This window comes from Candidatus Ancaeobacter aquaticus, from assembly GCA_030765405.1.
GTDB lineage: Bacteria > Auribacterota > Ancaeobacteria > Ancaeobacterales > Ancaeobacteraceae > Ancaeobacter > Ancaeobacter aquaticus.
In genome coordinates this window covers 57,672-163,286 of sequence record JAVCCP010000067.1, presented here as the reverse complement: position 1 = coordinate 163,286, position 105,615 = coordinate 57,672, and the positions used below count along the sequence as shown (strand labels likewise).

Sequence of the window (105,615 nt, the reverse complement as noted above, 5' to 3'; positions counted from 1 at the left end):
TTTCGGCAATCGTTTGCTATCCCGTTGCTTTTGCTCTACTTCTTACTCTTCTCGAGATCGCTTCCTCGCTTCGCTCCTCGCGATGACTCCGCTAAACGTCATTTCGCAGAAGTCTTCATTATTTATAGTTACTATATCTTTATATTTATGTTAGTTGTGCCTCATGTATAATATCATATAGTGGACCATCTTTGGTAAGCGTACTTTTAATGAATGTTATACTCTTAACCTGCATTTGTCCAAAATCATTATCCTGCATATCGTCTACGATATCAAGTAACTTTCTTGTTGAGGGACCAGATTTTATCCGTCCAATGGTAATATGAGGCACAAATAAACGATCTTTTTTCTCAAAACCAATAGGTTTAAGCTCATTTTCTATTTCAGCCGCAATCTGTGCAATGATATGTGCTCCCTCAGTGATACCAGCCCATATCACCCGTGGTTTACGTTCGTTAGGAAAAAGACCAATATTTTTCAGTGTAACAGGAAATGTGCTATGTTTTTGCGTTATCGCCGCTAATATTCCTTTGATATCATCAATCTTATCTACTGGTGTATCTCCAAGAAATTTTAGTGTTACATGAATATTTTCCGGGTGAACCCACTTTGCATTGATATCAGATATACTTATACGTCGTTGTGCATCATTAAGAGAATCTTTTATTTCTAGGGAAAGTGTTACTGCAATAAAAGTACGTATTGTATCCATATATTATTATTTCACACCCACACAGAAACAACTTTTTTAAGAAGTTTTAATGCAGCACTCACTGCTTTTTCTCTTATCTGTGTTCTTGTACCGGTAAACCGATATTTTTGAGACGTAACCTTTTTCTTCACTACTATGCCGATATAAACTGTGCCTACTGGTTTCGTTTTTGTAGCACCCGAGGGACCGGCTATACCGGTAATGGAAACACCAATATCAACGCTCATTTCTTTACACACACCGAGAGCCATCTCACAAGCAGTCCGGTCACTTACCGCGCCGTATCGAACAAGAGTCGTTTTTTTCACGCCAAGCAGTTTTATCTTTACACTGTTATTATACGACACCATACCACCATAAAAATAATCTGAAGACCCGGATATATCAGTTAGTCTTTTTGATAGCAAACCTCCAGTACATGACTCTGCAACCCCTACAGTGATTCCTTTTAGAACACACCAATCCTGAATAATACGTTCAATCTTTTTCATGCGTTATCCATCCTCCCCCGACAACATCGTCTCCGTCATAAAATACCGCAGCCTGCCCCGGCGCAACTGCTCGCTGCACTGTCTTAAAAACTACCCTAACTTTTTTCTTAGCTAAAGGATAAATCACCGCAGATACTGCAGGAGAATTATACCGTATCTTAGCGGTAACATTCATCTTCGCATCTAATGACGTAATAGCCCCCCAGTTGACTTCATTTACAACACAGTCTTTTCTCAGGAGATCATCATTATCACCGACAATGACTATGTTTTTCTCTACATCAATACGCACAACATAATATGGGTTTTTTGCGGCTATCCCAATACCACGTCGTTGCCCAATCGTATAAAACTGTATCCCCTCATGAGTTCCTAATACTTTTCCTTCCGTATCAACAATATTTCCTTTTTTCACCTTAACATGCTGCTTCTTTAGAAATGACTTGTAATCATTATCAGGGATAAAACATATTTCTGTGCTGTCCTTTTTATCATGAACAGGAAAGCCATTCTCTTTTGCGACCTTTCTTACCTCATCTTTACCCAACTCTCCTAACGGGAACACCACGTGACGCAACTGTTTTTGTGTAAGATTGAACAAAAAATATGATTGATCCTTTTTTTTATCAACACCCTTAGCCAAAACATATCGTTTTTTACCACAAACCACCCTCTCGTGTATTCTCGCATAATGCCCTGTTGCAATCGTATCAGCACCAAACTCACGTGCTTTTTCTAGTGATGTTTCAAATTTCAGTTTATCGTTACAGATAACACAGGGGTTCGGTGTTCTCCCATTGGAATATTCTTGGCAAAAATAGTCTATGACACGTTTTTTGAATTCTTTTTCACATCGAAGAACATAATAAGGGATTTTGAGAATATGACAGATCTTTCTAACATCGGTAAGTGCACGCGGACCGCAACAGTTTTCTCTATCGGTTTTAATACATTCGTCTTGCCATACCTTCATGGTAAGACCAATAGCATCATACCCGTCTCGTGCTAAAAAAAATGCGGCAACTGAAGAGTCAACACCACCGCTTAAAAGTACAGCAACTCGCTTTTTATCTTGTTTAGACATTACATCTGCTCGCTTATTGTTTCTTACGTAACCGATTAACGATCTCTTTAGTCTTCTCGATGGTATAAAGGATATCGTCCTCAGTATTCTCTCTTCCTAATGAAAAACGGATACCTCCGTTTATATATTCATCTGAAACACCACACGCTTTCAGGACATATGATGGTTCAGTTGACCCGCTTGCACACGCTGATCCTGTTGAGACATTGATCCCTTCAAGATCAAGATTGATAAGTAAAGACTCGCCATCAACACCCTTAAAACTAATATTTAATGTATTCGGCAGAAGTTTTTCAGGATCACCATTCACCTTAATACCTTCTATAGAGGATGCAATCCCTTCATAGAGAAGATCTCTTAATCTTTTTATTTCTGTACTATCTTCAACTTGTGATTCTTTAAGAAGCATCGCAGCCGCTCCCGCACCAACTATGCCAATACTGTTTTCTGTACCTGCACGCATACCACGTTCCTGTTTACCACCATGAATGATCGGTAACACCTGTATGTTTCGGCGAATATATAGCCCCCCACATCCTTTTGGCCCATAAAACTTGTGCGCAGAAAAAGTTAACATATCAATTGGTAAAGAATGTACGTCATAAGGTATTTTACCGATTACTTGTATCGCATCAGTATGAAAAACTATCCCCTGTTCGAGCGCAAGCGTCCCGATCTCTGTTACCGGCTGCAAAGTACCAATCTCATTATTTGCCCACTGCACGGTAATGAGTATCGTATTCTTTTTTATCGCGTTTTTTACTTGATCAGCCGAAACCAAACCAAATGCATCAACAGGAAGATACGTTACCTCATAACCATATTTTTCTAAGTACCGACACGACTCCAGAACACTCGGATGCTCAATAACCGTAGTAATGATATGCCCTTTATTTACAGCATGGAGCTCAGCTATACCTTTTATCGCAAAATTATTTGCCTCCGTACCATTACCGGTAAAAATAATTTCTTCTGATTCAGCACCCATAAGAGTGGCAACTTCATCTCTGGCCTCATCGATCGCAATCCGCGCTTCACGACCAATTAAATGAATTGATGAGGGATTTCCATAGTGTTCTTCAAGATACGGTAAGAGTACATGCACCACCTCATGCGCTACCGGTGTTGAAGCATTATTGTCGAGATAAACCCTTCTATCAACCTTGTGCGCATAATCAATTTTCTTCCACCCTGCATCACCAACCTCATACACACCCTCAACAACAATATTCTCATTTTTCAAGAGAGCGATAATTAACGGACAATCATCTTTTTGAATTGATAACGCTATCGTACAACCGGTTTTTATTTCTTTTGGCAATGGTAACGTATCAAAATAATAACTGTTTAATGATAATACTTCTTCCGCCATCATTGTCTGGTGTGTAGTACGAAAAACTAATGCATAGTTCATTGAACAATCCTTTTATACATTTCTTTTAGCCCAATCAATGTCAAATCAGGGCATACAACATCAAATATTTTTGCACGCGTCGCAAAATAGTAGCTGTGCCCGCCTGTTGCAAGAATTTTTAATTCCTTTTTTTGTATTCCCTTAATATTCTTGAGGTGTGCCAACACTTCTTTAACAGCGCCACATACCCCAACCGTAACACCAAGTTTAATACATGAATGTGTATCATCACCTATTTTACTGGAAGATCCTGCGCCTTTGGTAACTTTCGGTAACTGCGCGGTATTGTCACCAAGACTATCACACTGAAGTGCATATCCAGGGATAAGAGCACCCCCAATAAAATTACCTTTTCCGTCGACAACATCAAACGTAATCGCAGTACCAAAATCAACAATAATAAGCGGGCCGCCATAGAGTGCAAATCCGCCAATACTATTAGCAAGCCTATCAACACCAAGCGTTTGAGGGTTTTTATACTTCAGGTCTATTCCCCATTTAGTTGATGAAGAAACAATATGAGGATCAACCTTTAAGGTGTTTTTTATTATTCGACCGAGCTTTTTTGTTACGTGCGGAACAACACTCCCGAGAATAACGGAATCGCACTCTTTAGGCATTCTTTTGGCCGCTTCACTTCTCATCTTTTCATACGGAAGCTTTGAAGAAATACGAAATGACTTTTTCAATGTATCACCAACAAAAACGCCAAAATGTATTTCAGAATTCCCTATATCGCAGGTAAGCAATGTATTCTTATTCATTGTACTGTTACATCTCCGCTCATTACATATTCATTTAGCCCGTTTGGAAGCCGCACAACAAGGTTTCCTTTCGGATCAACCCCTGTTGCATACCCCTCAATCTTTTTACCCTGTGTTTCAACAGTAACATATTTACCTATGGTGTTGGAAAGACTTATCCAATCAGTTCTGATCCTATCAAATTTTCCACTTTGCAGCTCTAAATAATATTCTTCAAACCATTGAAGAAATGAACCGAGCACTGAAAGCCGTGAAACGTTTTTTGAAAGTTCTATCTTCATTGACGTCGCAATATTTCTTATCTCTTTCGGGAAATCGGTTTTATCAACATTCACGTTAATCCCAACACCAAGCACAACATAACGAATACCTTCAAGGTCAGAGTTTATTTCCGTTAATATACCGCTTATTTTCTTACCGCCTACTATAATATCGTTTGGCCATTTTATTTCTGTTTCACATCCTGATATATCAGTAATGGCTCGCGCACACGCAATTGCACCTGCACAGGTTATCTGAGATATATCTTGAGGAGAAATATCGGGGCGTAATATCAACGAAAACCATAGCCCTTTACCTTTAGGTGATGACCAGCATCTTCCGTGTCTTCCTCTGCCCTTATTTTGCGATTCGGCTATTACAATAGTTCCTTCTGGTTCACCATCTTCAGCCATACGCAACGCAACACTGCTTGTAGATGCAGTTTCTTCAAAAGAAACTACGTTTCGTCCTATTATTTTTGTACAGAGAAGCCTCATAATCTCGTCCGGCAACATTTTATCCGGAATATTCACTAATCGGTACCCTGTATTCGATACAGCATCAATAACATACCCACACTGACGCAAATGAGTAATATGATTCCATATAGCTGTACGAGACACATTCAGCTTCTGCGCAAGCTCTTCACCAGAGACATATTCACTTTTACGTTTATGTAATACTTCTATTAGTGCTTCATCAATTTTTACTGTATTATTCTTTTGCATATTAAATGTATATCCCGCTTATTCAACAATATCTAAACTAATATCTACAGACCGGGCAGAATGAGTCAATGCACCGATAGATATTCTGTCTACACCGGTTTGTGCGTACTCAGCAACATTTTCTAATGTAATACCACCGGAGGCTTCTGTAAGAACTCTTCCTTTAACTATATCAACAGCCGTTTGGATTGTTTCCGGTGACATATTATCAAGTAGAATAATATCGCATCCAGCTTCAACTGCCTCTTCAATATCTTCCACTTGTTCAACTTCTATTTCAACTGGTATTGAGGGTGAATATTTCTTTGCTGTTATAACACTAAAACTAATAGGATTTTTACCTGTTTCTTTTAGTAACTTAAGATGATTATCTTTGATAAGAAACTGATCAAAAAGACCATATCGATGATTCTCTCCGCCACCCATTCGAACAGCATATTTCTCTAAGTACCGCAAAAGCGGTGTCGTTTTTCTCGTATCCAAAATCTTAACTCGATCAGTAGCACATGCATCAACGTATGATCTCGTTACTGTTGCAATACCCGAGAGACGCTGCAAGAAATTTAAAACAGTACGTTCACAGGTTAGTATTGACCGTGCTTTCCCCTCAACAGTTAGGACTATTGTCCCTGCTTTAACGCTCGCACTATCTTTTTCTAGGACATCTATTATCAAGGTAGAATCAAACGACTTAAAAACAGCAATTGCGACAGGTATCCCGGCGAGCACACAGTCTTCTTTTACCAGCACCTCTGCACGACACTCCAAATCAAACGGTATGAGTGTATTTGTTGTAATATCACCGCCAACAACATCCTCTTCCAACGCATTTTCTACTATCGTTTTTATTTCTAAATAATCAAGATCACTCATGGATTTTCCCCCATCTATTTTTTTGCACGAACTTTTTTAAACTTCCCTTTTTTCTTAAATAATCGAGACATTTTAATCTCTTTTATTTTATCTCTTAATTGAGCCGCACGTTCAAAATCAAGATTCTCAGCCGCTTCCTGCATTTCACGATTAAGCTCAAAAAGCACTTCGTGTAATTCAAAATCTTCACCCGCAATAGTAATGATATCTTCAACAATATTTTCAGCGTTACTTTTCCCCGACATTTCATCGCGGATAGCTTTTTGCACGCTCCGAGGGGTAATGCCGTGTTCTTTATTATATGCGAGCTGTTTCTCACGTCTATAATCCATTGCAGAAATCGCTCTTTGCATAGAATTCGTCACCTTATCTGCATACATAATAACTTCACCGTCAATATGTCTTGCGGCACGTCCAGAAGTTTGAATAAGCGCTGTTTCAGATCTCAAAAACCCTTCTTTATCGGCATCTAATATAGCAACAAGCGCTACCTCTGGTAGGTCTAACCCTTCACGCAATAGATTAACTCCAATTAAAACATCAAATTCTTTTTTGCGTAACCCCTTAAGCACATCAACTCTCGTCAAAACATCGATTCCAGAATGAAGATATTTCACTCTTATCCCGACATTACTTAAATACGTTGTTAAATCTTCTGCCGCACGTTTTGTTAGTGTTGTTACCAGTACACGCTGATGTTTCTTTACCCGTTTACGACACTGTCCGATAAGATCATCTATTTCACCGGCAAGCGGCTTCACGGTTATCTTCGGTTCAACAAGACCGGTTGGGCGAACGACTTGCTCTATCGGTTTTGGACATCGTTCAAATTCGTAGGGACCGGGTGTCGCTGAAACAAATATGGTATTTTTCATTAAAGGCTCAAACTCATGAAAGTTAAGCGGCCTGTTATCAAGCGCGGAAGGTAAGCGAAACCCATGTTCGACAAGAGTGTTTTTACGTGACCGGTCACCGTTAAACATGCCCCGTACCTGCGGCACAGAGACATGAGACTCATCAATCACCATAAGAAAATCATCAGGGAAAAAATCTATCAATGTTGACGGACGTTCACCGGGAGCTCTACCACTCAAATGACGCGAATAGTTTTCAATTCCCTGGCAATACCCTATTTCATGAAGCATCTCCATATCATAGCGTGTTTTTGTTTCTATCCGTTGCGCTTCAAGGAGCTTATTATGATCCCTGAAATATTTGAGTCGTTCATCAAGTTCTTTTAAAATTGCTTCTGTTGCAGGCTCAATCTTTCTATATGGGGTAACAAAATGTTTCGCTGGATAAATAGTCGCTATATCCACTTCTTCTTTTATCTTTGCGGTTAAAGGATCAATATGAGTTATCCTATCGACAACATCATCAAATATTTCTATACGTATAGCGTCTTCAGCATATGCGGGAAACACTTCTATCCTATCTCCTCGCACACGAAATTTACCCTGATAAAAATCAATATCGTTACGCTCATACTGAATATCAACAAGTTTTTTTAACAGTTCTTCTCGAGTGAAATGCTGACCTTTCTCTACCATGATAAGGAGCTCTTCAAAATCTTCTTTTGAACCCAAACCATATATACAGGATACACTAGCAACAACTATTGTATCTCGGCGTGTCATGAGTGAACTGGTCGCGGCAAGGCGTAATCGTTCCAATTCATCGTTTATTGACGCATCTTTTTCAATATAGGTATCGGTTTGAGGAATATATGCTTCCGGTTGATAATAATCGTAGTAACTAACAAAATATTCTACTGCGTTATGAGGAAAGAACTGTTTTAGCTCTGAATAGAGCTGTGCCGCAAGCGTCTTATTATGAGAAAGCACCAGAGTCGGTTTTTGTACGCGTTCAATAACATTTGCTACAGTGAATGTCTTTCCCGAACCGGTCACCCCAAGAAGAGTTTGAAAACGTTTATTGTCGATAATACCTTTAGTCAGCGCTTCAATTGCCTCAGGCTGGTCTCCTAACGGCTTAAAATCTGATACTAATGTGAGTTTATTCATACGATATATAATTAATTGTTAGTGAGTTATGTAATGGTAAATCAACAAACGTACTTACTGTCATAGCGAGCGAAGCGTTATAAAGCCCTGCAAATCCAACCCTACCCCACCGTCACTCACTCATTAGATAAGTTGCTTATTTTATCATTAAAATCGTTTTAGTCCACAAAATACAGAAGTGTATGCAAAATATGTATTGACTATTTTAACCTAATAGGTTACATTAGTAATCGTTATGATTAAACGTTTAATACTTAACACTTTACATAATGAAATAACACAACCTGAGATTGATATTCTCTTGGGACCAAGACAGGTTGGCAAAACAACCATACTTAAACAGCTTCAAAAACACGCTCAAAAGTCCGGTTACAAAACATCATTTTTCGATCTTGAACAACCACAAGTCCTCGCTGAATTCAATAAATCTAATAAAGATATTATTACTATGATATGTAATTCTGGAGAAATGGTATTTATTGATGAATTTCAATATATTCAAAATGCTTCAAAAATATTCAAAGCTATTTTTGATTCCAATATTAAAACAAAGATCTTTTGTTCTGGATCGTCCTCTTTAGAAATCCATAAACATTTAAAAGAAAGTCTCGCAGGAAGAAGGTTTTTATACAGAATTTACCCTCTACAGTATTCAGAATTAAAAACACATTATAAAAATTATCCTTTGGATTATTATATGCGTTACGGAGGCATGCCAGGATTAACTCATACAGATTTTGAAGATAGAAAACAACAAATGTTATCAGAGCTTCTCAGTAGTTATATATTAAAAGACATTAAATCTCTTATCAAAGAAGAAAATATCAGAGCATTTAATCACCTTCTATATCTACTTGCCGAAAATCAAGGATCTACTATTTCAATACATTCGCTATCAAATCAGGTCAGACTCAGTTCAAAAGCCATAAATCGATATCTTGATATCCTCGAAGAAACATATGTTAATTTTCGCTTATATAGCTATTCAAATAATCTAGGCAATGAATTAAGAAAATCATGCAAAACTTTTCTATACGATCTGGGAATAAGAAATGCATTATTAAAAGATTTCTCATCAGTATCAGAACGTACTGACAAAGGGGTCCTCTATGAAAGTTTTGTATTTTTAAAATTACATTCTATGCTAGCTCCAAACATGGAACTTAAATTTTGGAGAACAAAGGATGGAGATGAAGTAGATTTCATTTTGTCAATCGATAGAAAACCCATACCTATTGAAGTTAAAAGCAACATCACAAATTTAAAAATACCAAAAGGGCTAAGAAGATTCCTTCTCAGATACAAAAACACAAAAACTGCCTACGTTATCAATAATAACCTTAAAGAAACTGTTATTGAAAATCAATGCACGATAAGATTCATCACTTTTGAAGATTTTGAAACCATGATCAGTTTTTAACCAACTTTTTCTTTTTGACAGGCAGGACACCTATCCTACTCTAGTACGTTAGCCGCAGGGCTTTAACCTGCGTTATTATTTCTACACAACGATGCAGAATAATAAAGCAAAGGGCACATCACCTGTGACATGCCCTTTGCTATTACGAGTTACGATTTTTATGCCTGGAATCCAAGTGCCTGATACGCGTTTATAACAGCATTTGTCCGTATCGTCGCACCATCATCCAATATTGGCAACAAACTGTCACTTTCTATTGCAGCTACCACATCTTTAAGACCCATAGCCTTCGCTTTAACAAGATCAAGATCAACGACATTTATCTTGCCATTAGATGTTAAGAGGAATATAGCGAGATTTTCCAATGTAATCATATCTTCATATTTCCCAAATAGTGCTGCAGGGATATCTATTGATACAAGCGTGTAAGCTTTTAGCTCATCTAATTTATCTCTTGCTTCACTCACAACAGTATCCGTAGTATCCGTTTCTTTTCCTATAACTATGTGATCCTCCATAATTTCTTTAAACTTTTTCTTCTGTTCCTCAGATATAAGTTTCTTTTCTTTAAAGACCTCTTCTTTGACCTGATCGAACACTCCCTGATCCCAATCAGCATAATCTACAGCAACAACAACACGTTTATCAAGCCCTTGCAATACTGCCTGTACCGCTGCCGCAACGTGTTCTTTTAACTGCATCTTAAGCTGTACCTGATCAGTAGCTTTTTCAACATGATGGAACAACATCTCTTTTTTATCAATGTTTTCCTTATTTAGTAGAGCGCTATCTGCAACTGCCGTGGTATTAATGTTGGCTTTAACAGTTTCGCTTATCACTTTCCATTCAGCCCCAAAATACTCCTCTGACGGCATTGCCTCATTTAAACCTATCAATGAATAATACATAACACCTAAACTGCTTGAAACAAACCCCGGACTCAACATATCTTCTACGTTTGTCTTGACATCATTAAGAAACACATCACGGGGAATATCGAGTACAGCACGAGAGATTGTTGCCCTGATAACAGCCAAATCACCTGTCTTTATGACACTTACTAAAATATCACGCGCCTTTTCTGCATCTGAACCTTCTGTTAATTTCAGTCCATTAAGCTTCCCCGCAAGTTTATCATACAACAACTCCTCCTCAGCAGCAAGTATTTCATCTACTATCGGCTTAATCTCATCTTTTAAACCACTATGATCGGTACTGTCTTTTTTAGCTAATAAATAATCGATTAAAGAATTGAAATTAGGGCGATTAACGCCACTCAATATATCAATCGCTGTTACCAGATTCACAAGATACTCATCTTCCTCCATATTACTCAATGCATTTAATATTAGTTCTACTGCGCCATCAGGATTTTCTGCATAACTATTATATGCATTCAATATCGCTTCGTTCACATAACCTTCAGTAGATCCAACTCCTGGTCTTGTAACTTCAGACGCTTTGGCTTCTTTCATCATTACCTTAACTGTGAAATTACCCTCAGCCGGATTAGCAAGAACATTAGCGATTACATTCTTTTCCAACACTTCCTGAATATCCTGTTCCGTTAATAGACGAAATTCTCCGCGCCGCTGAATCTCCTGCACCAGCGCTGTCATCCCTTGAGGGATACCCCCAGTTATATTTCTTTTAAAACTCTTTCCGGCATATTCCTTCAACACAACATCCAACACTTTTCCCTTTTTCTCTTGCATGACATTTTTTGCTTCAACCCCTATCTTCTTGTTAATCTCATCCAACCAATCGGTTATCTTTTTGCGACTTTCTTTATATTCTTGTTCACTCCTCGCCGATATCAGCTCATCAGCGTCTTGCGATCTTTTAATCAGGTCGAAGCCAGTCGGCATCCCTTCTCTTCCCTTCAAATCGAACTCATCTATCATACCCGGAATGCCATGAATCTCATTAGTAATCGTTTCTATATCTTTTATACGTGCTGTTTTCTCAGCCACTTTGGCAAACATCGACGGCGTCCCCTCAATCATCGCGGGAAGTTCTCCTTTCAGCTCCATAAACGCGGCGAGCGCCGCCTGCTGTATCTCGACTGGCTCTCCCTTGTCCATCGCCATATCCTGCAGTTGTTTCACTATGTCTTCCACCTTAAAAGTCGACGGAGCTTTCATCATGCCAAGCGTCCTGATCGCTTCCACACGCTTTGTCACATCAGACTTCTTGTCGCCGGCCGTAAGAATATTCATCGCTTCCCAGTGATCGTGCGATCGCGGCTCCACCTTCTTCTCATCATCACCGTCAGTCTGATCCATTGCCTCTGCAGGTATTCTAACAGGCGCTTTGGCGAGCATGGGACCTTTGACAAGTTCATCATCACCGTCTGTCTGATCCATAACAAGAATAAGCGAGTGTTCCCCCATAAAAGCGATAGCTTTTGACTCGTCTTGCGCCATCAACGCATGTATTGCAGCCTGCTGCACCTCATTTGGCTCTCCCTTATCCACTGCCAGATCCTGTAACTTTTTTACTATGACTTCCGATTTAATAGTCAAAGGTGTTTTCATTTCGCCAAGCGCACTGATTGCTCTTACACGCTCTGTCACATCAGACTTCTTATTACCTGCCGTAATAAAATTCATCTCTTCCCAGTGATCGTGTACCTTAACCTCAGGCGCTTTGGCGAGCATGGAACCTTTGACAAGTTCATCATCACCGTCTGTCTGGTTTATCACTTCACGTGCTTCAGCTGCTGCAGCTACTACAACAATTTCTTCCTCTTCAGCCTCTAAATTATTCTTAACGACATATTTCGTGAAATCCATCCAATCAAAAACCCACGCCTCTTCTTCTATATCTTTGCCCTCTTCCTGCAATTGCTTATAAACTTCGCTCTCTGATAATCGCAATTTACTCACCGCTTTTTTAATATCCTCAAGATTCCCATTCTCTGCAATGAGAGCTTTAATACTCAGAGCATCTCTTTTCATATTATCAAATTCAGTTGATGCTAATTCTTCCAGAAGCTTATCAACAAAATAACCCAATTGGCTTTTCATGCGATCAGAAAGTCTCTCGGCTTCTGCCACCGTGATGTCTCGATGTCCTGCTCCTTTGTCTACTCCTGATTCTTCAGAAATTTTGGCAGACATCGTACTCACTTCTGTTATTTCTGGAGCACCATCTTTACCCTCTCTCACCAATACCTGTTTTGCGTTACTTTGATCAACAATCTTTAAACCATCTTTATCTTCAACGATATCAATGCCGAGATCTGTTTTATTCATAAAAATCCACTGCCTGAATGCGATAAAATCACCTAACTTTTCTGCCATAAGCGCTAATTCGGTAGCCCATGATTTCTTAAATATCAACTTATCTCTCATTGTCCATGCGGAAAGCCTCGTGCCTGTTGCACCAAATATTTTGTCAAATTCAGTCTGCTTATTCAGCATTCGGCTAAGATATATTTTATCATTATACGCTTTAGTCATTCTGGGAGTAACCACCACATATGAATACCCTTTACCCTTAAATAGTTCTTTCATACCCTGCGTATGAAAACCTCCGCTCACTACTGCTACCGCATTTGCTTTCGTCCTACCCATCTCTTTAATCGTATTTTCAACAAGCACTTTATCTCTTGCTAAAGCCGCTTTATAAAATTCTTCACATACCGATACATCTATATTTTTGTTTGCCTTTAGCCATGCAATCGAGCCGGAAAGATCACTGCTTATACCGGTTTTTTTAGCCAGTTTGCCTACTTTTCTTATCAATTTATCAGCTGTCATATCTTTCTTATTATTGTCATAGAAAGAAAGATCACGTCGCGACATTCTCAAGTTAAGAAGATTCTTCATTATATTTACCTGTTTTATCATCAGGTCTAGTTCTTTCTCTTCCCTATTCTTGAACATTTTGTTCTTTATTGCATTTTCTATCCTGTCAACTTCGCCAAACAGTTTTCCTGCATCTAATACGCTGTTCAGTTTTACTATTTGCATATATCCTTTTAAATTAGGATATTTTTTCATATCAATTTTTTTATTTATTACCACCTCATTTAAATAATTATAAAACATATCTGAAGTGATTTTACCTATACGCAAGTGTAATGATTGTTTGACAAGCTCTGAAAGTTCTTCCTTGACCATCTTTTTTTGAAGATGACTAACAATCGCCTCTCTTTCAGATTGTATTTTTTTAGGATTTATTTTGTTTTCAATATCAATACTTTCCATAACAGCAGTGAAATTTGGATATTTTTTCTTATCACTAAAATATTTTGCGCCTTTTTCCCCGAATCCGTGTTTTAAGGCTAGATTATCTATATAGCCGCAATAATCCGTAAACTGTAGAATACCACCATCCCATTCTTGACGTTTCTGTGCGAGATTAAGCATTGCCTTAGAAAATATTTTTCTTTTCAAAACAGCTATTACACTCAATACCTTATCTATAAATGCATGTTCACGCGCTATATCCTTTTTGCTCTTCAAGAAATAATCTAGATTTTTCTCGTATAGATCTTTATCTTCCGCTCCAAAAAAAAGTAGCGGCTTATCTTTTGAATCTATCTCATACAATTCCGGTCCGGTAAGCCAGCCTATTTTCATAAAATAATCGCTTGTTTGGCTTCTGATTTCCCTGTTAGGGAAAGAACGCTCATAATCAAAATTTGCGACACCTTGCGATCCTTCTACTGAAATCATTTTCAGTGCCCCGGCTGTTGATTTATCCGTAGCCATTATCTGAATCATTTTCGATATATTCTTTTGCGCTTCATAATTGCAATGAGAATCCTGTATCTGGATAATGAGTTTCTTTGCATTTTTTGTTCCTGATGATATGAACCGTTCGGTAACCATACCGAAATTTTCAGGCACAAGAAATTTTGCCGGATTAATGTGATAGGTTAGCTCCGCTTCTTTTGAAACAGATTGCACCCCTTTGGACTGGGTTACATCCAACATTGTGCGAGGAATAGCAAATGTAGTAGAAGTAAAAATAAAAATAAATGCTACAACAAGACTAATAACCTTCATCAAGGGTGTCATCCGATACATTGAGATAGAATATGCTTTCATAATTCACTCTTTCTGTTATTCAGATACCGTTTATGTACAGACCTCTTCTTTTTTCGTTTCATAAATGAACTATACCTGATAATAAAAGGTTTGTCAAGGGCTGGGGGGGGGTAAATAATTATATATCACTATATATAAAGCACTTACAAATCGTAATAATTACAGTGCAACACTGTTGATTTTTGTATAAATAAAGAGCGATCTATCAGATATGCAGTTTTTTCTCATATTTCAGGATACTTCTCTGTCAACTTAATAAGGTTTTAGAGTGAATAAGGGCTCAACTCCCTTTATTGCCTTTTCCCTCTATTCCGCTTTCAGGACCACTGTAAGTCCAAGGGAAAGAGGTCTCTCATAAAAATAATACCCCTTAAACCGGCTTGGGATGCTTTTCACTATACTTCGTGCATTCCAATTATTAATATAATCTATAAACTATCTTAATTTCCTGCGTAATAATTCCAGTTCCTTTTTCAAGGGAGTCCAATACTCTATATCTTTCTCTCGTTCTACACGTTCTTCTTCTTGAAGTTGCACGTTAAGTTTTTGTAAATCTTTTTTTATGGCTGAGATTAAAGACGGTCTATCAGATATGCAATTTTTTACAATTTTAGGATACTTCTCTGTCAACTTAATAAGGGTTTCGGGTATTCGGGATTCAAAAAGCCACCATCTTATTTTATCATCGGATGGACACTTATCTTTGTTTATAATAATGTCATTTTCAACCAGCCGTTTAAGCATTAACCAATCTTTATCCCGCTGAGTTTTTTTACACTGGACAAGATCTTTAAGTCCAATTACATCTACAGAATTGGTTCTTGTCAAAATTATCCTCTTCCTTCGCTTCCATAATTCATCAAACGGTTCACAACCTCTGAGTTTAGAAATTACGTCCACCCGTAAACCCTGTACATCTCTGGCAACGCACCTAAAATGGCAGGCATGACCACGCTCTAAATATTCAATTTCTAATGGGGGGACATAAATAATCTTAGCTTTCAATTCCTTTAATGCAATGCGTATTCTCTGTAAATTATCTTCTTTACAAAGTACAACAAAATCAGAATCACGGCTAAATTCAGCTGCACCGTAAATAATGCATGCCTGGCCGCCAATTAAAAGGCCTTTGACTTTATTTTTTTTGAAAATAGAAAGGACTTTGAGGATCGGGTTCAGGATCAAGGTTCCCTCGCATAGCAATAAATAATTGCCATAACTTTGTTGTCTCATGCATTCTCTGGGCAGGTGTAAGATAAAGCCATTCCATTTCCTCGCTCAGAAACTCGCTTGACTTAGTGCTTTTATGTCTTTTTTTCTTCATAACATCCTAAATTATAACTTAATTCATATGTGTTGCAAACAAAAAAAAGGCGCACCTTATAAATATGAGTAATAACAATTATTGTGACTTTAAAGCTGCTTCCATCAGTTTTTTTCCAAAGTCACTCATAGATGAATCACTCTTTTGCGATGGGCTCGCCTTTTTAGGATGGTCTTTTTTGAGAGAAAAATCTTTCTCGAGTTTGGTCTTCATAGATAGAGCGATGCGTTTTCGGTCTTTATCAATTTCCATTACGGTTACGGTAACCTTTTGTTGGACTTTTACTACATCAGCGGGACTCTTCACAAAACCGTCTGACATTTGGCTGATATGGACTAATCCGTCCTGATGGACGCCTATATCAACAAATGCTCCAAATGCAGTAATATTGGTTATTACTCCGGTGAGTTTCATCCCCACTTTAAGATCATCCATTGTTGTTACACCATCCTGGAATTTTATCTCTTCAAATTCTTTGCGGGGATCTCTTCCCGGCTTCGCTAATTCTTTTACAATGTCCTGCAAAGTCGGTAACCCCACTGTATCAGTAACATATTTCTTCAGATCTATCTTATTTTGAAGTGAGCTGTCAGATATAATATCAGTTACTGTACTACCCAGATCTTTAGCCATAGCCTCAACTACATGATAGCTTTCAGGGTGTACCGCACTACAATCAAGTTTATTCTTTGCGCCACGTATACGCAAAAAACCTGCTGCCTGTTCAAATACTTTTGGTCCAAGTGTCGACACTTTGAGCAGTTCTTTTCTTGTTGTAAAAGGACCATTTTCATTTCGATATTCTATAATTAATTGCGCTAACTTTGGTCCAACACCGGATACATAGGTCAGAAGCTGTTTGCTTGATGTATTTACTTCAACACCTACCGCATTTACACAGCTAACAACAACATCATCAAGACTATTTTTTAACGCATTCTGGTCTACATCGTGCTGGTATTGACCGACACCAATCGATTTTGCATCGATCTTAACAAGTTCTGATAAAGGATCCATGAGCCGCCTGCCAATAGACACAGCCCCACGTACCGTAAGATCCTGATCAGGAAATTCTTCACGGGCAACTGCAGACGCAGAATAAATAGATGCTCCGCTTTCATTGACTAGTATCACAGGTATTTTGTTTAGCGCCTTAATATCTCTAACAAATGCTTCTGTCTCTCTACCCGCAGTACCGTTACCTACCGCAATTGCTTCTATTTCATATTTTTTACACATACTCACTACTGCTTCAGTTGCTTCTGAGGCACTAAATTCTGATCCATGAGGATATATCACTTCAGTAAAAAGAAATTTCCCTTGTTTATTAATAGCCACAACTTTACACCCTGTTCTAAAACCGGGATCAATAGCAAGTACATTTTTCTCTCCAAGAGGAGATGCTAAAAGAAGCTGTCTTAAATTTTCAACAAATACGGTTATAGCCTCTTCATCAGCACGTTTCTTTGATGATAGCCGCACTTCTGTTTCCATACCTACAGATAATAATCTCTTGTAACCGTCATGTGCTGCAAGTTTTACCTGCTGAGCTGACTCAGTACTATTTTTAACAAAATATTGATCCATCAATGAAACAGCATCTTCTTCAAGCGGAGTGATGCGTGCCATTAAAAACCCTTCACTTTCACCTCTTCGAATAGCAAGAATACGGTGTGAAGGCGCGGTAGCTATTTTTTCTTCCCATTCATAATAGTCTTTATACTTAATGCCGTCTTTTTCTTTACCTTTACAGACTTTTGACCTAATCAATCCTTCAGCCGCAAACAGCTCTCTCATCTTTGCACGTATACCCTGATCTTCATTCATCCATTCGGCAACAATATCACGAGCACCTGCAAGTGCATCTTCACTGCCTTCCACGCCTTTTTTCTTATTAACATATTTTTTTGTAGCCGCGATAAGATCAACATCTGTTTGTTCAAAAATCAATTTTGCCAGTGGTTCCAGACCCTTTTCTTTTGCCACTGTTGCTTTGGTACGTTTTTTTGGTCGATACGGCAGGTATATATCTTCTAGTACGGTAAGAGATTCTGCAGCCATTACCTTCTTCTTGAGTGTTTCAGTAAGCAGTTTTCTTTCTTCAAGAGACTTAATAATCGCATCACGTCGTTTATCGAGATCACGCAGCTGATTGATCCTATCGCGTATATCAGTAATTTGTACCTCATCAAGAGTATCTGTTAATTCTTTTCTATATCGTGCAATAAAGGGTACCGTAGCACCACCGTCAAGAAGCAACACTGCGGCAAGAACACGTTTTGGATCGAGTTTCATTTCTTTTGCGATTAAATTAAAATGCACTTCGTTCATAGAATCTCCAATTCTTATTATTTATATCATTTCATATTTTAAGATTATTATAATTATATTTCTTTTTTATAAAATATCTGCTAAAAAATACAGTATGAAAACATTTTTGATTATAGCACCTTATATCGTTCCGTACATTGCTTTTATCTTAATTGGCTCTTTTTCTTCATATTTTGGTAGCTTCGCTATCTTAATATATCCTATTCAAACGCTGGTTACGGCGGGTCTTTTAGTATATTGGTGGAAAAAATATAAGGAAATACGTTTTTCTTTTTCATTTCTGTCTATTATTCTTGGCGTCCTCGTATTCTTTTTATGGATAGGACTGACTGAATATATGCCCTTTGATAAGCTACACCCACCAGCAGAGGGCTACAACCCACTTTCAGGAAACATCTACATAACCACATTCCTTGTAAGTTTTCGTCTTGGAGGAGCTGTTCTTATAGTCCCCCTCTTTGAAGAATTGTTTATTCGTTCACTCGTTATTCGCTACCTTATTAACTCAAATGATTTTACTAAAGTGCCTATTGGCGCATTTACCTGGTTTTCATGCATTGGAAGTATTTTGCTTTTTACTTTTGGGCATCAGTCATGGGAATGGATTGCAGCATGTGTTACCGCAATTATATACAACATCATCCTTTATCACCGAAAAAATATTTTTGATTGTATCGTTGCGCACGCAACAACAAACCTATGCCTCGGAATCTATGTCCTTATGACAGGGAAATGGGGATACTGGTAAAACACTGCGTGTTCTTTTATTTTAAAGAATCCTTTTCAGAGAACAATAACCTTGCGTTAAAACTAGCAAAGCTAGTTATGTTTGAAATGGACAAAAAGTCTACCCCAATTATGCGAATCTTTCTCTATGCGGTGATACATCCCCTTATTTTTTTCAAGAAACTTTATTACTTTCTTTTTGAGCTGACCCGAACCTTTTCCTGGAATGATTTCAACGGTTTTTATCTTCTTTTTTACCGCATCGTTCATGATAGATGCAAGAGCATCCTCAATCTTCTTGCCTTTATTAAATATGTCGTGGAGATCTAATTTTAATTTACTCATGATAATTATTAGAGATATTGAAACTATTGCAGGTGTGAAATATTTGTTTCGATTTTCTTTATCTTTTCTTCGAGTTCTTTTTTATTATTTTCTTCTTTTTCAACAACTTCTTTTGGTGCTCGTTCAACAAAGTTTCTATTCAATAATTTTTTATTGATCTGTTCAATCTGTGTTCCGAGCTTCTCTATCGATTTTTGCAATCGATCTTTTTCCGCATCGAGATCAAGATTACCCTCCAAAGAAAGATAGACCGTACCTGTTTCACATACATTTGATACCATTGGTCTATCGGGAGTAAACTCATCGACTATATCAAACTGTGATGCTTTAAGCTGTTTCATAATATTCGGTTTTTCAGACTCAAAGAATTTTTTACCCTCTTCACTTACCGCTTTAAAAATGAATTCAACTTCGTTTTTAGGCGGTATTTTATATTCTGTCCTTAAGTTTCTCCCACACCGTATCATCTCATACTTTTTTTCTACTTTAGAGATTATCTTTTCATCAATAAATACCTTATTTACCTGTGGCCACTGAGCGTGCATTATAGTTTTTTTAGTGTCACTACTTTCACCATTAAGTTTTCGCCATATTTCTTCTGTGATGTACGGCATAAAAGGATGTAAGAGTTTCATCGAAGTTTCAAGAACAGTCTTTAAAACTACCTTTGTTTTAATCTTATCTTTGTCGTTTTCACTATAAAGATCGAGTTTTGCTGACTCAATGTATCGATCACAATAATAATGCCAGAAAAAATCATATATCAGATGACATGCTTCATTAAAACGGTATTCACCGAGCGCTTTATTTACATTTTTTATTGTCAAATTCATGCGCGATAAAATATATCTGTCTTCGACAGTAAGCATATCTTTATAGTTATCTAATTTTTGTTCTGATACATCTTCAAAATTCATCATAAGAAATCGTGAAGCGTTCCAAATCTTATTGGCAAAGTTTCTCCCTATTTCAAACTTATCTTCTGATAAATAAACGTCCTGGCCCTGACTTGTTATCATGATAATGCTGAAACGTAAAGCGTCTGCGCCATATTTCTCTATTATATCAAGTGGATCAATAATATTACCGAGCGATTTACTCATCTTTGTACCGCTATCATCTCTTACGGTTCCGTGAATATAGACATCACTAAAGGGCACCTCCCCCATAAACTCGATACCAGACATGATCATACGTGCAACCCAGAAAAAGATTATTTCCTGCGCGGTAACAAGACAATTTGTGGGGTAATAGAAGTCTAAATCCTTTGTTTTTTCCGGCCAGCCCAATGTTGAAAACGGCCACAACCACGACGAAAACCATGTATCAAGAACATCTTCATCTTGGGTAAAACTGTGTTTCTTGCACTGCGGACATTCTTTAGGACAATCTTTTGATGCAATTTCTTTATCACAATCATTACAATACCATACCGGTATGCGGTGTCCCCACCATATTTGACGCGATATACACCAGTCACGAATATTTTCTAACCATTCTGTATATACTTTATTCCATCTGGCAGGATGAAATTTTATTTTTCCGTCACGATGTGCTTTTAACGCTGGTTCAGCAAGAGGTTTCATTTTCACAAACCATTGCCGTGAAAGACGTGGCTCTACAACAGAATGACACCGGTAACAATGCCCTACTGCATGTGAATGATGGTCTACCTTTTCAAGGAGTTTGAGTTCTTTAAGATCAAGTAAGATCGCTTCTCTTGCTTCAAATCTATCCATACCTTCATATGCTTCACCGGCATTTTCATTCATAACACCGTTTTCATGCATAACATTAATGGGCGTAAGCTTGTGCCTGAGACCCATTTCAAAATCGTTCGGATCATGTGCCGGCGTTACTTTTACAACACCGGTACCAAACTCCGGATCAACAAAATCGTCAGTTATGACTTTCATTTTTCTGTTTACCAATGGAAGTATAATTGTTTTATCGATGAGATGAGTGTACCGTGCATCCTTAGGATTTATCGCAACAGCAACATCACCAAGCATCGTCTCAGGTCTCGTCGTTGCCACTGTAATGGTTTCTTTAGAGTCTTCTACATGGTATTTGATATAATAGAGCGAGCCGTCAATTTCACGGTGCTCTGCCTCTTCATCTGATAATGCAGTTTCACAGCGCGGACACCAATTAATAATATAGTTCCCTCTATAAATCAGCCCCTTGTCATACAACTTAATAAATACTTCGCTCACCGCATCACTGAGTCCTTCATCCATTGTGAACCGTTCACGATCCCAGTCACATGAACAGCCAAGCATCTTTAACTGTTTTATGATCGTTCCACCATATTCTTCACGCCATTTCCATACTTTTTCAATAAATGCGTCTCGTCCTACATCTTTACGGGTTTTCTTTTCGTGCATCAGTTTTTTCTCAACAACGTTCTGTGTCGCAATGCCCGCATGATCTGTTCCCGGAAGCCAAAGAGCGTTAAACCCTTCCATCCTCTTCCAACGTGTCAGCACATCCTGAATAGTGTTATTCAAAGCATGTCCCATGTGAAGTATACCGGTAATATTAGGCGGTGGAATAACGATAGTATAAGGAGTGCCTCCTTTATCACTATCTGCATGCGCAAATTTACCATTTAACCAGAAATCTTTAATTTCTTGCTCAACTTCTTTAGGATTATACTGTTTTGGTAATTCAACCATAGCTTCGCTATATCTACTTTATTTTTTTGTTTTTAGTAATTTATATTCAACGCTATCGACAAGTGCTTGCCAGCTTGCTTCAATAATGTTCTCTGACACACCTACCGTCCCCCAGATCTCTTTATCATCGCTTGATTCGATAAGAACACGTACTTTTGCAGCAGTACCGGCTTTAGCGTCAAGTACACGCACCTTGAAATCGGCAAGTTTTACTTTTGATATTTCAGGGTAGAATTGACACAGTGCTTTTCTGAGAGCATTATCAAGTGCGTTTACCGGACCCTCTCCTTCAGCCGCCGTATGTACCGTTTCTTTACCAACCTTCACCTTTATTGTCGCCTCAGATATAAGTTTGTCATCTTCACGTTTTTCAACTATTACTCTGAACCCTTCAAGCTTAAAGAATGTCTTGTGATGTTTTAAGGCTTTTTTCACAAGAAGCTCAAATGATCCACTTGCAGCTTCAAACTCATATCCTTCATGCTCAAGTTTCTTAAGATTTTCAATAATGTCTTTAGTTACATGGAAATCTTTTGCAAAGCTAAGTCCCAGTTCACTTGTTTTTAATAAGACATTACTTTTACCTGATAATTCTGAGATCAAGATTCTTCTCTTATTACCGACAAGTTCAGGAACAATATGCTCAAAAGTCTTTGGATTTTTTTCTACTGCATTAACATGCATTCCGCCTTTATGAGCAAATGCGCTTAACCCAACATACGGGTGTTTATCGTTTGGCCTTAAATTCGCGAGCTCATCAACAAATCGTGATACCTCTACCAACTCCTTCAGCTTCTTTTCTGAAACACATTTATATCCCAGTTTTAATACTAAACTTGGGACAATAGTACACAGGTTTGCATTGCCGCATCGTTCGCCATAGCCGTTTATTGTTCCCTGCACATGTACCGCGCCCGAAAGAACTGCAAGAATACTATTTGCGTTTGCCATACCCCCATCATTATGAACATGTATGCCAATCGGTGTATCAAAATTTGCATGTACCTTTTTTACAATATCAGTTATCTCATTAGGCATGGTCCCGCCATTTGTGTCACACAATGCCAAGGTTGACGCACCGTGCTCTGAAGCGACCTTTAATGTCTCAAGCGCATATTCAGGATCATCTTTGTATCCATCAAAGAAATGTTCAGCGTCAAAAATAACTTCTTTTCCTTTTGAATGCAAGTACCCGACAGAATCTTGTATCATGCGAAGATTCTCAGCTTTTGATACTTTTAAAACATCCGTAACATGCAATATCCAGCTTTTACCAAATATTGCTACAACCGGTGTCTCAGCTTCTAGAAGCTTCAGGATATTAGTCTCTTTTTCAACCGGTGTATTTGCTCTGCGTGTACTCCCGAAAGCAGACATTTTTGCATGTTTGAGTTTTATTTTTTTCATGAGATCAAAAAACTCTATATCTTTCGGATTTGACCCCGGCCAGCCGCCCTCAACATAATCTATGCCAAAACCATCAAGCCGTTCAGCTATTCTCACTTTATCTGCAACAGAAAATGATACACCTTCAGCCTGAGTGCCATCTCGCAAGGTTGTATCGTATATAAATGTCTTTTTCATAATATTATCCTTTTATTTACTGTCCTATTTTTTTGCAGCAACCATTTTTTCTTTTAGCATTTTTTTCTTCGCTAACCCGAACTTATCATGAATCGCCTTTACCGCTTTTTCCGCGTCTTTGCGGTGTATAACACATGATATTTTAATCTCTGAGGTGCTGATCATATCAATATTAACTTTTTTTGATGCGAGAGCTTCAAACATAGCCGCCGCGATACCGGCATGACTTCTCATTCCAACGCCCACAACTGATAGTTTAACCATGTCCTCATCATGACTCAATCCTCGTGCACCAATTTTTTTCACGAGTACTTCCAGAACTTTATATGTTTTACGTAAATCAGTCTTCAATACAGTAAACGATATATCGGTAAACCCTCGTTCACTGACATTCTGAATGATCATATCAATATTAATATTGTTTTCTGAAATTATTTTGAATATTCTTGCCGCAATACCCGGTTTATCCGGCACATGCAAAATGGTTAGCTTTGCTTCATTTCTATTGAGTGCAACACCTCTTACCATTATATTTTCCATAAGAGCATCCTCCTCTTTAATTAACGTCCCCAAATTATCATTAAAACTTGATCTAACATGTATCACCACACCATATTTTTTTGCCATTTCAATTGATCGTGAATGCATCACTTTCGCACCAAGGCTTGCAAGCTCCAACATCTCGTCATAAGAAATCACGCCGAGCTTACGAGCATCTTTCACCAAACGCGGGTCAGTGGTATACACTCCGTCTACATCAGTATATATTTCACATTGATCTGCCTTTAGTACTGCGGCAAGCGCAACGGCTGTTGTATCAGATCCACCACGCCCAAGTGTCGTAATATTTTTTTTGTAATCAACACCTTGAAAACCGGCAACAATAACAATTTTCCCTTTCTTAAGCTCTGCTTTCACTTTATCCATGCCGATAACTCTACGTATCTTTGCTTTTGTATGCGTACTGTCTGTAACAATACCGACTTGTGAACCGGTAAATGAAATCGCCTCGTCACCCAGCTCATGTACACACATAGCTAAAAGGGACATTGAGACCTGTTCACCCGTTGACACAAGCATATCCATCTCACGTTCACGGGGATCATCAGTAATATCATGAGCCATGTTTATAAGTTTATCCGTTTGTCCACTCATTGCAGACACAACAACAATAACATCATTTCCACTTTTCTTTGATTTGATTATCCGGCGAGCAACATTCATAATTTTATCCGTGCTTCCAACTGATGTCCCGCCATATTTTTGCACAACTAACATGATCATTTCCTCCTCAAAGCTGTTTACTTTTGAATCAACATATCCATTAATGCATGTCCCTCAACAACTCCGCACGAACCCTTCTGGGCTTCGTTCTCACTCATAATTTGCATATCATCCGCATTAATGTCACTGCCACACATTACAAACGGTACCGGATCAGGAATGTGCGTTTTTACCGATAGCGGTGTGTAATGATCAGGAAGAAGAAGCACTCGATACTGGTCATATTTCGCAATACCTTCCATAATTACTTTAACTACGTGTTCATCAATATTTTCTATAGCAAGTACTTTTTGTGTGAGATCACCATTGTGTCCCGCTTCATCGGGTGCTTCAATATGCACAAACACATAGTCACAGCCCTCAGAAAGTGCCTTCAAACAGTGTTCTGCTTTACCTTTATAATTTGTATCGTAGTATCCCGTTGCCCCGGGGACATCAATAACATCCATTTTCAGCGCTTTGCCAATACCCTTCAATAACTTCACCGCGGATATGACTGCACCCCGCACACCAAAACGTTCTTGGAAACTCACCATTTGAGGTGTTTTTCCGTATCCCCACAACCAAATCATATTCGCTGGATTTTCACCATGATCAATTCTTACTTTGTTTATTTCGCATGTTCCGAGAATATTAGCCGCCTTTTCCATTAAACCGATCAAAAACTCGGACCCTTTTCCTCTCGGGATATTTGCATTAATGGGTTTACCCGTTATGTCATGAGGCGGCACACAGTGAAGTGTCCCCGACCCATCTTCAAGTTTGGCTTCATCTATAACTACAATGTTTCGATAATTCATCCCTTGATAGAACTGAACACTATCGGCCCCAAGCTCTTTATTAAGGAGATCTATTAATACCGTACCTTCTTCATTAGATATATGTCCAGCACTATAATCAGCCATCATTCCATCTGATATCGTAACAAAATTACATCGAAACGCGACCTGATTAGGCTGAAGCTCTATCCCCATATCAATAGCCTCTAACGGTCCGCGACCTGAATAACATTCTTTCGGGTCATACCCAAGTATTGAAAGATTTGCCACATCGCTAGCAGGATCCATACCTTTGGGTACATTTCTCGCTAAGCCGCCACAACCTATTTTGGCAATAGTGTCAAAATGCGGAGTACGTGCAATTTCAAGCGGGGTTTTATTGTTCAGTTCGGAAATCGGAAAATCTGCCATTCCATCGCCAACAATTACAACGTATTTCATAATAGATTCCTTATTCTCAACGTTTATAAACCAATAACTTTCAAAACTTCACTACTATCAGCTTTTACAACAACCGGATCGGAAACAGACTTAAGCGCAGTATCTGGATCTTTGAGACCATGTCCTGTTACCGTGCACGTTATCCTTACTTTTTTATCTCCAAAATAACCGCTTTTATCCTTTTTTATGACTCCGGCAAGTGATGCAGCTGATGCGGGTTCAACAAAGATTCCTTCACGTGAAGCAAGTATTTTGTACGCTTCAAGTATCTCATCATCTGTCACCTTGTCAATAAGACCGCTTGACTCGTTCATAGCGTCCACGGCTTGTTGCCAGCTTGCAGGATTTCCTATCTTAATCGCGGTCGCAATTGTCTGAGGATCTTCAATAACTCTATTCTCCACAATCGGCGCGGAACCTGCCGCTTGAAAACCAATCATCTTTGGCAGTTTTTTTATTTTATTATTTTTGTGATACTCCTTAAATCCTTTCCAATACGCAGTAATATTACCTGCATTACCAACAGGAATAGCATGATAATCAGGCACTTCCCCGTTAAACTCATCACATATTTCAAATGCAGCGCTTTTTTGTCCTTCAATACGATATGGATTTAGTGAATTCACTAACGTTATAGGATATTTATCAGTAATCTCTCTCACTATGCGCAGGGCATCATCAAAATTTCCTTCAACTGCTATCACATTAGCCCCATGTACAAGTGCTTGAGCAAGTTTACCCATTGCAATAGCACCTTTTGGAAGAAGAACAATACACTCTAACCCTGCACGTGCACTGTAAGCTGCGGCTGATGCCGAGGTATTACCTGTTGATGCGCACATCACAGCCTTTGAACCCTCTTCAACAGCCTTAGAGATAGCCATTGTCATGCCTCTATCCTTAAAAGAACCCGTGGGATTAAGTCCCTCATACTTAAAAAATATCTCTATATTACTACTGAGATATTCTGCAGAATGCTCGCCGCGTATAAGCGGTGTATCACCCTCATGTAATGAAATGACCGGCGTTTTGTCTGATACCGGTAAATATTCTCTGTATCGATCTATTATTCCGCTTGCTGCCATGGAGAACCCCTTATATATTAATCTTCCATACGTATCATTATTGTTTTGCTCTTAATAACTGATAGCCGATCAAGTTCTTTTAATGCGTTTTTCAGGTTTCTTTCTTTTGCTTTATGTGTCAGCATCAAAACAGGAACTGTCCCGCCTTTAACATTACGTTCTTTTTGCATCACCGAAGATATGCTTATCTCGTATTTACCCAAAACCCCGGCAATCTTTGCCAACACACTTGGTCTGTCCAGCGCTGATACACGCAGATATGCACGTGATTCAAACTCATCGATTTTCTTTACGCCTTTAATTTTTTTAACCGTCGTAAATGATGGTATTCTTGCAGGCGCATTATTTAGTATATTGCGGGCAATATCGACAATATCACTAATCACCGCACTTGCCGTTGGGTCCTCACCAGCACCTTTACCATAAAACATCGTCTTACCAACTACATCACCTTCAACGCATACCGCGTTATACACCCCGTTTATAGTGGACAAGAGATTATCTTTTGCAATAAGGGTCGGATGTACGCGTGCCTCTATCTTATTATCTTTTTCTTTCATGATGGCAAGAAGCTTAATAACACAACCTAATTCTCCCGCATACTCAATATCCTTTTCAGTAATTTCACTAATACCTTCAATATAAATATCCTTATAATCTATCCAGTACCCGCTTGCAAGCCGTGCGAGAATTGCTAGTTTGTGCGCAGAATCATCTCCCTCAACATCAAACGTTGGATCGCTTTCAGCATATCCTTTTTCTTGTGCCTCTTTGAGCGTTTCTGAAAACTCACTTCCATCTTTAGTCATTTTGGTAAGAATATAGTTTGCCGTACCATTAACGATACCAAATATTGAGCTTATGTTATTTCCGACAAATCCTTCTCTTAATGCCTTAATAATAGGAATACCACCGGCAACACTCGCTTCATAGAATATCGATCTTCCGGCCTTTTCAGCTGCTGCAGCTAATTCTTTACCGTGAACAGCTAAAAGCGCTTTGTTTGCCGTTACTATATGCTTACCATTTTTTAATGCCTTTAAAATAAATGATTTAGCAGGCTCGTAACCGCCAACCAGCTCAACAATAATATCTATATCGGGATCATTTAAAAGTTTATGAGCATCTTTCGTTAAAAGCGATTGAGGGACAGAGACACTTCGTTTCTTCTTTATATCAATGTCCGCGATACCCTTAATTTTGATCTGAGCACCAAGACGCTCAGATAATAGTGAAGCATTCTTTTTAAGATTCTTCACTACTCCCGTTCCGATCGTTCCAAAACCTATAATGCCGATTTGTATAGCTTTCATAATACGATTCTCCAAATATAAATAATAATCTATCAGTTATACCTAATATATACCATACGAATCACGAGTTGCGAGATACGTACTAATGGTCGGAGCGAGTGGATTTGAACCACCGACCTCACCCACCCCAAGGGTGTGCGCTATCCAGGCTGCGCTACGCTCCGAAAAACCTTTACAGTAAATATCGAACTAGAGATTGTATCACAGCAAATATACTTTTAGCATCAAAATTATATACCGACAAAAAATATAATTAATAATTAATTTTGTGTTTTAGTTTTTCGCTTATAGCTTGCAGCTTGAATCTTATAGCTTTTTTAATGTTCTGCTTTAAGATTCCTCATCATAAGCTCTTCTACTGCTTTCAACGGCTTCTTTTTCTCATACAACACATTGTATACCTGTTGACTAATTGGCATCTCCACACCAGAAGAAGTACATATCTGCTGGACAGATTTTGTTGTCCGATATCCTTCAACAACCATTTCTGTAGTATTGAGCGCTTCATCAACACTCATTCCCTTGCCGATCATCTCGCCAAACGCTCTGTTACGACTGTGCCTGCTCATACAAGTAGTAATAAGATCGCCTATACCGCTCAAACCGGAAAAAGTCTTTGCCTGACCGCCTAGCGCAACACCTAAACGCATCATTTCTGCTATACCGCGTGTCATGAGTGCCGCCTTAGCATTATCTCCAAAACCCAAGCCGTCACTGATACCTGCAGCAATAGCAACAACATTTTTTAATGCCCCGCCAAGCTCGACACCAACAATGTCTGTATTGGTATAGACACGAAACGTATTTGAATTAAAGAGTTCCTGCGCGCCTCGCGCATCATCCTCATTTTTTGATGCAATGGTCACACTTGTTGGTATTCCTCGCGCCACTTCTTCGGCATGGCTCGGCCCGGAAAGAGCAGCTAAACGCAAGGGAGATACCTCTTCAGATACTATCTCACTCATTCTTTTTAAGGTATCATTTTCAATACCCTTCGAAACAGTAATAAATAACTGTTTTGTGCAATCTATATCCTTGAGTTGAGACACAACAGATCTCACATAATGTGAAGGGACCGCTACAATGACCACTTCCGAATCACTTACCATTTGTATCAGATCAGCACCAAAAATCACAGTCTCAGGAATATCTATTCCCGGCAAAAATTTACTGTTCACATGAGTTTGATTTAAAAGGGCTATATATTCTGGAAATGGCCCCCAAATAGTAACTTCATTACCTTTTTTCGCTAAATGTACTCCTAGGGTAGTTCCCCACCCGCCATCACCAATAACCGCTATCTTCATAGTATCACCTAACGTGTTTATTTCTCAACCCCACCTTTTTGGCCAATCTTATTTTCCGTACCAACTCTCAGTCTCTGAATATTTGATCTGTGTCGAATAATTATTATAAGTGCAATAAAAACACTAAATATCTTAAGCTCAACAGGCTCACCAAAAACAAAAGTCCCGACAACAAAAGCAACTGCTGCAACCATCGAACTTAGTGACACATAGCGTGATATTTTAGCACACACTATCCAGACAATTGATGAAAAGAGCACCACAAGTGGAGCTATGCCAAATAAAGCACCCGTACTTGTTGCAACTCCTTTGCCCCCTTTAAAACCTAAGAATAATGTCCACGTATGGCCACATATTACGCCAATAACACACAGTAACTGAAACAATGTGTAACTCATCCCCAATGAATCGCTATAAAACAAAAAGGGTAAAAGGGTTACGACTACAAACCCTTTCAGCATATCGAGAACCAAAGTAGTAATCCCCGGCCCTTTCCCTAAAGTCCTCATCACGTTAGTAGCACCAATATTCTTACTTCCAACAGTGCGTATATCAACACCTTTGACGTATTTGGCTATTAGAAATCCAAACGGTATTGATCCAACAATATAACTTAAAAAGACTGCAACTATAACTGTACCCATAGGACTATGTATTCTAATACGGGTCAAGGACTTAGTAAAGCATTTTCAATGGTTCTATTTTGTAGAATTAGACGCGAAGTGACCTTAGAGGGATAATCGGGCTTTTTCAGCCGATTCAATAATTGCGTTCATATCAAGTTTTTGGGGTTCGTGTTTCATGAGGAGAAGATAATACTGGAAAAATTCAATTATCTGTGCGCTTTTTGATGGCGGGTTAGTTTCCAAGAAACGTAAAGCGGTCAAGAAGCCTTTGACCGTAGTCGGGGAGGAAGTAAAAAAAAAGGGGCTACCATTACCATATAATGATAGCCCGCAATATATGTGATCCCCCCTAGATTTTCTCGGATAAATCCTCCAAAATCATAAAGAATGGGGGATAGTTCGACTTTGTAACATTCACATGCCTTTCAGCATATGACTATTACAGTCTCACTACGATACAGACTCAACAGATGTTACTTCAGGTACTTCATTCTTTACTGCTTTTTCAACACCTTCTTTTAATGTCATTTGTGCCATAGGGCATCCTGAACATGCACCGGTAAGTTTTACTTTTACAACGCCACTTGCTTCATCAACATCAACAAGTTCAATGTTTCCGCCATCTGCTTGTAATGCGGGTCTTATTGTTTTAAGTGCTTTTTCAACTTTATCTTTCATTTCTGCCCCCTTAGTTATGTATTAATGTATTGTTTCGTCCTTTTTCAGGATATCGTTTCCTCGTTTTGATATATCACTCACTGCTTCCTGTATCGTAAGCTGGTCATATATCACTTTTTCAACGTCAGGCCCAATAACCTTATCTACATACTCAAACCAGTTCGCTAACCCGGGATTTTCTGTTTCAGAAGAATTAATTGAATCAACAAAAATTGACACGTCTTTAGGTGGATAATGCATGAATTCTTTTGAATATGCAACAGATTTTATAGCCGGCACACAATTTCTTGACTCTGCGGCAAGTTGCATTGCGGCATCACTAGATAAAAATTTAACAAGCTTCCATGCCTCTTCAGGATGCTGGGATGATGAGTTAATGCAGTTACCGCCAACAGCAAGCCGTGAAAAGCGTTCTTTGCCTTTTGGAACATAGGTAACATCCCAATCAAATGTGTCTATACTACCAAACTCAACAAGCATATATGTTCTCCCCACAAGCATCCCAATTTTGCCTGTTGAAAAAAGTGATACCCCATCCATCATCTCAACATCTCTAATTTGCGCTTGAGATGGGACAACACCACTATTTCGCAACTCTTTTAAAAACTCTAAGGCCTCTTTTGTTTGTTCCGTATCTACAATACAGTCTGTAAGATCATGATTAAAGAATTTCCCTCCAAACGATCGAATCACAAGCGTTGGCCGTGGCTGTAATGTACCGTATTCAATCGTTACATCTTTTTGTTTTTTAGTAAGTTTTTGGGCAACATCCATAAATGTATCCCACGACCAATCGCTTGTTGGGTAAGGGATCGAATGCATATCAAACATATCTTTATTATAAAACAATATATCAGTACTGAAATGGTATGGCATGAGGTAAAGCAATCCATCTATCGTAGATGCTTCAACTGTTTCAGGAAAATACGTATCGAAATTGACCGAATTGTCAATCTTAGCAAACTGATTAAGAGAAAGAATCTTCTTTTTGTGTACCAAACCATATAACCTGTCTGAAACATAATAAAAAACATCCGGGGCATTGTTTGCCGCAAACTGCGTATGTAATTTCCTGAATCCTGTCGGTGATATCTGAACATGGACTTTTATCACGGGATACTGTCTCTCGAATTCTGCTATAAGCTTTTTAAGAAGTTTTCTCTGCTTAGGCAACGTCTCAATAGTTTGATAGGTAATGTGTATTTTACCGTCATCTTTTTTTGTGCAACCGTAACACATCATCACGCAAATACATAATCCCACAAGTAGTAGTTTTCTTATACCGTACATTATTTTTTACCTTTTACATTTTGTTTGTTCTTCTCTCTCTTCTGAGATATATCGAGCTCGACAGGCATAATGCCTTTTGCTTCAATCTCACCAAATAACACTTCTACAAGCCCCTTGATAGAACAGCTTCTGAATCCATATGTCGCAACAGTCGTCTGCGCGCCTTTAACACATGCGAGATCAAATGGATTTCTTATCGCGACAATTACCGTATCATTCCTTTTTTCACACAATTTACCGACAAAATCTGCTTGTGCCTCATTCAAATGCGCGTTGTAGGTAAGCATAATTATACGGTGGTACTCTTCAAGATCATCAAATATCTTTTTATCATTAACCGTTGGAGACAATTCAATACGGTGTAAACATGAATCATTATGCCGTATTTTTATCATCTCAATTAAAACATCATCTTCACCATTAAATTCTTCTACTTGTGTTAAGGCCTCATATTTCGGAGCAATTATCAAAAGTTTCTCATGCTGTTCAAGAAATAATGGGAGGATATGCATATCGTTTTTTACAATAGTTATCGAATCTCGTCCTATTCGCTCAGCAATCATATGATGCACCTGTATCGCATCTCGCACAACATTAAATCTGGGTTGCGCGGTAATAAGATCTTTTTTAGCGGTATTAATTCTCTCATAACTTTTCTCTATCCTCTCATGGGATATCTTTCCTTTCAAAACATTCTGAATAAGTATCTTTAATGCCTTTTTTTGCTTACCAAGGGTATGACACATAAGTATTATATCGTTACCCGCATCAACTGCTTTAGGGATACTTTCATCAAGATCATAATATTTTTCAATAGCGCCCATCTCCATATCATCGGTAACAATAAGTCCTTTGTACCCGAGTTCATTTCGGAGAAGCTTTGTTAAAATATTTGCAGATAACGTTGCAGGTAAAATCTTATTTTCGGTAAGCTCAGGATACATGCAATGTGCCGGCATAATCATTTTCACGTGCGCTTTTATTGCGGCAATAAATGGTTTTAAAGCATGTTTTTTCAACCAATCGCCAGACACATTGTTACGCGGTAGATCAATATGTGAATCAACAGGGACATCACCAATTCCCGGAAAATGTTTTGCACATGACACTACACCGTATTTTTGCATCGCAATTATCATCTCTTTCCCGAACACACTTACTTTATCTGCATCGTCTCCAAAAGAACGTACACCAGTAAGTGGATTATCAGGATTAGAGCACACATCCAAGACTGGAGCAAAATTAACATTAATGCCAAGAAGCATAAGTTCTAATGCTGCTATTCTTCCCGCCGCATACGCACAGTCACCGCTATTGATACTGCCAATTGCCATATTACCCGGCAGAACAGTTACCCCATCAATAATTCTTTGAACAACACCGCCTTCATGATCAATTGCAATAAAAAGAGGTGTATCACTCACTGTTTTCCTTATCCCCTGAAGCTTATAACAAAAACGCGTGACTTGACCTATATTTTTTATGTTCCTTGCAAAAAGTATCACACCACCAATATGGTGTTCAGTTATAAGCTTTTCCAGCCTTTTTGTTACTGAAAGACCATCAAAGCCTACGATAAACATCTCACCAATTTTTTTACGTATATCCATATATACCTAGTAATCCCTATTACTCCAAACAGAGTACTTTGTCAATCGTTACACCTTGTGTCGCCATAAGCGCTTTTGCGGCTTTATATCCGACATTTTTATGTTTCATTACTATTGCAAGCTCTACATTGCCTTGTGATTTCTTTAATAGTCTCTGGGCTTGTTGGAGCGTGCATCCTGTCACTTCTGAAACAATATTCTGTGCCCGTAAAACAAGTTTTTTATTCGTCGGCTGCACATTGATCATTAAGTCATTATATACTTTACCAACACGAATCATCGTTATTGTTGAAAACATATTCAGAATCATCTTCGTCGCTGTCCCCGCCTTCAACCTACTTGATCCGCGCACCAGTTCTTCTCCAAGTGATACTGCTATAGTCACGGGGCATATTTTTTTAAACTGCACGTCACTCTTACACGAAACCCCTATTGTATGCGCTTTCATCTTCTTTGCGTACCGCAGCGCACCCAATACATATGGCGTATTACCACTTGCAGCAATGCCCACCACAACGTCTTTAGATAAAACCCCATGATCTTTTAAATCACGAGCACCCTCTTCGGCATTATCCTCAGCACCTTCTACCGAATACCTTAGCGCCGTATCGCCACCAGCAATAATCCCGACAACTCTATCAGAACAAACGCCAAACGTTGGAGGACATTCCGATGCATCTAAAACGCCCAGCCTCCCACTTGTTCCAGCACCAACGTAAAACAATCTTCCCCCGCGTTTATATGCAGAGGTAATTATATCTATTGCCTGAACAATCGATTCTTTCTGCTGTTCAACGGCTCCGGCAACTTTCTTATCTTCATGTATCATCGATTGAACTAATTCACTTGTCTTTTTTTTCGCAGTAGAAGGAGAAGTAGTGTTCTTTTGTTTCTTTTGTAATAAGTCAAAATCTTTATAAAATTGTTTCGCAATAAGTGCAGCGCCATAAACACCATCATGTTTTGGTCGTATCACCTCGACATTTCTACCATACTGTTTTATCCCATTTTTTACACGGTTAAAAAATTGCAATTCTTTTTTAAATATACCTCCGGCTAAAACTACTGAAAACCGTTCATTTACCATCTTTAGTCTATCAATCGTAATTTTTACTGATTCAATTAAGGAATGTGCCGCATGAGAAATAATGTATTGGGAGACTCTATCACCATCACGGGCACAATCAAAGACGTTTGGAGCAAGTGACGAAATAGCATCTTTGGGTGCATTACTTGCCCAATCAACAATCTCATCAAATGTTGTAAGACCGATACTCTTTGATACGCTTTCAGTAAGAACAGTAGACATCATTCGATAATCTTTTGCTTTTACAACCGCTCTTAACGCACTCAGTCCGATATGGTAACCGCTCCCTTCATCATCAAGCAAATGCCCCCATCCCCCGACATTAAACTGCACACCTTTTTTATTAATACCAAATATATTTGATCCGGTCCCTGAGATAACAACAATCCCGTGAGGGCTGCCCGTGCCGCCAATTAATCCAGATACCATATCGCTTGTTACAACGATTTTTTGAGCATATCCAGTACTTCTTGTAATATGTACGATGTTTTCGAAATCTTTTTTTCTGCTTACACCGGCAAGACACAATGAAATACGGGTAATATGAGATTGTTTTAGACCTGCCTTATTTATTAATCCGGTAAGTACCGTTTGAATATTAACACGTGCTTGTTCGATTCCTACTGAATGGTAGTTTGAAGGGCCAGCACTACAAACTACAATCTTTTTTAAAGCATTATCAACAACAATACCGCTTGTTTTTGTTCCACCACCCTCTATTCCAATGTAATACTTTATATTCTTCATAATTTTATCAGATTATCTTTGAAGTCTACCTACCGTAACAAAATACACAACCGACTCATGTACCCCGTCAATTTTTACAATATCATTAATCGGCTTATCCAAATAAGCGCCGACACCGCACGCACCTAAACCCATTGATTCTGCACTCAAATACACATGCTCTCCAATACAACCCGCATCAATTAACGCATTTCTGTATCCTCTATCACCATAAAAAGATACTGCACGATCAAAGTGTATAGCCATCATCACAATAAAATTAGCATCTCCTACAAAACGCTGCCCGAGACTTGCATCAGCACATTGTTTTCTATAATCACCCTGTCTTATAACTTCAAGCCGGCTATACTGCGGTGAATAGTAATATATTCCCGGTTTAATACCTTTTACATTATGTATCCCAACATATATATCTATAGGATAATTATTTGAAAGAGACGGATATACATATCCTGTTCTTTTTAAAAATCCTGCTGAATACGTAAGAATATATGATAGAAGATCAGCTGGTATTGCCTGGTCCCAATAGTCACGATTTGAACGACGATAATAAATTATTTCATCAAGCCTTGTTCCCTTCATACTTTGTGGAGAGTCAATTTTAACAACCTCAAATCCTTTCTGTCTTGCCTTTTCTAAAACACTGTCCTGTGAAAGGTTTAGCACAAAAGCAGGTGCAGAGTCTCTAATTGATTCGTCCAGAGCACAACCCAATTGTTCCTTTGTGCCTTCATTATATTCAGAATCGACCTCTTCGCTTTTTGCCCTTTTTATACTTTTTGTCAATTTTGTAGGAGCTTTACCCCATTTTTGCACGTTACCAATAGCACATGCAAAGGCTGGTGATTCTATATCACCGTCAATCTCAAGAAGCTCAATAAGTTTGTTATCATCAAATACCCCTATACCCTTTGATCCTAACCCTAACGATTCTGCAGTCAAACACATATTCGCCTCAACATGCCCCGCATCTAAATAACTGTACCGATATCCTCTCAGCCCATATTTGTATGTTGCCCTTGAAAAAACATTCGTTACAACACACACGATATCAGCATTTTCGAGTGTGGGATCATTGCAGATTTCAGCACACACTTTTCTCATGTCAGCTTCTTTAATTAGTGCAACACTATTATCCTTTACATTATAGTGATACAGCCCTCCGGTCAAACCTGCTACATTATTTACTATTACATAGAGTTCAAGTGGATATAGCGCTCCCGCAGAAGGTGCTGCACGTAACACAAATGTACCGCGTTGATACTGAAAAACCTTGGTTGGTCCATCTGAATAGAAAAGAAGTGCCGATAAATCATTGAACGATATACCGCTGGTAGAAAATTCGCTAACTGGTTGCCGTTTTTTGACTGTATCCTCAAATCGCACATTCCCGAGGTCGCTATCAATGTTTAAGGGAATATGCTTTTCCCCGGCATAGAGTTTTTGTGTTCCTGGCGGTGTTCCACGACGAAAGGGATTTCCGTCTCTCAAATTTTCATATGTATGATTTGACTCACGATGGTAACGCGCGTATACATTCATTTTTTTTATTTTCTTTTCTGATTGTATATCACTGGTATCAGCTTGAAGAAATTGAGAATATACGAGTGTACTGCTAAACGCAAAAATCAATAAACAGTTTCGATAAAGATGTTTCACTCATCTCACCTGCTACGGGGTTGAGAAACAAGAATACGACTAATCTCTAATTATTATTAAACGTATATCCACATACCTGAAGAACCTGCTCATTATGTACTCTCGGATATTTTCTGCAGTTAAGCGGTCTAATCGGGTAAATAGCGCAATAAGAATTTATCCTGTTCTTTTCATCTTCAAAACGAAGAAACGGGCATTCATTAGGTAAAGAACAGCACGACCCGCATCTTTTACATTCTCCGACACGATTATCGTCTACCGGCAATATACTGGTAAGAGTTCTTTTAATTTTTTGTCTCCATGTATTCTTAGGAATTCGATTTGTTTCCATCTTGTTCAATGCTCCTTTGTAAAAGTTGTATTATATGTATCACTTCACAATTAATCCCGTAATCAGCTAACTGCCCTTTCAATTGCATTACACAACTCGGGCAGGCAGTAACAACAACCTCAGCTTTCGATTTTTGCACTGCATCAGCCTTCTCCTTAAATATATCTTTTGATACAGCAGCGTTCATTATACCAAAAGTTCCTGCCATTCCACAGCATTTATCTGCATTTTCCATTTCACAGTACTCCGATGACATTTTCAACAGATCTCTTGGTTGAGAGCTAATATTCAAACCATACTTTAAATGACAAGGATCATGATACGTTGTTTTCAAGTTAATTTTAGGTACTTCAACATGCAATATATCTGACAAGAAATATGTAATATCAACGCACCGGCGAGCATATTCTTTAGCGTTATCACCTGCTAATTCTTCATAGTCTCGTACAAATGTACCTGTACAGGTTCCACATGTTGAAACAATATAATCAACAGTATCATCCTTGATTGCTGATATATTGTTCTTTGCTAGATACGTTGCTGTTTCCTCGTCGCCATCCGAAATCGCTGGGATGCCACAACACAATTCATTTTTTGATATAAGAACATCTACACCATAGTGATTAAGAACATCTATCGTTGCGCGTATTACCTCAGGATAAAGATAATTTACGACACACCCAACAAATAACATCACACGGTATCGCGGATTTTTCACCGTGTGCTTTCCGGCATATAATTGCAAAGCTGATCTTTTTGATATAACAGGAGAAGTTGCCAAACCACGATAAAAGAACGGTATTTTTTTTATCCACTGTATAGAAGCATTAGGTCTCGCTTTTTGCAGAAAATACCCTATACGCATCATCAGATCAAGAACCCACCTGTTTTTTAAAACAAACCCTATAGTATGTTTCTTTACTTTATAGCAAGGGACTTCTTTGCCAAGCATTCCGCGAACACCCCTTATAAGCTTATCAAAATCAACTTTTGATGGACATTCACTAGAACATCTCAAACATCGCATACAGGTGGACATGCTTTTGAGTACTTCCGGAGAAAGGTCAATCTGGTTAGAAATTAATGCGCCTGCGAGACTAATTCGACCACGAGTGCCTAACTTCTCATCTCGTGTTTGCATAAAAACCGGACAAAAAGAACGGCATTTACCGCATTTAGAGCATTTAGATACTTCCGTTTCCCATAGAGCCTTATACTGTTTTTTTAAATCTTTCTTTTTACTCATAACTTCATATTATCACACACATGCATACATTATCTCGATATGTGTTACTTTCTATACACCCTTTGTTTTGAGGGGTCAAATATCTTGCCCGGATTAAGTATACCTTTAGGATCAAACAACTCTTTTATTTTCATCATGATAGTAATTTCTTCTTGTCCTAGTTCAAGGTGTAAAAATTGTGCCTTGGTATTACCAATACCATGTTCGCCTGAAAGCGTCCCTTCAAGCTCAATAGTTCGTTTAAATATCTCTTCAACAGCAGCCTCACCTCTCCTCAATTGGTCTTCATCATCAAAATCTACCATAACATTCAAATGAATATTACCATCTCCCGCATGACCAAAACTCACTATAATTACAGAATATGCTTTTGATATTTTTTCTATAGACTCCAGCATTTTGGGGATAGCACTGCGCGGAACACATATATCCTCATTAATTTTTCCGGAGCTGAACTGGTACAGTGCCGGAGAGACAGATTTTCTTAATGACCACAGCAATTCACGCTCCTGATCATCTTGAGCTATCTGAACTTTGTAGGCACCATGTTTTTTACATTCTTCTTGAATCTGGCCTATTTCTTTTTCGATAGTTGAAGTAACGCCATCAACTTCTATAAGCAGTAATGCCTGTGCTTTTCCTTCAGATATGTTCGTTTCTTTATATTTCTCAACACATTCAATTGTTCTTTTATCCATAAATTCAAGTGTTCTCGGGACAATTTTATTTTTTATAATCGAGGTAACAGACTGGGCGGCATTCATAATATCATCATAAAACGCTACACACGTTTTTACGCTTTCGGGGATAGGAATAAGTCGAATGATTATTTGTGTAAATACTCCGAGAGTCCCTTCTGAGCCGACAAGTAAACGTACTATATCATATCCTGTTACACCCTTAAGTGTTTTAACGCCAAAATTAACTATGTCTCCGTTTGCCAGAACAACTTCCATCCCCAAAACATAATCTCTGGTAACACCATATTTTAGGCATCTGAGACCTCCGGCACACTCAGCAACGTTTCCTCCAATGGTTGAAAATTCATTGCTTGCCGGATCAGGGGGATAAAATAACCCTTCTTGTGCTACAACATTTTGAAGGTCACTTACCACAACACCGGGTTCAACACGCGCAATAAGATTATCTGTATCTAACTCCAATATCTTGTTCATGCGCATCATATCAAGTACAATACCGCCTTCAAGAGGGACTGATCCCCCCGTAAGACCCGAAGCTGCTCCCCTTGTATACACGGGAAGCTCCTCACTGTATGCAACCTTCATGATATCTGATACTTCACGAGTTGATTGGGGCTTAACAACGATATCAGGAAGGAAATTCTGCTTCGATGCATCGTATGAATAGCAAATGCGATCAGCCATTGAATCACAAAGATTGTCTTTTCCAACAATGTTCTTAAGTTGTTTTACTATGTCTTTTGATAGCATTTTATTTACGCTCTTGGTTTTATATTTTCTTACAGCATATAGCTTACAGCTTAAAGCTGTTTCACGGTGTTAGATTCTTGGTTTTAGTGTTTTATTGTTTTTTCTTACAGCTTACAACTTACAGCTTATAGCTGAAATCACTCTCCTATTATCTTAATTAAAACTCTTTTTTTTCTCATACCGTCAAACTCACCATAAAAAATCTGTTCCCATGGGCCAAAGTCGAGCCTTCCGTTCGTTATTGCAACAACCACTTCTCTGCCCATTATCGTACGTTTTAAATGCGCATCGCCATTATCTTCACCGGTACCATGATGCTGATATTTATCAACACCATAGGGAGCAAGTTTTTCAAGCCATGACATAAAATCGTTATGGAGACCTCTTTCATTATCGTTAATAAATACACTTGCGGTGATGTGCATTGCGTTAACCAAGCAGAGCCCTTCTTTTACGTCACTCTTTGCCAATGCCTCCTCAACATGAGATGTAATATTAAGAAATTCATACCGTTTCTTAGTAGTAAAATACAATTCTTGCCTATAAGTCTTCATAAAACCTCCTATATAAATATGTACAGTACATATTTATGTTCTCATAACTATATAACTATTACAATATCAAACATGGAGATATGTATCCACCTTCAATTACTGAGACATTTCAAATGGTATTAATTCTTTCTCTCTTAGTCCCCCTCGTTACTGACCCATTACAGATTTTTCCTATTTACTATTGACAAATTTCAGTACATCCACTATACTGTAGATGTAAGCTGAAAGGAAAGATATGTCCCTGTTGTGTTCGTTATTTTGGTTAGTGTTAGTGAGCCAACAAATTTTTATGGGAGACTGGTGTTCGGATTATTAGATATTTAATAATTTGACAAGGATCCACGTTAACCGATCGACTCACAAGACTTCCCAGAGACGGCATTTACGGGGACTTTTTTTGTGGAATAATACGGTGTTTATACCCTGCCAAGCTTAAAGATATACAAATATTGATTCTTTATCTGTTTAGTCATTCCCGCTATAAACTCCTCTAACGTAACAACCTCTGATAAATAGACAAATAAGAAACCAAGAAATGCAATGTTTGCGAGATAGATAAAGAAAATAGAGAATAGGGCGCCATTCTCTTTTATATCATCCTGCTCCTTAAGAATGACATATATTGTCAGAACAAAATGAAATGCCCAGCTAAATCCCAATATAAAGTGAAATATATCATTACCTAGGTGTCCTATTCGCCAGAAAGAAATAATTACAAGATACACCAATACTGCAAGAAATGTATAAAACGAAAAGAAATACGGTGCAAGTGCAATTAAAAAATTTGATTTTGTTACTGTTACACTGCCGCCATCAACTGTTGCAGAAAAGTCTTTTACTTTACCTTTAAATAACCACGTCCATAATACATGAGATAATTCATGGCCATATACATATGTTTTGATAGGATTCTGCAATATGCTATAGATGATGACATACACAACAAATCCAACAATAAACCAATATTGATTTTTTACGAGGTCTCCCCTGATAAAAAACAGTTTATAAAATGCTATCGTAGCGCCAATACATGCAGGAATAAGTATGATACCTATTACAAACTTGATAAATTTATAAATATCTCTTTTGCTCTGAAGCTTCCCTGTTCCTCCGCTTTCACTTTTCGCTCGAGCTTTTAGTCTCACTGTTTACCTTTCAGATATAAAAAAACTCTATCACTTCGCATGTTCGTTATTGTGTGATTGACTTCCATTAAACTGCTTACTCCCCGAATAAATGTATCCCAACCCTGAAACTATTGTAAATCCTCCTGCAAACCTCCAGATATATTCAGGATGAGGAAACATAAAGAGTATCCATATAATCATAGTCATTTGAAAAAAAGTTGTCATTTTACCAAGAAAACTCGGCTCTACCCTCAAAGTCCCTGTCATTAGATATATAATCAGTGATCCCATCACAATTATTATATCACGACTAATAACTGAGGTAATAATCCAGAGCGGCAACGTCACAAAGTGCTCTGATGGAATACTGAAAACAATAACTGTGCTGACAAGCAAAAATTTGTCTGCAATAGGATCTAAATAGGTGCCTAACTTTGTTTGTTGTTTATATGCACGGGCAATATATCCATCAACTGCATCAGAAACAACAGCCAAAAAAAATACACTTACCGCAAGCATCCAATATGCTTCACCCGTACCACTCGGCATCTGCCTAAATTTGAGTATCAGTCCGATGAATACCGGAATCAAGATAATTCTTAGAATGGTTATTCTATTTGCAAGATTCATTACATACATTAAGTAGATTCTCCAACCTTTGTAAAACCGTGTCCTTCCCTAATACCACCATTGTTTCAAATAAACCTGGGCTCACTGTTTTACCTGTTAATGCTATTCGAATTGATTGAAAAAAATGTTTAGTCTTTAATCCGCATTCTTCATTAATTGTCCGACATAATTCTTCAATCGAATTTTCGTCAAAGTTTGATAGTTCATTAATTCTGTCACGTACAATTTCTAATGCGTTAATTATACCATCTTTCATAATAAATTTACTGCAGAGTTCTTCTGAATAATCAATTTTACCCACAAAGAAGAAATCACCCATATCAAAAAAATCATTGATAACTTTCACACGATCTTTAAATAAATCTATTATCGTGTTTAATGTATTTTTATCGTATTTATCGGTAATCGCGCCCTTTGCTATTAAATACGTATGTACCCTATCATATAGAATCTGCCTATCCTCTTTGCGAATATACATGCCATTCATCCACGAAAGCTTATCAATTGAAAACACCGCGCTTTTTTTACTCACTTTATCTAAGGTAAACTCTCTTATCATTTCTTCACCAGAAAATATCTCGCGATCATCCCCTGGTGACCACCCTAAAAGCAGCAAATAGTTATTCAATGCTTCTCGCAGATAGCCTTCATCTTTATAATAGGTAACAGATGTCGCTCCATGACGTTTTGATAAGCGCGCTTTATCTTCCCCCAAAATCATTGGGACATGAGCATAGTGTGGCAAATCAAAACCAAGCGCTTCATAAAGAGGTATTTGTTTGGGAGTATTGGAAATATGATCATCTCCGCGAATGATATGTGTTATATTCATGAGAGCATCGTCAATCGTGCAGGCAAAATTGTAGGTCGGCATGCCATCAGATTTTATAATGACAAGATCTTTTATAAGCGCATTATCAAATTCTATGTTCCCATATATAAGATCTTTTAAGACAACTGTCTCGTGAGGTATTCTAAATATGAGTGCGCGTCTACCTTGCTCATCCGTCTCTGAATAATATGCTTTTTCTTCTTTCAATAATTGTTCAGCATACCGAGAGTATATAGGAAGACGTTCAGACTGAAAAAAAGGACCTTCATCCCAATCAAGTCCTAGCCACTGAAGACTTTCTAAAATAGTAGTTACTGCCTCTTCACTTGATCTGGCACGATCCGTATCTTCAATCCTTAAAACGTATGTACCGTTATTGTGTCGTGCATATAACCAGTTAAATAGCGCGGTACGTACCCCCCCGATATGCAAATATCCGGTGGGACTCGGTGCAAATCTCGTTCTAATATTACCCATTTCCTCTTGTCCATCCTTCACGAATTGCTATTTCATTAATCTTTCTCAATTCTTCTTTCTTATGGCCAAACATTTCATTAAACGATGCAATAAGAGATTTAATTGAAATGACATTTGTCTTTCCAGAGTAGGCACCTAACATGACCATGTTCGCTGATTTTATAGACCCATGAGTTTGGGCAATGTCAGTTGCACTAATAAAAAGGTAATCTATATCTGTACGTTTTTCTTTTTTCGTAACAATTGAATCGTTCACTACCATAAGACCGCCCGTTTTCACAAGCCCTTCAAACTTGTCTTTTGATGGAGCATTAAAGACAAGTACCGTATCTGGCACTAAAACCACTGGCGATGCGATTTCCTCATCGGATATAATAACATTAACATTCGCGGTACCACCTCTTACTTCCGCTCCGTATGAAGGCATATATGTTACTTCCTTGCCTTCTTTTATAGCCGCATCAGCAAGAACTTTTCCCGCAAGAAGTATACCCTGCCCACCAGATCCTGATATGATAATTTTTCGAATCATATTACTTTTCCTCGAATCGTAATCGTGCACATCTATTTTGTTTTGTCTTTGTATACACCTAATGAAAAATATGGAAGCAATACGTCTTTCACATAATCAATTGATCGTATGGGGTCAAGACCCCAATATGTTGGACACTGCGAAACAATCTCAACGATTGAAAAACCCTGCTTATCAATTTGTGTTTGAAATGCTTTTTGAATTGCTTTTTTTGCTTTTATTATCTCTGTTGGCGCGTGAAGAGAAACACGTATGGCATAAGCAACTCCGGATAACTGCGATAAAAGCTCACAAATTTTAAGTGGCGCCCCATATTCTTCGTATGATCTTCCTTGGGGAGTGGTCAATGTCGTTTGATTAACGAGTGTCGTTGGAGCCATCTGTCCGCCGGTCATCCCATATACCGTATTATTGACAAAGATAACCGTTATATTCTCTCCACGATTCGCCGCGTGAACTATTTCTGCAGTACCAATAGCAGCAAGGTCTCCATCTCCCTGATAACTAAACACTATAGAATCAGGTCGAGCTCTTTTTATGCCCGTTGCAACAGCCGGTGTTCTTCCATGTGCAGCTTCACACACATCAAAATTCCAGTAATCATATCCCAAAACTGCACACCCAACAGGCGCAATGCCAATTGTTTTTTCTCTGATATTAAGTTCATCTATTACTTCACAGAGAATTCGATGCGCAATACCATGACCACAACCGCCACAATAGTGAGTGTGAGCATCTTTTAAACTTTTAGTTCTTCCAAATACCTTTTTCAAGAAATACTCCCCAAACACACTATTTATGAATGAAATTTCTTTTTATAGAGTTGTGTAATTTCCTTTACTATCTCTTGCTTAGTCAACATATCCCCGCCACCGCGACCATAAAAACATACTTCACTCTTACCGTTTACTCCCAAGCGAACATCCTCTATCATTTGCCCAAAACTCATTTCAACGGTAAGAAATACTTTATTTTTTCCTGCATACTTTTCGCATAATGCGTATGGAAATGGCCATAAAGTAATGGGTCTAATAAGTCCAACTTTTAAACCTTTTTTTCTTAAGTCATTCATTGCAGATTTACATAATCGTGCAGAAATACCATAGGCTACTAATATCAAGTGTGCATCGCTGACATTATAAGTCTGGCACATCACTTCACTGCCTTCTATTTTCTTATATCGGTCTTGTAATTTACAATTATGGTTATATAACACTTTCTCCCCTAGATAGAGAGACTTAACTACATTGGGGTTTCTATTTTTACATCCTGTCAGAGACCATGTCTTATCAGGCAGAGTGTTCTTCTTTTCTTTTTCTATGCTCACCGGTTCCATCATCTGCCCTAAAACACCGTCGGCAAGAAGAATCACCGGCATACGGTATATGTCCGCTAAATCAAATGCATGAAACGTCAGATGAGCTACCTCCTGTACCGTATGTGGCGCCAAGACGATACATCGATAATCTCCATGCCCTCCGCCCTTAACTGCCTGAAAATAATCTGATTGTGCAGGACCAATATTTCCTAGTCCTGGTCCGCCACGCATAACATTTACAATAACTGCGGGAAGTTCTGACCCGGCAAGGTAAGAGATACCCTCCATCATAAGACTCATTCCAGGACTCGATGAAGAGGTTAAAACACGTTCTCCTACAGCAGCAGCTCCATGTACCATACTAATAGACGCGAGTTCACTTTCAGCCTGCAAAAATACTCCCCCGACTTCGGGAAGTCTCTTTGATAAATATGCGGAGATTTCATTCTGTGGAGTTATCGGGTATCCGAAATAGTATTTACAACCAGCTTGAACTGCTGCTTCTGCAAACACTTCATTTCCACACATAAGTTTTTTCTTCTCTTGAGATATTTTTTTATTCATGTAAAACCTATTACTCGTTAAAATCTATGTATTCTTCTCTTCCTTAAATACTTCAATCGCGGTATCAGGACACATTATTGCACACATCGTACAACTCGTGCATTTATCAAGATCATTGCATACGACATAATGTATCCCTTTTTTATTCATTTTTTTCGATAACGACAATATTTTTCTATTGCATGCGATAATGCACAGGCCGCATCCTTTGCATCGTTCAACATCTATCACCAATTTTACTGATTTTTTGTTCATCTATATCCTTTAAATGGTACTCTTACACTTAGAGTATCCACCCCATTTAAGTTTCTCACGTAAAATATCAAAATAGGTATTATCCGTAAAATACGCAAGATGCAAGCACTGCTTCGAACGCTCTATCATTACATTATCGTGGTACTCCAACTGTGCACCAACCTGCCCGTCTATGGTTAAAAAAATGCTATCATATTGTGAACAGATATCAATATATATTATTTTGTTCTCTGAGATAATAAGAGGTCTAGTTCTTAATGAATGTGGACATATTGGTGTCACAAGAATTGACGGAATATCAGGACACACTATTGAGCCTCCAGCAGACAAAGAATGTGCCGTTGATCCTGTCGGTGTAGCAACAATGAGACCGTCAGACGTGTAATTTGTTAAATATTCACTATCAATTGATACTTCAAGATTGATCATTCGTGCAAGCGCACTGTTCGTTACGACAACATCATTTGCCGCGTGAAATACTTCAACTGGTTGCCCTTTTCTTATAACACTGGCCTTGAGCATAACTCTTTTTTCTATATTAATTTTTCCTTGAAGTATGCCCAATAAAGATTCTTTCACATCTTGATATCGGATTGCCGTTAAAAAACCGAGGCCTCCTAAATTTATCCCGAGAAGCGGTGTTTTTATACCCTTCATTTTCTTTGCAGTTGAAAGAATTGTACCATCTCCTCCAAGAACAAGAACTATATCCGTCTTTTTAATAATAGCATCAAACGATGTTCCAATTTCCGGCCTTTTTAATTTTTGTGCAATCCATGACTCAGCTTTCAATTTTACGCCATGCTGATCACAAAAACACATTATGTCTTCGGCAACATCAATTGAATGTTTTTTTGTTTTGTGGGCAATAAGACCAAATTGTTTCATAAAGTACCTTTTTATATCATTTAATTATAAAGTATCATTACGTTTCCTACACACTATTTTAAGCCAAGATATAATAAAAACTCAATATTTCCCGCAGGCCCTGTGATTGGCGAAACGGTTAGTCCTTGAAAATCAAAACCAATATCCTGTGCAAATGCAATTATTGAGTCATTTACTTTCTTGTGCACAGCTGGATCCTTCACAACACCTTTTTTAGCATCAGCTCTATCAGCTTCAAACTGCGGCTTAATAAGTGCAATCACAATAGCATTCGTTTTAAGAAATTTTTTTACAGAAGGTAATATTTTTTTTAATGAAATAAAAGATACATCAATAGTTGCTATATCAACTTTATCAGGAACATCTTTTTCACTCAAATATCTTGCATTTATATTTTCACGCACTATTACACGTTCATCATTACGGAGCACCCATGCAAGCTGGCCTCTCCCTACATCTACTGAATATACTTTAAGAGCCCCATTCTTTAGAAGGCAATCGGTAAACCCTCCCGTAGAGGCCCCCACATCAAGCGCTATCTTATCGTGTACCGATAAAGAGAATTTTTCTACAGCCTTTTGTAGTTTAAACCCTCCTCTACTGACAAATGGTTCGCTTTCTTTTACGGCAAAAACATCATCTTCACTAATAATATATGATGGCTTATCAACTACACAATCGTTTACTTTGACCTTTCCTGCAATAACCAACCGTTTTGCCTTTTCTCTGCTTTCAACAAGCCCTCTTTCATGTAATGCTTGATCTAAACGCTTTTTTATCTTCATATGAATTAACCTACCATCTACACTACAGATTTTGCGCTATGAAATAAACCATCATGAGGAATACTAACCCTTGAAATTTATAATCTTAGCATGGGGCACTTCCCCCTCATTGAGAGAATGCATGAGGGTAGAATTGTGACCAAATATTTTCATAGCTATGCAACGAGCTACAGCTTCAGGTGTGAGCGATAATGCATCTAAAAGCTCATTTCGACTACCGTGTTCGACAAAGGTATCACCTATACCAATTCGTAAAATCGATATATCTTTAATTTGTTCTTCTTCGCATATTTCAAAAAGAGCGGTCCCAAAACCACCGGCGAGTGCATGCTCTTCAATAGTAATAAACGTCTTAGTTTTTTCACTTATTTTCTTAATAAGTTCTCTATCAAGCGGTTTTATAAAGCGCATATTCACCACACCAATATCAATACCATAAGAAGAAAGAATAGTACGAGCACCATGAGCAACACTTACCATTTCACCTAAAGCATATATTACACCATCTTTACCGCTACACATGTAGTCCGCTTCACCAATAGAAAGTGAATCAAGAGATTGATTTTTATCGTACTCTGCACTCGTGCATCGCGGATAACGAATTGCAACCGGTCCGTTATGATTAAGCGCAAGATTAAACATGCTTCGCATTTCCTTAACATCTCGCGGCTGCATAATGACCATATTTGGGATGTGTCTCAGATAACTAATATCAAAAACACCGTGATGTGTGGGGCCGTCTTCCCCGACTACCCCGGCTCTGTCTATCGCAAAAATAACGGGCAAATTCTGTAAACATACATCATGGACAATCTGGTCATATGCACGCTGCAAAAATGTTGAGTATATTGCCACTACCGGCCGATGTCCTTGCAGCGCTAATCCTGCAGCAAATGTTACCGCGTGCTCTTCAGCGATACCGACATCAAAGAATCTATTAGGAAATAACTCAGAAAATTTTAAAAGACCCGTACCGTGCGTCATAGCCGCAGTAATTGCAACAACACGGCTGTCTGACCTGGCACAATCAGTGATAATATCACCAAATTCTTCAGTATAAGTCTTGTTTTTAACTTTTTTCAGGACTTCTCCTGACTCAAGGTCAAAAGAACCCGTTCCATGAAAAATCTCAGGATCATTCTCGCTATGAATGTATCCTTTACCTTTTTTTGTTATGACATGTAAAAATATCGGTTTATCAGTCTTTTTTATACTCTGAAATATTCTTATCAATGATTTAATATCATGTCCGTCAACTGGGCCGATATACCTAAATCCCATCTCCTCAAATATAATCCCAGGAACCATAAGACCTTTTAAAGATTCCTCAATTTTCTGCGCTAACCGTATAGATGGTTTTCCAATCTTCGGTATTTTTTCAATAAGATGCTCAATATCAACCTTTACAGTGTTATAAATATTTGATGTAAGTATTCTGTTAAGGTAGGCACTCATTGCGCCAACACTGCGTGATATTGCCATTTTATTATCATTTAAAATAACTATGAAATTCCTTCCTATACTTCCCGCATTATTAAGCGCTTCATAAGCCATTCCTCCGGTCATTGATCCATCACCAATGATCGCAACTACTTTTTTGTCGTGTTCACCTCTCAGATCACGGCCTTTAGCTAATCCCAGTGCGGCAGATATAGACGTCGAACTATGTCCGGTACCAAATGCATCGTGTGGACTTTCATGTACCTTTGGAAAGCCGCTTAAACCATTCTTCTTGCGTATAGTTTCAAATTCTTTTTTTCTTCCCGTAATGATTTTGTGAGGATAACACTGATGACCTACATCCCAAACAAATTTATCTTCAGGGGATTCAAACACATAATGAAGAGCAATAGTAAGCTCAACGGCGCCAAGACTTGATGCGAGATGCCCTCCATTTTTTGACACCACATCAATAATTTTTGTTCTCATCTCATCTGCAAGTAAATCAAGCTGGTCAGCATGAAGCTTTTTTAAATCCTGCGGATTTTCAATCATATCTAAATAATGTGCCATACCTATCCTTAAAATAAATCTTCTTCCGAAAGATTCTCGTTATCGTTATCTATAAACGCTTCATTTTTAGAAACGTTTTTTTCAGGAACAAATTTCTTTTTCTTCACTTTACCGTCTAATCCTTTTTGAAGCATTTCAATCTTTTTCTCGGCTTCATCAAGTTTTTTTAGACAAAATCGCGACAATTTAATTCCCTCTTCATATTTTTTTAATGACTCATCTAGAGATAACTCACCGGCCTCCATATCACCGACTATTGTTTCTAAGTTTTGTAATGCATCTTCAAATTTTATTTCTTTCATAGCTCATTATCCTCAATTTGTATCACTTGAGATGAAATTTTTCCTCTTTTAAGTACTGTTGTCATAATATCACCTTTTTCAGCTACCCGAGCATCTTTCAGGACTTTTTCACGGCATAAGGTAACACTATAGCCTCGTTCTAGAACCTGCAATGGACTCAACATTTCCAATTTATGACTATGCAATATGAAGTCTTTCCTTTTAAGTGTCAAAAGATGCTCCACTTCTGCATCAAGACTGCTTGTTTTATTATCTACATGCTGCTGATATTGGCGAATAATAGTTTTAGGATCTTTGAAAAAGCGATTTTCCAATGCCAATTTTATGCGATTATCCCCGTCCTGTATAGCATTTTCTATAGCGCTCGAAAGCCTGCCTTCAAGGTTGTTAATTGTATCAATGAATTCACTTTTTTTCCCTATAACAAGTTCAGCGGCAGCTGAAGGCGTCGGACACCTCAAATCAGCGGTAAAATCGCTTATAGTATAGTCAATTTCGTGACCAACAGCCGATATTACCGGTATAGATGAACGGTATATAGCACGCGCAACGGCTTCTTCATTAAAAGCCCATAAATCTTCTAGACTCCCGCCTCCACGTGTAACAATAATGACATCAATATTTCCCAGTTCATTACATTGATCTATCGCAGCGGCAATCTCTTCTGATGAACCATCCCCCTGAACACGCACTGGATTAATAAGAATTGAAATATTCGAAAATCGTCTTTCAATTATATTAAGTATGTCCCGAATTGCGGCACCGGTCGGACTAGTCACTATCCCAATTGATTGGGGCAATTGCGGTATCGATTTTTTTACAGATTCATCAAAAAGGCCTTCTGCTCGCAATTTCTTTTTTAATGCTTCAAATGCAAGTTGTAACGCTCCAACACCCTTTGGTTCAATCTTCAAAATACGTAATTGGCATTTTCCCTGCTTTTCATAAACATCAACCCGCGCATATGCAAGCACTTTTAATCCATCGGCAAGAGCATGTTTAAGAGTGTTCCTTCCATACCCTTTAAAATGAACTGCTGATATTTGAGCATTCGCGTCTTTAAGAGAAAAATACATATGACCAGACGATGGTATTCTCAGATTTGTAATCTCACCTTCAATCCAAAACTCTTGAAAATGCGACTCAAGTACGCATTTAATTCCTGTCGTTATTTCACTTACCGAAAATATCTTTTCCTGCAAAGTTATTTCTGAATTCATATCTAACTTTCACCTGTCAAAACTAACCATCATTATTCATGCTAATGGCTATTCTCTCAATATTCGTGGCTTTCCCTGACAGTTCATCAACAGTGACAACAACGCCGCAGAGCTTTACATCCTCAGACGCTACACCGAATCTTACCGGCATTTGTGTAGTAAAGCGTTTCAACACAGATTCAATATCTCTACCTAATACTGACCGATACGGACCGGTCATGCCCAGGTCTGTAATAAATGCCATCCCTTTAGGAAGTATCTGTTCGTCTGCAGTTTGTATATGAGTATGCGTACCGACAAGTGCTGACACAGTACCATCAATATACCATGCCATAGCATTCTTTTCTGATGTTGCTTCAGCATGCACATCAACAATAATGATCGGTGTTTCCTTAGAAAGGCATGCTATTTCTTCTTTTATTACATTAAAAGGAGAATCTATCGACTTCATAAATACTTGCCCAACAACATTTACAACCCCAACTTTATATCCATTTTTAGAGGCAGCTATAACACTACCTTTTCCCGGCACATTACGCGGATAATTAAGTGGTCGTAATAAATTCTCATGGCCCTGCATGTAGTTATAGATCTCTTTTTGATCCCAGACATGATCTCCCATCGTAAGAACATCAACACCCAAAGAAAACAATTCATCGGCTATTTTTGCGGTAATACCGGACCCAGCAGCAGCATTCTCACCATTTGCAATAAAAAAATCTATCCCATATTCTTCTTTAATGCGCGGATACAATGCTTCGACCGCCTGTCGTCCGGGTCTCCCAACAATATCACCAATAATCAATATATTCATAAAAACCTTAATAGACTAGAGACCTCAGACCAGAGACCCCAGACTTTTTTTATTTTGCATACTCGATAGCACGTGTTTCACGGATAACCGTTACTTTTATCTGCCCGGGATAATCAAGCTCATCTTGTATTTTCTTGGTTATATTTCGAGCAATAAATACAGCTTCATTGTCATCAACCTTATCAGGTATAACAATAACGCGTATTTCCCTACCTGCTTGAATCGCGTACGTTTTATCAACGCCTTTGAAGGAATTAGCAATACGTTCAAGTTCACCCAATCTCTTTATATATGCTTCTAAAGTTTCAGATCTCGCCCCGGGACGTGAACCGGATATCGCATCTGCCGCAGCTACAAGAGTGGCAATGACAGATTGCGGTTCTTCATCATTATGGTGCGATTTAATAGCATTAATAACCAGGTCACCTTCGCCATATTTCTTCGCTAAATCACCGCCAATAACAGCATGTGAACCTTCAATATCATGGTCTGCAGCTTTACCCAGGTCATGTAAAAGCCCTGCTCGTTTCGCCAGCTGTACATCCTGACCCAACTCCGATGCCATCACCCCCATAAGATAACTTACTTCTCGTGAATGATTCAGAACATTTTGACCATAACTTGTTCTAAACCTTAGTCTCCCTAATAGCTTTATAACTTCAGGATGCAAGCCATGAACACCAGTGTCGAATGAGGCCTGTTCGCCCGCATCTTTAATGACTTGAGCGATTTCTTTCTTTGCCTTCGCGACAACTTCTTCAATTCGTGTAGGATGTATTCTCCCATCAACAATCAATTTCTCGAGCGCATTTTTTGCAATCTCTTTTCTCACAGCGTCAAAACCTGATAAAATTACTGCTTCAGGGGTATCATCAATAATTATGTCTATTCCCGTTGCTGCTTCAAGAGCGCGAATATTTCTTCCTTCACGTCCAATAATTCTGCCTTTCATTTCATCGCTTGGCAACGCAACAGTTGAAATAGTTGTTTCAGATGTATGATCAGCAGCACACCGCTGAATCGCAGAACTGATAATTTCTTTAGCTTTTTTATCCGCGGAATCTTTTGTTTCTATTTCAATCTGTTTCAACATGCTTGCCGCTTCATGTCTTACCTCATCTTCTAACCTAGATAAGAGCATTTTCTTAGCTTCTTCTTTGTTTAGCCCCGTAATCTTCATCAAATTATCCATTTCTTTACGGATACATGAATCTAACTCTGCTATCTTGTCATTAATACGTTGCTCTTTATTTTTAAGTTCTCTATCACGCGCATTTATTTCATTATCTTTCTTTTCAATAAGCTCAACTTTCCTATCAAGATTTTCCTCTTTTTGCAAAATTCGTTTTTCAAGACCAGTAAGCTCCTGTTTTCTATCCTTAGACTCACGTTCAAACTCAGCACGAGTTTTATGCAGCTCATCTTTTGCAAACACTGTAGCTTCACGTTTAATTGATCCTGTTTCTTTTTGCGCATCAGCAATTATTTTTTTTGCCACTTTTTCTGCATTCTCCAATTTACCTTCTGCAAGAACTTTTCTTATTACGTACCCGATAAAAAAAGTAATAACTGAACTGACTCCCAATATCATAAGCCAATGTAGCATTGTCATCTCTATCATACACACCTCCTGTTTAACTCCAAACCTTCGTCACTCGTCGCCGAGTTACTGTTTGAAGCATTTTCTTTATTGTTCATATTATTTTAACTTTCTATTCTAGTAATACCATTTTCTGTAACCAAAACATTTACTGCAACATCGTGCACATCTGTTTTTATCTCGTTAACAACCTGACACTGATAACACAATCCTATTTTAGTCTTTTTCGATGCATTCTCATGAAGAAAAATATCATAACAGCCTTTACCATATCCTATTCTGTGTCCCTTGACGTCAAAAGCTATTCCGGGAACAATACACACCTCTATAGTTTCTGGGTTAACGACATGGATAATATCTTCACGTGGCTGCATAATACCGTACGCACCGATTTCCAAATCATCATACTCTTTAATATGAGCCGCTATTATTTTGTTATCTCCTTTTTTACAATACGGAACAATCACATGCTTTTTATTACACACCAACCATTGTAGAATCGTGTGAGTGCATACCTCACTTTCTTTTGATACATACATCATTACTGAACGAGCATTCACAAATTCTGGAACATTCATAAGGTGGTTCTCTATCCGGCTACTCTTATGAACCATTTCATCTTTCGTTAACGCATCTCGAACGCTACGTGTTAAATTCCTTATATCTTTTTTTGTTTTTTCCACTGAAGCAATCTTTCTTTAATTATTTTCTCATACCCATTATCACTTGGCACATAATACTCTTTTTCAAGCTCGACATACGCCTCATCTACATAGTGCCCTTCATGATCGTGCGGATACTTATAACCTTGCCCATACCCCATTCTTTTTGACGATGCAGATGCAGCATTTCTCAAATGAAGAGGAACCTCTTGAACTCTTCCTTCTTTAACATCAGCAGTCGCATCACACAGTGCAACATATGATCTGTTGCTTTTTGGTGCTGTGGCAAGATACGTCACCGCATGCGCAAGCACTATACGCGCTTCAGGTAGCCCCACATATTCAACTGCCTGCATACAGCTTGTAGCTATTACCAAGGCATCCGAGTCAGCATTACCAATATCTTCAGATGCAAATATAATCATCCTGCGAGCAATAAAACGTATATCTTCTCCCGCATCAAGCATTTTTGAAAGCCAATATATTGCCGCATTAGGATCAGAGCCTCTCAAACTCTTTATAAAAGCTGAAATAGTATCATAGTGCTGATCACCATTACGATCATACACAACCGCTTTTGTGCGTATAGATTCAGCGGCAACCTCCATCGTAAAATGTATAATCCCTTTTTCATCAGGGGGAGTGCTGGTAATACCTGTCTCAAGCGCATTGAGCGCTTTACGGGCATCTCCATCAGAAACAACTGCGATATGGCGCAATGCCTCTTCATACATTTGTATCTGCAACGATCCGTATCCTTTAATCTCATTTTTTATAGCCTTTGTACATATACGCATAATTGATTCAACTGAAAGTGGTTTTAAACGGAACAGCGATGCGCGTGATACGAGAGGTGCATTAATTGCAAAGCTTGGATTATGTGTTGTTGCACCGATAAAAGTAATGACACCGTTTTCAATATGTGGCAAAAGCACATCCTGTTGCGCCTTATTAAATCTATGTACTTCATCAATAAACAGTAGTGTTTTCTGATTGCTATAACGCAAAGTTTCTTTTGCTCTAGCGATTGCTTTTCTTAAATCATCCACATTTGACGTAACAGCAGAAAGTTGAACAAAACTACTCTTCGTTGTTTGAGCAGCTAAAAAAGCCAACGTTGTTTTCCCGGTTCCCGGAGGACCATATAATATGCATGAAGAAATATTCCCTGATTGCATCCAACGCCACCATAATTTTCCTTCACTAACAATGTCTTCTTGCCCACAAAAGTCATCTAAGGAATATGGACGCATACGCGCAGCAAGCGGCATATATGCCTCTACATCATGAGAATCTTCATTATTTGTATGTAATTCAAATAGTTCCATATCGATAACTCAAAAAGTAAAAGTAAAAAATCAAAAGTAAAAACCATTATTTTCTACTTTTTCGTTTTTCTTTTTACCTTTTTCCTTTTCACTTTTCTAGTTTTCCCTTTTTACTTTTTACTTAAAAAAAACCCCGCTTAAGCCGTCACTGGCATAAATCTTTATACCTGTTATCCAGGTAGGTGCTCTCACAACCGCTTCCCGCTATTCTGTTTCCAGACAATGCAGTATTCGATTAGATATTGAGCTCCTAATATATAGGCGTTGGTGAAAGATTTATTGCCGTATACGCGCAAAAGCAGGGCATATTTTATAATTATTGGCTAAAGAGTAATAATTCCCTTTATTGAATGCATTTAAAATCTTTGAACAGACCGTTACCTTCCTAAGATTATTATCTCGGAAGATACCGGCATTTTTATTATTTACTAACTCAAACAACTTCACACTAACAGATATTACATATACACATAGTTCTCGAATAACTGTATTTCGTTCATAGATTTTAAATAGCACTATATCTTTCACTGATAAACACCTTATACGTTACATTTCTCTCGTTTCAGAATTTAATTCACTGTGTAACTTTTTTACTATTTTTGAATGCACCTCGTTAACTTCATCATCAGTTAACGTACGATCATTCGATCGATAACATATTCTATAAGCCGCACTCTTTTTATTTTCCGGTATTTTCCCTCCCTTAAATATATCAAACAATTTTATATCCTTCACTAAATCAGAACCAAATTTTTGCACAATATTAATCACTTTTTCTGACGGACAATCACAGTCAATAACTAACGCAATATCACGAGTTACAGACGGATATTTAGGAATATCTCTTACACGTACTTTTGAGACCCTATTTTGAGAGATACCCTCAACATCAAGTTCTGCAATAACCACTGTCTTTTTAATATCAAAGTACTCACACACCTCCGGATGCACCTTTCCAAACACACCAATCTTTTCTTCTCCACAGTACACGTCTGATCTCATCCCCGGCTGAAAAACATTGTCATTACTTTCAATAAAAGAATACCGATTGAGACCAAATGATGCAATAAGTGTTTCAATGATTCCCTTAATATAAAAAAAATCAAAATCCTCCTGGTTGTTATACCATTTTTTATCTTCTACTTCCCCCATACATCCAATCAACACCTTCTTCTTTTCACTATACTGTTTATCGCCATTTGTGTAGATATTTCCCAACTCATAACACTTCATCCCCTGCGCACCTCTCTTATAATTAAGTGCTAATGTATCAAGCATACTGGGAATAAGTGTTGTTCTCATCACATTTTGTTCATCACTTATTGGATTCATGATTAAAACTGCAAACGACGAGCTCTTTCTTCTTTCAACTAACCAATTAAGTGTATTCTTATTAATAAAGCTATAACTTATTGTTTCCATCAATCCTTGAGAAATTAAGTTTTCACGCAATGTTTTCGTTATATCTATATCGCTCGTTTCCTGGGGAACTGATATTGGAACACGAGGAAGCTGCATAGGCACATTGATATACCCGTAAATACGCGCAATTTCTTCGATCATATCTGCTTCCTGTGTTATATCAACTCTGTTTGTTGGGACATCTACGTGAAAAGTATTATCTTTTTCGTCTTTTATGGTACATCCTAGTTTTTTAATTATATTTTTTATCTCCTTTTGCGAGAGTTCCGTTCCAAGCATTCTATTCACTCGAGATACACGAACAGATATTTCTGTTCTTGATGCAAGCTCTCCCTTATCTTCTGAATAGTTTTTCTCGCGACTCCCACCTGCAACCTGCTCTATAAGCTCAGTGGCTCGGCTTAGTGCATAATAGAGACCATACGGATCAACCCCGCGTTCAAATCTATAAGAAGAATCAGAGGATAAACCCAGCTTTTTAGACGTTCTTCTTACTGTTGAGGGGATAAAATATGCGCTTTCTATAAAAATATTCTTTGTTGTATCACTAATTTCGGAGTTGTTACCACCCATCACACCTGCTAAAGCAACGGGTTTTATTTTATCAGCGATAACTAACATCTCGGCATCTAAATCGCGTCTCACCTCATCTATCGTAGTAATAGATTCTTTTGGCGCAGCATTCCTTATAATAATTTCTTTACCCTCTATCAAATCATAATCAAATGCATGTATGGGATGTCCGCATTCAAACAAAACATAATTAGTTATATCAACAATATTGTTTATTGACCGCAAACCGACATGTTCAAGTCTTTGCTGTAGCCATTTTGGCGAAGAGCTAACCGTCACATTACGAACCGTCTGGCCTGTATAACAGGGACATAATTCTTTATTTTTGATTGCAACCGTTATCTCTTCACTTTTCCCACTTTTAAGAGAACAGTCTTTACTTGAAGGAACACAAAGTTTTGCTCCGGTGAGTAACGCTACCTCTCGTGCAACACCAATAATACTTAAACAATCAGGCCTATTTGGCGTCACACCCAAACTCAGCACATAATCATCAAGCCCAAGAACAGTTTTTATATCACTTCCAATTTTTGTATCACGATCTAAAATCAAAAGGCCATGATGCTCATCACCACGTCCTAATTCTTTTGCAGAACACATCATGCCGCAGGATGTCACTCCACGAAGCACCGTTTTTTCAATCTTCATACCGCCACATAAGGTTGCCCCTATTCTAGCAACGGGGACATGGTCACCCTCGATCATATTCTTAGCCCCACACACTATCGTAAGAGTCTCTCCACTGACATCAACGGTACACACAGATAATCTATCTGCATTAGGATGCGCGTCAATTTTCATAATCTTACCGACAACGACGTTTTCCAACCCTTCACCAAGATCTTCAACTGATTCGACCTCAACACCACCCATCGTCAAGATATCGGCTAGCTCAGAAGGCGACTCTTTGCAATCAACAAATTCTTTTAACCATTTATATGAAACTAACATTCCACACCTTTTTTATTACATTAAAATTGTGAAAGAAAACGTATATCATTCTCAAAAAATAACCGGATATCTCCAATCCTGTATTTCAACATTGCAATTCTCTCAACACCTATTCCAAAAGCAAAACCGGTATATTTTTCATAATCATACCCAACAGATTTAAATACCTCTGGATGAATCATACCTGCGCCAAGTATCTCTATCCATCCCGTACCTTTACATATACGGCATCCCTTACCGTTACACATCACGCACGTTATATCTACTTCAGCGCTCGGTTCAGTAAAAGGAAAAAAACTCGGTCGAAATCGTAACGCAGTATCTTCTCCAAACAGCTCCTTCAAAAATGTAGTCAAGACACCTTTTAAATCAGCAAAACTTACATCAGTATCTATCATGAAACCTTCTATTTGATGAAACATAGGAGAATGAGTAATATCAGAATCACGCCGATAGACTTTACCTGGAGCGACAATACGCAGTGGGGGATCACATTTTTCCATAACATGTATCTGTACCGGTGAGGTATGTGTTCTTAAGAGAATATCTTCATCTACATAAAAAGTATCCTGCATATCTCTTGCGGGATGCAATTTTGGAATATTGAGCGCTTCAAAGTTATAATGTTCGCTCTCAATTTCAGGACCTTCTTTGATCGCAAACCCCATATAAGAAAAAATACGCAACGCTTCATCTAAAACCATTGCAATAGGGTGCGCTTTTCCTAAAGATCGAACTTTACCGGGTAATGTGTAATCAATCTTTTCCGTGTGAAATTTCTTCTCTGATTCAAGTTTCTTTGTCACCGAGAAACTTCTGTCAATTTCATCAGAAATACTTTTTTTTACATCATTAACGGCTTTACCGATAAGAGGTCTTTCGACAGAATCAACATTGCCTAAACCGCGCAAAAATTCGGTGAGTTTTCCTTTTTTACCTAAGAATTGTACCCGCACATTATCAAGTGAAACAAGCGACTGTGCATTTTTTATCTCGGTAAAAGCAGTATCTTTTAAATCATTAAGTTGATTGATTTTATCATTCATTGATTTCGCATTCCTTTTCAGACGAAAGAACGTCTAAAAAAAATGCCTAACAGTACTGCAATTAACTACGCCCCGCAAAAAGACACAGTATGCAATGAATAATGTTTGCCAAATAAGACAGGATACTCATGATAACAGTGTAGTATTTTCCTCTGTTTCAATAGAGTAGTGTCATGATATGTATATAAAAAATTCATAATTACCATTTCATCCGTCTTCATTGACTGCGCAAAGAATATTCATTTTTAGTACTGTCAAACGTTTTATATATGTATTATGCGGCACTCGCCTTAACTTCTTCAACGAGTTTACCAAATACAACTTCATTTTTAACAGCAAGATCAGCTAATATTTTACGATCTATTTCAATGCTTGATTTCTTTAATCCATTGATAAATTTACTGTATGAAATATCATTAATTCTGCACGCAGCATTAATTCTAATAATCCATAAACCGCGCATTTCTCTTTTACGAACCTTTCTATCTCGATATTGATAGGTAAGTTTCTTCATAACAGCGTTAGAAGCTGTTCTGTAGAGAACTCCTCTTGAACCTTCAAAGCCCTTGGCTTGTTTTAATACTTTTTTTCTCCTGCGCCGTGACGCGGGGTTATTGGTTGCTCTTGACATTGTTCCTCCCGTTAATAGAATACAATTTATTATCTTTCACAATTACAAATACTACCCTTTAATACCCTTTCCAGGTAACATTTTTCTTACTTGCTTTATATTTGTTTTATCAACTAAACATGGGGTTTTTAACTGTCTCTTTTTCTTGCCTGGTTTTCCTGTAGCAAGATGTCCGGCGTAGGCCTTAGACCGTTTTACTTTACCGGTTTTCGACACCTTAAATCTCTTCGCAGCTGCTCTATTTGTTTTTAACTTTGGCATATATCTATCTCCTCTTTCTAAGTAATAATAACATAATCCATTTTAAGCACCATACATAAAACAAGTATTTCTATCTATTGGCTTATCGGTCAAATCATATATTTGTGGAGATAAACAGCTTATGAGTGGGTTTTGAGCGGCGCAATAACCATATTCATCATACGGCCCATCATTTTGGGTCTCGATTCAACTGCACCAAACGTTTCCACATCCTGAATAAATCGGTCAAACAGCTTTTTCCCATATTCAGTATGAGCCATTTCCCTACCTCTATAAACGAGTACGACCTTAACCTTATCGCCCTTAGCCAAAAAAGTCTGAGCGTGCTTCATCTTTGTCTGATAATCATGATCATCAATCGATGGCCGAAGCTTAATTTCTTTCACTTTAATGAAATGCTGCTTCTTACGCGACTCACGCTCCTTCTTGGTTTGTTCATACCTATACTTACCAAAATCCATCACTCTGCACACTGGTGGATTTGCAGTAGGAGCCACTTCAACAAGGTCAAGATTGCTATCTTCCGCGATTTTTAATGCTTCTTCAAGCGGAAGCACACCCAACTGTCTACCCTCACTATCAATTGTTCTCAACTGACGAGCTCTAATCTCTGTGTTAATTCGAATATTCTGAGAAATTAGTAAACACCCCCTTCATCGTATTTTAAGTTACATTATCATATAATAATATCAAAAATAATACACTATTTTTTTAATGCTATTTCTTCTACAAGGGCAGAAATAAATTCATCTGTCTTTTTTACCCCTAAATCACCGATCTTGCGTCTTCTTACGGATACCGCTTCTTGTTCAGCCTCTTTTGCTCCTATGACAAGCATATACGGAATTTTTTCCAGCTCAGCTTCCCGTATCTTATATCCAATTTTTTCATTTCTGTCATCTAAAACAGTGTAGATTCCCTTATTTCTTAATGTGTCACTCACCTTCTTGGCATACATTTTTTGATCATCGGAAATCGGCATTACTTTTACCTGTATTGGCGCAAGCCAAACCGGAAAATCGCCCGCAAAATGCTCGATCAATACACCTATGAAACGTTCCATGCTCCCTAACACCGTTCGGTGAACCATAACAACCTGGTGTGCTTTTCCATCCTCAGCAATATAGTTTACATCGAAACGTTCAGGAATATTAAAATCAACCTGAATAGTAGGTCCTTGCCATCCACGCCCTAACGCATCGATCATTTTTATATCGATCTTAGGACCGTAGAATACGCCTTCTCCGGGATCTACTTTATACTCTATTTCTAATGATTGTAAAGCATCGGTAAGTGCTGCAGTCGATTTTTCCCAATTTTCACTGCTTCCAACAAATTTCTCAGGTTGTGTACTTAAATTTATTTCATATTGAAAACCAAACAATTCCATCATATATCGTGCCAGTGATATAACACTTATGATCTCATCTTTAAGCTGATCAAGTGTACAGAATATATGCGCATCGTCCTGAGTAAAACCACGGACTCTCATTAAACCGTGAAGAACCCCGCTTTTTTCATAACGGTACACGGTTCCCAATTCAGCCCATCTGAGCGGAAGATCCCTGTAGCTCCTCAACTTTGTTTTATACATAAGTATATGGCCGGGACAATTCATTGGTTTTACAATATATTCTTTACCATCAATATCCATTGGCGAATAAAGATTTTCCTTATAAAAGTCCCAATGCCCACTTTTTTTCCACAAATCAAGTTTAGCTATGTGAGGGGTATACACCACATCATACCCATGACGGTAGTGGACATCACGCCAAAAAGTCTCGATAGTATTTCGCAGTCTTCCTCCCTTTGGATGCCAATAGATCAGCCCGGCACCACCCTCTTCGTGAATACTATAAAGATCTAATTCTTTACCAATCTTTCTATGGTCTCTTTTACGCGCTTCTTCCAATTTATGCAGATACGTCCTCAGACTCTTTTTATCAAAGAAAGCCGTCCCATATATGCGCTGGAGCATCTTATTGTGTTCATCTCCCCGCCAATACGCACCGGCAACACTCAATAACTTGTAGCATTTTAAATCACCCGTCGAAGAAATATGAGGCCCTTTGCATAAATCGATAAAATCATTATTACTGTAAATTGATATTGTTCCCTCAGGCAAATCTTTAATCAATTCAACTTTATATTCTTCTGAGCTATCCTGAAAAAGTTTTAATGCATCTTCCTTGGATAGTTCTTTTCTCTCAAAAGATATATTCTCCTTAACGATCTTATCCATTTCTTCTTCAATACGGGCTAAGTCATCAGGAGTAAACGGCACATCAACTTCGAAATCATAGTAAAATCCGTCCTCTATTGACGGACCAATAGCAAGCTTAGCCTTTGGAAAAAGCTTTTTTACGGCAAATGCCATGATATGAGAGGCACTGTGCCGATATACATCAATATCTATTTTTTGCATATTCATAAAAATTTACCTAACTACCTTATCTAACGTAACAAACAATATACATTAAAATGGTGGGCGTAATTGGGTTCGAACCAATGACCTCCTGCGTGTCGAGCAGGCACTCTAACCAGCTGAGCTATACGCCCCCAAAAAAAATAATTCAAACATCATGTATTGCCACTAAAACGAACTGTTAATAAATTGTGGATAACTTGTGTAATAGAATATATATTCGGTACACTATTTTTATAACTTATTGCGCTACACCTAATAAATGCATTCTATCTATCAACAAGAGCACCACCACTGACTTCCAGTCGATTTGCACCCATAAGTACTTCATAATAAACATCTTAAAGAACTCATGTTACCCATCGTTATATATATAATCCTACCTAAACAGATAAACAGCATGCGATAATCTCTTTAAGAATCATTTGCCGTAATTATCGCATGCCGTTTGTGTGGATAAATATCCAAATCCTACGGATATAACGCACTTTATAACGATTATCTACCTGGGGTGTAATCTTTCCCAGAATTTGATTCCTGACTTACACCGTGAGGATCTTCAGTATCAAGCTTTTTAATTGTTTTTGCGATCTCTTGATCTTTCTTCAATCCTTCAGATTCTTTTTGTGCACCCTCATCAGTCGCACAACCAACTAAAAACATACATACAACGCTTACAGCAAACAAACTAATGAGACTCTTTTTCATGCTATACCTCCTTGGTATATTGTTAACTTTCATTAACTACATTATCTTCAGAGACGTCGTTCACATTTTTATCATCCTCAACAGGTTTTTCAAAGTCAACATTTGCATATGTTGTTTTGCATTCTGCACAGGTAATTTTCACTTTCTCTGCAGATGGGTCACCACTGACCTTCATCCATGAATGTGCATCACATTTTTCACAATAATATTTAGCTGAATATCCCACGCATTCCTCCTGTTTCTTATACACTTTACACTATTAACTAACTGCCGGGAGCCGGAATCGAACCGGCACAAAGTTAAACTTCGAGGGATTTTAAGTCCCTTGCGTCTACCAATTCCGCCATCCCGGCGAAAAAACACACTATACCGCGATACAATATCTCAGAAGAATTCCTTTTTATAAGAAACTCTTGCAAACCAATTTAAACACAATATATATGGAGGCGGCATCCAGAATCGAACTGGAGAATAAAGGTTTTGCAAACCTCTGCCTTACCGCTTGGCTATGCCGCCAAAAAACTAAAGGAAACTAACAAAAAAACATCCGAAAGTCAAGTAAAACCGATGCTTTAATATCTGAAGTGGCCGCAAAAGAGTAATATGCCCTTTATTTTTGTGTCGCAGCGACATCACTCCATTTTTCTTTCATCTCATTCAATAACGATTTTGCGTCCCTATCGTAAGGATTTAGAGCCAGCCATTGCAGCAATGAGCCCTTAGCTTCTAGCCCCATTCCTTTTGCATTGTACAAGATAGCAAGATTATAATCTACGCGAGCATAGTACGGAGCAAAACTCTTAATGTATTCATAGTAGTGTATAGCTGCATCATTATTACCTGTTTGACTAAGTGCATACGCACATTTGTAAGTAATATCCAGTCTAAAAGGCATATATTGAAGACCTTTTTCATAGTTTTGTACTACAAGCGGCCAATTCTCCACTCTTCGAGCTTTCATTCCTTGACCAAAATACACTTCCGCGCGTAATGGTTTATATACCCCATAAAAAACATACACACCTAAAAGGACTGCTATAAACGTGCACAATACCACTCTAAGAGACATACCCCATTTCGTAGTACTTGGTACAGGGATAACTTTTCCCATTATAATTCCCGTTAACATCCAAAAATAAATTGCTATCGATGGGACCATTAAATGCATATCTATGAAAGACAGGATAAAAAGCCCTATTACGCCAAGAAAAATACCTCCTGTAAGATCAATATATCCCTTACGTTTAATATACCCATACATTTTACAACTCATCCATACAAAATAAGTTATAAAAAAGAAGAGTCCAAATATACCGCTCTGGATCCATATATTAAGAAATTCATTAAGTGCATGTGTTGATACCTGGGCATATTTTGGGCACAAAAAATATTCAACAGGCCTGAAAAATGGGAAATGGATAAAGAATGTTCCGAGCCCATACCCCCCGAAAGGATGCTCAGCTATCATTTTTAACGTGCCACTCCATATGTATGGTCTTACATCTGCCCGTATTTCACTTATAAAAAAATCACTATTACAAACAAAAGCCGCAAGAAGAACACCCATAAGCATAATGAGAAGCGCTACTATTTTTTTGTTATGAAGAAGTAGCTGTATTTCGGTATATAAAAATACGACAAAAAGTACTGCAATAAATGCCCCACGTGATTTTGTAACAAAAAGAACTCCCCCAAGAGCAATGAGCAAGACTATATTAAGTAAACTTTCACTATGCTTTTTATGAATAATCGCGTCTTTTATCGATACAAACAAAACAGGAACAGTTAAAACCACAAACGCGGCCAAAAAATTTCTATTGCCGATCGTGCCGTAACACTCAACACCGCTCATAAATTGCCACAATACAACTCCCACGAGGCCTACCATCGATAGTTTCCAAAACAGCACTACTTGACGGATTTTTCTGTCAGTATTCACAAAATACATCGATATGATACACAATAATAGATATGAAATAAGCTCAAAAAAAGAAGCTATACTTATAAAGACTGACACAGACCAAAATATTGATAAAAAAGCACAAAAAAAATAAAGAATAAGAGGGATTAATAGCTTTGATCGTATATATATGAGATTGCCTTTTACCATAAACTGAATCAGTGCAAAGAAACAAATCACTGTAAGAATGATCTGGGTAAATATCAGTTTAGAATAATATTGACGTCCAAAAGCAAACAGAAAATTATCAGGAGTATATATAAGGGGAACAAAAAAGAAAACTGCAAGAAGTAATCCAAAAATAACTTTATGAGAAATTGGACTTTCTACAGGATTTGTATCATTCATAGATATAAACTCGTCTGTGGAATCTAGACAAATAAAAATGGGTCAGGCATTTTTATGCCTGACCCATTTTATTATTCTTTAAGTACCATATCAATCAGGGTTAGAAATCGTGCTTGGCACTGTTCTATCATCACCCACGTGACCATCAACAAAAAGTACATTCACCTTTTTTGGTGCAGGGTGGTATGTATCTTTTTTATCAGATGCCATCGGACAGTCTGAGGTTGTTGCTTCACTAAGGCCTTTATTGTACCCATAATCACCACTTGCAGGCCCTGTTACATCGGCGGCCGCTGTGCCTGATGAAGGACATCTGAACACCTGCACATTATCAAGATAATCTGTACCCAATGCGGATATCGTAGGTGGATACGCTTGATCGTAGTCATTTTGATATGATTTGATAGCGATACCAATCTGACGTAAATTACTTTGACAATTAAGCTTCAAGGCTTGCTTACGAGCTCTATTTAGCCCAGGAAGCAATAACCCCACAAGAATACCAATAATTGCGATTACAACTAAAAGCTCAACAAGAGTAAAACCTTTTTTCATCTTTTTTACCTTACTCATACTATACGCCCCCTTTCTTTGTATAATACAATCTACCTTATTTTAGCAAAAATGTCAAGAGATAATATTATCTACTGCCTACTTTATTGTTAAACTCAAAAAGTATGTCTTGTATTATTTTTTTTGCAAGTTGTTCTTTTGTAAGTAGGCCGTATTCTTTAACCTCTTCTTTTTGCGTAATGCCATATGCCTCGTTAAAATCGGTAGCAAAGCCACTACCGCTGCCACCTACTTTGTTTGCAATGATCATATCCAGTTTCTTCTCTTTTAATTTGATCAGAGCATTCCCAATAATAGTATCCGTCTCTGCGGCAAACCCAACGAGATAATATGAATGTTTTCGCCTGCCTAACAGTCTCAATATGTCGGTATTCCTTGCAAGCGGTAACGACATCATATGCGTAGAATCTTTTTTAATTTTTCGAGTTGATCGCTTCAACGGCCTGAAATCTGACACTGCCGCAGTCATTATAACAATATCTTTTTTTTCTATGTTTTCGAGAACTGCGTTTTTCATTTCACGCGCAGAGGTTACCTCTACCGTTTTTATCTTACTCGGTTTTTTTATATGTGTTGGTCCCGTGATAAGTAAAACGTCATGCCCTAATTTCTGAGCTGTGCGCGCTAACGCATACCCCATTTTACCTGAAGATGGATTTGATATAAAACGAACAGGATCTATATATTCGATGGTTGGTCCGGCAGTGACAAGAAATTTCATTAGTGCGCTAATTTTTCTTTTTTTAAGACGTCTTCCACTTTATTAATAATTGTGTCCGGCTCACTCATTCTTCCCAGCCCTACATGACCGCATGCAAGATATCCTTTTTCAGGCCCCACGCACAGAACCCCATGTGTCTCAAGCTTATGAATATTTTCCTGAACAATCGGACTATCATACATACCACTATTCATAGTAGGAGCAATAATTACCGGTGCCTTTGTTGCCATAAATGTAGCGCTCAGCATATCATCAGCTATACCGGAAGCACATTTACCGATAGTATTTGCTGAGGCAGGAGCAATAAGAACCAGATCTGCTTCTTCAGCAAGATGCACGTGTTCTACTGAGCTATATTCTCCGGGATCGAACATGTTCACCGAAACAAACTTCCCGGTAAGCGCTTGGAATGTAAGAGGACAAACAAATTCACACGCAGATCTTGTCATAATCACATATACGCTTGCTCCAAGCTGGGTAAGCGAACTTGCTAAATAACATGCCTTGTAACAAGCGACTGAACCTGTCACACCAAGAATAATATTCTTATCTTTAAACAATGAGGAAGCCATAATTATGATTTAATATTATATTTAAGCTTACCTTGTTTTATTTCTTCAAGTGCAATCAAGGTTTGATTGGTGTGTTTTGTTTCTATCATTGGTTTTGCACCCATTGCAAGCTGACGTGCCCGCAATGAAATCAATACAACTGTTTTATAAATATTCATACTTTTACCCTTAATAATACTCTCATTTGTTACTGTTCTCATACACCCCCCCTATTTTATCCCAAATTCACTTAAGATATTTTTATTATGTTTTGTCCTACATTTTTCCGCACAAATAATATTTTTTAATTCGTGTATTGAATCTGTTATTGTATCATTATATACAACATAATCATAATTTACAAAATTGGCAATTTCTTCCTTCGCCCGATGAATCCTTTTTTCGATTTCCTGCTCACTATCGGTATTTCTTTTTCTGAGTCTGTTTTCAAGAACCTTCAGTGATGGCGGAATAATAAAAATAAATATTCCATCATACTTATGTTTAATCTGAAGTGCCCCTTGAATATCAACATCTAGCAAGATGTCTTTGCCTTCATTGATAGAATCTACAACCGAGCTTACTTTCGTTCCATAGTAATGATCAAAGACGATAGCGTACTCAAGCAGTTCACCTCGAGATATTGCTTCTTCAAATTCCTGTTTTGAAATAAATATATAATCCACTCCATCTTTTTCTCCTCGACGCTGGGATCTTGTCGTATATGAGATAGAGTATTCTAAATCAGGCAATGTTTTTCGGAGCTCTCTAATTAAGGTTGATTTACCTGCTCCGGAAGGGGCTGAGATAATCATTAATAAACCCTTCTTTGCATCAGAATCTACAGAAGTCCTACCCACCACATTCTCCCTATTCAATATTTTGGATTTGTTCTCTGAGTTTTTCTATTTCGCCTTTAATACGTATTACTCTCTGCGACGTTTTAACGCTATTGGCTTTAGAACCTATGGTATTTGATTCTCTGATCATTTCCTGAACTATAAAATCCAGCGTTTTTCCAACTGGCTTTTTCATTCTTAGCATTGAAAGAAACTGCCCTAAATGGCTTTGCAAACGCACTATTTCCTCTGAGACATCAACCTTATCGGCAAAAAGCGCCGCTTCTTTAGATATCTGCTCATCTATCTTTTTATCCTGTGCATATTTCTTTATTCGTTTTCTTAATTTTCGCTCATACTCATTAACGGTTCGCGGAGTGATTTTCTTTATTATTTCTAAGTCATTCTTTATTGCCTTGAGACGTTTCTTAAGATCAGTCTCTAATGCTTTTCCTTCAACACTCCTCATCTGATTAAGGCTCAATAGAGATTTTCGCATAGCATTCTTCAATGGTTTAGCAAGAGTAGTTGAGTCAATGCGTATTTCATTGTAGCTGAGAACATCTTTTGATGATACCAATGCGGAGATATCTATATCCCCTTTTAACTTAAATTTCTTTTTCAAGGAATTGCAACAATCAACATATTTCTGAGCAACAGTATAATTTATGTTGAGTGTTTTAGTGTAAGAAGGAGATCTCTCAAAATAAACATATACATTAATCTTACCGCGTTCAATATGTGCTTCAATCTCTTTACGCAAATCATTCTCAAGCTGCAATATATCGCGCGGGACATTTATATTAATCTCCAGATGTTTCCTGTTTACACTTTGGATCTGGATAAAAACCTTCCCGCATTTTGTGCGTACATTTGATTGCCCGTATCCGGTCATACTTTTAATCATATTTACCTATTTATCCTTCTTGCATTTATGAAACAAAATGCTAATTATAAGAAATAACAAACTTGAGAGCCTTCTCCCAACCTTTTAAACATTTTTTTCTCTCATTTGGTGACATACGAGGAACAAATACTTTTTCCTTCTTCACATATTTTTTAATATCTTCAATCTTCTTAAAGTTTTTAGTAGAAAGACCCGCCAAAAACACCACCCCAAACGCGGCATTTTCAAGTATGCTTGGCACGTTAATTTTTACCGCTAGAATATCGGCGAGAAACTGCATAAGAGAATTATTCCTGCTTTTATTACCATCGACTGTTATTTCCTTATATTTTATTCCAGCAGATTTTGATATAACATCAAGCATATCTCTTGTCTGGTAAGCCAATGACTCAAGTGTTGCTTTTACAAGATGATCTTTTGTCGCATTTCTTCCTAACCCGACAATCGTGCCATAAAATGATTTATTACCATAAATATTCCTCTTCGAATCTTCATATGCAGGCACAACATACAAACCATTGGTGCTATCTACCCGATCACTGATACCATCAGTTTCATTAAGTGAATTGATCATTTTTAAATTATCCCTTAGCCACTCAAGGTTAACACCAGATGAGGTAATAGCACCCTGTAAAGTAAAGAGAGAATTCTTATCTTTTGAACAACTCATGATTGTATTAAAATTGTCTTTAGTAATTTTCTTGCTGCCGGCAATATTCATAATGAACGATGACCCTTCGCTAAAGTCCACTCTTACCATCCCTCGGTTAACACACCCCAATCCAATAAGTGCAGCTTGGTCACTTGCTGCAAGCGCCCCAACAGGTATCCCTTCAATGAAATTACCGTATCGTTCAGTCTGTCCGTATAGATAACTTGAGGGTTTCACACAAGGAAGTACTTCCACGGGAATGCCCAGTTTTTTTATTATATATTTATCCCATACTTGCGTTTTTATATTAAACAGCATTGAGTATGAAGCATTTGTCATGTCAGTCAGATGTGATTTGCCATCAGTAATTTTCCAAAGCAACCAGCTTCCAAGATCGCCAAAAAGCAATTCCCCTTTCAAAGCACGGCTTTTCACCCCTTTTTCGTGATCAATAATCCATTTCAATTTCAATCCTGCGTGTTCAGGTGAAAGATTAAGTCCTGTTCGTTTTTTAATTTCATTATTAAGCTTCTTTTTTTCTAAATCATTGCATATTTTTTGTGCTCTATCACATCGCGATCCAATAACATTGTGTACAGCTTCACCGGTTCTCTTATCCCAAACTACAACTGTGTTTTTCTGGTTCGCGATACCAATTGCGATAATCTCATCAAAATACACACCACCTTTTGAGAGAGCTTCAGTTATCGTATTTGTCGTTGAACGCCATATTTCACTCGTACTTGCCTCGATCCATCCTTCTTCAGGATAATATTCCGGAATTTCATTGTATGCGCGACCAGTAACTTCTCCATCCTGATCAAAGACAACTGACTCAATTCTATTTGTGTTTAATTGTACAGAAAGAAAATACTTCATTTGCTTTGTTTTAGATTTACTCATGTTAATCCCCGTTATGTATTGTTAATTAACGCACTAAGAAACCACCGTATATAAAATTGTTACAAGCATCTCTAAAATAGATACTAACAATGAAAATCGGGGTATTCTATCACAATCTATAGAATTAAAAAGAAAAAAGTTGACTATTTTACGTATTAAATATTAACTTGTACACCTATAGAATGGAACCTCTCAAGACACTATTTGCACTTATCCTACTTAGCACCAGTTTGTTATATTGATTTCTCAATCGATAAAAGCCTCTTTTTCCATGACAGTCCGCTCGAAAAACCGCCTAAGGCGCCATCTGATCTAATCACCCTATGGCAAGGAATAATAAGCGGCACGGGATTTTTTCCACAGGCGTTACCTATAGCCCTCCATGATTTTTCTCTATTCAATCGGTGGGCAATATCTTTGTAGGTAATATATTCACCATAAGGGATATCTTTAATGATCTTCCAGACAGATATTTGGAACTGTGTTCCCTGCGATAGATCAACTTGATAGGTAAAATGCAGTTTTTTACCCTGAAAATATGAATCGATGTCTTCTTTAAGATCTTTCAGAAATAAAGGCGTTGCTGTTTTTTTAATACATGTGTTCTCAGGTATGTGACACAAAATCTCATTACGTGCGGGAAAAATAAGTTGGCGTATACCCTTTTGGGAATACACACATATAAAATTTCCCATCTGCGTGTGCATGCAAAATGTGCTCATCCTCATTTCTCTATACTCCGGAGACATTCGGCTACTTGATGCACAGTAATATTAGGGGTTGAAGCACCTGCAGATACGCCTATCTTTTGAAAAACAGAAAAATCTTTTTTATTAATATCATTATGTGTTTCCACATGATATGTCGGAACACCTGTTGATCGGGAAATTTCTACAAGGCGCATAGTGTTTGCGCTTTCACTACCACCAACGATAGCGATTGCATCTACAATGCCGGCCATTTCAATAACTTCTTGCTGTCGCTCAGATGTTGATCCGCAAATTGTATCAAACACCACACAGTCACTATATTTTTCCTTGAGAAGCAATTCAATTTTTTTAAATGTTTCATAATTCTGTGTTGTTTGCGCAACAACGCATATCTTCTGGACATGAGAAGGTATTTCATTAATTCGATCAACAGCATCAACAACCATACCGTTCTCATTCGTAAAACCGAGCAAACCCTCTACCTCTGCATGCCCCTTATCTCCGACAATAATAATAAAATATCCTTTCTCCGCATGTTTTTTGATAACATTTTGAACCTTCAAAACGCGGGGACACGTTGCATCAAATATCTCAACATTTCTTTTTATGAGCTCATCTTTCTTTTGGGGACTGATTCCATGTGTTCTTATAACACATATTTCACCTGAGATATCATCAATGCTATTGGCAATCATAACATGTTTTTTTCTCAACATATCATTTACCTGCTTATTATGTATTAAGGGACCAAGCACACATATTTTTTTATTTTCTTCAACCGTAGTTAAATTAAGCACGTTGTTTACTGCTCGACGCACACCCATGCAAAAGCCTGCACTCTTTGCAACTATAACATTCATATCAATACCGTTCATTGTTGATCGTTGATCGTTCATAGTGAAAAAAGATTATAATATGTAAAACGCAAACCGCACAACTAAAAACGATCAACGAATAAACAATATGCGAGACGCGAAATACTAGATACGAACTACGAATAGAGCTACGGGATACGAAAAACGGAATAGAGATACGGAATTGCGGCATTTAGAATTCTGTCATCACACATTCATGTTCAACATGAGGGCATGACAACTTTTTAGATTTCTTTTTCATTTCTTTTTCCATATCAGCAACGTAACTAACATATTTGTTGATATGTGTTTTATCGCTTTTCTTTAGGTTTTGAAAAGCAATCGCGATCTCATTACACTTCATATCATGGGGTTCAGGGTGACTTTCACATCGAATAACAAGGCCCTCATTAGAAACTTTATTAAATGACAACCCGCTCTTTTTGTAATTTGGTAGGAGAAATGCAATCTTTATTTCTTTTCCAAGCTGGAATTTCTTATTCACTTTACACATAAGACCGCCACAAGAGATATCTTTTACTTCTGAGATTAGCTTCTTGCCACGGCAATCAATTTCGACTGCGAATAAAAATTCCCAATCAGCTTTTCCTCTAGGATGTATTCGACGTTCTATATTTTTGTTTAGCATAATACCTTATCCCCATTTTGGTATCATTATAACTCATAAAAAGCGGTTTGTCAAGGGGGGTAGGCAAAAAAATATGTAATTACTTTCTCTTAGTATATAGAGGAAAACACATCATTTGGAGGGACATTATAAGAGGTTAATCATCTGTAAGCCCTTCCCTCATAGATAGTAATGAACTTTCAGTACGTGCAGCAATTGACTGATACGCCTCTTTCCCGGCTTTTAGGTGTGAAAACTCTGTATAGGGAATAACCTTCCCAAATGATACGGTTACTTTATGTAATGAGATCATTTTCTTTCCTTTTGGCAATATATGCCACGTCCCATCAAGATAACAGGGCAGTATATCGGCTTGTGATTGCATAGCTAAAAAACCTAATCCGTTTTTTATTTTCTGTAAATTACCGGTTTTTGAACGTGTACCTTCAGGAAAAACAAGAACACCACTACCCTTTTTAACTAAATCAACAACTTCTTTTAATGCTTGAGAATCATATTCTCCTCGAGCAACTGGTATAGTATTTACAGATTTTAATATTGATTCAATAAACTTATTTTTCATCAGGCTTCTTCGGGCTAGATAATAAATCAATCGAGAGGATGCAGACCCTACAATGACAGGATCAAAATAGCTTGCATGATTCACGGCCAAAAGAAAACCTCCCTGAGAAGGGATATTTTCAAGTCCATAAACCTTCCATCTAAAGAATAATTTCATAATTATTCTTACCGAATAATAAACAAAATAATAAAGAAACTTATTCGTTTTCTGCATAACTCTCTATATATTCATTAATAACATTTTTATATTCTTTAATGAGATTCATGGTCACCAGACCAACTTTACCATTTCCAATTTCATTACCGTCACATCCAACTACCGGCACAATCTCTTTTACACTGTTAGTGATGAAACATTCATCAGCATCATACAGTTCATCAGCCATTAGAAAACGTTCTTCAACGACAATATTAAACGCATTGGCGATTTCAATTATGGTGTCTCGTGCAACACCTTTCAGGATACCTGTCTCAACAGCCGGTGTCGCGATCTCATCGTTTTTGATGAGGAATATATTGCTTGTTGTACATTCAGCAATATACCCTTCCATACTCAGCAGTATCCCATCTTGGGCACCTTTTTCTTTTGCCTCAACACGTGCAAGTATACTATTTAAATAATTATTTGTCTTGATAGTCGAATCGAGAGTTTGATCGGGAGTTTTTAAACGCGATACAATAGCCAGCTGAATGCCGTCGTCATATATATGCTCAGGAAATTCTGATACTGGCGCCACCGTAATCAAGAGCGTTGATTGCGGGCACAAATCGATATCAATCCCGGGAGAACCCTCCCCCCTCGAAAGCATTACTCTCACAACCGCATCATCAAGATTATTTCTATCAAGCAGTATATTTATCGCCTTTAGTATGACGCTTCGCACATGCGGGACATTAATCTTAAGTCGCTGTGCACCTGTATAGAATCTATCCATGTGAGCATCATATTTATACACAATGCCGTTATAAGAACGCATTGTCTCAAACAAGCCGTCACCGTAAAGAAAACTATGATCATAAATAGAGATATGGGCGTCAGATGCTTTAACAAAATTCCCATTATAATAGACAAATAGTTCCATTGTATCATTTCCTCACATATATTTTTTTAACACAAAATACTAATTGTGTATACACTCATCGTTTACTATTTCTTCTGTTGCTTTTAGGGCTTCATACAATGCGTGAGCTTTATGCAACGACTCATAATACTCCATTTCCGGATCCGAATCAGCAACAATACCGGCACCTACCTGCAGCGAAAACGTATCGTGCTGTTTTACTATTGTTCGGATAGCAACATTGAGATCAAGATCTCCATTATCTGATATATAGCCCAACGAACCGGTATAAATACCCCTTTTTACCGATTCAAGTTCATCAATTATCTCCATACAGCGTATTTTAGGAACGCCCGTTATTGTCCCGCAGGGAAACAATGACTCAAGAAAAGCAACCAAACCGATATTCTTTTGTATTATTCCCCGTACATTTGAAACAATATGCTGTACATGAGAATATTTTTCAACAACCATAAATTCATCCACTTCAACATTTCCTGTTAAAGCAATTTTTCCGATATCATTACGTGCAAGATCAACAAGCATTATATGTTCCGCACGTTCCTTTTCGCTTAACAAGAGATCGCTTCTCATCACAAAATCTTCTTGGCCGGATATACCTCGGGGACGTGTTCCCGCAATAGGGCGTGTCTCAATAAAGTTGTTTTCTTTCTTACACAGTCTTTCAGGTGAACAACTGATAATCTCAAAACTACCGCACTGCAAATATGATGCAAAAGGCGACGGATTTATTCTGCGAAGATTTTCGTATAAACGTACACCATCACTGTGTGCGGGAAAATCAATCCTATGAGACACATTCGCCTGATATATATCACCGCATCTAATATATTCTTTTACACGACGGACCATATCTACATATTTTTTCTTTCCAAGAATTGAATAAGCGCCGATATCATCTAATGATGTTTTAGGTTGAACAAACTCTTTTTTTGTCGATCGTTTAACCTGAAGACAATTTTGATAACACGACACCATCTCATCGAGAATACGCTGTGCTCCTTGGCGATTTTCATTTGATAAAGGGTCGTATAGTGATACGCAGTACACTTTCTCTAAGATATGATCAAAGATCATATACGAATCGACAAACATAAAAAATAAATCAGGATACCCCGTCGGCACAACATCCCTGTCGGGATATGCATGAAAGTAACGATTAAGATCATATGATAAGTACCCTATTCCCCCACCAATAAAAGGAAAAGGAAGGTCACTTGTACGTTTTCTCAGCCCACATAACTTCTCTAGTTCATATAATGGATGGGCTGTATAACCGTAACATTCAGACCCAATAGTAAGCTCAATAGAGTCACCATATGCGGAAAGTAGCGCATGAGGGAACCAGCTAATAAGTGAGTATCTTCCTGTACGGGCATTTGGAGATACTGTTTCAAGAAGCGCTTTATAAGGATGATCACCGCTAAGGGAACTCAAAATATCAAAAGGGGAAACACTCCCTGCGTTTAATTCGACAACAGCAGGAACATATCTGGCATATTGTTCTTTGGAAAATAGTTTTTCGATATTCACTACTCGCTAAGACCAAATTTCTCTCGTATGAAACCGAGTGCTATTTCAGTTTTTTCATCGATTGATACATTTGTTGAGTTAATCAAAAATGCATCTTCAGCTTGTATCAGTGGAGAACACTCTCTTTGGCTATCAATAGTATCTCTCTGGGAAATATTATTCTTAACTTCCTCTAAGGTTACCGATATATTCTTTTCCATTAATTCATCACATCGCCTCTGGGCTCTTTCATCAATTGACGCATCAAGAAATAGCTTAGCATCAGCATCAGGAAAAACCACGGTCCCGATATCTCTACCCTCAACGACTATATCAGTATCAGAAGCGATCTTCCTCTGACACTCAACCAAGTATTCTCTCACACCATGAATTCGTGAAACCTGAGAGACATGCTCTGCTACATACGGTTTTCTGATTTCCCCAGAAACATCGCTGCCGTTTACAAAGATCTTCATACCGTCAGATGTTTTTTCAACGGTTATATCGCACTCCCCGGCTGTTTCAGTTACGGCTTTTTCATCATTAATATCGACGTCTTTACGTATAACATGCAAAGTAATAGCCCGATACATTGCTCCGGTATCAAGATACATAAAATTAAGAATCTTAGATAATTCTTTAGCTAATGTACTTTTTCCAGAACCTGAAACGCCATCAATGGCAATAATGCGACCTTTACTCATTACGTAATCCCCTATACAACAGCTCTAAGCTTTAAGTTATAAGATTTAAGACAATGGGGGTATGCACTTGACACAAGTCCCTTGCATCCTTCCAATTTTAAAGTCCAATGATTTCATTATATGAAACGGGTGCATGAATTACAGCATGTTCAATCAAGCGATGAAAAAGTAATCCTCTGCTTTTCGATGTCCTACGATTATACCGAAACGTAAACTCATCAAGGTAACATCCCAGTTTGTCTTTGCTAACATAGTTTTGATGGGTTCCTAATACCCAACGTTTTAACAAGGAGGCTATTCTATGTACATTAGGCAGAATCTTTACCCCATCAAATAGCATAATTTTATTTTCAATATCATGAGTTCTAAACTATAGAATTTATTAACTTGTGTCAAGTGCATACCCCCATAAGACAATACTTAAAACAATGTACAACCTACAGAAGAAATATGAAATACGATTTACAACACCGCAACCCACGTCTTTGCATCTTGTTGTGCGCGCTTTTTAGTTTTTTTCGCTAACCGAGAACCGCAAAGCGTTTGCTTACAACTTACAGCTTAGAGCTTAAAGCTGTTTTTATACTGTAATTCTCTGAACAAGATCTTTGAAACCGGGAAATGAAGTGTCTATACAATCGGTATTATGTACTGTCGTCGGTTCATCAGTAGCGAGTCCGCCAATAATCATACTCATAGCAATGCGATGATCATCAAAACTCTCAAAACTTCCCCCCTGAAAATTTTCACCTCCAACAACTTCAAACCCATCATCAAATTCACGTACATCAACACCCATTAATTTCAGATTAGTGCACACCGCAGTTATTCTGTCCGTTTCTTTTACCCGCAATTCACGGGCATCTTTAATAATAGTTTTTCCTTGTGCATGTGCTGCAGCGATTGCAATGATCGGTAATTCATCTATAACATTGGGAATTTCATCTCCTGATATCTCAGTAGAAACTAAATCACTGTAACGAACAGTTATGTCCCCTACCGGCTCGATAGTATGAATTGTTTCTTTTATATGTATATCAATCTGAGCACCCATTCTCCTTAGCACACTAATAATACCTGTGCGGGTTGGATTGAGACACACATTCTTGATCACAAGCTCTGATCCAGGCACGATCAGTGCCGCAACAATCATAAATGCCGCCGAAGAAATATCGCCCGGAACATCTATGTCTTTTGCATTGTATTGCTTCTGCCCGACAACAGTTATTTTCATGCCTTCAACATCAATCGGGATCCCCAAATAATGCATCATTCGTTCAGTATGGTCTCTTGATTTTACTTTTTCAATAACCGTTGTTTTACCTTCAGCACAAATCCCCGCGATAAGTATCGCAGACTTTACCTGTGCACTTGCAACAGGCATGTGATAGGTTATTCCCTTCAATGCCGCACCTCTTATCGAAAGTGGCGGATATGCAGTCCCGTCAAGCCCTTCTATAATCGCTCCCATTTGCCCTAACGGATCAATGATCCTTTTCATCGGCCGTTTCTGAAGAGATTCATCACCGGTAATCGCAGTTGTAAAATGCTGTCCGGCAAGAAGACCCGATAAAAGACGCATACCTGTCCCCGAATTCCCGCAATCAAGAATCCTTTTCGGCATAATAAAACCATCGAGCCCAACACCACAAACGGTAACATCAGTGGTACCGATCCCCTCTATTGAAACACCCAGCTCTGTAAGCGCTTTAAGAGTATGAATACAGTCACCACTGGTAAGATATCCTGATATACGTGTAGTGCCGGTAGCCATAGCCGACAAGAGGGCGGCCCTATGCGAGACAGATTTATCTCCCGGAACAGTGATTACTCCCTGAACACTTTTTGCTTTTGAAACGGTAATTTTATGGCTCATACTGTTATTGATTTTCCTGTAATAAAACAAATATGCTATGGGCGTGATTCTTTTTCCTGCTTAGCAGATGCAAAATAGTCTAACACATCTTTTTTATCATCATTAATAAGAGCGTTTTTTAGCTGGAGGACATCTTCTGTAAGCGCATCTATGCACTGGATAACTTCATCTTTATTTGCATGCATTATTGCCGCCCACATTTCAGGTGAACTTGATGCAATTCTCGTCATATCCCTAAAACTCGGACCTGTACAACTAAACGGATCACACGTATCGTTATTTACAGATGTAACAGTATGTAAAAGTGCAGCGCTAACAACATGAGGTAGATGGCTCACCGCGGCTACTACCCTATCATGCTGGCAAGGATTACACCGCATGACCTTAGCACCAAGAGATGACCAAAAGTCTTCTATAATCGTTACTGCTTCTTTTTGCGTAGATTCGGTAGGTGTCACAATCACAGTCGCATCATAAAAAAGTGACGCTTCAGCATGCTTAATACCACTCTTTTCTTTACCTGCCATAGGATGTGAACCGATATATGCCCCGTGATCTTGAAATATCTTCTCTAGTTTTTCAACAACAACGCCTTTCACGCTACCAACATCAGTAATTATTGCCGTTGGTTTAACGCTTTCTCTAACAACGTGAGCAACGCTTTCCATCTGATCAACCGGTATGGCAAGCACCACAATATCAGCATCTTTTATTCCATTTTGAACGTCATCGGTAACAATATCCGCACCGGTACATTGAGTTACTTCATCAATAACCTCTTTCCTTCTCACTATCCCGCAGATTACTTCAGCCATTCTTTTTTCAACGAGCTCTTTAGCAATAGAACCACCCAAAAGACCCATACCAATAATGGTTATTTTTTTACATAGCGTCATACAACACCTATATTGTTCTTTTTATTGCCACTGCAATCGGTTTTAATTCTTTCATCATTGCAGAAAATGTTTTCGGTAAAAGAGACTGCTCGCCATCACTCATAGCATCTTCCGGCTTATGATGCACTTCAACGATCAATCCGTCAGCACCGGCTGCAACTGCGGCTTTAGATAATGCGCTAACATATTCCCATTTTCCCGCGGCATGACTCGGATCAACGATCACCGGTAAGTGTGACAAAGATTTTATTACCGGAATAGCAGAAACATCAAGCGTGTTACGAGTACTATCTTCGAATGTCCGAATACCGCGTTCACATAAAATCACATTAAAGTTACCTTGCGAAAGAATGTATTCAGCTGACATCAGAAATTCTTTTACCGTCGCCATAAGCCCGCGTTTCAACAATATCGGTTTTTTAGCAAGTCCTACTTCTTTCAATAAATTAAAATTCTGCATATTTCGCGCACCGATTTGAATAATATCAACATAGTCCTCGACCAAAGCGACATCTCGCGTATCCATCACTTCAGATACCACAAGTAACCCTGTTTTTTCGCGTACATACTGCAAATATTTCAAACCCTCTTCGCCCAGTCCCTGAAATGCGTATGGAGAAGATCTAGGTTTGAATGCCCCACCGCGCAATATAACAGCTCCGGCCTTCTTAACTTCTTTTCCTATGTGTAAAAGAGAATCTTTATCTTCGACCGCGCAGGGGCCGGCAGCAACAACTATCTTTTTCCCGCCGATACGGACATTTCCTGCTTTAACAACCGTATCCGCAGGTTTAAATTCCCTACTCACGAGTTTATACGGCTTTAATACCTGCATTACTCTTTCAACACCGGGCATAGCTTCTATGGGAAGAGTCCTTAAGAGATCTTCCTCGCCAATCAGTCCTATAATGGTCCGCTCAAGACCTTCCGAGACCATTGTCTGAAAACCCATTTCCTTCATCTTCTTGATAATATGCTTCTTTTCTGTTGTCTTGGCACCGGGCCTGAGAACTATAATCATGAAATATTCCTCCTTTAAAAAATATCTTTTCTTATCTCTAATAACATTTTACAAACAATCATGCAGACACTCGATAAATCGTTTATTATCACTGGAAGTACCTACCGTTACACGAATATATTGAGGCAAATCAAATGTATCCATTGCCCGTATAATTACCCCTTTACGCACCATTTTTGTAAAAACTTTCTTTGCATTTCCAACTTTTACCAGAATAAAATTTGCGGATGTTTTTACATACTCTAATCCGAGCATATCAAACGAAGCATAAAGATACTTCTTCCCGTCTTTAACCATCTTTTTTGTCTTATTCATATGCACACTATCATCTAAAGCGACAGTACCGGCTACCTGAGCAATACTATTAGTATTAAAGGGCGGCCTGACACGATTAAGGATATCAATTACTTCTCTTGAGGCAAAGCCGTATCCCAGACGCAATCCCGCCATACCCGCGATTTTAGAAAATGTGCGTACAACAATAATGTTCTTCTTCTTTTTTACCCACGGCAACGTATCAGGAAAATCTTTTTCGTCAGCAAACTCAACATACGCTTCATCTATAACAACAAGAACATTTTCCCCAACAGTATCAATAAATTCACCTAAAGCTTTTTTATTCACATAGGTTCCTGTCGGATTATTGGGGTTACTGATAAGAACCAGTTTTGTTCTTTTAGTGATCTTCTTTTGAATACCCTCAAGATCATAGGTAAAATTCTTTAACGGCACCTTGATCATATGCGCCTGTGCAATTTGCGTAATAATAGAATAGATCGTAAAAGTCGGCCAGCAGGTCACGACCGCGTCATTTTTGTTTAAAAATGCCTGCGCGATCATCTCAAGTATTTCACTTGATCCGTTACCAACAATAATGTTCTCTTTTGCTATACGATACTTCTGAGAAAGCTTTTTCTTAAGATCATATGCTCCCCCATCAGGGTACAGAGATACTTTAGCCAATACCCTCTGCATAGCCTTTACAGCCTTTTGTGAAGGGCCCAGAACATTTTCATTTGAAGCCATTTTAATGATACTTTTAAGTCCCATTTCACGAGCAAGCTCATCAATAGGCTTACCGGGCTCATACGGCTTAATTTTTAATACTTCTTTTTTAGCTAATTTGTATATACTCATAATAACTACCGTGATTCGTGAATCGTGGTTAGTATTTCGACTTTAAACTAAACGCTATCCGCTAAGCGCTATTAAATTCCTTCCCTTAACGTACTGCGGGGATATGAACCTAATATTTTGACAAAATGTGATACTTTATTCAGTTCCCCAACAACCTTCTCGAGCTTTTTATCTTCACAGTGTCCGACACAATCAACAAAGAAATAATATTCCCATGCCTTTTTCTTTGATGGCCGCGACTCAATCTTCGTTAAGTTAATATTATTTTTTCTAAATGGCAGTAACGCTTCGTACAATGCGCCGACCTTATCTTTTACTGAAAACATTATCGATGTTTTATCGTCGGATGTCTTTTTTCCGGATCGTTTACCAATAATCAAAAACCGTGTCACATTATGTGACGCGTCTTCAATCCCTTCTGCAATAACACGTAACCCATACAGTTCACTTGCCAGTATTCCCGCAAGTGCGGCAGCATTCTTTTCTTTTTGCGCTATTTGCGCGGCACGTGTTGTACTCGACACTTCGACCAACTCCGCATTCGGCACATTAGCCTGAAGCCATCCTCTGCACTGACCAAACACCTGCGGATTCGAATATATCTTTTTAATTTTTTGTAATCCTTTTTCACGTGCAAGAAGATTATGGTTTATCTCAAGATAGACTTCAGAATATATCTTCAGACTCGAATCAACAAACATATCGAGCGTATGATTTATTATCCCTTCCGTAGAGTTTTCAATAGGGACAACACCATAATCAGCATATCCCTTTTCAACCTCGGTAAACACATCAGTGATATTTTTCATAGGAATATAATCAAGACTCGACCCAAACTTGCTTAACGCCGCTTGGTGCGTATATGAAGCTGCCGGCCCTAAATATGCGATCACAAGCTGTTTTTCAAGTGATAATGCACCGGACATAATTTCACGGTATATAGCCTTTATCGACATATCTTTGAGTGGTCCCATATTTTCCTTAACCACACGGTTATAGACCTCTTTTTCGCGTTCAGGGGCATAGATATCAGCATTATTCTGTACTTTAAGCTTCCCTATCTTGAGCGCGACTTTAATGCGTTCATTGATCAGCTTAATGATCTTCGTATCATATGTATTTATTTTTTCTCTCATTTCTTTAAGGTTCATATTTCCCTCATTATACTTTTTGTCTTTAATTTTGGATTTTTAACTTTTGCCTTTTTACTTTTTACTTTTATTTATTTCGCCCATCCCTTTACATCATCAACAACTTGTTCCTTTTCAGCCTTGATCATTTCTTTAAATTCGCTCATTTGCGGCAACTCATCGAGATCTTTCAAACCGAAATGAGAAAGAAACGTCTTTGTCGTACCAAACAAGAATGGATGTCCGGGAACATCTTTTTTCCCTACAATTTTAATAAGATCTTTTTCAAGCAACGTTTTCATAATACCGTCTATATTGACCCCTCTAATCGATTCGATTTCAATACGGGTAATCGGCTGTTTATACGATATAATTGCCAATGTTTCAAGAGCAGGCTGACTGAGCTTGCTTTTGCTTTCCTGACGGAACAATTTTGACAGCCATGGCGCAAATTCAGGCAATGTGCGAAACTGGAACGCGTTTGCTATTTCAATAATTTGATAGCTTCTTTTCGATTCACGATATTCTTTAGACAATTCATCAATAACCGCCCGAATATCTCCGGAATCTACATTAGCAGTATCCTGCACAATATCTCTGATCTCCTTTAATGTTAATGGTCTGTCTGTAACGAATAGCAATGCTTCAACAATTGACTTTAATGTATGTTCGCTCATAATGTCCTCTATATTTATTCTTGTTCAACTCTTGCAATAACTAATTCCCCAAAAGCTTCATCCTGTATTGCCCGTGCCTGTTTTAACCGTATTAATTCGAGTAGCGCTAAAAATGTCACAATAATTTCCGGTCGTGTAGTAAGATTCGTAAATAAATCATTAAATTTTATCTTGTTTTCAGACTGTAATCTATCAATAAGATGAGCACGCTTATCTTCAACCGTGAACTTATCATCAAACATTTTTGTAAGGCTGATCTCATCTGCCCTATTTAACACATCTGAAAAAGCCGTTATCAAGTCAAATATGTTTACATCAAGTGGTGGTTTTTCCGCTCCTTCTTCTTCAACAACAACCTCTTTTCCTAATGAGCGCGCAAAAACATTTGCCTGTTCATGCTCTTTATCCCGTAACTGCTCGGCAAATTCCTTAAATTTCTTATACTCTAAAAGCTGTTTTACCAGTTCAAACCGCGGATCTTCTTCATCCTCTTCAAGCGGCAGCTGATCTTCAACCGGTAAAAGCGTGCGGCTTTTTATATACATTAGTGTTGCGGCCATAACAAGAAACTCGCCGGCAATATCTATATCGAGCATTTTTAATAATTCCATATACTCGAGATATTGATCAGTGATCTTCTCTATGGGAATATCATATATATCTATTTCATCTTTTTTGATCAGATACAACAAGAGATCAAGCGGTCCTTCAAAAACCTCTAAATCCACTTTGTATGACCCGGTGTTTTCTGTATTCATCCGAATTTTTACCTCTTTACTTTTGCTTTTTTACTTTCCTCATCAATGCATTACGTTACCAAAACCCATAAACTTCAAAAACAGTATAACAATAGGAGTCAGTATACGCTGAAGAATGCCAAAATAAAACAGTCCTAAAATTATTAAAAACCCGAAGGGTTCGATCTTATTATAGGGCACTGCATACCGATACGGTAATAGTCCGGTAACAACTCTCGAGCCATCCAAAGGCGGTATAGGAAAAAGATTAAATATCGCCAAATACAAATTTATGACCATCCCGTAAAAAAGCACTTTGCCTGCAACACTTGAAAACGATATATGCAGAACCTTTAGGATAAGAGCTATCGCAACTGCAGCCACAATATTCGATGCGGGACCGGCAATCGCAACCCATATCATATCTCTTTTTGGATTACCCAAATTACCAAAATTTACCGGTACCGGTTTTGCATACCCAAATGGCGGCAACCCGGAAAACAGAAGTAAAAGCGGTAAAATCACCGTACCAAAAATATCAATATGTGAAAGCGGGTTAAGTGTTAGCCTCCCCATACTCATAGCAGTATTGTCACCGCATTTATACGCAATCCACCCATGAGAAAACTCATGTATAGTGATCGCAAATAAAAAAAGTAATATTGTCGCAATAATTATATATATTGAAGAATCCATTTTATACCACAGATATTTAACATTATAACATCATCTTTGTCAATGACATATAAAGGATGACATATAAAGAATAATTCCTATCTTTTAGCATTGCACACTATATATAAAATTTTGCAAAAAAAAGGGAGAGAGAAAGACATCTTAACTTGCTGTAGGGTAAGGCTTTTCCATGATCCGCTGTTGCTTTGTGGCGGAAGCCTTGCATAAAAAATGATAATTACAAGGCCCTATGATCTGTAATTAGAATAAAAGAAAAGCGTCCCCCCGATATATCGGGGGACGCCTTTTATCGAGATACGAGATACGAACCACGAGCTACGAAACTATGCCGCTATCATTATTGCTCTCAGTGAATTTACATTTGTACGCAGCATTTCAGAGGCGCCTTTTATTGGTACAGGTGCCATAACAGTCTTAGCTACATTCTCCGTCTGTGCAATATTAAGTTCTTTTAACGCTGCAAGGAACTGTCCTTTCATGTCTGCTTCAAGGTAATCAGCAAGTTCAGCAAACGTGAGTGTATCAAAGTTTGCTCCTGCTAGACGCCGTGCCATAATACCTATTTCCATGACATCAAGTAACGAGCCCACGTTGTATATTTCATCTTTTCCAAGCTGTTTTGGTACCATTCCCAGTATCTTTTCTGTCTTCTCTATCGGTATTCTATATTTCTCGTTCCCTGAATTGATAAGCCCTATGTCCTGCGCCTTTATTTTTGCGTCTAATTCTATTCCCGCGTAGTTAATAAGCGCGTCTTCTAAGGTCTCTTTATCTGTACGATAGTCCGCATTAAAAACAGCTACATCTACCGCAGGTAAAAGAGCTTCTTTATACTCTTCAGACACCTTATTTAAGTATTCAAACGCTCTCATAAAGCTTTCTTTATATACCGGTACTATCTTGAAGTTTTTCTTTCCTTTACGTTTTTTCATTTCCCTATCAAGATTAATCATAAAGTCAGGATCAACAGCAAGATATATCACTGTCATTTTTTCTTTTTCTGCCGCGTCTTTCGCTATCGCGCTATTCGCTAACGTATTGTAAGCTTTAACCTGCGCTGTATCAGCCATTTCTTTAGCGATAGCATTAGCACGTTTACCTTCTGTTAACGCTACAGCCAACAATCTCTGCCTTAATCCCTCATCATGTTTTATTATCTTATGTTCAGGATCATCTATAACGACATGTTTTGCTTCTTCAAGAAGAAGCTTTGCAGCGTCTTCGGTGCTTGCATTCATTAACATACCAATCGGCATGTTTATCTGCATACCGGTATGCGCAAACACATCGTTACCTAGTGTTACATCGTTATAGAAAAATATTCCTTTTTTAGCTATTGCTTCTTTCAGCTGATCAATTGTCACACCTTCGGGAAGAGCTGTTTTAACCTTATTATCTTTTATTAACTTTACTGCCGCCCGCATCTTTGTCTTGAAATCAGGTGTTAGAGCAAATTCAACCTCGCTACCCTCAACTAATTTGTCATCCACTACTTTAACTGTATCGTAATCAATAGTATCGGCCTTAAAATTTATCTTTACGCTAATTGCACCTTCATTATTAAGATGCGTTTTTAGTATTCGGTTGGTATCTTCATGCCGAGCAATTATTCCTGGAAACGCCAGGTCTTTTCCCCTCTTATCCACCATGCTCACCTTAATATTTAGCTTACCGGATTTCTTTTCCGCGCCCTGAGGTGTTAAAGCGACTACAATCTGCCGCGCGTAATCAGTTATGGTAAAATCTGTACCGCCGCGTGCAGTTGTAATAATATGTGTCTTATCGTTAATCTTAAATTCAAATTGTACCGCATCACCGCTATGCTCAACACGCAGGGTTTTGTATTTTTTAGTGATGTTATCAGGTACGTTATATGAAATACCCAGCCACCTGTCATTGTTTTTAAAATCATAGTCAATCTCAGCGGTTCCATCTTTAGACAGTTTTACGTTAACTGCTCCACGCGAATCAGGAATATCGCTAAACGTTGAAGGCACACTGGAAAATATATTCATCGTTTCCTTAAAGGCTTTAACCGGTATTTTTTCTTCTACCGGAGAAATATCACTAACTTTAAGCGCATATGTACTACCTGCGGGAAAAGAATCAAAAGTGATACCTCCAATTTCAACAGATCCATATACATCTGCTATAGCTATATAATTAAGCAGCATATCAGGATTGTCCGGTAACGGCACCTGTACAACCTGCCAATCCCCACCCGCAGGCACATTCACTTTATACTTACCGCCTTTCAAAAGATTTATTTTTTCATTTTTCATTTCGAGCAAAAAGTGTGAAGGCAGATAATGGAGATTACGGACAATAATATTCACATGCCCCCCGGCATATTTCGATCCGACATTTCGTGGAGGGGCAACATATCCCCCTTTCCATCCTCTCCCCTTAAAAGAAACCGTTCTCTTACTACCAAACTTTTTAATAAGAAGACCGCCATGAGGCCAGGTAATATACGGAAAAACATTATCCGTGCCGGGCAGTTTTATGATTTTATCAAGCGGCTTCACCGGTTTCATTCCGGTTAAGGGACTATTTTTAGATATTTCTATTTTACTAATCTCAAATTCGCCTCGAAACGGAACATTTTTATACTTAGGATCATCAATGCTAATTGCGAAATAATCACAATCATACTGTTTAGATTTTTTTATCGGATAAATACGAACAACTATGGTTTTCTTTTTCCCATCTTTCGAATAAATAACATCTTCTTTAGTAACGGTATCAATAACAGCATGCGCAAGAATAAAGCTTCTTAAACTGTTTTTAAGCTCAATATTAAATATATAGCGCGGGGTGTCGGAAGGCATTGTCACACTCAAGTAGCGGTTATCAGCAATATTTACCGGAGAGATAAACGTTCCTTTCCACGCATATTTATCAGCGGCATCACGGGGTATATTATATTTTATCGAAATCCCCCCCGCGGGATGTATCCAATTTTCATCAACATACAGGCCATGATGATGTTCGCTCTGCAATACAGAAATAATTTCAAATTGCGCGGGGCCTGATGATTCTTCTTTTACCGCTAACTGTATTTGTTTTTTTGCCGGCAGTGGGTACGGAGAAGAAAACGTTCTTATAGGTGCCTCGTTTCTTTTTTTCATAAGCTGAAGATATTTTCTTTCAAAAAGCTCCATAAGTTTTTCATGCATTGAAATATCTGTTCCCGGCACCTTATGTGTTTTTAGATAGGCCGTCACTTCTTTGTTCAGCCCTCCCGATAAAGATAAAAGGATAAGCCCTTTACTATCGGTAGTAAAAATATTTCCATATCCATCAGGCGCGACAGATTCAATTATTCCGTAATTACCTGCCATTCCAGGATATTTATAGAGATTAATAAACCATTTTTCACCCGCCTGGCGATCAACCAAAACTGTCATAGCGGTAGCATACGCAGTCGAAACATCCTGCCGCTTACCCCTGTGTGAAGCCAATGCAAACGGGCCTATTTGCTGATATCCTTTATTAGTATAGCAGGTAGCACCAATACCGGGGAGCCCGTGTTTACGCGCATGATCAAGCTGAGCATAGAGAAAATTTTTAAAAAGCACATTAAGTGAACTGTCCATATAAGGAAGCCATCCTAAAGCCCACAATTCGTGAAATGACCCTCTAAACCCCTGTAATACATCTATTACCTCACCGCCTTGTGTTGTGTATTCAACTGTATCAATAATAAGATTATCCCAAGCTGTTTCAGGAACCTGCCCGTGCAATATCCCATATAATACTGCCATTGTCCCTTCATACATATCACTGAGTTTATACCCGCCTCTTTTGCTTAAATCACTATTCACCTCAGCAAACATGAGACCTGACCGATAATCGTAAAACGGAGCATAATTATGAACCCCGAGTACCTCTTTTGCCAAACACGCTATCTCTCTTGACAGGGCGTCCTCACTGCCCTCTAAAACGCCCAAAACAGCTATTAAAGACCAGCTTGTTTGACCATTATCTAAAGCAGGAATAAAATCTGTTGTAGCGGTAAGAGTCCCGTCATCGGTAATGCTCACCCATGGCATAAGTTTGCCGAAACGTTTATGTGTTTTTAGTTTATCAAGCAGTCTCAAAGAGGCAATATTTTGATTTGTCGGCTTTAAATTACGCTTTTTGAGTTCAATCATCTCATCTTTATCAGCATTAAGATGAATATTCTTAAATTCAGGTTTCTGAGTAATAACACCCAGAAGATATCCTATATGAACCGATTCTTTGCTGTTAGCCGTATATTTAGCCACTGCCCCTAAAGACATGTCGAGGCACTTAAGGTCAGGTTGATTTTCTTCATCCTCTATCAGCACCTGCACATTATCACAGCTCATATTACCTTTGAGACGTACATCATTAAAAAACTTGGCTTCACTTGGTATAATTATTGTATCTATAAAAACAGATCTTTTATTTGTTTCATCAGTTAAATCTGTCTTTACCGCGTCTCTTTTTTCATAAGCTTTAACAACAGTAACAGCTGGAGGTCTTTTTGCTAAAACCTGGGGAGGTTTGCTCATTTGCTCGTTATCGCTACAGCATGATTGCAGAACAAACATAAACATCAAAAGAAACACTGCCGGCAGCAGAGATTTTTTTGAGATCGATACTTTATTTTTTTTAATTTCAGCAACAAACGAAGGATCGACCTTTATCAACGCTATTTCGTTTTGCATGTCCCGCATTAATTCTTTGTTTTGCACCGGTATTTTACTCACCTGTACGTCAAATCCTTCCTGAGCCCCAGATACCTTTACACGCTGAAGTTTATCTAGAATATCACTAGTTTCTCGCGTAATAACAGCCTCTTTATTTCTTACAATATAGATGTAATATTCATTATTAGACTTAAACGGAATAAGCAGATATTTAAGTGTTTTTTTATTTTCTTCAGCAACTACCGCTTTAATCCTTTCTTTAATAATATGCTGTTTAAACACCCTTCCGGTTTTTTGTTTGTGCGCCTTGATCCCTTGATCGATTTTTCCACCAAGATCTTGATTGATTTTTTCAATAGCAACACCTTGAGCAAGTAATATATTAACGGCATTAAATACATTTTTGAATATTGCAAGCATACCCTCTTCTTGCCATGCAATCGCGTGCTCTCTCGCTACACGCACCTCTTCTTCTTGTACAAACAATGATTCCGGTGCAAGCGAATGATGTGATCTTTTTTGCTTTCCATTTTGAGGACTATAGTTCGGCGCGGTGAGAGCTGTATTAGTGATAAGAAATATGATTGATATAGACAACGATACAATTTTGAGGAAATTATTATTTGTTTTCATTTTTTGCCCTTTGCAAAAAAAAGGCGCACAAGGGAGATAGCCCCCTTTTTTAAATTATGCCGCATCTTCAATAACTTCAGGCACCGGATCAGTATTGTGAGGTAATGCTTTTATTTCATCTATGGTTGGAGGCATAATATTGCCTTGGGAGTCAATAGCCTCGCCTGGCACTATGATACCAAGACCTTCAAAGTCACGTACGTTGATCACCTTATCGGTTTCAAGTGCACTGTTAATAATCTCAGCAAGTTTCTGTAGTACGCTTGCACTTTTAATATAATTCTTCATAAAAGCAATTCTATCGTCATATGCGAGTTTCATTACAAGATTTTTGGATTTCTCAGGTTCAGTATTCTTTATATACTCTGCAAGAACAGTTATCGCTTTACGTAATTGAGGATCGACATCTTGGATCTTTGTTACGCCGAGAACACAATCCTTAAGCGTCTTTGCAACGGCGGGCGTATCAACAAAATACGCTTCAATAGATTCAATAAGCGCACTGTATAACTGCTGATCATCATACACGGCTGTGTCTACCGGCTGCTGTTTAAAGTCTATAATACCAGCACTTAAAATCGTATTCAGGACTATACCGGCATCAATACGATCATCTATTCTTAAGAATGCCGGTTCACCGTTAATAAAGAGATAATCCGTTAGGCCGTTAATATCCTTTATGGCATTCCCTTGTGCCGCTTTTTTCATGCTGTCTTCAAGGACACTCATGGCGCTATCACTAAGCTTTAATTCGCCGCGAGCGGTAATATCCGTTAAAAGACCTGAAGTGATAAGATCCATTATCACGGCTTCTTTCGGCAAAGATCTGATAAATGCCTCAGTCAGTACAGTGCCCGCTTCTACAGGAATATTGTATAGTTTGTCAAAGACTTTATTAAATACACCTTTTTCCTGAGAATAGGTTATCAGCGTGCTAATGATACTGCCTAACGCTTCTGAGCGTTCTTTAGGGGTCATTTCCACAGCAACAGCCGACGGTAGCGCTTCCGGAACAACTGTTACCGGTAGTTCACCCGTTTTAAATGTGAGCTTATCTTTAATTAAATTTATTATCTTTCCTAGAGGACTTCTCGTCATGGCCGCTGTAATAAATGCTGTCGTTAAGAACACGAAATCCATGAGATAATAAGGCATATTATATATAACAGCAAAACTGTTTGCATGTAATACCTGCGGATACAGGAAGAAACCGGCAATTGTTATAAAGAATATCTTTTTCCCGGCAACATAGTTGATGAAGCGCGCAATCAATGACGACTTTGTAGGCGGCAGTGCCCGAATGATAACAGCTTCCTGGAATTCAGGATTTATAGCTTCATTTTCTATTTGCACAACCAAACCTTCAGCATTCAATCTCAGCGGTATACCAAATAACTCTACAATCTTTCCCTTAACCAAAGCGTTGGCCATTTCCTTCTCTTTTTCTTTTATCGTTTCTTCAATTACAGCAACAGAAGACACCTTATCATCCAAAGCTTTTCTTAATTTCTTCGCGGCTTCAACATCATCTGTAGTTACCGCGGTTGTTTTTATTGTTTTACTCACTATGTTTCGTATGAGATCATTGATACGAATCCATGCGAACTTTTGATTGTATTCTGTATGAATTTCTTTCTCGAAATTGCTGACGGCAAGCAGGAACAGTTTGAGCTCCTTCCTCGTGAGTCTATATCTTGAAACAATTTCTTTAACAACAAAGTGTGTTAAATGTTTATTATTCCTGTCTTTGCCGGCTTCTAACATCAGATTATGTGCGTTAAATCCAATAGAAGACGCCACGGCAATAAAATTACCTGCCTTATTAGCTTTATACAAACCCTCAAACACCCCAATAGCCTCTTTGATTTTAAACATGCTTACATCCGAAATCTCTTTCTTCACAGCCGATATCTTTTCCGCGCCTACGAGCTTATCTTTCTTAATTTTAGCATACATTGACTTAATTAATTTCTTAATTTTATCAGTATAGGTCTCTATCTCAAGCAAATTGATAATAAAAGGCTCAAGTTTATCTCTCAATTTTTCATCTTGTATATGTTTTTTCAACATCGACCTAACCTCATCTATTTTTCCTTCCGGAGTTAATATCTCCCAATTAGTTGAGGGGAATATTCTGTCAATAATATCCCAACATAAAAGTATCTGACTTAAATACATGTCCTCAAACCACTTTTGGGGATCTTTACCTTTAGGCATCGGAGGAATACGCGATGAAAGTGACTTTATCATAGCATTACGCACATTATCATCAGCTTTACTCCATACATTATCAATTATAGATACTCTGATAGATTCTGATAATGTAGGCCAATCATACTGCATTAATATATTTGAGAAAAATTCATCTTCCTGCAATACATCGAGATCTCTCTGAACAGCAATATTAAATCTTTGTAAATTAACCATTTTTTCAAGTTTTTTATAATCCTTTTTCCCTTTATTTTCCTCTAAAATTTTCCCTAACATATTTTCTTTTACATCTTCAGGAATATCTATCCAATTTTTATCTTTATATGCTTCAAAACCTTTTTCTTTGGATTTTTCACTAACTTTTTCTCTGAGCTTTTCACCTAACGTGAAATCTATGTTGGTCAAATAATGCATATAAAGTCCGATCTTATCTTCCGGTCCGCACGAAAAACTGGTTTTTTTATTGATCAAATTAATATTTTCTTTAATAGCATCAAGCTCAGGTCTCTCTTTGAGTTCATCCATCCATCGATCAAGCTTATACGCGGCGCCCCTTTGAGGGAAATCTCTAAAGTGTTTTCTTGCAAGGGTTGGTTTTGCGGTATAATAGGCTACAAGCGGCCCAAACATCCATGAAAGGATATATATAGGCCAACCAGCATATACAAACGCAGAATCAAAGACATTTACCAAACCGCCCATAGTAAGAATAACACCCATAATTAACGGCGCCATATACTTTCTAAAATCTTCCATATTAAAAACTAATATTAATACCGCGATTAGACCAAGCCATACAGGAAGCGGCCCTAAAATACCAATAGACAAAACACCAAAAGGTTGATAGTAAAACGGTAGAATAGTAAAAAACAGTAAAATCGCACTTATCAATGTTTTTCCCAGTTTACGGTTACCCAAATCAGCGGCAACAGATAGCGCGAAAAGCGTCATCCCTGCAATAGGTCCATACATATCCCATCCGCTGAGAACACCAGTATTATAAAATGAAAATAGCCTTGAAATTCCGGATAAAGTAGTAATACCAAGACCGGCAAGGGCTCCTGAAAACCACAAATTACTACTAAAACCATATACCCTTTTAATTGCCATCTTACCCACTTTCATTAAATTGCCAACAGTTTCTGCTTTAAGCCAATCCACACCCAAAGCAGATAATAAAGATTTGATGGTTTTAGCGGTATCTTTTACAATAGTTACAGGAATATTCATTAGCATAGAAGTTGACCAAACAGTCTCAACTGTTGTTCTTGTAGCGTCTCTTTTCACACCTCTTCCCACGCGGGAAAGTGTTGCCCCTGACCATACACCTATAAAATATGGGATATTTCGAGAAAGCCATTCCAATGGTTTTAAAGAATATAATCTTGCAGGCATAATTTTGGATAGTGTTGTACTAATATAACCGATATTAGTATTAATATACTGAACCGTATTTGTTAATGCTTCTGGCACAGGTATAGGGCTCTTTGTATACATAAATGCCGCTATCCCAGCACTTGCAGTTATCAAAGAAGCCCACATCTTTTTCCAGCCTACGCTTCTTCTTAACCGTGTAAAAGCGTATCCTTCCCCAGACTTCCAGAAAAGACCAAACGACAACAAGAAAAGACTGGTCGCAAGCGGGCCAAAAAACATATTCATTAAATATGCAAAGCCAAGGCCAAGTAAACCGGAACTTATAATCTTTCTTAAATTTTTGTAATGCGGATGGACAAGAACACCCAATCCGATAAAGATAAATGAAATACTGCCTAAGCATTGAAACAGCCATGACCCAGCTGATATAAACTGTGGATATCCATAAAGAACACTTGATAACCAGCTTATAAGCGGTACTGCTCCGATTAACATAGTCGCACCTGTAAGAATTGTTCCTGCGATTATTGGAACAGACCTATAAACACCACCACTGGCAATAAGCGGTCCAAAAAACTCAAAAGCAAGCTTAAACAATGGAGCTGCAAAACGTTTTTCTGTCCATTTCTTATAAAACTCTCCACGACGCCATTTATATAGTGTTTTATAAACATCTTCATTATCCGGGAATATCCTGTCTAACGTAGGAGCAACAAATTTCCCCATGACAATTAAAAAGGCCATAACAGTTAAATAAAGCACCATACCAATAACTATACCTGTTGAAGTTATAATATTTGGATATAGTGTAGCCATAACGCCAAAACCAGTACCCCATATAAGGAATAATACAGGGCTTACAAGGCCTAGTTGAATTAAACCAATAACAAATTTATGAAAACCGTGAAGTTTATGGTCCTTTTCCAATTCAACCATAGCCTTTTCCGGCAGGAAAAACATCGCTATAGCAACCGGTATAGCCCCTAAAAATCTTATAGGCCCTTTTTCTATCCACTGTTTTTTGAGGTATGTCTTGGTGTTACCCCATGCTTTTGTCCATACACCCCAATCTTTTTTAGGTGTATAAAGCGCACCTAAAACAAGACCAATCCCTGACCCAACCGCAAAATACTTGATTAAGGCGCGTAATGCCAGCACAGCCGAGGGATAAGGAAACACACCTGAAATACGCAACCCGCCTAATGCGTATAAAATCCATCCACTTACAAATGCCGCACCACCGATTAATGCTGTTTGAAACGCTCCTTTTCTATATGCTCTCTGCATCGATACAAATACAGCCCCCGCTTTTGTAACTTTGAATATAAGCACCCAATCTCCCCCACCCCAGCTGCCAAGCCTCAATTCAACCGCATGATACGTTTCAGGCACTTCTTCAGAAAGAGGCGTAGCACCCATTTGTCTGCGTATCCTGGCAACTTCTTTTTCAGTAGCATCTCTGGCATATAGATATTCCGGTGCTACTCGATTAATAAGAGCTGTTGCCATTTTCATTGCCTCTTTATGGTCATGACACCTCATACCAATTATAATTGCCTGGCGTAAAATCGAATTATAAAAATGAGATTCCTGCCAGAATGTCATTTTACCGTACGCGTTTGCTACCCCATACATAAGCGCCATAACTGCGGCAACATACCCAAGAATTTTCTGGGCATCATGCTGACTGGCAGCAAAAGGCGTTGTTATATTATGGTACCCAATCGCCCCCTGCAGCAGCCTGACAATATTTCCCTCTTCTACGGAACGCACCAGAATACTGTTCATATAACTTACTACAGCCCTGGTAAAAGCATCATCACCGTCAATCTGGTTCATTATCTTAAATGTATAATCAGGCTCAGCGGGAAAATTTAATTCAGCGCCGCTAGAATCAAATTCTCTGGCAATAATAAATTTATTGGTTTTTTTATTCTTAAGGAATGTGCCGAACCATCTATCCTGCTTTGAAAGATCAGTGTCATATGCAGGCTTTATATGTATTTGGCCTTTTTTATTAAATTCATAGGTATCTTTAGCAGCTAAAACCCTTACTGCAACAAGATCACTAAAATCATTTAATTCAACATCCCAGTCCTTATAACGCTCCATGTCGATGGGAAAGACCTCTGCAGTCTCAGCGGGTTTACTCCTGAGATTACCATCCTCATCCATTACCCAGGTTTCATCTATCTTATTTTTATCGATAATTTTTTTAGTTTTCTCATCTATAAACTCATTTCTGGTTGCATCATATTTGGCAGCAACGGGCCGCTCCTGATATCCTGTAATAACACCTTCTTTGTTTTTAACAGGCGAAAAGGTGTTCTTTTTCATAATTAATTCACTCTCTTTAAACCCATCGGTATCAAAATCATAGTCTATGGAATTCTGAACAGTATCGGTAACATCCGCAAGGTCAACGATAACAGAAGGATCTATCTGCGAAAACTTATATTCATTATCAGTATAATATAGTTTACCTTTTTCTTTATAGAAACCGTCTTTATTATTAACCATATAACCATCTAAAACAGGCTCCATTTTTTCAAAGACATCGGATAACACATAAAAATATTCAACCTCTTTAACCGGACGGATAACTTTGCGCCGCTTATCTCTAAGATATGCGACATTTAACAACTTCTTTCCTTCCATTTCTTTAACTGTCAATACCTTTTCACCCTCTTTATCTTTATCTCTTTTTGCCTGCTGAAATGTACCTTCTTTCGCAATTAATCTTTTTGCAGCTTCATGATAAAGATCTCCTTTTTTAATCTCATCTGTTATATCTTTCAGAGCTACCACAAAACCTTTATCGGTATCAACAACATAACCGCCAAAAACCTTCATCTTATCTTTCATGAGATCGTCTTTAACAAAATATTTATCTTCACGTCCGGTCTTTCCCGCGTGTATTGAATAACTGTCACCAACACATCCAGTCTCGGCATATCTGTCAGCTTCCTTATACATAATCCTTTTTTCTTTAACAAATTTATCAAATAACTTCCTTGGTATACGCTGATTAACATCCGAGGCATATCTTCTACCGTCTATACCAATAAATCCGCCTTTGATAAGCCTTCCATCAGCCTCCACTAAAGATATTTTTCCTTTAGAATCAACCTCAACAAGGAAATTCCCGGGATTTTCCGGTATTTTTATATCTTTTTTTGTATATTTTTTTACGAACTTGCCTTTATCATATAAAGTCACAATACCGTCTGCATCGATTAATATCCCTTGTTTTTTGACCTTATCTCTTCCAATAATTTCAAGATCAGCCCAGTTCGCAACCCGTACACCCTCCGCTTTCACCTTCTTTTCACGAAGAAGTTCACCTGTACCTTTATTATAAAGGTCCTGCCTAATGACCACATTAGAAGCCAAATCCTTAGCGAGTTTTGCAAGAAGTTTCTTTCCCTTACCTTTATAAACCTCCTCTTTAACGGCAAAATGTTTTATTATCTCAATCAACTTAGCCTTATTATCTTTTATATCATCGATACTCTTTTCAATCGCTCTAAACAATTTTTGTTTTGAAAGATCATTATCGAGTTTTTTCTCTTCTTTGCTGAAATCTTTTGTCAGATCCACCTTTAAGATCTTCTCAAGCTCAAATCTCTTCGTATAATCAACAGTCCTTCTTGAATCAATTTCAACTTCAAGAACATATATATCAGCTCTTGATATTTTGTATCCTTTTTGTGTTGTAGCAAACTGGTTCCCAACCACCTGACCGCCAATCTTTACGGGTATACCATCACTGTTAATGAGCCATCCTTCCTCAAGCACCACCTGTGCCTCCCCCTTAGCTGTACCTTTTATCAGCTGTCCTTTGACCGCATCAATAGTAAAAGTATCAACATTTTCTACAACCTTGTCCGTTTCGATAAATTTACCATCCTTGTATTCACTAAGTTTGTAATATTCCCCCTCTCCTACATCAGCATCATAAATAGAGCATAGAGGTTTGCCGTTCTCCCACATCTTTCCTTCTTTATCAAGCACAAACATTCTTTTAACTTGCCCTTCTTGTTCCGGAATATCAAATTCCACATCAAAAACCATTTTAAAATGTTTGGGCAACCCTATGGGCATAAAACCTTTTCTAACTTTTATAACGCCTTTATCAAGCTCAAAATCTTCTTGTTTTAAAACAAGTTTCCATTTCTCTTCCCCATTAACGATTACAGGCTCAAATAACCCGGCTTCCGCCATTCTGAAACGCTTAGCACCCGGATTATCATAATCATAAATATATATTTTTGGCCTGACAGTAACATTATCATACTCAACTCCCTTAACCTTTAATGTCCGATATTCTTTGAGATAATCACTGGTATTATCTCCATATTTTACATACCAATCATAATCCTCATCATCCCTCAGATAACCCTCTTCATCAACATCATAGATAGCCTCATAATGAGTGTATACCTCTTTAGTTTTACGGTTTACCTTTAACTGCTCGCGCATGTCAGCGGCCATCTTTGTAACATATGCCAGAGGATGTCTAAATCCCCCCACCATAAGTTCAGTAAAAAGATTATATCCTCCGGGTTTTCCAAGATGTACCTTAGCCTTAACGGGTCTATTAACTTCTACTATTCTGCCTTCTATTTCTAATGGGAGTTTTACCCCTTTATTTCTGACAAAATACAGAAATTTATCATCCCCTACTTTAGACTGATAATCAAAAGCTGTTTCGATTTCAAATTCACTTACATTATCACTGCAATACGCGCTGGAATTATTGCTGTCGGGAATATAATTATCAATGAATGAAAGGAATACATTAGTCATTGCGGCAAAAGATCCTCCGTGTGTATCAGAGTAATTATTACATAATATTAAAGAACGAAATTTTCTAGCAATATTTATCATAAACGCTGGATGTGCAGGATGCGTCTCCATTCTTACCGGCGCAATACCAAAAAATTTCCTGACACCCTCAATAATCGATGCATCGCCTACAAGAGCAATACCAAAATTCAGTATATAATAAAGAGCCAATAATCCTGCTATACCACCAAGTGCAGATCCAGCCCAGGTTATGGTAGCTGTGACATAAGTCATAGCAAGAACAACTACGATTGTTTCGCGGAAAAATTCAAAAAATGATCCTTTAAGTCCTCTCCACAGCGCTCCCTTTTCTTCTCTATCACTTAATCTCCACTTAAGCAGATATTCCATACCGCTTTCAACAAAACTCATAAAAGAAACCGCGAAACGGTACATAATCGTCCCGATAACGCCATAGGCAAGGATTGAATCAAAACCGGCAAAAAATGGCATACCGCTGTACGCGCTCAAACTATATACATTAAAGAAAGCAAACAAAAGCCCAAGAAATGTTCTTTTATTTACTACAGCATCAAAAGCCCTGTCAGCAAGATCTCTATACTTCACTCCTCTTACCATAGGTTTAACGGGAAGACCTATCTCCGTCCTTAACGCTTCATCCATATCATTGAGAACAGCATCAGTCACTTTAGGTGTTGGTTTATCTTCTTCTACAGGAGTTTGTGTTACTACCGTACCAGCCATTAAAACAAGTCCGTCTCCGGCATATAACGCGTAGACCAAAAGCGCAAATATAGAAATTTCAGTGGTATGTCTTCTCAGCCAGGATATTATTTTATCGAATCTGGAAGGGGTATATGAGGCAACATATTGTTTAAGCAAAGCTTTATTAGCATCATCTTCATAATACTCTACACAAATAGTCTTATTTTTATTCAAATCTTCCTGGGTTCTGTATCCCAGATCTGCATGCTTAATATTTGAATAAACAATATTAATAAATTGTTCCCATGTGGGAGGAGATAAATCACCTTTAAACAATATATAAAATTTCGCATACATCTGGCGCAAATCTTTGGGATCCAGTGCCGCTTCAGGGTTTCTTTTCAATTTTATGATAATATCAATAACACCGTCTAAAATTAAACCCTCTTTATCACGCGTAATCCCGGTTTCATCAATGACATCATTAGCCGGCTTTATGTAAGGTTCTACACGTCCTCGCCATACCTTGTAAAACCACGTGACTATACCCATTCCTAACAAAAGATATAACATGTTGTACCCTATATCACTCCATGACATTCGCTTTTCTGTATCCAGCGAAGGCGCTTCCTTCAGAAGATTGTCATACTTAGCTTTTTTGCTTTTTAGTGTTTCATTTTTGCCATCAAGTTTTTTCTTATCTTCTTTAAGTTTCTTTAATTTACCGGCTAATTCTTTTTTTCCTTCCAGGCTGGAATCAAGGACAAGCACTGTTCCATCTTCACCGAGTTTACTTTTGTCAATTCCATCAAGTTTTTTATCGATTTTCCGCAATTGGTCAAAAGCGCCCTCAGACCAGCCTGCGGACCGCACAATATTGCGTACAGTATCTTTATTAAGCGCAAGAAACAATAATGACTGGTCTAAAGACAATATTTTTGACGGAGTAACAGGATCACCATTTTCCGCGCCATATGCATCAACAAGCACATCAACGCCATCGAAATTCACCCTTTTTAAATTATTAAAATTCACCAGATTTTCCACCGCTATATCCAGATCAGTTGTTGCAAAAAGTGCGGCCGGGTAAGGTGCCACAACTGACGCGTCATTGAGGCCAAACGCGTCACTATAACGACCGGTAAGATCAGATGAAGGCGCGGAACCCATATACTTAAATCCGTTTTTCCGGGCAATCTCGCGGGCGGCAAGAATATAATTAATGTCATTTACCAGAATATTCGGCGCGTACCGACCGTCATCAAAGAATATATTAGGTGTAAACACGGTAAATGCATTATTTTTGTAACTCTCAGCAACATTAAATCCTTCTATTTCCTGATTATTATTATTCGAGTACGGCATTTTTTCTAATATATCAGCCGGTAATTTCCCCTCACTTATTAAGAATAACAATGGCACCCTAACTTCACTATTAAGTTCCCCATAATACAACACCTCTCTACGAAGCATGCCGGATTTATAAGGTTCAATAACAGTAGGTATTCCTAAAGCCGTTTCTTTTATAGGACACAGCATACGTAAACCATGGATCACAATGCCTTTTTTATCATCAACAAAAACGCTGTAATCGGCACCTTTTACGATTTTATCTGCATTCTGGAAAACATGTTCCATCCCAGTTACATCTTTAAACGTATCTCTTACCAGAGAAGCTGCAAATGTCAGCCATGCCGAATCCAGAAATGAATAATTTATATATCCCTTATCATCAATTACAGGAGTTATATTCCCTTCTTCAATATTTAGATATTCCGGAAAAACACCGCCATAGACATGATTTATACCTCTAACTGCTGAAACTGATTTGGCCAGAAGCTGTTGTAATCCTTGTATTTCTATTTTAAGACGGGATATCTCAGATTCATATTTTTTGGGTTCCGCCGCAAACGTTTTCAGCTCAGTTTCCTTATTCTTGATCTGTGTCAGGATACAAATCCAATCCAACCCTATATTTGTAGGCTTTGTCATCTTGCTGTATTCCAGTTTACCGTCTTTTTGAATATATATATTGTCAATCGGAATACCGGTTATAGTATCTCTAAAGAGTCCAAGAGACTTCTCTGCCTCACCAGATATTTTATTTATCGCTTTTGTTTGAGCAGCCGACTTTATAGCTTTTGGTGCTTTACTAACTTCCGTTTCCAAACCAGGGATGAGCTTATTAGCTTTTTTAGCGGCCGTAATCATTTCTTCTGTACTCTTTATCTTCTTTTCATTTTCAGCCAGATCATTACTTGCCGAGATATATTCCTCAACAAGCTTGATATATGCTTTAAGATCAAGTCCCATCTTAACTTTAATTTGTTCTCTTAATGCATCATCAAACCCTCCTTCAGGCTCTTCAAGCCCTAGTAATTCCTTGATCCCTATCTTCATTACACTGTCAGTTAACCTAATCGCCGAATCCAGGTCACATCCAGTATTAGTCTTAACCTGATTGACACTTTCATTAAAGAGGCGTATATCAGAAACAGTTACGTTTTTGCCGACGATTCTATCCATAAAATCGTTAGGCACACCAAGAGAATCAAAAGCTCTTTCAGAAGGTACAGTTATATCCAACTCAACAAACATTGACGTAACAGCCTTTTTCAACTGCGTACGTTTAGCAATATACCGTATTGAAAGCAGTTGCTTTGTAATTTCACGGTTAGAAGTCACCATTATGTCTTCAACAACATTTTTCTGCACTCTTTGCACATAGGTATTTCTCATCTGCTCAGGCAAAAGCCCAATAACATCAAGTCTTTGCCACCAATTACGAGACATCTGATCAACATAAACGAGCAATTCATCATCACTTGCAATCTTCACGCCAAATTGTCTTTCCTGATCTTCTCTAAGACGTACAACATCGTCTATAATCATCTTGATATCAGATACATCAAGATTACTGTTTACTGCAGTTTCGGTAAGATTTTTAATATTGTTTTTAGCAATATCAGTCTTACTGGTAATATCAAAATCTCTTAATTCTAATCTCTCAAATTCTGTTTTAATCGCAGCAGAAATGGCTTTGCTTCTATACAACGTAAATTCACTGCGTATTTCATTTATATTTTCATTTATATTTTCATAATAATTATCTTTATCTATACCCATATCAGAAATGATTTTCTTCAATTGCACACGCCACTTTTCTTCAATCCTTCTTTCCAATTCTGTAAGCCCCAAAAGCCCCTTAGAGAAAATAGGCTCAACCTTAAGCATAGCCCCGATTACACGTATTATATCGCGATTATAATTGATTTCAGGTGACGGAGCAAAACCAAAGTCAAATGCGTTATCAGCCATAAACATAAGATCCATAACCATCTTTTCCTCTTTAACGTCTTTACCTGTCATATCCATTATAATATCGCGCATAGCCGTTGTGTTATCCATTAAATCATACACTTTTCCCTCCGTAATACCGCTCTTGTCCATCTGGCGGACAAAATTATCAAGGTCATCATCGGTAAATTCAAGAGCGAACTTCTCCTTAAATTGACTCTTAATTTTGCGTTTTAACTCAAGTTCCGCGCCTACATCAACAATAGTGGTATTGCCAAGTTTCACCTGTTCCAATAAATATTTAACTCTTCCCTGATCATCTGCATCCATATCATAAAGTGACATTTCTTTACGTTTTGTAGAATCTGGATAACCAAGATACTTTTCAAGATAAATGTCTTTGATTTTCACCAGCAACACATAATTATCTTTAATAACCTTGGGCACCTCTTCACCTGATAAATACCGGTCAACAATATAATCAATCTTAGCGTCTTCACTAAGAATCTCTTTAATAATCTTTGCCGGCACTTCTTTGGAACCGATCTTTTTTATATCTTGGATAACTTTTTTACGTTCCTTATCAAAGAATAAATTAAGTGCTTCTTTACCTTTCGCTTCGATATACTCTTTATTTTTTTCCGTTCTTCTTTTTTCGGTTTTTTCGCTTTGCTCTTTAGCATTATCCAACATATCTTTTTCTGTTTCAATATTCGTTTTTGCCCTCTTCTCCCGAGATGACTTTTCAAACATACTCTTTGCAATATCATCAGCATACTTAAGCATAATTCTTTTTATAACCCTGTCAGACTGCTCTTCTTTTAACTCTAATTTATATAATAGCGCCCTTAACGATGCTTTGAAATTTCCTAACCTGAACAACAAATCACCCATAGCTTTATATTTTAGGTTTCCTTGATGTTTTACCTTCCACTGATCTGATTTAAATATTTCTAACAATTTATCCGTTAAGCTCTCATCAGGTATCTCTCCCAAATTCTCTACTGATATACTGTATATAAATTTCAATTTTTCAATATCAGGGCCGAGATTACCAAGATTGACATCAGCATGATATTTACCGTCAAACATACCCTCAAGATATCCCTTAAGTTTACCAACAGCCGCAGGCGGCTCTTCCTTGCTGATATATACAGCTTTATCCATAGTTATATAGTTTTTGCTCTTTTCCATAAAAACGCTTTGTATTGTCTTATATTTTTCGATAAATTCCTTTATTTGCTCCTCATTTTTACCATTCATCACGTATTCGGCAGCCATATGCAGAGTATTGTACATATTTGGAAGAGGAACAACTCCTCCATGCTTGCTTTCCAAAAATAATGCTGTATCATCAAGCTCATCAATGTAAAACTTCCATAGTCTGACTATTTCTTTGATCTTTTCTCGCTTAAGCTTCTTCTGTTCTTGTTTGGTGAGTTTTCCCCATTTTGCCCCGCCTGCAAGGTTAATAAGCTGGTCTTCAAAATCTGTATCTCTGCTCACCATATACACAAACCTCTGCCTGAACTCATCT

General features: G+C 38.0%; 80 protein-coding genes, 4 tRNA genes, 1 other RNA gene and 1 pseudogene (1 of these 86 cut by a window edge). 2 read left to right on the top strand and 84 right to left on the bottom strand.

Going from position 1 to position 105,615, the window contains the following annotated elements:
* Positions 1–145: 145 nt before the first annotated feature.
* From thpR to uvrB, 8 genes are read right to left on the bottom strand one after another with little or no spacing between them, the layout of a single operon-like run.
* Positions 146–712: an RNA 2',3'-cyclic phosphodiesterase gene (gene thpR / locus P9M13_09290; GenBank protein ID MDP8263474.1), complete on the bottom strand. Its 567-nt coding sequence runs from the start codon at positions 710–712 to the stop codon at positions 146–148.
* Between the two features lie 11 nt (positions 713–723).
* Positions 724–1,203, bottom strand: coding sequence for a nicotinamide-nucleotide amidohydrolase family protein (locus P9M13_09285; GenBank protein MDP8263473.1), 480 nt, complete (start codon positions 1,201–1,203; stop codon positions 724–726).
* On the bottom strand, positions 1,190–2,287 hold the full coding sequence (gene mnmA / locus P9M13_09280; protein MDP8263472.1) for a tRNA 2-thiouridine(34) synthase MnmA: 1,098 nt from the start codon (positions 2,285–2,287) through the stop codon (positions 1,190–1,192). Before mnmA ends, P9M13_09285 begins: the two co-directional genes overlap by 14 nt.
* Before the next feature lie 13 nt (positions 2,288–2,300).
* Positions 2,301–3,701 carry an IscS subfamily cysteine desulfurase gene (locus P9M13_09275; protein ID MDP8263471.1) on the bottom strand — a complete coding sequence of 467 codons (1,401 nt, stop codon included), beginning with the start codon at positions 3,699–3,701 and terminating at the stop codon, positions 2,301–2,303.
* A complete protein-coding gene (locus P9M13_09270; protein ID MDP8263470.1) occupies positions 3,698–4,465 on the bottom strand; it encodes a type III pantothenate kinase in 768 nt (255 codons plus the stop codon). Before P9M13_09270 ends, P9M13_09275 begins: the two co-directional genes overlap by 4 nt.
* Positions 4,462–5,454: a biotin--[acetyl-CoA-carboxylase] ligase gene (locus tag P9M13_09265; GenBank protein ID MDP8263469.1), complete on the bottom strand. Its 993-nt coding sequence runs from the start codon at positions 5,452–5,454 to the stop codon at positions 4,462–4,464. Before P9M13_09265 ends, P9M13_09270 begins: the two co-directional genes overlap by 4 nt.
* A gap of 18 nt (positions 5,455–5,472) precedes the next feature.
* Positions 5,473–6,327: a carboxylating nicotinate-nucleotide diphosphorylase gene (gene nadC, locus P9M13_09260; protein ID MDP8263468.1), complete on the bottom strand. Its 855-nt coding sequence runs from the start codon at positions 6,325–6,327 to the stop codon at positions 5,473–5,475.
* Positions 6,328–6,341: 14 nt separating this feature from the next.
* Positions 6,342–8,351 (bottom strand): excinuclease ABC subunit UvrB, encoded by a 2,010-nt coding sequence (gene uvrB / locus P9M13_09255; protein MDP8263467.1) that lies wholly within the window; start codon positions 8,349–8,351, stop codon positions 6,342–6,344.
* A gap of 235 nt (positions 8,352–8,586) precedes the next feature.
* Here uvrB and P9M13_09250 point away from each other — a divergent pair, with 235 nt between their 5' ends.
* On the top strand, positions 8,587–9,771 hold the full coding sequence (locus tag P9M13_09250; GenBank protein ID MDP8263466.1) for an ATP-binding protein: 1,185 nt from the start codon (positions 8,587–8,589) through the stop codon (positions 9,769–9,771).
* A gap of 158 nt (positions 9,772–9,929) precedes the next feature.
* On the opposite strand, the gene P9M13_09245 is transcribed toward P9M13_09250, so the two are convergent.
* From P9M13_09245 to P9M13_09235, 3 genes are all read right to left on the bottom strand, one after another.
* On the bottom strand, positions 9,930–14,831 hold the full coding sequence (locus P9M13_09245) for a hypothetical protein (GenBank protein ID MDP8263465.1): 4,902 nt from the start codon (positions 14,829–14,831) through the stop codon (positions 9,930–9,932).
* A 435-nt stretch (positions 14,832–15,266) separates the two neighbouring features.
* Positions 15,267–16,064, bottom strand: a complete 798-nt coding sequence (locus tag P9M13_09240) for a hypothetical protein (protein MDP8263464.1) — start codon at positions 16,062–16,064, stop codon at positions 15,267–15,269.
* 169 nt (positions 16,065–16,233) lie between these two features.
* On the bottom strand, positions 16,234–18,486 hold the full coding sequence (locus tag P9M13_09235; GenBank protein ID MDP8263463.1) for a Tex family protein: 2,253 nt from the start codon (positions 18,484–18,486) through the stop codon (positions 16,234–16,236).
* Positions 18,487–18,580: 94 nt separating this feature from the next.
* Between P9M13_09235 and P9M13_09230 the strand changes: the two genes are divergently transcribed.
* Complete coding sequence (locus tag P9M13_09230; protein ID MDP8263462.1) at positions 18,581–19,234, top strand: CAAX prenyl protease-related protein; 654 nt, start codon at positions 18,581–18,583, stop codon at positions 19,232–19,234.
* Between the two features lie 71 nt (positions 19,235–19,305).
* Here P9M13_09230 and P9M13_09225 read toward each other — a convergent pair whose 3' ends face one another.
* The 73 genes and pseudogenes from P9M13_09225 to P9M13_08865 all read right to left on the bottom strand — a co-directional run.
* Positions 19,306–19,557, bottom strand: coding sequence for a Smr/MutS family protein (locus tag P9M13_09225; protein MDP8263461.1), 252 nt, complete (start codon positions 19,555–19,557; stop codon positions 19,306–19,308).
* Between the two features lie 23 nt (positions 19,558–19,580).
* Positions 19,581–22,235, bottom strand: a complete 2,655-nt coding sequence (locus tag P9M13_09220; GenBank protein MDP8263460.1) for a valine--tRNA ligase — start codon at positions 22,233–22,235, stop codon at positions 19,581–19,583.
* A gap of 18 nt (positions 22,236–22,253) precedes the next feature.
* The gene (cimA, locus tag P9M13_09215; protein ID MDP8263459.1) at positions 22,254–23,819 is read right to left on the bottom strand and encodes a citramalate synthase; all 1,566 of its coding nucleotides are present in this window, start codon (positions 23,817–23,819) and stop codon (positions 22,254–22,256) included.
* Between the two features lie 24 nt (positions 23,820–23,843).
* On the bottom strand, positions 23,844–25,097 hold the full coding sequence (locus P9M13_09210) for an aspartate kinase (protein ID MDP8263458.1): 1,254 nt from the start codon (positions 25,095–25,097) through the stop codon (positions 23,844–23,846).
* A gap of 23 nt (positions 25,098–25,120) precedes the next feature.
* Positions 25,121–26,323 (bottom strand): cofactor-independent phosphoglycerate mutase, encoded by a 1,203-nt coding sequence (locus P9M13_09205; protein MDP8263457.1) that lies wholly within the window; start codon positions 26,321–26,323, stop codon positions 25,121–25,123.
* Positions 26,324–26,346: 23 nt separating this feature from the next.
* Complete coding sequence (thrC, locus tag P9M13_09200) at positions 26,347–27,408, bottom strand: threonine synthase (GenBank protein MDP8263456.1); 1,062 nt, start codon at positions 27,406–27,408, stop codon at positions 26,347–26,349.
* 17 nt (positions 27,409–27,425) lie between these two features.
* A complete protein-coding gene (locus tag P9M13_09195; GenBank protein ID MDP8263455.1) occupies positions 27,426–28,721 on the bottom strand; it encodes a homoserine dehydrogenase in 1,296 nt (431 codons plus the stop codon).
* An 86-nt stretch (positions 28,722–28,807) separates the two neighbouring features.
* Positions 28,808–28,885, bottom strand: a tRNA-Pro gene (locus P9M13_09190).
* A gap of 153 nt (positions 28,886–29,038) precedes the next feature.
* On the bottom strand, positions 29,039–30,028 hold the full coding sequence (locus P9M13_09185) for an NAD(P)H-dependent glycerol-3-phosphate dehydrogenase (protein MDP8263454.1): 990 nt from the start codon (positions 30,026–30,028) through the stop codon (positions 29,039–29,041).
* Between the two features lie 17 nt (positions 30,029–30,045).
* Positions 30,046–30,672, bottom strand: a complete 627-nt coding sequence (gene plsY, locus P9M13_09180) for a glycerol-3-phosphate 1-O-acyltransferase PlsY (protein ID MDP8263453.1) — start codon at positions 30,670–30,672, stop codon at positions 30,046–30,048.
* 432 nt (positions 30,673–31,104) lie between these two features.
* Positions 31,105–31,332, bottom strand: a complete 228-nt coding sequence (locus P9M13_09175) for a NifU family protein (protein ID MDP8263452.1) — start codon at positions 31,330–31,332, stop codon at positions 31,105–31,107.
* A 21-nt stretch (positions 31,333–31,353) separates the two neighbouring features.
* Entirely contained in the window at positions 31,354–32,622 is a 1,269-nt protein-coding gene (locus P9M13_09170; GenBank protein ID MDP8263451.1) for a sugar ABC transporter substrate-binding protein, read from the bottom strand.
* Complete coding sequence (gene nagZ, locus P9M13_09165) at positions 32,622–34,232, bottom strand: beta-N-acetylhexosaminidase (protein ID MDP8263450.1); 1,611 nt, start codon at positions 34,230–34,232, stop codon at positions 32,622–32,624. Before nagZ ends, P9M13_09170 begins: the two co-directional genes overlap by 1 nt.
* Positions 34,233–34,251: 19 nt before the next feature.
* Positions 34,252–36,066 carry an N-acetylmuramic acid 6-phosphate etherase gene (gene murQ, locus P9M13_09160; protein MDP8263449.1) on the bottom strand — a complete coding sequence of 605 codons (1,815 nt, stop codon included), beginning with the start codon at positions 36,064–36,066 and terminating at the stop codon, positions 34,252–34,254.
* A gap of 12 nt (positions 36,067–36,078) precedes the next feature.
* Positions 36,079–37,725 (bottom strand): SagB/ThcOx family dehydrogenase, encoded by a 1,647-nt coding sequence (locus P9M13_09155; protein MDP8263448.1) that lies wholly within the window; start codon positions 37,723–37,725, stop codon positions 36,079–36,081.
* Positions 37,726–37,771: 46 nt separating this feature from the next.
* Positions 37,772–38,056: a hypothetical protein gene (locus P9M13_09150; protein ID MDP8263447.1), complete on the bottom strand. Its 285-nt coding sequence runs from the start codon at positions 38,054–38,056 to the stop codon at positions 37,772–37,774.
* Positions 38,034–39,302 carry a (Fe-S)-binding protein gene (locus tag P9M13_09145; GenBank protein MDP8263446.1) on the bottom strand — a complete coding sequence of 423 codons (1,269 nt, stop codon included), beginning with the start codon at positions 39,300–39,302 and terminating at the stop codon, positions 38,034–38,036. Before P9M13_09145 ends, P9M13_09150 begins: the two co-directional genes overlap by 23 nt.
* 44 nt (positions 39,303–39,346) lie before the next feature.
* Positions 39,347–40,753, bottom strand: a complete 1,407-nt coding sequence (locus P9M13_09140; GenBank protein ID MDP8263445.1) for an FAD-linked oxidase C-terminal domain-containing protein — start codon at positions 40,751–40,753, stop codon at positions 39,347–39,349.
* Positions 40,754–40,890: 137 nt separating this feature from the next.
* Positions 40,891–41,307 carry a secondary thiamine-phosphate synthase enzyme YjbQ gene (locus tag P9M13_09135; GenBank protein MDP8263444.1) on the bottom strand — a complete coding sequence of 139 codons (417 nt, stop codon included), beginning with the start codon at positions 41,305–41,307 and terminating at the stop codon, positions 40,891–40,893.
* 416 nt (positions 41,308–41,723) lie between these two features.
* On the bottom strand, positions 41,724–42,452 hold the full coding sequence (locus P9M13_09130; protein MDP8263443.1) for a hypothetical protein: 729 nt from the start codon (positions 42,450–42,452) through the stop codon (positions 41,724–41,726).
* 30 nt (positions 42,453–42,482) lie between these two features.
* Entirely contained in the window at positions 42,483–43,073 is a 591-nt protein-coding gene (locus P9M13_09125) for a CDP-alcohol phosphatidyltransferase family protein (GenBank protein MDP8263442.1), read from the bottom strand.
* Positions 43,048–44,373, bottom strand: coding sequence for a glutamate--tRNA ligase (gltX, locus tag P9M13_09120; GenBank protein ID MDP8263441.1), 1,326 nt, complete (start codon positions 44,371–44,373; stop codon positions 43,048–43,050). Before gltX ends, P9M13_09125 begins: the two co-directional genes overlap by 26 nt.
* Positions 44,366–44,905: a 2-oxoacid:acceptor oxidoreductase family protein gene (locus P9M13_09115; protein MDP8263440.1), complete on the bottom strand. Its 540-nt coding sequence runs from the start codon at positions 44,903–44,905 to the stop codon at positions 44,366–44,368. Before P9M13_09115 ends, gltX begins: the two co-directional genes overlap by 8 nt.
* 32 nt (positions 44,906–44,937) lie before the next feature.
* Positions 44,938–45,678, bottom strand: a complete 741-nt coding sequence (locus tag P9M13_09110; protein ID MDP8263439.1) for a thiamine pyrophosphate-dependent enzyme — start codon at positions 45,676–45,678, stop codon at positions 44,938–44,940.
* 23 nt (positions 45,679–45,701) lie between these two features.
* Positions 45,702–46,787: a 3-methyl-2-oxobutanoate dehydrogenase subunit VorB gene (locus P9M13_09105; GenBank protein MDP8263438.1), complete on the bottom strand. Its 1,086-nt coding sequence runs from the start codon at positions 46,785–46,787 to the stop codon at positions 45,702–45,704.
* A 24-nt stretch (positions 46,788–46,811) separates the two neighbouring features.
* Positions 46,812–47,042 (bottom strand): 4Fe-4S dicluster domain-containing protein, encoded by a 231-nt coding sequence (locus P9M13_09100; protein ID MDP8263437.1) that lies wholly within the window; start codon positions 47,040–47,042, stop codon positions 46,812–46,814.
* A gap of 9 nt (positions 47,043–47,051) precedes the next feature.
* Positions 47,052–47,930: an NAD(+)/NADH kinase gene (locus P9M13_09095; protein ID MDP8263436.1), complete on the bottom strand. Its 879-nt coding sequence runs from the start codon at positions 47,928–47,930 to the stop codon at positions 47,052–47,054.
* 53 nt (positions 47,931–47,983) lie between these two features.
* Positions 47,984–48,715, bottom strand: coding sequence for a TlyA family RNA methyltransferase (locus tag P9M13_09090; GenBank protein MDP8263435.1), 732 nt, complete (start codon positions 48,713–48,715; stop codon positions 47,984–47,986).
* A gap of 63 nt (positions 48,716–48,778) precedes the next feature.
* Positions 48,779–50,728: a 1-deoxy-D-xylulose-5-phosphate synthase gene (gene dxs, locus P9M13_09085; GenBank protein MDP8263434.1), complete on the bottom strand. Its 1,950-nt coding sequence runs from the start codon at positions 50,726–50,728 to the stop codon at positions 48,779–48,781.
* Between the two features lie 8 nt (positions 50,729–50,736).
* Positions 50,737–51,030, bottom strand: a complete 294-nt coding sequence (locus P9M13_09080) for an exodeoxyribonuclease VII small subunit (GenBank protein MDP8263433.1) — start codon at positions 51,028–51,030, stop codon at positions 50,737–50,739.
* Positions 51,027–52,250 (bottom strand): exodeoxyribonuclease VII large subunit, encoded by a 1,224-nt coding sequence (xseA, locus tag P9M13_09075; protein MDP8263432.1) that lies wholly within the window; start codon positions 52,248–52,250, stop codon positions 51,027–51,029. Before xseA ends, P9M13_09080 begins: the two co-directional genes overlap by 4 nt.
* A 22-nt stretch (positions 52,251–52,272) precedes the next feature.
* Positions 52,273–53,064, bottom strand: coding sequence for a TIGR00282 family metallophosphoesterase (locus P9M13_09070; protein MDP8263431.1), 792 nt, complete (start codon positions 53,062–53,064; stop codon positions 52,273–52,275).
* A 49-nt stretch (positions 53,065–53,113) separates the two neighbouring features.
* Entirely contained in the window at positions 53,114–54,685 is a 1,572-nt protein-coding gene (gene rny / locus P9M13_09065; protein ID MDP8263430.1) for a ribonuclease Y, read from the bottom strand.
* A gap of 83 nt (positions 54,686–54,768) precedes the next feature.
* Positions 54,769–55,347 (bottom strand): 5-formyltetrahydrofolate cyclo-ligase, encoded by a 579-nt coding sequence (locus P9M13_09060; protein MDP8263429.1) that lies wholly within the window; start codon positions 55,345–55,347, stop codon positions 54,769–54,771.
* The gene (locus tag P9M13_09055; protein MDP8263428.1) at positions 55,323–56,654 is read right to left on the bottom strand and encodes a replication-associated recombination protein A; all 1,332 of its coding nucleotides are present in this window, start codon (positions 56,652–56,654) and stop codon (positions 55,323–55,325) included. Before P9M13_09055 ends, P9M13_09060 begins: the two co-directional genes overlap by 25 nt.
* Before the next feature lie 126 nt (positions 56,655–56,780).
* Positions 56,781–56,962, bottom strand: a non-coding RNA gene (gene ssrS / locus P9M13_09050) — 6S RNA.
* Positions 56,963–57,200: 238 nt separating this feature from the next.
* A complete protein-coding gene (gene pheT, locus P9M13_09045) occupies positions 57,201–59,600 on the bottom strand; it encodes a phenylalanine--tRNA ligase subunit beta (GenBank protein MDP8263427.1) in 2,400 nt (799 codons plus the stop codon).
* 20 nt (positions 59,601–59,620) lie between these two features.
* On the bottom strand, positions 59,621–60,646 hold the full coding sequence (pheS, locus tag P9M13_09040) for a phenylalanine--tRNA ligase subunit alpha (GenBank protein MDP8263426.1): 1,026 nt from the start codon (positions 60,644–60,646) through the stop codon (positions 59,621–59,623).
* Positions 60,647–60,920: 274 nt separating this feature from the next.
* Positions 60,921–61,277: a 50S ribosomal protein L20 gene (gene rplT, locus P9M13_09035; GenBank protein ID MDP8263425.1), complete on the bottom strand. Its 357-nt coding sequence runs from the start codon at positions 61,275–61,277 to the stop codon at positions 60,921–60,923.
* Between the two features lie 51 nt (positions 61,278–61,328).
* Entirely contained in the window at positions 61,329–61,538 is a 210-nt protein-coding gene (gene rpmI, locus P9M13_09030; protein ID MDP8263424.1) for a 50S ribosomal protein L35, read from the bottom strand.
* A gap of 119 nt (positions 61,539–61,657) precedes the next feature.
* On the bottom strand, positions 61,658–62,164 hold the full coding sequence (gene infC, locus P9M13_09025) for a translation initiation factor IF-3 (protein ID MDP8263423.1): 507 nt from the start codon (positions 62,162–62,164) through the stop codon (positions 61,658–61,660).
* 77 nt (positions 62,165–62,241) lie between these two features.
* Positions 62,242–63,969, bottom strand: a complete 1,728-nt coding sequence (gene thrS / locus P9M13_09020) for a threonine--tRNA ligase (GenBank protein ID MDP8263422.1) — start codon at positions 63,967–63,969, stop codon at positions 62,242–62,244.
* A 51-nt stretch (positions 63,970–64,020) separates the two neighbouring features.
* Positions 64,021–64,097, bottom strand: a tRNA-Val gene (locus P9M13_09015).
* Between the two features lie 364 nt (positions 64,098–64,461).
* Positions 64,462–64,671, bottom strand: coding sequence for a hypothetical protein (locus P9M13_09010; protein ID MDP8263421.1), 210 nt, complete (start codon positions 64,669–64,671; stop codon positions 64,462–64,464).
* A gap of 22 nt (positions 64,672–64,693) precedes the next feature.
* The gene (locus P9M13_09005; GenBank protein ID MDP8263420.1) at positions 64,694–64,897 is read right to left on the bottom strand and encodes a hypothetical protein; all 204 of its coding nucleotides are present in this window, start codon (positions 64,895–64,897) and stop codon (positions 64,694–64,696) included.
* A 42-nt stretch (positions 64,898–64,939) separates the two neighbouring features.
* Positions 64,940–65,024 (bottom strand) — tRNA-Leu (locus P9M13_09000).
* A gap of 88 nt (positions 65,025–65,112) precedes the next feature.
* Positions 65,113–65,187: transfer RNA gene (locus P9M13_08995), tRNA-Cys, on the bottom strand.
* Positions 65,188–65,281: 94 nt separating this feature from the next.
* Positions 65,282–66,979: an O-antigen ligase family protein gene (locus P9M13_08990; GenBank protein MDP8263419.1), complete on the bottom strand. Its 1,698-nt coding sequence runs from the start codon at positions 66,977–66,979 to the stop codon at positions 65,282–65,284.
* A 90-nt stretch (positions 66,980–67,069) separates the two neighbouring features.
* Entirely contained in the window at positions 67,070–67,552 is a 483-nt protein-coding gene (locus P9M13_08985) for a type II secretion system protein (GenBank protein MDP8263418.1), read from the bottom strand.
* Positions 67,553–67,619: 67 nt separating this feature from the next.
* Positions 67,620–68,273 carry a phosphopantothenoylcysteine decarboxylase gene (locus P9M13_08980; protein MDP8263417.1) on the bottom strand — a complete coding sequence of 218 codons (654 nt, stop codon included), beginning with the start codon at positions 68,271–68,273 and terminating at the stop codon, positions 67,620–67,622.
* A complete protein-coding gene (coaBC, locus tag P9M13_08975) occupies positions 68,273–68,845 on the bottom strand; it encodes a bifunctional phosphopantothenoylcysteine decarboxylase/phosphopantothenate--cysteine ligase CoaBC (GenBank protein ID MDP8263416.1) in 573 nt (190 codons plus the stop codon). The genes P9M13_08980 and coaBC overlap by 1 nt, the downstream gene beginning before the upstream one ends.
* A gap of 2 nt (positions 68,846–68,847) precedes the next feature.
* On the bottom strand, positions 68,848–69,045 hold the full coding sequence (rpoZ, locus tag P9M13_08970) for a DNA-directed RNA polymerase subunit omega (GenBank protein MDP8263415.1): 198 nt from the start codon (positions 69,043–69,045) through the stop codon (positions 68,848–68,850).
* 9 nt (positions 69,046–69,054) lie between these two features.
* Positions 69,055–69,684, bottom strand: coding sequence for a guanylate kinase (gene gmk, locus P9M13_08965; protein MDP8263414.1), 630 nt, complete (start codon positions 69,682–69,684; stop codon positions 69,055–69,057).
* 10 nt (positions 69,685–69,694) lie between these two features.
* Positions 69,695–70,570 (bottom strand): YicC/YloC family endoribonuclease, encoded by an 876-nt coding sequence (locus tag P9M13_08960; protein ID MDP8263413.1) that lies wholly within the window; start codon positions 70,568–70,570, stop codon positions 69,695–69,697.
* Positions 70,571–70,610: 40 nt separating this feature from the next.
* Entirely contained in the window at positions 70,611–72,125 is a 1,515-nt protein-coding gene (locus P9M13_08955; protein MDP8263412.1) for an FGGY family carbohydrate kinase, read from the bottom strand.
* Positions 72,126–72,358: 233 nt separating this feature from the next.
* A complete protein-coding gene (locus tag P9M13_08950; protein ID MDP8263411.1) occupies positions 72,359–72,832 on the bottom strand; it encodes a methylated-DNA--[protein]-cysteine S-methyltransferase in 474 nt (157 codons plus the stop codon).
* A 17-nt stretch (positions 72,833–72,849) separates the two neighbouring features.
* Positions 72,850–73,731 (bottom strand): 4-hydroxy-3-methylbut-2-enyl diphosphate reductase, encoded by an 882-nt coding sequence (gene ispH, locus P9M13_08945; protein ID MDP8263410.1) that lies wholly within the window; start codon positions 73,729–73,731, stop codon positions 72,850–72,852.
* A 151-nt stretch (positions 73,732–73,882) separates the two neighbouring features.
* Positions 73,883–74,338, bottom strand: coding sequence for a PilZ domain-containing protein (locus P9M13_08940; protein ID MDP8263409.1), 456 nt, complete (start codon positions 74,336–74,338; stop codon positions 73,883–73,885).
* 136 nt (positions 74,339–74,474) lie between these two features.
* Positions 74,475–75,113 (bottom strand): lysophospholipid acyltransferase family protein, encoded by a 639-nt coding sequence (locus P9M13_08935; protein MDP8263408.1) that lies wholly within the window; start codon positions 75,111–75,113, stop codon positions 74,475–74,477.
* On the bottom strand, positions 75,097–75,981 hold the full coding sequence (ilvE, locus tag P9M13_08930) for a branched-chain-amino-acid transaminase (GenBank protein MDP8263407.1): 885 nt from the start codon (positions 75,979–75,981) through the stop codon (positions 75,097–75,099). Before ilvE ends, P9M13_08935 begins: the two co-directional genes overlap by 17 nt.
* Positions 75,982–76,020: 39 nt before the next feature.
* Positions 76,021–77,514 carry an anthranilate synthase component I family protein gene (locus P9M13_08925; protein MDP8263406.1) on the bottom strand — a complete coding sequence of 498 codons (1,494 nt, stop codon included), beginning with the start codon at positions 77,512–77,514 and terminating at the stop codon, positions 76,021–76,023.
* Positions 77,514–78,197, bottom strand: coding sequence for a (d)CMP kinase (cmk, locus tag P9M13_08920; protein MDP8263405.1), 684 nt, complete (start codon positions 78,195–78,197; stop codon positions 77,514–77,516). Before cmk ends, P9M13_08925 begins: the two co-directional genes overlap by 1 nt.
* A 97-nt stretch (positions 78,198–78,294) precedes the next feature.
* Positions 78,295–78,504 (bottom strand): annotated as a pseudogene (locus tag P9M13_08915) (IS1595 family transposase).
* A gap of 273 nt (positions 78,505–78,777) precedes the next feature.
* Positions 78,778–80,073, bottom strand: a complete 1,296-nt coding sequence (aroA, locus tag P9M13_08910; protein MDP8263404.1) for a 3-phosphoshikimate 1-carboxyvinyltransferase — start codon at positions 80,071–80,073, stop codon at positions 78,778–78,780.
* A gap of 35 nt (positions 80,074–80,108) precedes the next feature.
* The gene (locus tag P9M13_08905; protein ID MDP8263403.1) at positions 80,109–80,969 is read right to left on the bottom strand and encodes a prephenate dehydrogenase; all 861 of its coding nucleotides are present in this window, start codon (positions 80,967–80,969) and stop codon (positions 80,109–80,111) included.
* Between the two features lie 7 nt (positions 80,970–80,976).
* On the bottom strand, positions 80,977–81,990 hold the full coding sequence (gene aroF, locus P9M13_08900) for a 3-deoxy-7-phosphoheptulonate synthase (protein MDP8263402.1): 1,014 nt from the start codon (positions 81,988–81,990) through the stop codon (positions 80,977–80,979).
* Positions 81,991–82,038: 48 nt separating this feature from the next.
* The gene (gene hisC / locus P9M13_08895) at positions 82,039–83,127 is read right to left on the bottom strand and encodes a histidinol-phosphate transaminase (protein MDP8263401.1); all 1,089 of its coding nucleotides are present in this window, start codon (positions 83,125–83,127) and stop codon (positions 82,039–82,041) included.
* A gap of 71 nt (positions 83,128–83,198) precedes the next feature.
* Positions 83,199–84,278, bottom strand: a complete 1,080-nt coding sequence (gene pheA / locus P9M13_08890; protein ID MDP8263400.1) for a prephenate dehydratase — start codon at positions 84,276–84,278, stop codon at positions 83,199–83,201.
* Between the two features lie 71 nt (positions 84,279–84,349).
* Entirely contained in the window at positions 84,350–84,934 is a 585-nt protein-coding gene (gene scpB, locus P9M13_08885) for an SMC-Scp complex subunit ScpB (GenBank protein ID MDP8263399.1), read from the bottom strand.
* Positions 84,935–84,948: 14 nt separating this feature from the next.
* Positions 84,949–85,692: a segregation/condensation protein A gene (locus P9M13_08880; GenBank protein ID MDP8263398.1), complete on the bottom strand. Its 744-nt coding sequence runs from the start codon at positions 85,690–85,692 to the stop codon at positions 84,949–84,951.
* Between the two features lie 42 nt (positions 85,693–85,734).
* Complete coding sequence (locus P9M13_08875) at positions 85,735–86,367, bottom strand: site-2 protease family protein (GenBank protein ID MDP8263397.1); 633 nt, start codon at positions 86,365–86,367, stop codon at positions 85,735–85,737.
* Positions 86,368–86,690: 323 nt separating this feature from the next.
* A complete protein-coding gene (locus P9M13_08870) occupies positions 86,691–91,679 on the bottom strand; it encodes a hypothetical protein (GenBank protein MDP8263396.1) in 4,989 nt (1,662 codons plus the stop codon).
* 54 nt (positions 91,680–91,733) lie between these two features.
* Positions 91,734–105,615 carry the 3' portion of a hypothetical protein gene (locus tag P9M13_08865; protein MDP8263395.1) on the bottom strand. 27,644 nt of this gene lie beyond the right edge of the window, so the window shows 13,882 of its 41,526 coding nt (coding positions 27,645–41,526); its start codon lies off the right edge, out of view; it ends in the stop codon at positions 91,734–91,736.

Coding starts and splice junctions, on each gene's coding strand:
- thpR (MDP8263474.1), bottom strand. CDS start 712: ATGGATACAATACGTACTTTTATTGCAGTAACACTTTCCCTAGAAATA.
- P9M13_09285 (MDP8263473.1), bottom strand. CDS start 1,203: ATGAAAAAGATTGAACGTATTATTCAGGATTGGTGTGTTCTAAAAGGA.
- mnmA (MDP8263472.1), bottom strand. CDS start 2,287: ATGTCTAAACAAGATAAAAAGCGAGTTGCTGTACTTTTAAGCGGTGGT.
- P9M13_09275 (MDP8263471.1), bottom strand. CDS start 3,701: ATGAACTATGCATTAGTTTTTCGTACTACACACCAGACAATGATGGCG.
- P9M13_09270 (MDP8263470.1), bottom strand. CDS start 4,465: ATGAATAAGAATACATTGCTTACCTGCGATATAGGGAATTCTGAAATA.
- P9M13_09265 (MDP8263469.1), bottom strand. CDS start 5,454: ATGCAAAAGAATAATACAGTAAAAATTGATGAAGCACTAATAGAAGTA.
- nadC (MDP8263468.1), bottom strand. CDS start 6,327: ATGAGTGATCTTGATTATTTAGAAATAAAAACGATAGTAGAAAATGCG.
- uvrB (MDP8263467.1), bottom strand. CDS start 8,351: ATGAATAAACTCACATTAGTATCAGATTTTAAGCCGTTAGGAGACCAG.
- P9M13_09250 (MDP8263466.1), top strand. CDS start 8,587: ATGATTAAACGTTTAATACTTAACACTTTACATAATGAAATAACACAA.
- P9M13_09245 (MDP8263465.1), bottom strand. CDS start 14,831: ATGAAAGCATATTCTATCTCAATGTATCGGATGACACCCTTGATGAAG.
- P9M13_09240 (MDP8263464.1), bottom strand. CDS start 16,064: ATGAGACAACAAAGTTATGGCAATTATTTATTGCTATGCGAGGGAACC.
- P9M13_09235 (MDP8263463.1), bottom strand. CDS start 18,486: ATGAACGAAGTGCATTTTAATTTAATCGCAAAAGAAATGAAACTCGAT.
- P9M13_09230 (MDP8263462.1), top strand. CDS start 18,581: ATGAAAACATTTTTGATTATAGCACCTTATATCGTTCCGTACATTGCT.
- P9M13_09225 (MDP8263461.1), bottom strand. CDS start 19,557: ATGAGTAAATTAAAATTAGATCTCCACGACATATTTAATAAAGGCAAG.
- P9M13_09220 (MDP8263460.1), bottom strand. CDS start 22,235: ATGGTTGAATTACCAAAACAGTATAATCCTAAAGAAGTTGAGCAAGAA.
- cimA (MDP8263459.1), bottom strand. CDS start 23,819: ATGAAAAAGACATTTATATACGATACAACCTTGCGAGATGGCACTCAG.
- P9M13_09210 (MDP8263458.1), bottom strand. CDS start 25,097: ATGTTAGTTGTGCAAAAATATGGCGGGACATCAGTTGGAAGCACGGAT.
- P9M13_09205 (MDP8263457.1), bottom strand. CDS start 26,323: ATGAAATACGTTGTAATTGTTGGCGATGGAATGGCAGATTTTCCGATT.
- thrC (MDP8263456.1), bottom strand. CDS start 27,408: ATGGCAGCAAGCGGAATAATAGATCGATACAGAGAATATTTACCGGTA.
- P9M13_09195 (MDP8263455.1), bottom strand. CDS start 28,721: ATGAAAGCTATACAAATCGGCATTATAGGTTTTGGAACGATCGGAACG.
- P9M13_09185 (MDP8263454.1), bottom strand. CDS start 30,028: ATGAAGATAGCGGTTATTGGTGATGGCGGGTGGGGAACTACCCTAGGA.
- plsY (MDP8263453.1), bottom strand. CDS start 30,672: ATGGGTACAGTTATAGTTGCAGTCTTTTTAAGTTATATTGTTGGATCA.
- P9M13_09175 (MDP8263452.1), bottom strand. CDS start 31,332: ATGAAAGATAAAGTTGAAAAAGCACTTAAAACAATAAGACCCGCATTA.
- P9M13_09170 (MDP8263451.1), bottom strand. CDS start 32,622: ATGTACGGTATAAGAAAACTACTACTTGTGGGATTATGTATTTGCGTG.
- nagZ (MDP8263450.1), bottom strand. CDS start 34,232: ATGGATATACGTAAAAAAATTGGTGAGATGTTTATCGTAGGCTTTGAT.
- murQ (MDP8263449.1), bottom strand. CDS start 36,066: ATGAAGAATATAAAGTATTACATTGGAATAGAGGGTGGTGGAACAAAA.
- P9M13_09150 (MDP8263447.1), bottom strand. CDS start 38,056: ATGGAAACAAATCGAATTCCTAAGAATACATGGAGACAAAAAATTAAA.
- P9M13_09145 (MDP8263446.1), bottom strand. CDS start 39,302: ATGAGTAAAAAGAAAGATTTAAAAAAACAGTATAAGGCTCTATGGGAA.
- P9M13_09140 (MDP8263445.1), bottom strand. CDS start 40,753: ATGCTATCAAAAGACATAGTAAAACAACTTAAGAACATTGTTGGAAAA.
- P9M13_09135 (MDP8263444.1), bottom strand. CDS start 41,307: ATGAAGACTTATAGGCAAGAATTGTATTTTACTACTAAGAAACGGTAT.
- P9M13_09125 (MDP8263442.1), bottom strand. CDS start 43,073: ATGTATGTAATGAATCTTGCAAATAGAATAACCATTCTAAGAATTATC.
- gltX (MDP8263441.1), bottom strand. CDS start 44,373: ATGGGTAATATTAGAACGAGATTTGCACCGAGTCCCACCGGATATTTG.
- P9M13_09115 (MDP8263440.1), bottom strand. CDS start 44,905: ATGATTCGAAAAATTATCATATCAGGATCTGGTGGGCAGGGTATACTT.
- P9M13_09105 (MDP8263438.1), bottom strand. CDS start 46,787: ATGAATAAAAAAATATCTCAAGAGAAGAAAAAACTTATGTGTGGAAAT.
- P9M13_09100 (MDP8263437.1), bottom strand. CDS start 47,042: ATGAACAAAAAATCAGTAAAATTGGTGATAGATGTTGAACGATGCAAA.
- P9M13_09095 (MDP8263436.1), bottom strand. CDS start 47,930: ATGAAACAATTTGGTCTTATTGCCCACAAAACAAAAAAACATTCAATT.
- P9M13_09090 (MDP8263435.1), bottom strand. CDS start 48,715: ATGAAGATAAAAAAGCGTTTAGATCAAGCATTACATGAAAGAGGGCTT.
- dxs (MDP8263434.1), bottom strand. CDS start 50,728: ATGGCACATTATTTAGATATGATTGAAAATCCGCAGGATTTAAAAAAG.
- P9M13_09080 (MDP8263433.1), bottom strand. CDS start 51,030: ATGAAAGAAATAAAATTTGAAGATGCATTACAAAACTTAGAAACAATA.
- xseA (MDP8263432.1), bottom strand. CDS start 52,250: ATGAATTCAGAAATAACTTTGCAGGAAAAGATATTTTCGGTAAGTGAA.
- P9M13_09070 (MDP8263431.1), bottom strand. CDS start 53,064: ATGAATATATTGATTATTGGTGATATTGTTGGGAGACCCGGACGACAG.
- rny (MDP8263430.1), bottom strand. CDS start 54,685: ATGATAGAGATGACAATGCTACATTGGCTTATGATATTGGGAGTCAGT.
- P9M13_09055 (MDP8263428.1), bottom strand. CDS start 56,654: ATGGAACTATTTGAATTACATACAAATAATGAAGATTCTCATGATGTA.
- pheT (MDP8263427.1), bottom strand. CDS start 59,600: ATGTTAGTTTCATATAAATGGTTAAAAGAATTTGTTGATTGCAAAGAG.
- pheS (MDP8263426.1), bottom strand. CDS start 60,646: ATGAATGATAAAATCAATCAACTTAATGATTTAAAAGATACTGCTTTT.
- rplT (MDP8263425.1), bottom strand. CDS start 61,277: ATGTCAAGAGCAACCAATAACCCCGCGTCACGGCGCAGGAGAAAAAAA.
- rpmI (MDP8263424.1), bottom strand. CDS start 61,538: ATGCCAAAGTTAAAAACAAATAGAGCAGCTGCGAAGAGATTTAAGGTG.
- thrS (MDP8263422.1), bottom strand. CDS start 63,969: ATGAATATGCAAAAAATAGATATTGATGTATATCGGCACAGTGCCTCT.
- P9M13_09010 (MDP8263421.1), bottom strand. CDS start 64,671: ATGAAAAAGAGTCTCATTAGTTTGTTTGCTGTAAGCGTTGTATGTATG.
- P9M13_08990 (MDP8263419.1), bottom strand. CDS start 66,979: ATGAATGATACAAATCCTGTAGAAAGTCCAATTTCTCATAAAGTTATT.
- P9M13_08985 (MDP8263418.1), bottom strand. CDS start 67,552: ATGAGTAAGGTAAAAAAGATGAAAAAAGGTTTTACTCTTGTTGAGCTT.
- P9M13_08980 (MDP8263417.1), bottom strand. CDS start 68,273: ATGAAATTTCTTGTCACTGCCGGACCAACCATCGAATATATAGATCCT.
- coaBC (MDP8263416.1), bottom strand. CDS start 68,845: ATGGCTTCCTCATTGTTTAAAGATAAGAATATTATTCTTGGTGTGACA.
- rpoZ (MDP8263415.1), bottom strand. CDS start 69,045: ATGAGAACAGTAACAAATGAGAGTATTATTAAGGGTAAAAGTATGAAT.
- P9M13_08960 (MDP8263413.1), bottom strand. CDS start 70,570: ATGATTAAAAGTATGACCGGATACGGGCAATCAAATGTACGCACAAAA.
- P9M13_08955 (MDP8263412.1), bottom strand. CDS start 72,125: ATGAGTAAATCTAAAACAAAGCAAATGAAGTATTTTCTTTCTGTACAA.
- P9M13_08950 (MDP8263411.1), bottom strand. CDS start 72,832: ATGCACACGCAGATGGGAAATTTTATATGTGTGTATTCCCAAAAGGGT.
- ispH (MDP8263410.1), bottom strand. CDS start 73,731: ATGAACGATCAACGATCAACAATGAACGGTATTGATATGAATGTTATA.
- P9M13_08940 (MDP8263409.1), bottom strand. CDS start 74,338: ATGCTAAACAAAAATATAGAACGTCGAATACATCCTAGAGGAAAAGCT.
- P9M13_08935 (MDP8263408.1), bottom strand. CDS start 75,113: ATGCAGAAAACGAATAAGTTTCTTTATTATTTTGTTTATTATTCGGTA.
- ilvE (MDP8263407.1), bottom strand. CDS start 75,981: ATGGAACTATTTGTCTATTATAATGGGAATTTTGTTAAAGCATCTGAC.
- cmk (MDP8263405.1), bottom strand. CDS start 78,197: ATGAGTAAAGGTCGCATTATTGCCATTGATGGCGTTTCAGGTTCTGGA.
- aroA (MDP8263404.1), bottom strand. CDS start 80,073: ATGAGCCATAAAATTACCGTTTCAAAAGCAAAAAGTGTTCAGGGAGTA.
- P9M13_08905 (MDP8263403.1), bottom strand. CDS start 80,969: ATGACGCTATGTAAAAAAATAACCATTATTGGTATGGGTCTTTTGGGT.
- aroF (MDP8263402.1), bottom strand. CDS start 81,990: ATGATTATAGTTCTCAGGCCCGGTGCCAAGACAACAGAAAAGAAGCAT.
- hisC (MDP8263401.1), bottom strand. CDS start 83,127: ATGAGTATATACAAATTAGCTAAAAAAGAAGTATTAAAAATTAAGCCG.
- pheA (MDP8263400.1), bottom strand. CDS start 84,278: ATGAACCTTAAAGAAATGAGAGAAAAAATAAATACATATGATACGAAG.
- scpB (MDP8263399.1), bottom strand. CDS start 84,934: ATGAGCGAACATACATTAAAGTCAATTGTTGAAGCATTGCTATTCGTT.
- P9M13_08880 (MDP8263398.1), bottom strand. CDS start 85,692: ATGAATACAGAAAACACCGGGTCATACAAAGTGGATTTAGAGGTTTTT.
- P9M13_08875 (MDP8263397.1), bottom strand. CDS start 86,367: ATGGATTCTTCAATATATATAATTATTGCGACAATATTACTTTTTTTA.
- P9M13_08870 (MDP8263396.1), bottom strand. CDS start 91,679: ATGAAAACAAATAATAATTTCCTCAAAATTGTATCGTTGTCTATATCA.